Source organism: Cytobacillus sp. FSL M8-0252 (genome assembly GCF_038007345.1).
Lineage (GTDB): Bacteria > Bacillota > Bacilli > Bacillales > Cytobacillaceae > Cytobacillus > Cytobacillus kochii.
Map to the genome: position 1 here is coordinate 2,478,040 of NZ_JBBOWZ010000001.1, position 115,343 is coordinate 2,593,382.

The 115,343-nt window shown below is 35.9% G+C and carries 108 protein-coding genes, 3 pseudogenes and 2 riboswitches (2 of these 113 only partly in view); of the genes and pseudogenes, 25 read left to right on the forward strand and 86 right to left on the reverse strand.

The window, feature by feature from the left end:
• From MKX83_RS12590 to MKX83_RS12615, 6 genes and pseudogenes are all read right to left on the reverse strand, one after another.
• On the reverse strand, positions 1-290 hold the 5' portion of the coding sequence (locus MKX83_RS12590; RefSeq protein ID WP_066194373.1) for a GerAB/ArcD/ProY family transporter. The gene continues 802 nt to the left of window position 1, outside the view; only the first 290 of its 1,092 coding nucleotides appear in the window; the start codon lies at positions 288-290; the stop codon falls past the left edge of the window.
• 1,366 nt (positions 291-1,656) lie between these two features.
• Positions 1,657-4,654 (reverse strand): annotated as a pseudogene (locus MKX83_RS12595) (Tn3 family transposase).
• 394 nt (positions 4,655-5,048) lie between these two features.
• The gene (locus tag MKX83_RS12600; RefSeq protein ID WP_341055671.1) at positions 5,049-6,242 is read right to left on the reverse strand and encodes a GTP-binding protein; all 1,194 of its coding nucleotides are present in this window, start codon (positions 6,240-6,242) and stop codon (positions 5,049-5,051) included.
• Between the two features lie 101 nt (positions 6,243-6,343).
• On the reverse strand, positions 6,344-6,613 hold the full coding sequence (gene rpsN / locus MKX83_RS12605) for a 30S ribosomal protein S14 (protein WP_095373223.1): 270 nt from the start codon (positions 6,611-6,613) through the stop codon (positions 6,344-6,346).
• 32 nt (positions 6,614-6,645) lie between these two features.
• Positions 6,646-6,795, reverse strand: coding sequence for a 50S ribosomal protein L33 (gene rpmG, locus MKX83_RS12610; RefSeq protein WP_224936522.1), 150 nt, complete (start codon positions 6,793-6,795; stop codon positions 6,646-6,648).
• Between the two features lie 163 nt (positions 6,796-6,958).
• A complete protein-coding gene (locus tag MKX83_RS12615; protein ID WP_224936523.1) occupies positions 6,959-7,357 on the reverse strand; it encodes a sporulation protein in 399 nt (132 codons plus the stop codon).
• A gap of 690 nt (positions 7,358-8,047) precedes the next feature.
• On the opposite strand from MKX83_RS12615, the gene MKX83_RS12620 reads away from it, so the two are divergent.
• The gene (locus MKX83_RS12620) at positions 8,048-8,776 is read left to right on the forward strand and encodes a 2-phosphosulfolactate phosphatase (protein ID WP_341058622.1); all 729 of its coding nucleotides are present in this window, start codon (positions 8,048-8,050) and stop codon (positions 8,774-8,776) included.
• 63 nt (positions 8,777-8,839) lie between these two features.
• Here the strand turns inward: MKX83_RS12620 and MKX83_RS12625 are convergent, their stop codons facing one another.
• The 6 genes from MKX83_RS12625 to murB form a co-directional block, all read right to left on the reverse strand.
• Positions 8,840-9,271, reverse strand: a complete 432-nt coding sequence (locus MKX83_RS12625; RefSeq protein WP_224936526.1) for a hypothetical protein — start codon at positions 9,269-9,271, stop codon at positions 8,840-8,842.
• 163 nt (positions 9,272-9,434) lie between these two features.
• Positions 9,435-11,171, reverse strand: coding sequence for an ABC transporter ATP-binding protein (locus MKX83_RS12630; protein ID WP_224936527.1), 1,737 nt, complete (start codon positions 11,169-11,171; stop codon positions 9,435-9,437).
• Positions 11,168-12,910 (reverse strand): ABC transporter ATP-binding protein, encoded by a 1,743-nt coding sequence (locus MKX83_RS12635; RefSeq protein WP_341055679.1) that lies wholly within the window; start codon positions 12,908-12,910, stop codon positions 11,168-11,170. The genes MKX83_RS12630 and MKX83_RS12635 overlap by 4 nt, the downstream gene beginning before the upstream one ends.
• Before the next feature lie 423 nt (positions 12,911-13,333).
• A complete protein-coding gene (locus MKX83_RS12640; protein WP_341055683.1) occupies positions 13,334-14,116 on the reverse strand; it encodes an ABC transporter ATP-binding protein in 783 nt (260 codons plus the stop codon).
• Between the two features lie 90 nt (positions 14,117-14,206).
• Positions 14,207-14,692 carry a flavin reductase family protein gene (locus MKX83_RS12645; protein WP_224936530.1) on the reverse strand — a complete coding sequence of 162 codons (486 nt, stop codon included), beginning with the start codon at positions 14,690-14,692 and terminating at the stop codon, positions 14,207-14,209.
• On the reverse strand, positions 14,685-15,617 hold the full coding sequence (murB, locus tag MKX83_RS12650) for a UDP-N-acetylmuramate dehydrogenase (RefSeq protein ID WP_224936531.1): 933 nt from the start codon (positions 15,615-15,617) through the stop codon (positions 14,685-14,687). Before murB ends, MKX83_RS12645 begins: the two co-directional genes overlap by 8 nt.
• 129 nt (positions 15,618-15,746) lie before the next feature.
• On the opposite strand from murB, the gene MKX83_RS12655 reads away from it, so the two are divergent.
• Positions 15,747-15,989 (forward strand): DUF1450 domain-containing protein, encoded by a 243-nt coding sequence (locus tag MKX83_RS12655; RefSeq protein ID WP_095373211.1) that lies wholly within the window; start codon positions 15,747-15,749, stop codon positions 15,987-15,989.
• A gap of 37 nt (positions 15,990-16,026) precedes the next feature.
• Here the strand turns inward: MKX83_RS12655 and MKX83_RS12660 are convergent.
• Positions 16,027-16,800 (reverse strand): annotated as a pseudogene (locus MKX83_RS12660) (arylamine N-acetyltransferase family protein).
• Between the two features lie 282 nt (positions 16,801-17,082).
• On the opposite strand from MKX83_RS12660, the gene MKX83_RS12665 reads away from it, so the two are divergent.
• The 3 genes from MKX83_RS12665 (at position 17,083) to MKX83_RS12675 (ending at position 19,273) form a co-directional block, all read left to right on the forward strand.
• A complete protein-coding gene (locus MKX83_RS12665) occupies positions 17,083-17,838 on the forward strand; it encodes a TraR/DksA C4-type zinc finger protein (RefSeq protein ID WP_224936533.1) in 756 nt (251 codons plus the stop codon).
• A gap of 301 nt (positions 17,839-18,139) precedes the next feature.
• Positions 18,140-18,322 carry an SE1832 family protein gene (locus MKX83_RS12670; protein WP_224936534.1) on the forward strand — a complete coding sequence of 61 codons (183 nt, stop codon included), beginning with the start codon at positions 18,140-18,142 and terminating at the stop codon, positions 18,320-18,322.
• 549 nt (positions 18,323-18,871) lie between these two features.
• The gene (locus MKX83_RS12675; protein WP_341055690.1) at positions 18,872-19,273 is read left to right on the forward strand and encodes a VOC family protein; all 402 of its coding nucleotides are present in this window, start codon (positions 18,872-18,874) and stop codon (positions 19,271-19,273) included.
• Between the two features lie 189 nt (positions 19,274-19,462).
• On the opposite strand, the gene MKX83_RS12680 is transcribed toward MKX83_RS12675, so the two are convergent.
• Both MKX83_RS12680 and MKX83_RS12685 read right to left on the reverse strand, forming a co-directional pair.
• Positions 19,463-20,287 carry a 2OG-Fe(II) oxygenase gene (locus tag MKX83_RS12680; RefSeq protein WP_307318569.1) on the reverse strand — a complete coding sequence of 275 codons (825 nt, stop codon included), beginning with the start codon at positions 20,285-20,287 and terminating at the stop codon, positions 19,463-19,465.
• A 29-nt stretch (positions 20,288-20,316) separates the two neighbouring features.
• Positions 20,317-20,997, reverse strand: coding sequence for an NAD-dependent epimerase/dehydratase family protein (locus MKX83_RS12685; protein ID WP_095373204.1), 681 nt, complete (start codon positions 20,995-20,997; stop codon positions 20,317-20,319).
• Positions 20,998-21,178: 181 nt separating this feature from the next.
• On the opposite strand from MKX83_RS12685, the gene MKX83_RS12690 reads away from it, so the two are divergent.
• Complete coding sequence (locus MKX83_RS12690) at positions 21,179-22,003, forward strand: aldo/keto reductase (protein WP_341055691.1); 825 nt, start codon at positions 21,179-21,181, stop codon at positions 22,001-22,003.
• 71 nt (positions 22,004-22,074) lie between these two features.
• Here MKX83_RS12690 and MKX83_RS12695 read toward each other — a convergent pair whose 3' ends face one another.
• Together MKX83_RS12695 and pepF are read right to left on the reverse strand one after the other, a co-directional pair.
• Positions 22,075-23,190 (reverse strand): NAD(P)/FAD-dependent oxidoreductase, encoded by a 1,116-nt coding sequence (locus tag MKX83_RS12695; protein ID WP_341055692.1) that lies wholly within the window; start codon positions 23,188-23,190, stop codon positions 22,075-22,077.
• A gap of 61 nt (positions 23,191-23,251) precedes the next feature.
• Entirely contained in the window at positions 23,252-25,042 is a 1,791-nt protein-coding gene (gene pepF, locus MKX83_RS12700; RefSeq protein ID WP_289433825.1) for an oligoendopeptidase F, read from the reverse strand.
• A 131-nt stretch (positions 25,043-25,173) separates the two neighbouring features.
• Between pepF and MKX83_RS12705 the strand changes: the two genes are divergently transcribed.
• The gene (locus MKX83_RS12705; RefSeq protein WP_224936539.1) at positions 25,174-25,956 is read left to right on the forward strand and encodes a hypothetical protein; all 783 of its coding nucleotides are present in this window, start codon (positions 25,174-25,176) and stop codon (positions 25,954-25,956) included.
• A gap of 350 nt (positions 25,957-26,306) precedes the next feature.
• On the opposite strand, the gene MKX83_RS12710 is transcribed toward MKX83_RS12705, so the two are convergent.
• The 5 genes from MKX83_RS12710 to thiW form a co-directional block, all read right to left on the reverse strand.
• Positions 26,307-26,933, reverse strand: a complete 627-nt coding sequence (locus MKX83_RS12710) for an FMN-dependent NADH-azoreductase (protein WP_095373199.1) — start codon at positions 26,931-26,933, stop codon at positions 26,307-26,309.
• Between the two features lie 145 nt (positions 26,934-27,078).
• Positions 27,079-27,687, reverse strand: a complete 609-nt coding sequence (thiE, locus tag MKX83_RS12715; protein WP_233435246.1) for a thiamine phosphate synthase — start codon at positions 27,685-27,687, stop codon at positions 27,079-27,081.
• Positions 27,687-28,496, reverse strand: a complete 810-nt coding sequence (thiM, locus tag MKX83_RS12720; protein WP_322909393.1) for a hydroxyethylthiazole kinase — start codon at positions 28,494-28,496, stop codon at positions 27,687-27,689. The genes thiE and thiM overlap by 1 nt, the downstream gene beginning before the upstream one ends.
• Positions 28,496-29,302, reverse strand: coding sequence for a bifunctional hydroxymethylpyrimidine kinase/phosphomethylpyrimidine kinase (thiD, locus tag MKX83_RS12725; protein WP_322909394.1), 807 nt, complete (start codon positions 29,300-29,302; stop codon positions 28,496-28,498). The genes thiM and thiD overlap by 1 nt, the downstream gene beginning before the upstream one ends.
• On the reverse strand, positions 29,271-29,792 hold the full coding sequence (thiW, locus tag MKX83_RS12730; protein WP_095373195.1) for an energy coupling factor transporter S component ThiW: 522 nt from the start codon (positions 29,790-29,792) through the stop codon (positions 29,271-29,273). Before thiW ends, thiD begins: the two co-directional genes overlap by 32 nt.
• 70 nt (positions 29,793-29,862) lie before the next feature.
• Positions 29,863-29,955: riboswitch (TPP riboswitch) on the reverse strand.
• A gap of 42 nt (positions 29,956-29,997) precedes the next feature.
• Positions 29,998-30,105, reverse strand: a riboswitch (TPP riboswitch).
• Positions 30,106-30,231: 126 nt separating this feature from the next.
• On the opposite strand from thiW, the gene MKX83_RS12735 reads away from it, so the two are divergent.
• Positions 30,232-30,738: a shikimate kinase gene (locus tag MKX83_RS12735; RefSeq protein ID WP_095373194.1), complete on the forward strand. Its 507-nt coding sequence runs from the start codon at positions 30,232-30,234 to the stop codon at positions 30,736-30,738.
• A 49-nt stretch (positions 30,739-30,787) separates the two neighbouring features.
• On the opposite strand, the gene MKX83_RS12740 is transcribed toward MKX83_RS12735, so the two are convergent.
• The 8 genes from MKX83_RS12740 to MKX83_RS12775 all read right to left on the reverse strand — a co-directional run bounded on the left by MKX83_RS12740 (position 30,788) and on the right by MKX83_RS12775 (position 38,166).
• The gene (locus MKX83_RS12740; protein WP_341055699.1) at positions 30,788-31,264 is read right to left on the reverse strand and encodes a hypothetical protein; all 477 of its coding nucleotides are present in this window, start codon (positions 31,262-31,264) and stop codon (positions 30,788-30,790) included.
• 2 nt (positions 31,265-31,266) lie between these two features.
• Positions 31,267-31,671, reverse strand: a complete 405-nt coding sequence (locus MKX83_RS12745) for a hypothetical protein (protein ID WP_341055702.1) — start codon at positions 31,669-31,671, stop codon at positions 31,267-31,269.
• Positions 31,672-31,869: 198 nt separating this feature from the next.
• On the reverse strand, positions 31,870-32,778 hold the full coding sequence (locus MKX83_RS12750) for a nuclease-related domain-containing protein (RefSeq protein ID WP_095373192.1): 909 nt from the start codon (positions 32,776-32,778) through the stop codon (positions 31,870-31,872).
• A gap of 301 nt (positions 32,779-33,079) precedes the next feature.
• Positions 33,080-34,180, reverse strand: coding sequence for a branched-chain amino acid aminotransferase (locus MKX83_RS12755; protein WP_095373191.1), 1,101 nt, complete (start codon positions 34,178-34,180; stop codon positions 33,080-33,082).
• A gap of 421 nt (positions 34,181-34,601) precedes the next feature.
• Positions 34,602-35,201, reverse strand: a complete 600-nt coding sequence (locus tag MKX83_RS12760) for a response regulator transcription factor (protein WP_095373190.1) — start codon at positions 35,199-35,201, stop codon at positions 34,602-34,604.
• On the reverse strand, positions 35,198-36,334 hold the full coding sequence (locus MKX83_RS12765) for a sensor histidine kinase (protein ID WP_307318477.1): 1,137 nt from the start codon (positions 36,332-36,334) through the stop codon (positions 35,198-35,200). Before MKX83_RS12765 ends, MKX83_RS12760 begins: the two co-directional genes overlap by 4 nt.
• An 89-nt stretch (positions 36,335-36,423) precedes the next feature.
• The gene (locus tag MKX83_RS12770) at positions 36,424-37,434 is read right to left on the reverse strand and encodes a fatty acid desaturase (RefSeq protein WP_251161654.1); all 1,011 of its coding nucleotides are present in this window, start codon (positions 37,432-37,434) and stop codon (positions 36,424-36,426) included.
• 123 nt (positions 37,435-37,557) lie between these two features.
• Positions 37,558-38,166 carry a branched-chain amino acid aminotransferase gene (locus tag MKX83_RS12775; RefSeq protein ID WP_233435245.1) on the reverse strand — a complete coding sequence of 203 codons (609 nt, stop codon included), beginning with the start codon at positions 38,164-38,166 and terminating at the stop codon, positions 37,558-37,560.
• Positions 38,167-38,413: 247 nt separating this feature from the next.
• Between MKX83_RS12775 and MKX83_RS12780 the strand changes: the two genes are divergently transcribed.
• Positions 38,414-38,941, forward strand: a complete 528-nt coding sequence (locus MKX83_RS12780; RefSeq protein ID WP_095373188.1) for a ribonuclease H-like YkuK family protein — start codon at positions 38,414-38,416, stop codon at positions 38,939-38,941.
• A gap of 1 nt (position 38,942) precedes the next feature.
• On the opposite strand, the gene MKX83_RS12785 is transcribed toward MKX83_RS12780, so the two are convergent.
• From MKX83_RS12785 to MKX83_RS12795, 3 genes are all read right to left on the reverse strand, one after another.
• Entirely contained in the window at positions 38,943-39,398 is a 456-nt protein-coding gene (locus MKX83_RS12785; protein ID WP_307318471.1) for a CoxG family protein, read from the reverse strand.
• A 369-nt stretch (positions 39,399-39,767) separates the two neighbouring features.
• Positions 39,768-40,760 carry an LLM class flavin-dependent oxidoreductase gene (locus MKX83_RS12790; RefSeq protein ID WP_095373187.1) on the reverse strand — a complete coding sequence of 331 codons (993 nt, stop codon included), beginning with the start codon at positions 40,758-40,760 and terminating at the stop codon, positions 39,768-39,770.
• A gap of 14 nt (positions 40,761-40,774) precedes the next feature.
• Complete coding sequence (locus MKX83_RS12795; protein ID WP_341055708.1) at positions 40,775-43,345, reverse strand: DEAD/DEAH box helicase; 2,571 nt, start codon at positions 43,343-43,345, stop codon at positions 40,775-40,777.
• 211 nt (positions 43,346-43,556) lie between these two features.
• Here MKX83_RS12795 and MKX83_RS12800 point away from each other — a divergent pair, with 211 nt between their 5' ends.
• Complete coding sequence (locus MKX83_RS12800) at positions 43,557-44,090, forward strand: YceI family protein (protein ID WP_095373185.1); 534 nt, start codon at positions 43,557-43,559, stop codon at positions 44,088-44,090.
• A 90-nt stretch (positions 44,091-44,180) separates the two neighbouring features.
• On the opposite strand, the gene dacB is transcribed toward MKX83_RS12800, so the two are convergent.
• From dacB to MKX83_RS12865, 13 genes are all read right to left on the reverse strand, one after another.
• On the reverse strand, positions 44,181-45,665 hold the full coding sequence (gene dacB, locus MKX83_RS12805) for a D-alanyl-D-alanine carboxypeptidase/D-alanyl-D-alanine endopeptidase (protein WP_341055712.1): 1,485 nt from the start codon (positions 45,663-45,665) through the stop codon (positions 44,181-44,183).
• Between the two features lie 248 nt (positions 45,666-45,913).
• On the reverse strand, positions 45,914-46,225 hold the full coding sequence (locus tag MKX83_RS12810) for an MGMT family protein (protein WP_095373183.1): 312 nt from the start codon (positions 46,223-46,225) through the stop codon (positions 45,914-45,916).
• A gap of 200 nt (positions 46,226-46,425) precedes the next feature.
• A complete protein-coding gene (locus MKX83_RS12815; RefSeq protein WP_095373182.1) occupies positions 46,426-47,388 on the reverse strand; it encodes a S8 family peptidase in 963 nt (320 codons plus the stop codon).
• A gap of 161 nt (positions 47,389-47,549) precedes the next feature.
• Entirely contained in the window at positions 47,550-48,056 is a 507-nt protein-coding gene (gene mug / locus MKX83_RS12820; protein WP_095373181.1) for a G/U mismatch-specific DNA glycosylase, read from the reverse strand.
• 281 nt (positions 48,057-48,337) lie between these two features.
• Positions 48,338-49,696, reverse strand: coding sequence for a (R)-1-hydroxy-2-aminoethylphosphonate ammonia-lyase (gene pbfA, locus MKX83_RS12825; protein ID WP_095373180.1), 1,359 nt, complete (start codon positions 49,694-49,696; stop codon positions 48,338-48,340).
• A complete protein-coding gene (phnX, locus tag MKX83_RS12830) occupies positions 49,686-50,504 on the reverse strand; it encodes a phosphonoacetaldehyde hydrolase (RefSeq protein ID WP_307318456.1) in 819 nt (272 codons plus the stop codon). Before phnX ends, pbfA begins: the two co-directional genes overlap by 11 nt.
• Positions 50,504-51,595, reverse strand: coding sequence for a 2-aminoethylphosphonate--pyruvate transaminase (phnW, locus tag MKX83_RS12835; RefSeq protein WP_095373178.1), 1,092 nt, complete (start codon positions 51,593-51,595; stop codon positions 50,504-50,506). The genes phnX and phnW overlap by 1 nt, the downstream gene beginning before the upstream one ends.
• Positions 51,596-51,609: 14 nt before the next feature.
• Entirely contained in the window at positions 51,610-52,599 is a 990-nt protein-coding gene (locus MKX83_RS12840) for an extracellular solute-binding protein (RefSeq protein ID WP_341055726.1), read from the reverse strand.
• 16 nt (positions 52,600-52,615) lie between these two features.
• Positions 52,616-54,238 (reverse strand): ABC transporter permease subunit, encoded by a 1,623-nt coding sequence (locus MKX83_RS12845; protein ID WP_341055729.1) that lies wholly within the window; start codon positions 54,236-54,238, stop codon positions 52,616-52,618.
• Positions 54,231-54,983: an ABC transporter ATP-binding protein gene (locus MKX83_RS12850; protein ID WP_307318444.1), complete on the reverse strand. Its 753-nt coding sequence runs from the start codon at positions 54,981-54,983 to the stop codon at positions 54,231-54,233. The genes MKX83_RS12845 and MKX83_RS12850 overlap by 8 nt, the downstream gene beginning before the upstream one ends.
• 331 nt (positions 54,984-55,314) lie before the next feature.
• Entirely contained in the window at positions 55,315-56,085 is a 771-nt protein-coding gene (locus tag MKX83_RS12855; RefSeq protein ID WP_095373175.1) for a DeoR/GlpR family DNA-binding transcription regulator, read from the reverse strand.
• 255 nt (positions 56,086-56,340) lie between these two features.
• Positions 56,341-57,609 carry a TRAP transporter large permease gene (locus MKX83_RS12860; protein ID WP_095373174.1) on the reverse strand — a complete coding sequence of 423 codons (1,269 nt, stop codon included), beginning with the start codon at positions 57,607-57,609 and terminating at the stop codon, positions 56,341-56,343.
• Positions 57,606-58,154 (reverse strand): TRAP transporter small permease, encoded by a 549-nt coding sequence (locus MKX83_RS12865; RefSeq protein WP_095373173.1) that lies wholly within the window; start codon positions 58,152-58,154, stop codon positions 57,606-57,608. Before MKX83_RS12865 ends, MKX83_RS12860 begins: the two co-directional genes overlap by 4 nt.
• A 192-nt stretch (positions 58,155-58,346) precedes the next feature.
• Between MKX83_RS12865 and MKX83_RS12870 the strand changes: the two genes are divergently transcribed.
• The 3 genes and pseudogenes from MKX83_RS12870 to MKX83_RS12875 form a co-directional block, all read left to right on the forward strand.
• Positions 58,347-59,375 (forward strand): DctP family TRAP transporter solute-binding subunit, encoded by a 1,029-nt coding sequence (locus MKX83_RS12870; RefSeq protein WP_322909409.1) that lies wholly within the window; start codon positions 58,347-58,349, stop codon positions 59,373-59,375.
• Positions 59,376-59,456: 81 nt separating this feature from the next.
• A complete protein-coding gene (locus tag MKX83_RS24650; RefSeq protein ID WP_416337090.1) occupies positions 59,457-59,627 on the forward strand; it encodes a DUF4083 family protein in 171 nt (56 codons plus the stop codon).
• A gap of 373 nt (positions 59,628-60,000) precedes the next feature.
• Positions 60,001-60,558: pseudogene (locus MKX83_RS12875) on the forward strand (DUF2935 domain-containing protein); the annotation flags it as partial.
• Between the two features lie 322 nt (positions 60,559-60,880).
• Here the strand turns inward: MKX83_RS12875 and MKX83_RS12880 are convergent.
• The 7 genes from MKX83_RS12880 to MKX83_RS12910 all read right to left on the reverse strand — a co-directional run bounded on the left by MKX83_RS12880 (position 60,881) and on the right by MKX83_RS12910 (position 69,361).
• Entirely contained in the window at positions 60,881-61,315 is a 435-nt protein-coding gene (locus MKX83_RS12880; protein WP_322909411.1) for a peptidylprolyl isomerase, read from the reverse strand.
• Positions 61,316-61,655: 340 nt separating this feature from the next.
• Positions 61,656-62,198 (reverse strand): HD domain-containing protein, encoded by a 543-nt coding sequence (locus MKX83_RS12885; RefSeq protein ID WP_095373168.1) that lies wholly within the window; start codon positions 62,196-62,198, stop codon positions 61,656-61,658.
• Positions 62,199-62,655: 457 nt separating this feature from the next.
• Positions 62,656-64,731, reverse strand: coding sequence for a transglycosylase domain-containing protein (locus tag MKX83_RS12890; RefSeq protein WP_340975137.1), 2,076 nt, complete (start codon positions 64,729-64,731; stop codon positions 62,656-62,658).
• 106 nt (positions 64,732-64,837) lie between these two features.
• Positions 64,838-67,075: an AAA domain-containing protein gene (locus tag MKX83_RS12895; RefSeq protein ID WP_341055733.1), complete on the reverse strand. Its 2,238-nt coding sequence runs from the start codon at positions 67,073-67,075 to the stop codon at positions 64,838-64,840.
• A gap of 87 nt (positions 67,076-67,162) precedes the next feature.
• Positions 67,163-67,972: an alpha/beta fold hydrolase gene (locus MKX83_RS12900; RefSeq protein WP_341058625.1), complete on the reverse strand. Its 810-nt coding sequence runs from the start codon at positions 67,970-67,972 to the stop codon at positions 67,163-67,165.
• 199 nt (positions 67,973-68,171) lie between these two features.
• On the reverse strand, positions 68,172-68,750 hold the full coding sequence (locus tag MKX83_RS12905) for a TerD family protein (RefSeq protein WP_341055734.1): 579 nt from the start codon (positions 68,748-68,750) through the stop codon (positions 68,172-68,174).
• A gap of 29 nt (positions 68,751-68,779) precedes the next feature.
• On the reverse strand, positions 68,780-69,361 hold the full coding sequence (locus MKX83_RS12910) for a TerD family protein (RefSeq protein WP_095373165.1): 582 nt from the start codon (positions 69,359-69,361) through the stop codon (positions 68,780-68,782).
• A gap of 366 nt (positions 69,362-69,727) precedes the next feature.
• Here MKX83_RS12910 and MKX83_RS12915 point away from each other — a divergent pair, with 366 nt between their 5' ends.
• Entirely contained in the window at positions 69,728-70,423 is a 696-nt protein-coding gene (locus MKX83_RS12915) for a hypothetical protein (RefSeq protein ID WP_341055735.1), read from the forward strand.
• A gap of 625 nt (positions 70,424-71,048) precedes the next feature.
• On the opposite strand, the gene MKX83_RS12920 is transcribed toward MKX83_RS12915, so the two are convergent.
• Positions 71,049-71,885, reverse strand: coding sequence for a LysM peptidoglycan-binding and 3D domain-containing protein (locus MKX83_RS12920; RefSeq protein WP_322909414.1), 837 nt, complete (start codon positions 71,883-71,885; stop codon positions 71,049-71,051).
• A gap of 300 nt (positions 71,886-72,185) precedes the next feature.
• Here MKX83_RS12920 and yhfH point away from each other — a divergent pair, with 300 nt between their 5' ends.
• Positions 72,186-72,317 carry a protein YhfH gene (gene yhfH / locus MKX83_RS12925; protein WP_224936580.1) on the forward strand — a complete coding sequence of 44 codons (132 nt, stop codon included), beginning with the start codon at positions 72,186-72,188 and terminating at the stop codon, positions 72,315-72,317.
• 119 nt (positions 72,318-72,436) lie between these two features.
• On the opposite strand, the gene MKX83_RS12930 is transcribed toward yhfH, so the two are convergent.
• Positions 72,437-72,628, reverse strand: coding sequence for a cold-inducible protein YdjO-related protein (locus MKX83_RS12930; RefSeq protein ID WP_095373161.1), 192 nt, complete (start codon positions 72,626-72,628; stop codon positions 72,437-72,439).
• A 120-nt stretch (positions 72,629-72,748) separates the two neighbouring features.
• Between MKX83_RS12930 and MKX83_RS12935 the strand changes: the two genes are divergently transcribed.
• On the forward strand, positions 72,749-72,895 hold the full coding sequence (locus MKX83_RS12935; protein ID WP_095373160.1) for a hypothetical protein: 147 nt from the start codon (positions 72,749-72,751) through the stop codon (positions 72,893-72,895).
• Between the two features lie 29 nt (positions 72,896-72,924).
• On the opposite strand, the gene MKX83_RS12940 is transcribed toward MKX83_RS12935, so the two are convergent.
• Positions 72,925-73,077 (reverse strand): hypothetical protein, encoded by a 153-nt coding sequence (locus tag MKX83_RS12940; RefSeq protein ID WP_341055737.1) that lies wholly within the window; start codon positions 73,075-73,077, stop codon positions 72,925-72,927.
• Positions 73,078-73,817: 740 nt separating this feature from the next.
• Positions 73,818-75,989, reverse strand: coding sequence for a collagen-like triple helix repeat-containing protein (locus MKX83_RS12945; protein WP_341055738.1), 2,172 nt, complete (start codon positions 75,987-75,989; stop codon positions 73,818-73,820).
• Between the two features lie 552 nt (positions 75,990-76,541).
• Between MKX83_RS12945 and MKX83_RS12950 the strand changes: the two genes are divergently transcribed.
• On the forward strand, positions 76,542-78,026 hold the full coding sequence (locus MKX83_RS12950; protein WP_224936585.1) for an aldehyde dehydrogenase family protein: 1,485 nt from the start codon (positions 76,542-76,544) through the stop codon (positions 78,024-78,026).
• Positions 78,027-78,069: 43 nt separating this feature from the next.
• Here the strand turns inward: MKX83_RS12950 and MKX83_RS12955 are convergent, their stop codons facing one another.
• From MKX83_RS12955 to MKX83_RS12965, 3 genes are all read right to left on the reverse strand, one after another.
• Positions 78,070-78,828: a MerR family transcriptional regulator gene (locus MKX83_RS12955; protein WP_095373157.1), complete on the reverse strand. Its 759-nt coding sequence runs from the start codon at positions 78,826-78,828 to the stop codon at positions 78,070-78,072.
• A gap of 72 nt (positions 78,829-78,900) precedes the next feature.
• Positions 78,901-79,137 (reverse strand): hypothetical protein, encoded by a 237-nt coding sequence (locus MKX83_RS12960; RefSeq protein ID WP_095373156.1) that lies wholly within the window; start codon positions 79,135-79,137, stop codon positions 78,901-78,903.
• Positions 79,138-79,347: 210 nt separating this feature from the next.
• Positions 79,348-79,476, reverse strand: a complete 129-nt coding sequence (locus MKX83_RS12965) for a hypothetical protein (protein ID WP_341055739.1) — start codon at positions 79,474-79,476, stop codon at positions 79,348-79,350.
• Between the two features lie 390 nt (positions 79,477-79,866).
• On the opposite strand from MKX83_RS12965, the gene MKX83_RS12970 reads away from it, so the two are divergent.
• A complete protein-coding gene (locus MKX83_RS12970; protein WP_095373155.1) occupies positions 79,867-81,489 on the forward strand; it encodes an ABC-F family ATP-binding cassette domain-containing protein in 1,623 nt (540 codons plus the stop codon).
• A gap of 129 nt (positions 81,490-81,618) precedes the next feature.
• On the opposite strand, the gene MKX83_RS12975 is transcribed toward MKX83_RS12970, so the two are convergent.
• From MKX83_RS12975 to MKX83_RS13015, 9 genes are all read right to left on the reverse strand, one after another.
• Positions 81,619-82,089 carry a DUF523 domain-containing protein gene (locus tag MKX83_RS12975; RefSeq protein WP_095373682.1) on the reverse strand — a complete coding sequence of 157 codons (471 nt, stop codon included), beginning with the start codon at positions 82,087-82,089 and terminating at the stop codon, positions 81,619-81,621.
• Positions 82,090-82,232: 143 nt separating this feature from the next.
• Entirely contained in the window at positions 82,233-83,420 is a 1,188-nt protein-coding gene (locus MKX83_RS12980; RefSeq protein ID WP_341055740.1) for a D-alanyl-D-alanine carboxypeptidase family protein, read from the reverse strand.
• Positions 83,421-83,647: 227 nt separating this feature from the next.
• Positions 83,648-84,592 (reverse strand): glycine-rich domain-containing protein, encoded by a 945-nt coding sequence (locus MKX83_RS12985; RefSeq protein WP_341055741.1) that lies wholly within the window; start codon positions 84,590-84,592, stop codon positions 83,648-83,650.
• 199 nt (positions 84,593-84,791) lie between these two features.
• Positions 84,792-85,991: a DHH family phosphoesterase gene (locus MKX83_RS12990; protein ID WP_307313672.1), complete on the reverse strand. Its 1,200-nt coding sequence runs from the start codon at positions 85,989-85,991 to the stop codon at positions 84,792-84,794.
• A gap of 74 nt (positions 85,992-86,065) precedes the next feature.
• Positions 86,066-87,397 carry a YjiH family protein gene (locus tag MKX83_RS12995; protein ID WP_341055742.1) on the reverse strand — a complete coding sequence of 444 codons (1,332 nt, stop codon included), beginning with the start codon at positions 87,395-87,397 and terminating at the stop codon, positions 86,066-86,068.
• Positions 87,398-87,475: 78 nt separating this feature from the next.
• Positions 87,476-88,774, reverse strand: coding sequence for an imidazolonepropionase (gene hutI, locus MKX83_RS13000; RefSeq protein WP_095373151.1), 1,299 nt, complete (start codon positions 88,772-88,774; stop codon positions 87,476-87,478).
• 22 nt (positions 88,775-88,796) lie between these two features.
• Positions 88,797-90,473: a urocanate hydratase gene (hutU, locus tag MKX83_RS13005; protein ID WP_322909427.1), complete on the reverse strand. Its 1,677-nt coding sequence runs from the start codon at positions 90,471-90,473 to the stop codon at positions 88,797-88,799.
• Positions 90,474-90,900: 427 nt separating this feature from the next.
• Positions 90,901-91,854, reverse strand: coding sequence for a phosphoglycerate dehydrogenase (locus tag MKX83_RS13010; RefSeq protein ID WP_095373149.1), 954 nt, complete (start codon positions 91,852-91,854; stop codon positions 90,901-90,903).
• A 29-nt stretch (positions 91,855-91,883) separates the two neighbouring features.
• A complete protein-coding gene (locus MKX83_RS13015) occupies positions 91,884-93,338 on the reverse strand; it encodes a helix-turn-helix domain-containing protein (RefSeq protein WP_341055744.1) in 1,455 nt (484 codons plus the stop codon).
• A gap of 137 nt (positions 93,339-93,475) precedes the next feature.
• Here MKX83_RS13015 and MKX83_RS13020 point away from each other — a divergent pair, with 137 nt between their 5' ends.
• Entirely contained in the window at positions 93,476-93,925 is a 450-nt protein-coding gene (locus tag MKX83_RS13020; protein WP_095373146.1) for a cupredoxin domain-containing protein, read from the forward strand.
• A gap of 470 nt (positions 93,926-94,395) precedes the next feature.
• Here the strand turns inward: MKX83_RS13020 and safA are convergent, their stop codons facing one another.
• A complete protein-coding gene (gene safA / locus MKX83_RS13025) occupies positions 94,396-94,962 on the reverse strand; it encodes a SafA/ExsA family spore coat assembly protein (RefSeq protein WP_445293184.1) in 567 nt (188 codons plus the stop codon).
• A 372-nt stretch (positions 94,963-95,334) separates the two neighbouring features.
• Here safA and MKX83_RS13030 point away from each other — a divergent pair, with 372 nt between their 5' ends.
• The gene (locus MKX83_RS13030; RefSeq protein ID WP_095373144.1) at positions 95,335-95,934 is read left to right on the forward strand and encodes an undecaprenyl-diphosphatase; all 600 of its coding nucleotides are present in this window, start codon (positions 95,335-95,337) and stop codon (positions 95,932-95,934) included.
• Between the two features lie 349 nt (positions 95,935-96,283).
• Here the strand turns inward: MKX83_RS13030 and nadE are convergent, their stop codons facing one another.
• From nadE to MKX83_RS13050, 4 genes are read right to left on the reverse strand one after another with little or no spacing between them, the layout of a single operon-like run.
• Complete coding sequence (gene nadE, locus MKX83_RS13035) at positions 96,284-97,105, reverse strand: ammonia-dependent NAD(+) synthetase (protein WP_328198058.1); 822 nt, start codon at positions 97,103-97,105, stop codon at positions 96,284-96,286.
• 17 nt (positions 97,106-97,122) lie between these two features.
• The gene (locus MKX83_RS13040) at positions 97,123-98,598 is read right to left on the reverse strand and encodes a nicotinate phosphoribosyltransferase (RefSeq protein WP_095373142.1); all 1,476 of its coding nucleotides are present in this window, start codon (positions 98,596-98,598) and stop codon (positions 97,123-97,125) included.
• Between the two features lie 22 nt (positions 98,599-98,620).
• Positions 98,621-99,163 carry a cysteine hydrolase family protein gene (locus tag MKX83_RS13045; protein ID WP_307313655.1) on the reverse strand — a complete coding sequence of 181 codons (543 nt, stop codon included), beginning with the start codon at positions 99,161-99,163 and terminating at the stop codon, positions 98,621-98,623.
• Between the two features lie 14 nt (positions 99,164-99,177).
• A complete protein-coding gene (locus MKX83_RS13050) occupies positions 99,178-99,933 on the reverse strand; it encodes an NUDIX hydrolase (protein ID WP_095373140.1) in 756 nt (251 codons plus the stop codon).
• 157 nt (positions 99,934-100,090) lie between these two features.
• Here MKX83_RS13050 and MKX83_RS13055 point away from each other — a divergent pair, with 157 nt between their 5' ends.
• Positions 100,091-100,582 carry a DinB family protein gene (locus tag MKX83_RS13055; protein ID WP_322909432.1) on the forward strand — a complete coding sequence of 164 codons (492 nt, stop codon included), beginning with the start codon at positions 100,091-100,093 and terminating at the stop codon, positions 100,580-100,582.
• A gap of 95 nt (positions 100,583-100,677) precedes the next feature.
• On the forward strand, positions 100,678-101,268 hold the full coding sequence (locus MKX83_RS13060) for a biotin transporter BioY (RefSeq protein WP_328198051.1): 591 nt from the start codon (positions 100,678-100,680) through the stop codon (positions 101,266-101,268).
• 321 nt (positions 101,269-101,589) lie between these two features.
• Here the strand turns inward: MKX83_RS13060 and MKX83_RS13065 are convergent, their stop codons facing one another.
• The 3 genes from MKX83_RS13065 to crcB (MKX83_RS13075) form a co-directional block, all read right to left on the reverse strand.
• Positions 101,590-102,519 (reverse strand): lysylphosphatidylglycerol synthase domain-containing protein, encoded by a 930-nt coding sequence (locus MKX83_RS13065; RefSeq protein WP_307313650.1) that lies wholly within the window; start codon positions 102,517-102,519, stop codon positions 101,590-101,592.
• Positions 102,520-102,622: 103 nt separating this feature from the next.
• Entirely contained in the window at positions 102,623-102,973 is a 351-nt protein-coding gene (gene crcB / locus MKX83_RS13070; RefSeq protein ID WP_341055748.1) for a fluoride efflux transporter CrcB, read from the reverse strand.
• A complete protein-coding gene (crcB, locus tag MKX83_RS13075; RefSeq protein ID WP_341055750.1) occupies positions 102,966-103,349 on the reverse strand; it encodes a fluoride efflux transporter CrcB in 384 nt (127 codons plus the stop codon). The genes crcB (MKX83_RS13070) and crcB (MKX83_RS13075) overlap by 8 nt, the downstream gene beginning before the upstream one ends.
• Positions 103,350-103,444: 95 nt before the next feature.
• Here crcB (MKX83_RS13075) and MKX83_RS13080 point away from each other — a divergent pair, with 95 nt between their 5' ends.
• Positions 103,445-103,987 (forward strand): YhcN/YlaJ family sporulation lipoprotein, encoded by a 543-nt coding sequence (locus MKX83_RS13080; protein WP_095373137.1) that lies wholly within the window; start codon positions 103,445-103,447, stop codon positions 103,985-103,987.
• Positions 103,988-104,243: 256 nt separating this feature from the next.
• Here MKX83_RS13080 and MKX83_RS13085 read toward each other — a convergent pair whose 3' ends face one another.
• From MKX83_RS13085 to MKX83_RS13115, 7 genes are all read right to left on the reverse strand, one after another.
• Positions 104,244-104,447 carry a DUF6501 family protein gene (locus tag MKX83_RS13085; RefSeq protein WP_095373136.1) on the reverse strand — a complete coding sequence of 68 codons (204 nt, stop codon included), beginning with the start codon at positions 104,445-104,447 and terminating at the stop codon, positions 104,244-104,246.
• A 114-nt stretch (positions 104,448-104,561) separates the two neighbouring features.
• On the reverse strand, positions 104,562-104,750 hold the full coding sequence (locus tag MKX83_RS13090; RefSeq protein ID WP_095373135.1) for a hypothetical protein: 189 nt from the start codon (positions 104,748-104,750) through the stop codon (positions 104,562-104,564).
• 72 nt (positions 104,751-104,822) lie between these two features.
• A complete protein-coding gene (locus MKX83_RS13095) occupies positions 104,823-105,692 on the reverse strand; it encodes a gamma-glutamylcyclotransferase (protein ID WP_307313644.1) in 870 nt (289 codons plus the stop codon).
• A gap of 242 nt (positions 105,693-105,934) precedes the next feature.
• Positions 105,935-107,578 (reverse strand): AMP-binding protein, encoded by a 1,644-nt coding sequence (locus tag MKX83_RS13100; RefSeq protein ID WP_341055752.1) that lies wholly within the window; start codon positions 107,576-107,578, stop codon positions 105,935-105,937.
• Positions 107,579-107,820: 242 nt separating this feature from the next.
• Positions 107,821-108,291: a GNAT family N-acetyltransferase gene (locus MKX83_RS13105; RefSeq protein WP_095373133.1), complete on the reverse strand. Its 471-nt coding sequence runs from the start codon at positions 108,289-108,291 to the stop codon at positions 107,821-107,823.
• A 25-nt stretch (positions 108,292-108,316) separates the two neighbouring features.
• Positions 108,317-108,820, reverse strand: a complete 504-nt coding sequence (locus tag MKX83_RS13110; RefSeq protein WP_095373132.1) for a GNAT family N-acetyltransferase — start codon at positions 108,818-108,820, stop codon at positions 108,317-108,319.
• Between the two features lie 15 nt (positions 108,821-108,835).
• Complete coding sequence (locus MKX83_RS13115; protein WP_341055754.1) at positions 108,836-109,579, reverse strand: VOC family protein; 744 nt, start codon at positions 109,577-109,579, stop codon at positions 108,836-108,838.
• 257 nt (positions 109,580-109,836) lie between these two features.
• Here MKX83_RS13115 and sda point away from each other — a divergent pair, with 257 nt between their 5' ends.
• The gene (gene sda, locus MKX83_RS13120) at positions 109,837-109,968 is read left to right on the forward strand and encodes a sporulation histidine kinase inhibitor Sda (RefSeq protein ID WP_095373130.1); all 132 of its coding nucleotides are present in this window, start codon (positions 109,837-109,839) and stop codon (positions 109,966-109,968) included.
• Between the two features lie 685 nt (positions 109,969-110,653).
• Here the strand turns inward: sda and odhB are convergent.
• Positions 110,654-111,901 (reverse strand): 2-oxoglutarate dehydrogenase complex dihydrolipoyllysine-residue succinyltransferase, encoded by a 1,248-nt coding sequence (gene odhB / locus MKX83_RS13125; RefSeq protein WP_095373129.1) that lies wholly within the window; start codon positions 111,899-111,901, stop codon positions 110,654-110,656.
• A 16-nt stretch (positions 111,902-111,917) separates the two neighbouring features.
• Positions 111,918-114,752, reverse strand: coding sequence for a 2-oxoglutarate dehydrogenase E1 component (locus tag MKX83_RS13130; RefSeq protein ID WP_341055755.1), 2,835 nt, complete (start codon positions 114,750-114,752; stop codon positions 111,918-111,920).
• A gap of 436 nt (positions 114,753-115,188) precedes the next feature.
• On the opposite strand from MKX83_RS13130, the gene MKX83_RS13135 reads away from it, so the two are divergent.
• Positions 115,189-115,343, forward strand: partial view of a small, acid-soluble spore protein, H family gene (locus MKX83_RS13135; RefSeq protein WP_341055756.1) — the 5' portion only. 37 nt of this gene lie beyond the right edge of the window; only the first 155 of its 192 coding nucleotides appear in the window; it begins with the start codon at positions 115,189-115,191; the stop codon falls past the right edge of the window.

The following is a 115,343-nucleotide window of genomic DNA, read 5'->3' on the forward strand; positions in this document are numbered from 1 at the left end:
ATTAAAAAATAAGACCCAAATGTAATCGGAAAAATAATAAAAACCCAAGAATGAGAAAATTTTCGTTTAAGTAAAGAGAGAATATCCTCATGAGTATTTAACTTTTTATAAATATAAAAAACAAGCAGAATCCAAAGGATAAATGGTATTGTACTGAAAATAACACTTAACCAGGCATCCCTGTTAGAAGTTGATAATATAGTTGGGATAATTAGTACATGCACCATGAATCCAGTAGACATAATAAGTAGGATAAAAATATGAACAGATTGAATCACCTTTTGATTCATTAAAACCACCTTAAAAATAGCAATTTATTTACATAGTTTATCCTTAAATATGTAAATTATTCGCTATTTTGAAAAAAGTTGGTTAGACTCGTGACTGCATTAAAAATTTCGTTAAATGTTAAAAAGACGGTCTTGTGACTAAATTTGTCAGATACGCAAGCATATGTATTGTTTGTAGTATTGCCTAGTGTATTCGAGCATTGTACTAATGTATATTATTTTAATTGGGGGAATCACCGTGGGGGCGAATTTCCGATATCCCTACATATTAAAAAGGCAGAAAAAGATATCAATTTTTCTTGTTTAAAAACCAGCTAAATTAAGCTTATTGCTTATTCAAGAATAGGGCGCAATTTCAGGTGCGAAACGTTTCTGGCTCAAATGGGGCCACACAATTTCGGTAAAGGTCAGACAGTTTCAGATTTCTAAAACTGAAGGGTTATGTCGAGGGGTCGAATGAGGAGGTAACGCTCTGAAAGGCTCCCCCTGCGTCGAATAGCACGCTATTCGGTAAGGAATAGCCGTGTTATAAGCTCGGCTAATAGGCGTGAGAATTTACCGTAACAGTTTGGCTGACGAAAGCCTACCCGATGGGGTGGTGTAAATCATGGTGCTTGGGTTGAACAAATATGGTGAGGATGCAATGTAAAATACAATAACATACTGTATTGCTGACGAATTTCTGGATGTACGGGTCTAGATGCGCATTATATAGAAATGTATTTACTACTAAATGTAGGGTTAGCTGTGGATGAGTAAGAATCTGGAATATGAAAATCCATCTTGTGTTACAGGCATATGCAATGCTAACAGGCTCATAGGAAACACCTAAGTTTGTTCCATAATAGACATAATTCAACGTTGTAAGCTGATAACGTGGAGAGCTTACTCTCGGTGAGGCGTTGGAAAGGAAAACAGCCGTGAGAATAGCGACTGTATAACTTTTCTTCATATCAGTGAAAGTGGTGGCACAGTACCGTTGAAGCGTGTAATGAACGCGGAGGGATAGCCACTAGACTAATGAAGAATCATTTAATCCTGTAAGGCAAGTCCTTATCGGTTAATAAGGTTCTCGTAAGACTAATAGAGGTTCACCTCCCATGGGAGGCACCGACTTATTGAAACGGAAGAATTGAGGCACATTAAGTGCCGAGGATTAATGGAATTGGATTAGTTGGGGCGCCGTATGCGATGAAAGTCGCACGTACGGTGCTAACAGGGGGAAAAGGGAGCGATAATTTCAAACCCTTACCTACCTGTATAGGAAGGAGTGCGCTCTTTTCACGTATATGTATTCATAGCAAAAACCCAGCTAATGTCCTGTCAAGGGATTAGCTGGGTTTGTTACTAATCGAAATAATGAAAATTACGAGACTTTCAACTTAATAGGTATTCGCTGATCCATATCGAGTTCAAAAGTTCCGTATGGATTCACATGATGATAAAATAAAGGTGTTAATCCTCTAAAATCTTCTGGAGTCATTTTCTTCAACCAATATTGGTTGTTGTCATAAAGAACCTCTTGTACCATTAAGGTATTCATATAGACTAAGCAATTTTGCAGCAATTGAAGTGATAAAGCAGACACCTCTTGATCTTCTATAGAATTGGAACGAATCTCACTGTTTTTCCCATAGAAAATATAAGTATTCACTGAGTTCCATTGTTCCACTGTATTTAATCCTTCATGAATCTCCCTTCGAATCTCTTCATAGTGTAAATAATCACATAAAAAGATCGTTTTAATCGCTTTTCCTAATTCACATAAAGCCTGATAGGTTGGATGTTTCGTATCCCTTGTAAATCGCTTTAATATGGATTCGGCAGAAGCAGTACCTAACCGTAGAGCAGTTGCAAACTTAATGATTTGTTCATACTGTTGCCGAATAAGATCCCAGTTAATCGGTCTACTTAAAACCTGTTGCAGGTGAGGATATTCCTCATTCATGCCGGCTTCTGGACGATATAGCTTTTGAGATCCAATATTTTTAAACCGTGGCATCAGTTTAAAACCAAGTAGATGACAAAAAGCAAATGCAACGACACTTTGTCCGTGTGTATCGACATAATTTCTGTCAACCTCCATGTCCGTACAGTGACGAAGAACCCCTTCCATCATTGCTGCCACTTCCGAAGAAAGGCAGGACTTAAGCTGAGAATAGATACAAGCTGATTTTCGATCTGTATGCCAATAGATCATGACTCCATGCTTCTTATAACGAGGATGCCATTCTGAAAGCAAGTTCTGATCAAAAGAGCCAAAATGTTTTGAATCGGAAGCACATGCAGTGGTAGCTTCTCCCCATACCTCTTTCAGTCGATTGTAGATGATATGGTTGGTAACCTCGGCGTTGGCTTTTCGCAAATGATCCTTATGAATAAATTTTTGGCGTATATATCGAAGTTCTCGATAACTATCTAGATGGTTTCCAGCAGAAACTGTTTTCAAACCTGTATTCGTTCCTAATCCAAATAAACTTAGAAGAAGCCTTCGTTGGACGGTTTCTCGATCTAAAATCTCTCGATTGGCGGTGGTTTTAAAGTGTTTGGTAAACTCCGTATGAAAATCTGTTTCTTTTAGTAAATCCAATAGGTTAATGTCGGTCCAACGGTTCTTAATCTCCTGTTTAAGCATCGTCACATGTGGAGGTTCTGGTTGCTTTTCGAGTGGAGTGACTCTAATCCATCCTTTATTATTTCTGGTAGTAATGGCTACTTTTTCGTTACTATGATCTCCTAGCCCTTGATTCAATAAATGGAGTTTATCTTTCATCAACTGTATAATATCTTCAATAAAAGGCTCTACATCAAGTGGTGCTTTCAGTGCTTGAAAATATTCTTCCTTGTTCTCTTCAAAATCTTGAGGGAGATCTTCATCTGGGTTTCGATATCGATCAGCACCCTCAATCCAAATTTCTTTACACCGAAGTCGAGTGCGAAGCGATTGGATCACTGCAATTTCATAATTGATTCGATTTACTCTTTCTATCCCTTTGCTGTCTGTCTCGACAATAACATCTTTCCATTTCGGCTGAATTACACCTTCAATGGGAACTTCATCTCCAGCAGCAAAATAACGCTGCCCACTTTCTCCATACTCTCGTATGAGTTGGATAGCCTCAATAATTGGCTGATGAAATTGATTATTTGACCGAAAAGTAAGGTTGTTTAAAATCTTCGAAAGAGACTTCCGATAATGCCCTTGGTAAGAAGAATGCATTTTCGTATAGATTTTTTCTTTGTACTCCCGGTTATTTTTCGTCAAGTCCTTAATAATATCTCGAATCATATCAGAGCTAACAATAGGGAATAGAGTAACTTGAATGACCCCATCTGGGTGATCTACGGTTGCTTTTAATAAATTGACAATATGTTTATTTTTCCCTTGGACTTTTTCTAATTCTTCTACTGCTTCTTTTCGAGTTGTGTTCTTGGCTTTATTTCCGAATTTAAGCGTAATTTCATCCAATAAATCAGCTAAATAATCAATGACTTCCTCATGACGATGCGAAAATAAAATGGCAAGAAGGGTATAGCGAATGGGTGCAGGATGTGCGCTCAATTCCGTTACGGTTTCTGTAGCTGCACGAAGTCGATATTTCTTCCCTAATTTCGGAGTCAAATGATGAAATAATCTTGGAGGAATGTGTAGGTGCCGAATAGCTAACAATTTTTTAACTTCCATTTCCATAGTACTTACACTTGGTTTGCTAGGAGAAGATAAAAGTTGCCGAAAAGTTAAAATATCTGATTCCTTTTCCTTATGAAACCCTTCTTCAAAACCTTCTGCTGTTTCTTCATCAGTGAAAGATTCCAGTAACGCATCTAATCTCGAACAAGTCCTAGGAGATAGCTGCTGATAGATCGATTGATATAAATTCTTTTCAAAAGTGTCAATGGTGGAATCGATCATACGCTTTAAACTTCCATCTGAAAGGAGGTTCGACTTGCCACTTGCGAAACAGACTGTTTGCCTGACTTTTTAAATAGTCGATATCATGTGTAAACTGAACTTGTTCGTTTAACCACTCTATCAATAGTTCGTTATCTTTTGCCGTAAGCTCTCTAAAACCGAAGAATTCTCGAATTTGTTTTCGATGATAAGTAAAGTTTCTTTCACCCGCGCCCCAACGATATTCCTCAAAGAGCGCTGAAGATAATCCTAATTGCTGCGCTATAAATTCAACTACCACTTTGGGTATATCTTGTTTCTTAGAAGGAAATCTAGCCTCTTGTTGAAAGTACTTTAATAATATTGCAAATCCTAAACGACTTGCCCCTGTTTTATTACCAATTAGCTTTCTTTCAATGGGTAGTACTACAAAATGTTCTAGAAGCTCATCTTCATTCCAATTTCGTTTCATAAATATCCTTCCCCTAACTTTAGAATAATCACTATTTTGAGTGTAATCTATTGATTAGAGGATGAAAACAATACTTTGCGGTCTAGAGCAGCTACCCTGTCACTAGGCCTGCCACAAAAAAACCGGTCGCAAAGATCAAGAAGGCCAGTAGTAGTAAATTTAATATTGTAATCAGATCCATAAGACACCACCAGTATTGAAATTGTATTTTATTAATGTGTCCATTCTAATATCATGTACTCATGCATTTGTAATGATTAGTTAACCTCTAATACCAAAGGCTAAAATGCATAACAGTATCTATGAAAACTCCTATTAAAAATAAAAACGAGGAAAGAAAATAATTTTTCTTTCCTCGACAACATTAACATGTTTTATAACTGGACCGATTTATCTAACTATTGATTGTCCAGCTAAATGGATCTGGCAGTTCATCCCACTTGGCATCATACTCACTTGGTGATAACAAGCAGTCATCTAATTCTTTTGTTATTAAATCTACATCAATATCCATTCCAATAAACACAAGTTTAGTATGACGATCACCAAATTCCACATCCCAATCATCTAACAAATTAGGGTTTTCCTTTAAGGTCTCATCTTTTTCCTTCTCTGGTAGTGATGCTACCCAATAGGATATGGGCTGCATCATTACAGAAGGACCAGCTTGTGACATTAATATAGCTAAGTTGTTTCTGCTCGCGCACCAAACAATCCCTTTTGATCTAACTATTTGTGATGGCATTTTTTGACACCAAGTATTAAAACGTTCAGTATGGAAAGGGTATTTTCGGTAATAGACAAAAGATGAAATGCCATACTCTTCTGTTTTAGGCGTATGATCAGAAGGACCGATCGAGAGCTCTTGTAACCAACCTGCAGATTGACTGGCTTCGTCAAAATCGAAAAGCCCAGTATTTAAAATTTCTTTCGGATTTACTTCACTATTTACCGTACGAATAATCTTCGCTTGTGGCTGCAGTGTTCTAATCACTTTTTCTAATTTATCAAGGGCTATATCATTTACTAGATCACACTTATTTAATATAAGCACATCGCAAAATTCAATCTGGTCAATGAGTAAATCAGCGATATTTCTATCATCTTCTTCCCCAACTGCCTCCTTTCGTTCTAATAATGTGTCTCCTGATTCAAAATCATGCCAAAATCTATTCGCATCAACCACCGTTACCATCGTATCTAATTTACAAAACCGAGTTAAATCTATATTCATTTCTTCATCGATATAAGAAAAGGTTTGTGCTACAGGGACAGGTTCGCTAATACCTGAAGATTCAATCAGTATGTAATCTACTTCACCCTGTTTAGCTAATCGTTCAACTTCTATAAGTAAGTCTTCTCGAAGAGTGCAGCATATACATCCATTTGACATCTCCACCAATTTTTCCTCTGTTCGAGAAAAGTTTCCTTGTTTTCGAACAAGTTCACTATCGATGTTTACTTCACTCATGTCATTTACAATGACTGCTACTTTTAAACCGTTTCTATTATTTAATATATGATTTAATAATGTTGTCTTACCAGAACCTAGATAACCACTAAGAACGGTCACTGGAATTTTTTTCATTGTTAAACACTCCTATAAATCAAAATGATTACGATTTATGAATTAAAAAAATACTCTTCTTATCTTTCGTTTATATACTCCCATCTAATAAGGATAGTGGATTACCAACTCGATTTTTTAACGCCTGGTATTTGACCTTTATGTGCATATTCGCGAAAAGCTATACGAGACATCTTAAATTTTCTAAGATAACCTCTAGGTCTTCCGGTTATTTCGCATCTGTTTTTTAACCTTGTCGGGGACGAATCTCTCGGTAGTTTTCTAATACCTTGAATGTCACCTTTTTCTTTCAGCTCTTTCCGAATTTCTGCATATTTTTTCACTAATTCTTGCCGTTTCTTTTCTTTTGCTATTTTAGATTTCTTAGCCAACTTTCACCATTCCTTTTCTATTTCTACATTCTCTACTTTGTTTCCCTATGCAAAGTTTTTCTCTTTAACCGTGGACAATATTTCATCAGTTCAATTCTTTCTGGATGATTTCTTTTATTCTTTGAAGTAATGTAATTTCTATCACCCGTCTCTGTGCAGGCTAGTGTGATTTTAACTCTCAATTTTTTATCTCCTTCCCGTTTCCTATTCATAAAAACTAAAAACAATCAGATATTACATCTCATAGTATAAAACGTAATGATTACGATTTGCAAGTGTTTTTTATTCCTTTATAAAAAAAGAGCCATCATATTGTATGATCGCTCTATCCTTTGATTATTTAATTTACATAGTTGCTAATGGGCTAATTTTCACTGCAACTCTTACTGATTGCTCTAATTTATGATCGAGCATAAAGTTCGCTTGAATATAATAATCATTATCTTTAGCATTCATCTCATTTGCTGAGGGAATTTCCAATGTAAATACTGTTTCTTTCTGCTCATTCGGTTGGACAGGAATCGAACAAAATACAGAGTGAGATCTCACAATTTCTTCTTTATCATTTTCTTGATTGCAAGCAATCAGATCAATATCATATCTTCTAATCTTCTGTGGGATGAGACCACCAAAAAATTTTATGCCACCTTCAATAATATGGCCTTCTTTATATTCTTTTTCATTAGTAGATAAATGAATTTTCTTCATTCCTATACCCATTTTTAGAGCATATTTTTTAAGCATTCTAGCTATGTCACCTATACCTTCTTATATATTGTTTAATAACTATGTTTGTAATCGTACTAACCTATAATAGTATATGATAGAAATAATGGTAAAGAATTTTTTTACATAATTATTTATTAAAATTATTTATCCTTCTTTTCACCTTAGAATTATAAGCTTTCAATCAGTAACGCATTTTACTAAACAATTAATCAATTCCATTACTCCCTTTTTGAAAGTGAAACGTTACAATTGTCTAACATTTCTTCAGGTAATTAACCAAAAGATAAAGTGCAACGTTATAGTTCTTTAAATTATATAATGCGTATCTACCTTTGACAAGATAAAAACGTGTGCTTTTATAAAATTTACTGTGTTTTTACATTCGTCAGTAGGTACATTATGACGGATTCATTTTTATCGTTCAAAAATAACTATAGTAAGTATTTTAGTTGCATTAAAAGATGCATGAGATTTAGCACCGAACCATGGAATAACAAAGCAGCAGGAATTGTTTCTTATCTTAAACTGTATTGATATAACACTTAAACTTGCTGTACAAAGCAAAACGAGTATAATTGAACCGAAATTACCTGCGCATCATCAACTAGTAACGATGTTATCTTAAACTATTTAACCGCAAATGCAGCAAAATAAAGGCTTTTAGAAAAGAGGAGAATAATCATTTCATACTTACCTGAATGTCAGATAGAATGGGGAAAACGTGGTGCAAGAGAAGCAGCAAATCGAGGAGATATTGTGATTATTGTTGATGTCCTTAGTTTTTCTTCTACAGTTGTAACGGGTTTAAACTACGGAGCAATCATATATCCCTATCCCCCTCATTTAAATGGCAAAGCATACGCACAATCATTGGGAGCGCAATATATTCTTGGGAGAGCTGAGGCAGCGAGATTAGATGCACCCACTTTATCACCTGTTACATTTAATCACTCACATGATAGGCAAAAATATGTTTTGAGTTCTTTAAATGGTGCCTTTTGTACTTGGATTGCCTCTCATATACCAGCTTTATTCATTGGGTCTTTATTAAACGCTTCTGCAGTGGCATCAGCTGCAAGTCAAATATCCGCTTCATTAAAGGCTAATATTACTGTTGTTCCTTGTGGAGAAGTATGGAATGGCGTGAAAGAATTTGAAGACTCCCTTCGTCCTGCAATGGAAGACTACTTAGGGGCTGGTGCCATCCTTTCTAGGATAGAAGGAAAGCAATCAGCTGAGGTGCAAGTGTGTATTGGCGCTTTTCAGCATTCAAAGTCAACACTTAGTAGATTAATATGGGATTGTACAAGTGGAATAGAATTAAGAGAAAGAGGGTTTGAAAAAGATGTGAAGCATTGTAGCCGTTTAAATATTTATCAAACCGTTCCTATATTAAAAAACCAACATTTTTCTGAGTATACAACAACGACATGAAGAAGCAATCCACAATAATGTTAACAATTGCTTCTTCTTTGGTAGCTTTTAATCTTGTCATCTTCATCTTAAGCTGTTTGATTCGCCAATTATAAGTGTCACTATTTGGTAGAAATCTCGTTGTGCTATGAGGAAGTGGGGATGATTTTCGTCATCTAATAACATAATATAAGGCTCTTCTTCTTCAGGAATAATTAATACCATTTCGTTGATAAAATCATTAAACCATTTGTTTTTTACGGTCAATGATGGTGCCAACGGAATACGAACCATATAGCCGTCTTTAGGCATAGGATTAATTTTCACATATATCCCATTGATTGATTGAAGAATAGATGTTGCTTCTTGTTGTATTTGTTCATTAGGGGGTCGCTTTTTTACAACGTCGTTGACTTCCACATCAAACAATTCCACTTGAGGAAGTCCTTGTGCAGAAGCTGTTGAAACAAATGATAGTAATAGTGCGAAAGAAAGTAAGATCAACATTTTTTTCATCTTAATCACCTCTGTTATTAACTTTTCCCTCAAGATTTTTTTTACTCTTAATTGTGCATTTATTATTTTCTTTCCTATTGAATATTTGGAACATAGTTCATTTAATTTATTAGTTAAATGAAAAAACCAATCTAAGATTTATACTCAGATTGGTTTTTTCTTCTTATGCTTGTAAAGATTTCGCTTGCATCTCGTACATTTGTTCGTATATGCCACCTGCTGCAATGAGCTCTTCGTGACTGCCTTGTTCTTTGATTTCACCTTTATCAAGCACCAAAATGCGATCAGCATTTTTAATTGTAGACAGTCTATGAGCGATGATAAAAGTGGTTCTTCCTTGTTTTAGAACATTCATCGCGTTTTGAATAATCTCTTCCGTTTCTGTATCGATATTTGATGTTGCTTCATCGAGGATTAGGATCGCTGGATCGAAAGCGAGCGCCCGTGCAAACGAGATTAATTGTCTTTGACCGGAAGACAAAGTACTTCCTTTTTCAATTACCGGTTCATCTATCCCTTTTTCTAAATGTGATAGCACTCGATCAGCACCAACTGACTGAATCGCATGCTCCACTCTTTCTCTTGTAATATTAGGTTGATTTAAACTTACATTCGAAGCAATAGTCCCTGTAAAAAGATACGGGTCTTGTAAAACTATCCCCATATGTTCACGAATCGTTTGCCGTGGTATCGTCGTAATATCCACTCCATCAATATAAATTTTACCGATTGTTGGATCATAAAAGCGAAATAATAAGTTCATAATCGAGCTTTTTCCTGAACCTGTATGACCCACGAGCGCAATCGTTTCTCCCTTTTTTGCTTGGAATGAAATATCCTTTAAAACAAAATCAGGTTCTTTATATGCGAAGGATACTTGATCAAACACCACATGCCCTTTATATTTTGGTATCTTTTCATTAGATACCTTCTCACCTTTTAATGCTAAAACTTCAAATACACGATTCCCGGCTACAAGTGAACGCTCCATTTGCGAAAATTGATTCACAATATTTGTAATCGGATTAAAAAGTCTTGTTAAATAGTCAACAAACGCATATAGGGTTCCAGCTGTCACTATTTGTGTACCACTAAATGATTGTGTCCCAAAATAAATGATAAAACATGTAAATAACAGTAGCCTTAACGTATTTACAAGGTTATGAGAAGTCGCAGAATCAAGAATAATTAGCTTTCTCTCATATTGATAATGTTCTTCATTCATTTCATCAAACTCTTTCGTCATTTGTTTTTCTCGACGGAAAGCTTGAATAATAGTCATCCCTTGAATGGATTCATTGATCATTGCATTAATATCAGCAATTTTTGTTCGGATCACGTCATTATACTGTGAAGCATACTTTCTATATAGAATCATCCAAATATAAACGATTGGTATCATAACGAGTGCGATTAAAGCCATTTTCCAGTTCAAAATGAATAAGGCAATATAGACACCAGTTATAGAAATGGCACTCGTAGCAAAACTCGAAAGTACTTGCACAAATAAGTTTCTAATTGCCTCTGTATCATTTGTCACTCTTGCAACAATTTTACCAGATGGTAATTGATCAAAAAAACCAATTGGTAATGTTTGAATATGCTTGAATACATCTTTTCTTAATGCTTGAATAATTCTATTTGAACCCTTTTGTAATTGTAAATACATAAAATAACGGAAAATAGCCGTACAAATTGATAACGAGAAATATAGAATGAGTAAGTATAGAATTGGTGTAAAGTCAAATTGGCCGAGTGTCATATGATTATCAATGATATGTTTAGCAATAAAGGGGCCCGCTAGGTCAGTGAACACTGCAATGGATAGAAATAACAACCCGAGTAAAATGGTGCCTTTAAACCTTAGCGCATACGATAATAATTGTTTGCCTGTGCTCATGTATTGGCCCCCTCTAGCTGTTGACGTACATACTGTTCTTTATACCAACCGTCTTCATTAATTAAATCATCATGTGTACCTACTTGTGTAATCACACCATTATCTAAAACAATAATTTGATTTGCGTGTTGAATACCTGATAAACGATGTGTTGTAATAATTGTCGTTTTTCCCGCTCTTTCGCTTTGGATATTGCCAATAATTGCAGACTCTGTTTTTGCATCTACAGCAGATAAGGAATCATCTAATATTAAAATATCAGGATCTTTAATTAATGCGCGAGCAATCGATACCCGCTGCTTTTGTCCCCCTGATAAGGAAACACCTTTTTCACCTACTAGCGTATTTAACCCGAGCGGAAGATAAGCTAAATCTTTTGTAAAAGCGGCCAAATCAATTGCTTTTTCTATTTCTTCGTCTGTGGCATCTTCTTTACCGAATAATATATTTTCTTTAATTGTTCGAGAAAAAAGCACGTGACTTTGCGGTACATAGCCAATCCAATCTAATACTTGTTCTTTCGTCTGTTGGGAAAGGTCGATATCATCAATAGATATTCCTCCTTCTCCTAAAGGATACTCCCTCAACAATTGGCGAATAAAGGTCGTTTTCCCTGCGCCTGTTTTACCCACAATTCCTAACGTTTCACCACTTCTTAAGCTTAAATTAATATTTGAGAGGTTAACGACTTTACTCGTAGGATATTGAAAGGTTAACTCTTGGAATTGTAAAATATGGGGCTTATCGACTGCTAAAGGTTTTGTTGGCGGCATGATATCCGCTTCATAATTTAATGTCTCTTGCACTCTGTCTAAAGAAGCGTTCCCTTGTTGCATCACATTGATTAACTCACCAATAGCAAAGATTGGCCAAACCGCTAATCCTAAATAAACATTAAAGGTAACTAGTTGCCCAACAGATAAGTCTCCATTAGCCACTAACACTGATCCATAACCGAGTGCGACAATATAACTAATACCGGTTCCAATTGTTGTGATTGGATTGAATAAAGCATTTATCTTGGCGGTATGCATATTTTTCTCAAAAACATCTTCACTCATATCAGCAAACCGTTGTTCATCTGCCTTCTCTTGCACATAGGCGCGAATAACTCTCACACCAGAGACTGATTCTAAAACACTATCATTCATCTCGCCAAAAGCATCTTGTGCTCTCATATACCTTTCATGGACAAGTTTGCCATAATATTGAATTAATATGGCCATAACTGGGACAGGTAACATGGCGAAAAAAGTAAGTTCCCACGAGATCATGAAGCCCATCGCTAAGATAATACCACCGAGAAAGAAAGTAGAGTCAATCAACGTCATAATCCCAAATCCTGCGGTTAACGAGACGGCATTCAAATCATTGGTCGCCCTGGCCATAAGATCTCCGGTGCGATTTTTTTCATAAAAAGTCGGTGTCATACGCAGAAATTGGCTCATTAATTTCCGCCGCATTAATCGTTGCAAGTTGACGGATCCTTCGAATAGACCGTATTGCCAAAAGAAATTTAACATATAGCTAAAAATAATAATACCTAAGAAGACCGCTACATACTGAATAAGTAAATCACGTGTCATTTCACCTTCTGTAATGTAATCAATAATGACCCCAATTAAGTACGGTGGAATAATTTCTAATACAGTAGCTAACATCAATAATAGAACGGCGATACCGTATTGCTTTTTGTATTTTTTAAAAAACCAACCGAGTTTCTTTAACACATCAAACATTTATTACACAACCTTTCCTCTCTTGCTGTCTGTTTCCTCTACCCACAACCTATACGCTGATTTTTTAATAGTAATATTCTTTGTTTTCTGTTCATCTTTAACATCCCCTTATCTTTATTCAACTATCTATTAGAAAAACTCGACTTGCACGGAAATTTACATGGCAAGTCTCTGTTTATCTCCCCTATTTTCTTCTCCAAAAAAAGAAAATGCGGTCCCCATAAAGAGGCCGCATTTCTCTTCTAAGGTATGAACGTGTTGCCATACCTCCATTCATTAAAAGAATAAAGCATTATCGAAAAAAAGGTAGGGACGAATATGAATTTGTTTTCATGAATGCCTTCACTCTTGCTTTCATCGTCCTTACCTCCTCTCATTTGTAAATAGCGTCTTTTGAATATTACCACTATTTTCATATTTGTGTCAATATGTTTTTTTCAAAGACATTCTTTTTGAATGCCTGTCTACTTCAACTGTTATGCCAAAAAAATCAGTTAATGTTTCACTCGTAAGTAACTCAGATGTATTTCCACTTTTAAATACCGTACCGTCTTTGATTAATAGAGATTTATTGAAAATAGGAATGATTTCTTCAATATGATGGGTAACGAAAATAATGGTCGGTGCTTCTTTTTGTTTTGAGATACGAGCAATTGAATCCAGCAGCTGTTCTCGAGAAACAAAATCTAGTCCCGTTGTTGGTTCATCAAGAATGAGCAATTTTGGATGGGCCATTAGGGCACGAGCGATTAATATTTTTTGTTTCTCACCTTGAGAGCAAGTTTGATAAGTTTCATTCTGTAATTGGATTAAATGGAATTGCTCTAACCATTCATTTGCTTCTTCAATGTCATCCATTGAAGGTTCGTCATAAAGTCCGATAGATGCGTATTTCCCACTTACAATAATATCTTGTACTCGCTCGTATGGACGAATCTTCTCTTGAAAAGAAGAGGATACCCATCCAATGGATTGCCTTACTTGCTGTAAGTCTACTTTTCCGTATGTATGACCCAATACTGATATTTGTCCACTAGTTGGCCAAATATAGCCCATAACCATATTTAATAATGTGGTCTTTCCTGAACCATTTAAACCAAGCACTGCCCAATGATCCCCATTATTTACTTGCCAATTCATATTTTTTAGGATGAGCTCTTGATTTCTTGACCAGTAGACATTTTCTATTTGAAGCACTGTATCCATCTTTACCCTCCCTAAAAACTAAACTATATAATAAAAAAACAGAACGGTGCTTTTGGCTTTTGTCCGTCCTGTTTATGTAAATTATTCTTTTCACTCATAAAAACTGTCAGGGATACCTGCGAATTTACGCTTATGATATAATAACGGTTCTTTTTTATTGCTTTCTATATCAATTACTTTTCCCACTAAAATACTGTGGTCGCCAGCTTCAATTGTGTCATGCATCTCGCATTGAAATACACCAGCGCAATCAGCAATAATTGGCAATCCATTGGCTGATTCAGACCAATCAGTATTTTTAAAACGATCAAGACCTTTTGAAGCAAATAATGAACAAACTTCTGCTTGATCATGAGCTAATACATGTACAGCAAATTTTTTCGTTTGCGTGAACTTCTCATAAGAAGATACTCTTTTATCAATTGACCACAATAATAGCATTGGATCTAATGAAACAGAAGCGAATGAATTCACCGTTAAACCGATAGGGGTGCCTTCTTCGTCCATCATTGTGACAACAGTGACACCAGTAGGGTAATTACCCATGACTTCTTTAAATAAATCTGTTTTACTCATGATTCTTTCCCCTTTCATTCTCCTCATAATCCCCTAAAATTTGTACTTCTCTTTCTAGCTTCACACCAAAATTGGCAAAGACCTTTTCTTGTACAAGATGAATGAGCTGAATATAATCACTAGCAGTCGCTTCATTCATATTCACCATAAAGCCTGCATGTTTCGTCGACACTTGCGCGCCCCCAACCGTTAAGCCCTGTAAGCCGCTATCTTGAATCAACTTCCCAGCGAAGTATCCCGGAGGTCGTTTAAAGACACTACCACAAGAAGGATACTCTAGTGGTTGTTTCGATTCTCTCGCAAAGGTAAATTCATCCATCTTTGCTTTTATGTCTGCTTGATTTCCTTTTTGTAGCGTGAATGTCGCTTCTAATACAATTAGCTTTTTCTTAGCAAATGCACTTGTACGGTAAGCAAAATCAAAGTCTTCTGGTGTTAGCGTTAATAACTCACCTTCCGTATTTAAAGCAATGACCTTTGTTAATACATTCGAGATTTCACCACCGTATGCCCCTGCATTCATAAATACCGCACCGCCTACACTTCCTGGGATCCCGCATGCGAACGCTAACCCATCTAGTCCGTGTTCATAAGCAGTACGAGAAACATGAATAATTTCAGCGCCACTACCTGCTGTTATTTGTTTTTCATTAACAGCAATATCGTTAAAATGATTCAGGTTTAACACAATTCCAGGTAAACCATGATCACTAATAATGACATTTGCTCCTTTTCCAAGTAAGGTTAGAGGAATCTTTTTATCGAAGGCAAATTTTACAACCTTTTGTGCGTCTTCAGTATTTCTTGGCTGCACGAAAATTTCCGCCTCGCCACCAACCTGTATATATGTATGTTTTGACATCGGCTCTTGATGATAGATATCACTATTCGTTAATAGCTGACGTAATGTTTCTTTGATGTTCATTTTTTTACTCCAATCTGTTATGCTTTACAAAAAGTCAATGCATTTTTATACTGAAAGGTATAAAAATAAAATAACATGAAATCATGTATTTATCTAGTACTTTGTGAGACGAAAGAAAGTGTGATAACCATGGGTTTAATATTACTAGAAATTTGCGACATGAACCTCTTGTCAGAAGAAGCGTTGCAAGCACTATTAGAAAAATATCCCGAAGTAGCTGTTATGAGCTATGATTGTCAAAACTTATGTGGTCTTTGCAAAATGAGACCATATGCGCTCGTAAACGGACAAAGGATATTTGGAAAAGACTTGCCGGAATGCATTGAAAATATACGCATTAAAATAGAAGAGGAACTGGCATTGTTCGCATAATTCATTCGCACTGGAGCCTAATAAAGGCTCCAGTTTTTTATTTATTTTTTATTGTAATCCCAAATAGATCTTTAGCTAATTGTAAAAATTCAGCTGTTGTTACTTTTCTTTTCGTTATATTCCCCCCTACATTTAGGGTATAGGAACTTTCTGTCAACGTAATCGTTTCATATTCTCTAATAGATGTGAATAGATAACCCTTATTAAAAGGTGAGGATTCACTATGGATAATGGTGTCTTGTATGGTCGTTAATTCATCTTCTGATTGTATAGTGTTTGCCAAAGAGAATTTATACCCTGTTTACCAATCATGTACACCGTTTTTTTTCATATTTAAAATATATTCATCGTTATTGTATGTGATTCTAAAAAAACCGTTCGCTGATTTGACTTCTTCACCGTCTAACGGTACAGCTTTTAAAGGTAAATTATTGCCAAAACCTGTATCTACTAAGAAAGGTTTATTTTCTTTAGTGAGAATGATACATACATGCGTGTCCCCAGTACTTGACCATGTTTGTTTACTGTGATCATAGACATTCCCTTTTACTAATTTTACATCTAATCCTTCATCTTTTAATACATAAAAAAGCAAAGGGTTCAAATGATAACAAACACCACCAAATCCATTGTTTAAACAAGTTTCTTCAATTAATTCTTTTGTAATAGGTGTTGTGCTTCTCGCCATAATACTCGTGTTTTCAAACGGGAAGATATTTGTTGTTTTTCTTAGAACTTCGTCCAAATTATTAAATGTAATCTTTTCTTGAAAATGAATTTTCTCTTTGAACTTCATTGTCAAGTCTGTCATTGTTCATCATCCTTTGGTATAACTTCACTCTACTATAACACGCTTCGCCTATCTCATAAATGAATCTGCATAAAATTGGCGAGCACAAGGTATCTTTCTGATTCTTTCAATTACTGAGGAGTATTTAATAAGAAAATTAATCATCCCACCTATCACAGATTGCCTACTATTTTATTCCTTAAAAAACCAAACACATGAAACACAAATCACTTTGAATAAACCTTACATAATAAAGAGACAAACCGCTGACAATATAAGCAACAAAGATAGGAGGACTTCATTATGTTATCTGCTGAACAACTACATCATTTTAAAAAATTGTTAACACAATCTTTAAACGAAAATGAACAACAAATAGAGCAAAATCATCATTTCGGACTCCATGAGGAACAAAATAATGTTGGTTTTTCAGGCGAATTATCTAATTACGATAATCATCCAGCTGATTCTGCGACTGAATTATACGAAAGAGAAAAGGACCTAGCCATAGACGATCATTATAGAGATGAAGTTGATGAAATTCGCACAGCTCTTACTGCTATAGAAAAAGGAACTTATGGAGTGTGTCAAGTTTGTCAAAAAGAGATTCCCGTAAGCCGACTTGAGGCATTGCCAACAGCAACAACTTGCATTGAACATAGTCAACAACAGAACTTAAATGAGTACAGACCAATAGAAGAAGAAGTCATTAATGCCGATGTCGAGGTACCACATGATGATAATAACGGTTTTGATGAAGAAGATAGCTGGCAATCTGTTGCAAAATGGGGGAATTCAGATGGACCGTCAGATTTATACGATGCCCCAACAGATTATGAAAAAATGTATCTTAATTCCGGTGAAAATGTTGGCTATACAGAAGAGTTCGAGAATAGTGTGGGAACGGATATCGATGGCAAAAACATTCAAATTTTTGACACTAAACAGTTACGTGCTTATGAAGAAGCACTTGATGAAGAAGGCATTATGACTACTTTCGGTGATTTAAAAGCTTATGAAGAAGAACCTTATGTAGAAAACAAAGAAGATGAGCAATAATAAAAAGCGAGACTATAGCGTCTCGCTTTTTATTATTCACTGCTTTACTTCTCTTCTTTGGCGAGATCGATCATCATGACAATTAACACGAGTAATTGAATCAAGACATCGGCTTCGATCGGAATCATCCTCCTCCATAAATGGTGAAGTTCATTCCTCCGGTTTATCTAAGAAGTAAAGACTTACGTTTCCCTTACTCCATCTATATGCAGAAGCGTCTTCATTATGTCTCCATTTACTAGTAACCAGTGAAGATATACGTTAAACTAAAAAGGATTATATACATAGGTGGGGAGAGTAAATGACATTAAAGGAAATTGAAAACCAATTAGCAGAGTTAAAAATGGACTATATGCGCTTACAAGATGATATCGAAAAGTTAGAGTCATTTGGACGTTCAGTTGAGAAACAAGAATTACGAATGAAAGAAATTGAAGAAGAACTACAAAGGCTTAATCATTTAAAAGCTGAGCTTGAGAAATAATACGCTGACTGCAGGTGTGAAACGGCCTGTTGATTTGCCGCCTGGTCTATATAGTGATAATGAAGGCTTCCCCCAATTTATTTGGGGGGATGTTTCCTGAGTTGATGAACACATGACTTGCACTAAAAAATAATTTTATTTTCATATTTTTGCCTTCACATTCTATTTAACAGAGTGTCAACAGAACGCTGATTTGATATCTTGTGACAGCAATCTTATAATGAGAAACTTTGTGGTTGTAAAAGGATAGTAGAAAAAAAACCACTTGTTGCCCTTCCGATTGGATTTCTAACAAAGACAAAAAATAGGGGTGTTAATCGAAACCTGCTCATTAAATTTAGTTACCCCTTATAACGGATATAGAAAGCTCGCCATTAGAAGAAGTTCAAATACATAACGGTCTAATCGATTATTATGCAGTAACACCGTAACTTTTCTACAAGATGATGTTGCTATTGATACCGTATAAGTTAACTAAAAAGGTGGATGAAGATGAGCATTCTCTGTGGAATCAAGTGATTAATGAGGCAAGCTAAGGAGGCATTACCAATGTCTAAAGGAATGATTCATCATATAGAATTGTATGTGTCAGAACTTTCACGTAGTGTAGCTTTTTGGGATGCATTACTAACAGAGCTGGGTTACAGTCGTTTTCAAACATGGAAGTACGGAAAAAGTTGGAAAATAGAGAACAGTTATTTAGTCATTGTACAAGCAGAAGAGAAATATTTAGACATTCCCTATCATCGTTGTCGTGTTGGCCTTAATCATTTAGCTTTTCATGCACAGTCACGAGAGCAGGTTGATGTGATTACAGAAAAATTAAGAGAAAATCATGTTACAATTCTCTATGAAGATAAGCACCCCTTCGCTGGTGGTACAGGGCATTATGCTGTTTATTTTGAAGATCCAGACCGGATGAAGGTTGAAATTGTTGCACCCGCAACATAGTTTCATCGTCATTCTCCACCATTTAAATACTTGTTATCACCCATCATCACATTTTTATCTTCTCTCATATTTACATTAGTAGGAGGCAAATATGGATGATGCCTCCTTTTTCTATCAATCCAAAAAGCTATACTACATAAAAAAACAATGATAAAAAACAGCACCCACATTTATATCATCACCACGCTTTTAATCAATCGCTTTTTGTCTAATCCATTTGGTTGCCACCCACTTTTCTCCTCTTTGTACCGGTAAACTTGAATGTAATGATTTGCGATCGACTTCACCTAGAGAATTACTATAGTGAAAAAAGACAGCAGATCCTTTCTTAGGGGTAAATGAAGCATTAATCTTTGGAAATATCGTTTCACCGCCTGATTCGACATCATTCAAATAGATGAGCATCGTCGCTATTCTTTGGCCGCCTTTACGATTGTCTACACGGTTTTCCGGAAAAAAATCAAAGTGAGACTTATATTCATCACCGACTTCATAATGCAATACTTGCAAACCTTCCCCATTTTCAATTGGATAAGAGGTCAGCAAACTGATTCGTTTTTCAATTCGAGCAATAAAATCATCTTCTTGAAGCTTAAAATACATCCCTTTGCTCGTTCTACCAGCAGCGGCTTTTTCTGCTCCAGAATTCGCATCTATGACTTTAGATGGCTGAAGGCGGCTCTTCGCCCGTTCAATGAGAAAATCACATTCCTCATCTGATAATACATGGTCTAGTTGGATAATCGTTGGTTTTATAAAGTTAGAGCGAACAAACACCATTTGATTATCTACCACAATGGAATGAGGTTGTTCATTTAAATAGACAGGTTCATATTGATAAGTTGAGGCACCTTTAATATCTGAACTGGCAAACGCAATTTCAAACATTGTCTCATAGGCAAACCTAGCATCAAATCCTTTTTTAATCAGACCATTCGTAATAGCTAATGGACTTACTCCTTGTTTTAATGTATCAATAATCCAATCTTGTAGTTCATTTGAAATAGTTTTCATTTTTTCCAAAACAGACGTCAACTCCTCCCCTATTTTGACAATATGTTTTGTTGAGACTGAACAATCTTCATTAGTTGCTCTGAAGAATAAATACAAACACCTTGCTTCTCCATATCAGTGATACATTTCATTGCTTGAGCAACATGCTTGGCTTCAATGGCATATTTCATTTTTTTCTCGTCATTCAATAATGGCGACAAAAGTTGATACAGCTTTTTACCCGCCAGTTCCCCTCTACGCTTTTCTAATCGTTCACCCATTAACAATGAAGGCCTTACAATCGATAACGCAGGTAATGACAATGTTTTTAGTTTATCTTCTAGTAAGCCCTTAATCCTTGGATAGAACAATTTAGAACGGGCATTTGCGTTGATAGAACTTATAATGACAAAATGTTCAACCTCATGACTCTTCGCTAACTTTGCCATCGTATAAGGATAATCTACATCTACTTTAATCATTTTCTCTTTTGTTTTTGCTTTTTTAATGGTCGTTCCTAAACAGCAATAAACGTGATCAACACAAAAATGTTCGGCATATTCTTCTAAATAATCAAAGTCAATGACTAATTCAATCAATTTTTCATGTTTCATATGAAGCGGTGTTCTAACAATAGCAATCACTTTCTCATACGAATCTTGTAGTAATAATTTTAATAATTCTTGCCCAACTAGGCCTGTTGCACCTGCTATCAGCGCAGTCTTTCCCATCTTTAAACCATCCTTCTATATTTTTTCCTTTCATTCTATGATACATGGAAACGGGTACAGATAAAAACAAAAAGTTTGAATTATTGTGCATTTCTTGTTTTTTTCTAGTCACGAAGCTTTTCTTTTTGCAAAAATTACATCATATGCCATAATATGACCATAACATTAAAGGAGGTACTACATGAATACAATTACTTTAAACAATGGAGTAGAAATGCCCCAACTTGGCTTTGGTGTTTGGCAAGTGCAAAATGAGGAAGCAACCGCTGCTGTGCAAACAGCCATTGAAGTTGGGTATCGTTCCATTGATACAGCGATGATTTATCAAAACGAAGAAGGTGTCGGCAAAGCCATTAAAAACGCTGGTATTGCTAGAGAAGATCTATTCATTACGACAAAAGTTTGGAATACGGATCAAGGATATGAACAGACATTAAAAGCGTTTGACGAAAGTCTAGAAAAGTTAGGATTAGAATATGTTGATTTGTACTTGGTTCATTGGCCAACACCACAATTCGATACTTATGTAGATACATATAAAGCACTAGAGAAATTATATAAAGATGGTCGTGTAAAAGCGATCGGCGTCTGCAATTTTCATATTGAACATTTAGAACGTATATTAAATGAGTGTTCAGTCAAACCTGTCTTAAATCAAGTAGAATGTCACCCCTATTTATCACAAAACGAATTAAAGGAATTTTGTAACAAACATGATATTTATGTTGAGGCATGGAGCCCTTTACAACAAGGCGGGGAAGTATTACAACTTGATTCAATTAAAGAAATAGCCAACTCAGTAGGAAAAACACCTGCCCAAGTAGTTCTTCGTTGGCATTTGCAGAACGATACAATTGTTATTCCTAAGTCAGTTACTCCTTCTAGAATTAAAGAAAACTTCGATGTCTTTGATTTTGAGCTTTCGCAAGCACAAATGGAAACCATTAATAAACTTAATCGCAATGAAAGAAAAGGCCCAGATCCATCGGATATGAATGTTCGCTAATATTCTTTCATCAATAGGATAAAGAGGTAAGTGCTATAATATTCTTATATTTGCACCTCCCTCTTTTTTTATTACCTAAAGGCGTCTTTAATATTATATAGGGCTATATCAATATCTAATTCCTCGCCAATTACAAGCTTTGCTAATTGCGCACCTAAATACGGACCAGATGTTAATCCAGATGCTCCTAAACCATTGGCAGCATAGAGTTTCTCGTACCCAGGAACTTGACCTATAACGGGTAAAAAACCAGGTGTAAACGGTCTAAATCCCACTTTTGTCTCAACAAGAGTGGCTGCTTGTAAACCAGGTGCCACAGTCAACGCTTTAGATAATACTTCAAGCACGCCCCCCGCTGTCACATTCGTATTAAACGGCTGTTCATCCTCATGTGTCGCACCAACAACGACTTTACCATCTTCAAAAGAGAGTAAATAATGATTTGTTGGCGGCTGAACCACAGACCATTCAGATGTGTCTGCATCAGGTACGTGAAGATGGGCAATTTGTGCTTTTTGAGCACTAACTTGAAAGTTGAGCCCTATTGGCTCTAATAATTCCCTTGCCCAAACGCCGGCGGTTACGATGATTTTATCTGCATGTAATAGCTCTCCATTCACCTTTACCCCTTCTAGTTGACCATTTTCACCTACTAATAAAGCTTCACCATGAATGATATCTGCGCCATATAGTTCGGCGGCTTTTAGCAGTGCCTTCCTAAGTTTACGCCCATCTACTCTAGCCGCTCCACTCACATATACTGATTGAAAATCGTGCGACAGTGGCGGAAAGGCGTCTCTCGTTTTTTCTTGATTATAATTTTTGATTTCACCGATTTCTGGTGCATCTTCTCGCCTTTTTATCGCCCTATCTATCATCTTTTCAAGTTTTGTTTCGTCGTGATGTAAACTAATCGCACCTACTTTTTTATAACCGGTGTCTTGATCAGTTTCCGCTTCAAGTGCTGGAATTAATTGTTGATAATACTTCGCTCCCCCTTTAGCAAGCTGATACCACGCTTTGTTTCGACGTTGTGACAACCATGGGCAGACGATACCCGCAGCTGCTTCTGTCGCTTGCCCTGCATCTTGCCGATCGATTACTGTCACCTTAAAACCAGCTTTCGCTAAATGGTAAGCAGTAGATGCACCTAGTATGCCTGCTCCAATCACTATCATTTGTTGCATATTTTTTTCCTCCATCATGGATAAAAGACGAAAGGCAATATGCTTTCCGTCTTTTTTCTTTCTAGCTTAAGCTTGCGAACTCTTCCACAAGCTCTTCAAACGTTTGTAACGCTTCGTCAATCGGTTTTGACGTCGTTAAATCCACGCCCGTATTTTTTAATAAGTCTAATGGAAATTCTGAACTTCCGCTTTTTAGAAACTCAAGATAAGTCTTTAATGTTTCCTCATCGCCATTATAAATCTTCGTTGCTAATTGAATGGCTGAAGCATAACCTGTCGCATATTTATATACGTAAAATGGTCGATAAAAATGCGGAATTCTTGACCAACCATATTTTACCTCTTCATCTAATACAAGGCTTTCCCCATGATAATCTTTAAATAGCTGTTCATAAATGCCATTAAACACTTCTGTATTTAACGTTTTACCTTCTTCTGCTAATTGATGCGTTTTCCATTCAAATTCACTGAACATGACTTGTGTAAAGAATGTGCCTTTAAACTGATCAATAAAATGATTAAGTAAATGTCGTTTGACGTCTTCATTGGTTTCGTGATCAAGTAAATATTTTATTAAAAGTACCTCATTTACAGTTGATGCAACTTCAGCGACGAAAATACTGTAGCCTGCCGTAATTTGCGGCTGATGCTGGGCACTCCATTTACTATGAACACCGTGGCCACATTCATGCGCAAGTGTAAACATACTATCAAGATCATCACGATGATTTAAAAGAATATAAGGGTGTACACCATATACGCCCATATTATAAGCACCCGAGCGCTTTCCTTTCGTTTCTCTTACATCAATATAACGATGTTCTTTAAACGATTGCAATGTAGAAATATACTCTTCCCCTAGTGGCGCTAACGCTTTACACATCGTCGCAAATGCCTCTTCATATGGAATCTGCATATCGACATCTTTCACAAGCTGGGCACTTAAATCATATTGTCTTAATTCATCTAACTGCAATAACTCTTTTCTTAATGCTGTATATTTGTGCATCGTTTGCAAATGGTCTCTTGTGGACTGAATTAGATTATGGTAAACCTCTTTCGGAACATTATCACCAAATAATGCTTTTTCTAATGCAGAAGGATACTGCCTTATTCTTGTAGTTGTAACATTATTCTTGATTGCTGCTGATAAAGTCGAGCCGATTGTATTTTTAAGTTGTACATAAGGCTTATAATACGCCTTATACGCTTCTTTCCGCTTTTCTCGATCATCACTTTCAATTAATTTCGCATACATTCCTCGTGTAAGTTCTACTTTTTCACCATTATCTTTTGTTACGAGTCCAAACTCAATATCAGCATTATTAATCATATTATATGTATTTGATGGTGCAGAAAGCGATTCACCGAGTTGTGATAATAAACTTTCTTGCTCAGTTGAGAGCACATGCGCTTTATAACGAAACGATTCGAGTAAGTCTTCTTCAAAATATTGCAGCCCTTCTTCTTCTTTAATATAAGCTTTTAATGTCGCTTCATCTAAGCTAAGTAAAAACGGCATAAAGAAAGAAGTTGCACTACTCACTTTTACACTTAGTTGTTTCGATTGATCTAATAAACTTTGAGCACGACTATCCCTTGTATCAACATCTGATTGTAACATCGCATAAGCATAGACTTTACCAAACAAATAAGATAAATCTTCCTGCTTCTTCAGAAATTGAAATAAACTTTGCCCATCGCTTATTTCCCCCTCGAACCCAGCTAACTCCTGCGCTAATGACTGAATGGAATCATAATCCTTTTGCCACTCAGACTCCTCACTATAAATATCAGTGACATTCCAAGTTTCTTCTACGGGAATCTCTTTTCGACTAGAATAGGCCGTCATAATTTTTAACACTCCTTAAATAGTTCATTTTTTTGCTCATATGCGTTATATTAACTAAATATATTCTATTTCGCCATTCTTAAACCTTTTTATAGTAATTAATAATGGAAAAAAGGAAAGGAGATCCAATCATGGCTATTACATTACCTCATATCGAGGATGCGAATCAAACTAATTATCTCCCACCTCAAGGTGAGATTCAACCGTTTGAATCTGAAGAAGAATACGAAACTAAGTTAAAAGAATGGAAGCTGCCTGCCAAGAAAGCGTTTTGGTTTAAACAAAAAACCCATCAACGCAAAGTAGAAATTGTCGGCTATCAAGCATACGGTGAAGAAGATGATCATTACACCATTGTAATCAAGTTCCAAGATGGAAAACTAAGTTGCATTCATCCCGCTTATTTAAAAGAAATGCAAGCGGGCAACTTTGGTAAAGAAGCTTTTGATGCTGCTGGACAACCGAACACCGCACAAATAGAAGAAAAACAGGCCGACGAAAAAACAAAAGAGCAAGCGCCAACACCGCCGAAAACCACAGCTACAAAAACGAAAACAAAGAAAAAAGAAGCAGCTAAAAAAATCCAACTTCCTGAAGATAAGGTGGCTTTCTCAGCAATTGTGAAGCAATTTGCGCTAAGCTATAATCATTTCACTGAGGACCATGATGAAGTCATTGTGCTCGATGAGGTTGTAATTCATCAAGACGACCCTTTACCAATTGGACTAGCTTGGTGCAGTCACTCTAAAACATTAAAAAAACAAGAATTAGCTATCGGAAACAAACTTTCCTTTAATGGCAAAATCGTCAAAAAGAAATTACCAAAAGCCCAAGACGATGTCGATGAAGAGCATAAAGCAGAAGAAGCAGTTCCTTATAAAATAAACAATCCTTCAAAAATTGAAAAACAATAACAAACAGAGTGAGGCCATTCCTCACTCTGTTTTGTTCTACTTTAAGATAAGTAAGCTCGTAACAGATTGGGTACTGATTCGACAAATAGTTCCTCAGCAATCATTCATGCTTGTAGTTAAAAAACATATTTAACTGCGTATACGTTTTTATCTTACTAGCTTGTTTAAAATGTCTTCCTGTTTTGAACCCTAACCTCTTTACACATCATCGAGTTGTGTGATACTGGTCAAGTTTATTCAAGGTTTACACAAAGAATGAGCGACCGTGATTTCCTAAATACAAGTTTTAGGACGTCCTTTAGACAAAAAAAAGCACCTCTACAAAAATATAGAGATGCTTTCGTATCGGATTAGAATTGAGCAGCAGCTTTAGCTACGTTTTGTAATCCTTCTTCAATAATATCTTGTGTACGATCTGGGTATTGGTTATGTCCTTCAATCACTACTTCTGACGGAGAAGTAATGCCCCAAAGGCTGATAATTGTTTTTACTAAGTTAACTGCCATTTCGCCAGCAGCCATACCTTCTAGTGAATAATCAGAACCTCTAGCATTTAAAAGCATCACTTTCTTGTCGCCAGCAAATCCTACTGGACCTTCAGCAGTATATTTAAACATTTTACCTGCTTGAGCTAAGTAAGAAACATAGCTGATCAATGGAGCTGGTACAGTTGAATTCCAAAGTGGGAATGCGAAAACGATTTTATCAGCATCAAAGAACTGATTTAAATACTTCTCAACTAGCGCCGCACCCTTTTCTTCTGCAGCAGTTAATTCCAACCCTTGGTTCTTTTTAAAAGTACCATTGATTGCATCATTACCATAGTAAGGCATGTTTTCTTCAAAAAGATTCAATTCCGTAATATCATCTGATGGATTTGATTCTTTATATGATTGTAAAAATGCATGATACATTTTTACAGAAATTCCAGCTTCAACTGGACGATCACTTGCGTTTACAAATAGAACTTTTGCCATTATGTGAAGACCTCCGAATGTCGTAATAATTTATTCGAAATACACTAAAATGAAATATCTCGAACCAAAAGTAATTTTAGTATATTAATAGTATCTTGTCAATGGAATAAGTTCTCTTTAACTACACTTATGATATTTTTTAGGTCTAAAGGAATAGTTGAAGTAAATCTCGAGCTGACTTTTCTGGATTTTTAGATTTACTAATTGCTGAGACAACAGAAACACCTGCTAACCCTCGATTTTTAAGCATTTTTATGTTTTCTAGTTGAATACCACCAATAGCGACAGCAGGAATATCAATCGCTGCAATGATTTCCTCGAGCATACCTGGTGCTAATAAATCAGCATCTGATTTAGAAGTTGTCGGAAACACCGAACCTATTCCAACATAATTTGCTCCTTGTTCTTGAGCAAGTTTCGCTTCTTCCACATTGGATACAGAGATACCAACTACCATATCATCAGGAACAATCTTTCTAACGACGGCACATGGCAGATCATCTTGTCCAACATGCACACCTGCTGCACCTACCGCTAAAGCGATGTCTACTCTATCATTAATAATCAGTGGAATATCCAATGGTTTTAATATAGATTGTAATATTTTCGCCTTTTCATAAAAGAGTTGACCATCCGCTGTCTTCTCTCTTAATTGAACGATGGTCACACCACCTTTTACACCACTTCGAACAATATCATATAATTCATTGTTTGCTATTTTATCATCTGTGACTAAATATAAACGGTAATCCATTAGTTTTGCCTCACTCCATCTAGCCATATGGCTGCATTCATTGTACTAATCGTATCCATTAGCTTCACTCGAAATGAACCTAACCCTTCACCGGCATGTAAGCTCTTAGCTGCGATTTCCCCTGCTAGACTCATAGTAGCCATACCAATAACAGCCCCGTCAAACCAATTTTCTGAAACAGCAGCAGCAGTTGCTACTAATGAAGCTGTCATGCAGCCAGTTCCTGTTACCTTCGTCAAAAGATAATCTCCATTATCAATCACAACTAATTGCTTCCCATCTGTAATGACATCTTCTTTTCCACTAATAACAATGAGACAGTTTAGGACTTCAGCTGCCTCCTTTGCAAGTGCTTCAGGTGCTATTTCAATTGCCCCTGCATCAACACCACGCGTTTTTGTATTCTTACCAATAAGAGCAGAAACTTCAGAAGCATTGCCGCGAATAATGGACACTTTTATTGTGCTAATTAGCTCTTTTGCCTTATTTGTGCGATAAGTGGTTGCACCAACACCAACTGGATCAAATATTACTGGGACCCCTTTTTTATTGGCAGTTTGTCCCGCTTTAATCATTGCCGCAAACATCGCATCATTAATAGTACCAAAATTAATTACGAGCCCATCTGCCATCATAGCCATTTCTTCTACTTCTAAGAGTTGGGTGGCCATAACAGGTGAACCGCCCATTGCTAGGGTCACATTTGCACAATCATTAATAGTTACTGTATTTGTTAAATGATGAATGAGTGGGGTTTGTTCTTGTAACTGCTGAAAGACTCTCTCAACTGCTTCACTTGAAATCGCCATTATCTTTCCTCCATCTTTGCTTTGTTGTATAACTCATAAAAATGATTTGTAGGACCATGCCCATGACCGAGTGCTAGGCTATGCTCAATCGCTATGGAAATATAATTTTTCGCAGACTGTATGGCCTCAATAAGTTCTTCCCCTTTTGCTAACCCGGCAGCAATGGCAGATGATAGAGTACAACCTGTACCATGGGTGTTTTTTGTCTCTACTCTTCGACCATTAAACCAGTTGAAACTTTGTCCATCCCATAATAAGTCATTCGGTTCTCCTTCTAAATGTCCACCTTTTAATAAGACGGCTTTTGGCCCTAATTCATATAATTTTTTACAAGCTTGCTCCATATCATCAACCGTGCGAATTGTCATACCCGAAAGTACTTCAGCTTCAGGAATGTTTGGCGTAATTACAGTCGCAAGTGGTAACATTTTCGCTTTTAATGCTTCAATAGCTTGTTCCTTTAAAAGATGATGTCCACCTTTTGAAACCATAACAGGATCTAACACAATCACTTTTGGACTATAATGATTTAAACGGTCTGCGACGATTTTTACAGTCTCACTAGATGACAACATCCCGATTTTGACAGCATCAACTTGGATATCATCAAACACAGCTTCTATTTGGTCTTTTATAATATTGATTTCTATATCCTGTACCGAACGTACCTCTACTGTATTTTGAGCGGTAATCGCCGTAATGACGGACATGCCAAACACACCATTGGCGGAAAAAGTTTTAAGATCTGCTTGAATCCCAGCTCCTCCTCCTGAATCAGAACCTGCGATCGTTAATGCTGTTTTCATTGATGTAACCTCCAATAGCTTTATTCTTAATTAATACTCTTAATAAACCATATCCTAAAATTGCTCCAGTAAACGAGCTCACCATAAATGCTGGTAGGAATCCGAAAAGGGTTGCTTCTTGTCCTAAAAGTAATGTACTAATCGGATAAGTCGCTACTGCCCCTATCATTCCTGTTCCAACGACTTCACCTAGTGCTGAGAAGCCAATTTTTTTCGTTTTTTGATAAAGGAACCCTGCAAGTAATGCGCCAATCATACTCCCGGGATAGGCAAAAACACTTCCAGTCCCCATCATATTTCTCAATGTAGATGAAAGAAACGCTTGACTAACGGCATACCATGGTCCAAGAAGTACAGCAGATAATACATTCGCCAAGTGCTGAATCGGAAAAATTTTCGCTATTCCAATCGGAATAAAAATGAGACTACTCGACACAGTAGTGATGGCTGCAATCGTTGCCGTCATCGTCATTTTTTGGATTTTATTCAAAGACCTTTCCTCCTTTCGATAAAAATAAAAAAGCCGCTATTTTGAATAAGCGGCTTTGGTCATCATGATATGTATGACTCACTCGCTTCCCTACGCTAGTATTAACTAGATCAGGTTCAAAGGGTTCATCTCAGCCAAGTATTTGGCACCCCTAGCATTTATTCATATATAAAAAAATCCTCTACTTCCAAAAGGAAGCGAGGACGACTACATCGACACACTTCCCTCCACTGGTACAAACCAGATCAGGTTCAAAGGGTTTTGAACGGCATTCAATCTCAGCCTCTATGTGAAGGCACCCCCAGTGAAAACTTATAATATATGATGTCAATATAACATGAAATGATAGAAATGAAAATAAAAAACATTGGATAGAAACGATGTTGCGACATAAAACGTTATGATATGATATTTTATATAACATTCGGGAGGACAGTCTATGGAAGATAAGAGTATTGTACTTATTGGGTTTATGGGGGTCGGAAAGACATCCATAGGAACGGAATTAGCTAAGAAATTACATTGGGGTTTAATCGACACGGATGAACGCATTGAACAACAGTTTGGTATGTCAACTTCAAAAATTTTCCTTGATCATGGTGAAGAAGTTTTTCGAAAAGCTGAAAGCGAATTGATTGAACAACTATCTGCCGAAGAAAAACAGATTCTTTCATTAGGCGGCGGCGCCTTTTTAAACAGTAAGAACCGCGAAATTTGTTTACAAAACAGTACCGTTGTCCTTATCGAGCTCTCATGGGAAAATTGGCTCGATCGATACCCATTGATTAAAGATACAAGACCGAAATTGAATGGTCTTTCTACTGACGAAATGTATCATCTCTACAAAGAAAGACAAGCTCATTATCAACCATATCATCTAAAAATCAATGTTGACGGGAAAACAGCTGAAGAAGCTGCTGAATTGATTGTTAGTGGGATAGGATAAAGCTTGTGATGATTATGGTTATAGTTCATTAGAATGTTTCTTTTACTATCTAAGTAATTCGCATTATCCTAAACGAATTTATGAAAGCCGGGCACTCCCTTCCTCGGCTTTCATTTGTGTTTGGTTCTAAATAAATTGCTGAATAACTCCCTTTTTGTGAGGCGGTTATCTCTGGTTTTCTTTCTGAGTGACTTGCTAAACCCTTTTGCGAGGCGTTCATCTCTGGTTTTCTTTCTGAGTGACTTGCTAAACTTTTTTGCAGGGCACTCATCTCTGAATCTCCTTTTGAGGGACTTGCTAATCCCTTTTGCGGGGCGCTCATCTCTGATTCCCCTTCCGAGTGACTAGCTAAACCCTTTTGCGGGGCGCTCATCTCTAGTTTTCTTTCTGAGTGACTTGCTAATCCCTTTTGCGAGGCGCTCATTTCTGGTTTTCTTTCTGAGTGACTTGCTAATCCCTTTTGCGGGGCGCTCATCTCTAATTCCCCTTCCGAGTGACTTGCTAAACCCTTTTGCGAGGCGCTCATCTCTAGTTTCTCTCCGAGGGACTTGCTAATCCCTTTTGCGAGGCGCTCATCTCTGGTTTTCTTTCTGAGGGACTTGCTAACCCCTTTTGCAGGGCGCTCATCTCTGATTCCCCTTCCGAGGGACTTACTAATCCCTTTTGCGAGGCGCTCATCTCTGGTTTTCTTTCTGAGGGACACGCTAATCCCTTTTGCGGGGCGCTCATCTCTGATTCCCCTTCCGAGGGACTTGCTAAACCCTTTTGCGGGGCGCTCATCTCTGATTCCCCTTCCGAGTGACTTGCTAAACCCTTTTGCGGGGCGCTCATCTCTGATTCCCCTTCCGAGTGACTTGCTAACCCCTTTTGCGGGGCGCTCATCTCTGATTCCCCTTCCGAGGGACTTGCTAACCCCTTTTGCGAGGCGCTCATCTCTAATTCTCCTACTGAGTGACTTACTATCCCCTTTTTTGTGATGTCATATAGATTTTTTTGTGCACAAAGTCCTTTGTTCAACATATAACTGCTTACTAATAGATTGAACCCATCAGAATACATTTCAATCTATAAGATACTGTCACTTCTCTTCATTACTAAATAATTCAACTGTTTCTTCGGTTTTAAAACCCATTAATGATAATAAAAATAATTTCCACCACCATTAAGTGTATATTTCTCTTGTAAGAATCGTTGTATTGCGGAACTACTTATTGCTCCTCCACACCAATCATAAATCGCCGTCTTTGTTACTTTTTCTGATGGAAAAAGAATAATAAAGTCATTGATTGCTTCATTTAATGCATCACAAGATGAAATGTTCCTCCTACATTTTGAGCAATGAAATTTGCGCAAACTCGCTCGCTTCATCTGCCCACCGCACTCTCGACAAACCACACCTTTTACCAAATCCTCCGTACAATATTCGATTTTTCTAGCGTAATTCTTTTCTTCTTTATGATGACTCAAAAAAGCATGAACAATTTTTGTATAAAATGGAGAGTGTTGAATGTCTATTTGATTTAGTTCTCTTAATAATCGTGGAATTTGCGGTGGAAGAATAACATTTTGTTTCTTTGTACGATCATATAACATAAACTCGGGATGAACAAAAACAAGTAGATAATCAAATGCAATGTTTAATTCGTGCTTAGTAAGGAATTGGTGTAGGAGGGTTTCATTTCTTTCGATTTGTAGGAGGGGATTTTTAATTTCCTTATTTGTTGGTGAATACCATTTAGTTTCCTGAATCATAAAATCACCACTATAATTTTTCACTTCGAAAGCAATGAGTTTGTGGGGAGTTACACAGAGTGCATCAATTTGAAAGGATGTATGATTTATTTCTAGCAATATATCATAGAGGATGGGGAATTTTGGTGAAAGTTGTTGCAAATCATCTCGCCATTTACTTTCTCCTTCATATCCTTTTTCTAACATTTTGAGATATTGTTCATTCTCAGGGGACAATTTTGATCTAAGATGGAGCACGCGTAATAATCGGAGTTGGTAAGAGGGATTGAGCGGTTTTAGGTCTGGCAAATTACTTCATCCTTTCTTTTTACTCTATTATAACGAATTTTCCGCATGAAAAAAATACCAATTTATTTAACTTCTTTACGGAAAGGACAACCTTGCTTGTTAAAAAGCGTAAAATCCTTTTGTGATTGTAGGGCTGAAGTAGCAAAATCAAACGATAATAATATATACAGTCAGTCCATTTTCTAAATCCATCACTTCGGTTTTATTCTTTTCAGTTTTTGTCCATTTTACAGAACCACATTTCTAGTCTAACCCTTTAAAAAACCACTTACCATCAATGGCAAGTGGTTTTTTTCTTCTATTAAATTGCTGTCGTAACAGCTTTTTCTTCGTCTACTTTCACAATCCAACCAAATTTATCTTCTACTTTTCCTTTTTGGATTCCTGTTAGCGTTTCGTAAAGTTTGCCGGCGATTTCACCTGTTTGTCCGCCACCAATGGTAAGTTTTTCGTTATTCCAGAATAGTTCTCCGACTGGTGAAATGACCGCTGCAGTACCCGTTCCGAATGCTTCTTCTAGCGTGCCATTTTTTTGCGCTTCATAGATCTCATCGATTGAGATACGACGCTCAGATAAAGGAATACCCCAGTCTTTAATGAGTTCAATAACAGAGTTTCTTGTAACGCCTTCTAAAATGCTTCCGTTCAATTCAGGTGTAACGACTTCACCGTTAATTTTAAAGAAAATATTCATGCTTCCTACTTCTTCAACATATTTATTTTCCTTGCCATCTAACCAAAGTACTTGTGAATATCCTTCCTGTTCTGCTACTTCTTGTGCTTTTAGGCTAGCAGCATAGTTTCCTCCTGTTTTGGCATTACCCGTTCCACCTTTGACTGCACGAACATATTCGCTTTGGACAGCGATTTTCACTGGGTTAATTCCTTCTTTATAATAGGCACCGACTGGTGACATGATAATAATAAATTTGTATTGATGTGATGGAGCAACGCCTAAATAAGGTTCTGTAGAAATAATAAATGGACGAATATATAGCGATGTTCCTTCTACATTTGGAACCCAATCACGATCAACTGCAATTAATTGTCTTAATGCTTGAACAGCAAGTTCTTCGTCAATTGGCGGAATACAGAGTCTGTTGTTCGATTTGTTCAGTCTCTCCATATTTTTATATGGTCTGAACATGAGCACTTCCTGATCTTCAGATAAATATGCCTTTAATCCTTCGAAAACACTTTGGCCATAATGAAATACCATTGCAGACGGGTCAATTTGTAATGGCTCATAAGGGACAATACGTCCATCATGCCACCCCTTGTCTGCATGATAGTCCATTACAAACATATGATCTGTAAAATTCCTACCGAAAATCAACTGATCAAATGCCGGTTTTTCTTTTTTGGTTGCACGTCTTTGGATTTCAAACTGATAATCATTCATTTCTACTCTACTCCCTGTCTAAGATCAATTTAAAGTGCCGTTAAACATCTTTACTCTTTTTCTTGTGGTATTATGCACCATTGTAAACGAAATACTTTGATGATTAAACTACTCCTTCGCAATTTATACGATATTAAGAATTTATTACTTTAATACATAAAATCAATATAACATTTCCTTAATAAAGTACATTGATTGTTTAAAATATTATGAACCCTATTTTTGGTATTGTCAACACAGTTTCTGAAACTTTTCTATTATTCTTACAAATTTATAATTTCCCTATAAATACAGGATTTTACTAGCTTTTTATTGAAATGATTTGCATGAAATATTATGCAAAAAAAAGGTTTGGTTTTTTAGATAATTAGTCAAGAAATACAAAAAATACTCGTGACTTCCTGCTCGTCACGAGTATTCATTAATGAAACCAGCCTTTGTTTTTTGACTCTGTGATGGCTTCGATTCTGTTTGTTACTTCTAACTTCTCCAATATAGCTGATATATAATTACGAACTGTACCAACTTTAATCGTTAATATAGAGGCAATTTCTTTAGTGCTTTTTCCCTCTGCCATTAATTCAAGTACCGCTTTCTCACGTTCTGTTAAGGGATTTTCTTCTCGGTAGACATCATCCATCAGTTCCGGGGCAAAAATTCTTTTGCCTGCCATGACATTACGAATCGAATCAGCTAACTCTTCACTCGGGCTATCTTTTAATAAATAGCCCCGTACCCCTGCTTTTATCGCTCGTTGAAAATATCCAGATCTTGCAAAAGTGGTTAAAATAATGACCTTTATGCCCCTGTTTTTAATTGCTTCAGCTGCTTCTAACCCTGTTTTTAAAGGCATTTCAATGTCCATAATACAAATATCGGGACTTAGTTCTTGCACTAATGTAACGGCCTCTTCTCCATTGGAGGCTTGACCAACGACTTGCATATCATCCTCAAGGTTCAGTAACGAACCGAGTGCGCCTAACATCATTCTTTGGTCTTCTGCAATGACAATTCGAATCATGCCAAATCTCCTCCTTCAACTTGTTTAACGACAAGTGGAACAATAATTGAAATTGTCGTACCCTCGTCACAACTGATGTCCAAATGGCCATTTACAAATTCTAATCTTTCTTTCATGCCATTAATCCCATTACCATAGCTTTTTTTCTCACTATTCGTAATGCCTATTCCATTATCCTTTACTGTAACGACTAATTCTTTATTTCGTTCTTCTATTGCTACCGAACATTTTGTCGCTCGACTATGTTTGACTACATTTGTAACCGCTTCTTTTAAGCACATACTAATAATATTTTCTATAAAAATGGAAGTGTAAGCTTCTTTTAATGGTTCATTGATTTCCATATCCATTTGCGCTGCTTGTAAAATTTCCTTTATACGAACGACTTCTTCCTGCAATCGTATTCCTCTCATTTGCGATACCATTTTCCGTACTTCATTCAATGCTGTACGGGCTGTTTGCTGAACATCTTTTAATTCAACTTTTGCTTGTTCTGGATCTTTTTGAATTAACTTTCTCGCCAGGTCACTCTTTAATCCTATTAGTGAGAGTTTTTGACCAAGTGTATCATGTAAGTCACGCGCAATTCTTTGACGTTCTTCTTGTTTAACAAGGTCGGCAATTCTTTGGTTCGCATATTCTAATTGTTTCTCTAGCCTCTCTTGTTTTCTTTTATTATAGATATTAAAAGGCAACAATATCATACTCACTAAAATAATAATCACAAATGGAATTTGACTTAAAAACATGTCACTTTTAACAACGATATTGTAATTAATGGCTACAGTCGTTGAAACAATGTGAATGATATAAACAATAAAAAACGCCACTCTATTTCTTATATATCCATTATAATAAGCGATGAAAAAAGCAAAATACACATACTGATAAATAATTAACATTGTCATTGAAACTGCAATCAATAAAAGAGACCATATATAAACTGGCCATTTATTAGATATGAAGGCAAAACGAAAAGTGATAAAAAAGACGACCGTTAATATGATACCAACAATAATCTCCCAAGTCGTTGAAGATTGAAAGATAAAATAAAAAGGGAGAATCGTCAGGATAATCCATATGTATGGTGTCATCCCAGAGCTTTTTAATTTATATAAAAGTGGATATGACATTATAAACCTCCGCTTCAATGTAGAAATAGAAAACTCCTTTGTTTCTTTCATACAAAGGAGTTTCTTAACAGTATTATAGCAGATTATTATTAAGATACCGGTACTTTTCGGTATTGTTTTACTGCACGGTAGCCGACAAATATTTTCTTCTCTTCATCCCAAAGCTTAAAGCGAAGAGATTCTAGGCTTGTTGCTAGTGAAATGGTCGGTACATTTTGTAATTGCTCACTGTTAGTATGTGCTTTCTCTAATTCGTAATTTGGGACTCTTGGAGCTAGATGGTGTACATGATGGTAACCAATATTTCCTGTCATCCATTGCAGTGGTTTTGGCAATTTGTAAAATGAACTGCCTTCAATTGCTGCACTCACATATTCCCACTCTTTATCTGGCTCAAAATAAGAATCTTCAAATGTATGCTGGACATAGAATAACCAAATACCAGCTGCACCAGAAATCAGGAAAATCGGGGTTTGCACAAGTAGGAATGCTTCCCAGCCGATGAGATAACACATGAAAGCATATAAAGCAACAATTCCTACATTGGTTAAATACGTATTTAATCTCTCCGGTAAACGAGCACCCTTTCGATTAAAACGATTTTTAAATAAAAATGTGTAAATCGGACCTAATCCAAACATAATGATTGGATTACGGTAAAGTCGATAACCAACCTTCGTTAAAAAAGAGGCATCCATATATTCTTTAACAGTCAATAACCATATATCTCCTGTCCCACGCTTGTCCAAGTTACTGCTTGTTGCATGATGAACGGAATGATCATGTGCCCAAGCGCTATATGGAAAAATCGTAATAATCCCAGCAATCGTTCCCACAATTTTATTCGCTTTGCGGCTTTTAAAGAATGAATTGTGACAGCAATCATGAAAGATGATAAATATACGTATTAAAAAGCCCGCCGCTAAAACAGATAAAGCTAATGTCAATAAATAATGAATGGAAAGTGAAAAATAAGCAAGTGTCCATAAACCAAAAAATGGTACAAGCGTATTGATTAATTGATATATACTTTTGTTACGATTCGCCTTTTCAAATGGCAGCATTTGTTTTCTCAATGTTTTCAAACGTTCTTTTGTCATATTGTAAGTTCCTTTCCTTCAATATAATTTAATAATAAAGACGTCTGAAAATACTGTGAAGACATAGGTGTCATCACGCAACCATGATAAATGTCATGTATCCATTAAGACCAACTACTAATATCAGCCTTCAAGCTCAATTATTAGGTCAAATAAAACTTTATATATAAGTGAAAAAGCTTCGCCTATCTTCATATCTTCAGAAAATCCTTCAATATAATCTAACGTAAAGTTAATTTCCCATAAGCCATCTTTTTGATTAAACATAGGGCTCAGTCGTGCTTCATCACTTGTGAAGATTGACATAAAATAGGCTTTAATTTCTTTTTCCTTTTTCTTAGGCAGCTTTAAACCAATCAAGCAATCATAAGTACGGAATAAATCATCTACTTCAAAAGAAAGTGATTCAACATTTAGTTGATCGAACCATACGGATTCAACATAGACGAATTCATTGATATGTTGCTTAAAATAAGTGATCGGCTGCTCAAAAAATTCACTGGCCGATTCTGTCCCAAGAAAGTTTTCTGTTTCTTTATCGCCTCTTTCAATATAACTATCAAAAAAGCGCTTTTTAGGGTCGAGGACATTTACCTCTTTTTCATCTATTATCTCCTGCTTTTTAGCGTAGTTTAATTCTTCAATAAATAGTAATTCCCCATTATCTTTTGCTTGTTTGATTCTTTCGACTAACTGTTCTTTAAACATTATTCGCACCTCTTTGTCTTTCATTGCAAGTTTTTCTCCTTTACATTCTACACAACTCTCTATCATGCTTTCAACAATGGAAAATCAATATAGACGAACATCCACTATCAATGGGCCCAATAAAGGCCATCTTAGCCTTTCAATCCGTTTAGCTTGCAGGATGGTCATAAAATTTATCTTAAAATCTTTACTTCTTTCATATGTATAAAATAGGCTGCAATTGATTCATGAAGGTTCGTGAATGCATAAACTATAAATTAAAAATGTGGTGATGACTTTGCAAATACTTCCTTTTCAAAATTTAAAAGAGAAAAACTTAACATTTGAAGATGTCTTTGAGCGCATTCTTCACTTCATGTACATCCAACCGAGAGGAAATTATAAACTGATTGTTGGAACAGACTCTCAAGTACATCCTGCCCATACTTTATTTATCACTGGTATAGTGATTCAAAATGCAGGAAAAGGAGCGTGGGCTTGTATTAGAAAATGTTCCGTCCCACGAAAGATGCTTCATCTACATGAAAGAATTTCTTTTGAAACTTCTTTAACTGAAGAGATTGTTGCATTATTTGATGAAGAGAAGAAAAACCAGATGATTGATATTGTCTTACCATTTATTTACCAAGGTGCAAGTTTTACGATGGAAGGCCATTTAGATATTGGTGCCGGCTCTCGTAATAAAACGAAGGAATATGTAGCTGAAATGGTCGCAAGAATGGAATCCATTGGTGTGGAAGCCAAAATAAAACCAGAGGCATATGTCGCCTCTAGTTATGCAAATAAATTCACAAAATAAATTACTGATGCAGTGAATACTGCTGTTCTGCTTTCTCTGCGACTGCATTCGTTAACTCAGTTGTAATTTCGGGAAGAGAGGTTTCTAAAATAGCATTCGCCATTTTTGCCATCATTCCCTCAGCTACAATCTCTAAAAAGCCCGTCATCACTACTTCTTTTTTAGAAGAATTTACACTCGAGAAAAAACCATTGCCCTTAAATTTCTCATTAATACCTGTTAAGTTAAATGTCACTTTATTAGGCGCCTGCCATCTAGTGATATCGACCTGTAGCTCTATCTTTTTTTTCATTAAGCCGACATCTACTTTAAACACCCAGATGGAGCTTTTTTCATTTAATATTTCATGCCTTATATATCCAGGAACAAGTGGTGCCCAATGATTCATATCACTAACAAACTGCCATAGGTGGTCAATTGATACATTTACCTTTTTCTCATGATGAAAGCTTGCCATTATACCTCTCTCCTTCATTCTCGTCTTAGATGCTACTGCCTTATTTCTATTCAAGCAGTAAGGGAAACATGCTATCGAATTTATGATTAACGCATCGTAAACGAAAACAAATTAGAAACTTTAGAGGTAAAAGCTGCTTGCTTAAAATTGACATTGCTTCAATTTAATACAACCCATATACCTCTCATGTTTGCCCTTTTAAAGAGCGGAAAAAAAGAGAATAAACTCTTTTAGACATGAGCAATAAATATTTATTTATAGAGGAATAGCAACCAGCTTTCGTTTGACCATGACAAAAAAAGATACGAGCTTCCCCCTACAAATATTGAAGAAATAATGTGTAGGTTGCTTCACATTCCCTTTATATCTCTAAAAAACTGGTTTGTTAATCATATCAGCCAATAATTTATATGACTTTAGACGATCGTCATAATCATGTGTTATTGTCACGATCATGACTTCATCTATGCCGTATTGGTTTGTAAGACTTAACAAGTCTCTCTTGACCTTTTCCGGATTACCAATAATCATTCTTTCTTTCATCTTAGCGACTTTTTCTTGTTTTGCAATGAAATAGGGATGCTTAATTGCTTCCTCTACTGAAGGTACTTCTTGCTTCTCTCCATCATCTGATTGGAGATGCCATAATAATACTGAGGTAGCTATTTCTTCAGCCTTTTCATCTGTTTCAGCACAAATAACAGAGACGGTTAACATCATATTTTGTTGTTCGCTCTTGCGCTTCTCTTTAAAAAGATCAATCGCTTCTTTTCCATTAGCATCACTCATAAATTGTCCAAAACAGTAATGTAACCCCTTTTCAGCTGCTAAACTAGCACTTTTATGGCTTGTTCCTAACATCCACACTTCAGGCTTTATTGGGGGGATGGGACTTGCCTTTACTTTACGAAAAAGATGGTCTTCTGGATGATGGTCATTTAAAAAAGCAAGTAGTGTATCAATAGACTGGGGCCACTCTTTGACAGCTTGCAAATAATTCCCTGCTAGTGCAATACTTGCTTCAGCAGATGCACCTGGTGCTCTTCCTATGCCGAGGTCTATACGTCCTGGAAAAAGTGTGCTTAACAAATGAAAGTTCTCTGCCACTTTAAAAGGTTTATAATTCGGTAGTAACAACGCACCCGAGCCAATCCTTATAGTTGACGTTTGTGATGCAATATATGTCATCATAATTTCAGGAGAGGAACTAGCGAGCCCAGGCAAGTCATGATGCTCTGCAATCCAATAGCGGTAATAGCCTAATTCATCCGCTGTTTTTGCTAACTGCAGTGATGCCTCAAGTGCTTCTTTTGCTGTCTTGCCTTTTGCAATTGGTGATTGATCTAAAATACTCAGCTTCACATTACCCCTCCTATTTACCTCTTATAGTAACGTCTTCTTCTACTCGGTTGATTCTTATGGCAATCATCGCAAATGTTAAAGGCATGATCCCAAGCTAAAGATTTTCCACAACGCTTACATGTTTTTTTCATATTTGCAATATCATCATCTAATCGTTCAAACACATGATTAGATATATCGTCCCTCACTCTTTCCCAATAGATGGCTTCAGTATGTTGACCTAATTTATAGAGAAATAGTAAATGAAGACCTATTGCTTTATATGAATACTCAAGGTCTTCAAGATTACGGTTTCTTAACCTTGGTTCAGGCAGCTCTTCATGATCAATGATACTGTACATCGCCTGCTCCCATTGCCGAATCAAGTCCGCTTCTTTTTTTGAAAAAGGTAGATGTAAGAAACTGTACAAATCTTTTAAAGGCATTCTCGCCTCAATCTCTGTCCCTCTAACCAGTTCATAAAGCTCCCTTTCTTCACTTAATGTTGCTTTCTTAGTTCCCTTTGGACTCTCAAATAAATCCCAGAGTTCAAAAAACTTCCCTAAATCACGATAATACGAAAGAAAGCGATCAAAAATGGCTGAAGTAGGTGCAATAGCAAAACTTTCAATCGGAGCATCTACTTGTGATAATAAACTGCTCATTAACTTAATCCGGTCAAAAAAGGCCACTCTACCTACAGGGTAAATACCTTTTCTCCCCGCTCTCCCAGCAATCTGTTTCACTTCTTGAGATGTCAGTGTGCGACGTTTCGTACCATCAAATTTCTCCGTTTCCAAAAAAACAATCCGTCGTATCGGTAAATTTAATCCCATTCCGATTGCGTCTGTTGAGACAATGACATCAGATTGACCAGCTGTAAAGCGATTAACCTGTTTCTTCCTCGTTTCAGGTGGCATACTGCCATATATCATACTCACTTGATGACCTTTTCTTTGTAACATAGACGCTGTTTCGAGTACCCTTTTACGTGAGAAACAAATCAGCGCGTCACCCTCTTTTACGTTTTTAAGAGTGAACTCTTCACTGTCTACTTCCAAAGGGGCTTCTCGTTTATATCTATGTATTTCAACATTGCTATCTCCAATTAATTGCAACAGCATAGCTTCGGCATTTTTACTCGCAATAATATGCACTTCTCTCGCATTTGCCTTTGTGATTGCCTTAAACCAAGCATAGCCACGGTCCTTATCACTAATCATTTGTGATTCATCTATAACAATGACATCATAATCATCTTTCTCATAAAACATTTCAACCGTACAAGCTAAATGTGTCGCACCTGAGGTTTCTCGTTCTTCTTCTCCAGTTTTTAAAGAACAGGGTGTTCCTTCATTGTTTAGCTTTTCATAGACTTCAAGCGCCAACAAACGTAATGGGGCTAAATATAACCCGGATGGGGCTGCTTTCATTTTCTCTAGTGCTTGGAACGTTTTCCCTGTATTTGTTTCACCAATATGAAGAACAAATTTCTGATAAATATTCTTTCGGCTCTCATAAGCAGAGCCAAAAATATCATTCAACATTTTTTGTTGTTGTTCTTCTTTTTGTCTCCGTTCCCGTTCTTCTTGTTTGCGCTTCATTTTTCTTTCTTTCACTTGTATTTCATATAAGCTTCGCTGCTCTTCTAAATCAAAATTCTCATTTGCTATCTTCAATAAATCTTTCACATAATCTTCCATGATTCGGCCTAGTGCATTTGGAATTAAATCTTCCCAATCAATTAGATCTAACAACTTCTCTCCAGTCAAACTATGCTGGAACAAAGATTGATACTTATCAATATGACCTTGACCAAGATGTAATAGAAGCGCTTGTTGTATAAGCGTATGTAAAGTTTCTCCTACCATTTGTTCGTATTCAAAATAGTATGTTTCATACTCAAAATACCATTTATTTTTTATCATCACTTTGTGGAGATTACCTGTAAACTCTTCAAAGAAATCTTCTACACGGGGGTAATCATCAACGTTAAATGGCCCCACTTCCACTAAAGGTTCTTCTAAGTAACGTGATTCCGTCTCATGATACTTCACTCTATTTGCTAAATCCGTTTCAAGCTTTAAAGCCAATTTATGTCTTAAAGCTAAAAAGAGATTTTCACTGTTTTTTGACAACCATTGTTCTGCTTCTTCACATAGAAATTCTTGATAGGCGTATCTTTCTTGTTTGATCTGGCGTTCTTTTTCTTCTTGAAGATATCTTTCTCTTGCATAAACATAACGCTTGGCCCACTTTTCAGGTTGATCTGCAAAAATCGAATGTAGCAAACTATTTACATTTAATGGACGGAACTCAATGACTTCTTTCCTAAATGCTTGATTTAACGTTTTCTTATTCATATCTTCAATAACATAGTTTTTTTTCTTTAAATATTCCTTCTTATGGAAACGAGAGAGTTTGTTCGTCGCTTTATTACTCCACACATTTTGCCAAACTTGTGCTAAAAACGGAGCTCGATCTTTGATATATTGTGAAAAACTTAACATTTGTTCATTTGCACCTAAATAATAATCTATATCTTCATAAATTTTCATTTTTGTATATTCAATCGCTTGACGATGGATATCCTCTAATTGCTTCATTCCTTTAACTCCTCTAACAAATACATATTATTCCTATTGTATACGAACTCTTGTCACTTCACTACCATAACATATCGCACTTCCGCGAAAAAATTATTAGAAAATTTAAAAATAAAATTGACAAACATGGATGGCGAGATTATAATTATTTCGAAATCAATTATTTTTAATTTGAGATTTATTAATCAAAGATATATAGGAGGAAAATAAAATGGCTAAAACAAAGTGGACGTTAGACCCAGCACATAGTAGTGTTGATTTTTCTGTTAAACATATGATGATTGCTAATGTAAAGGGATCATTTACAGCGTTTGATGCTGTTATTGAAGCTGATCCTAAAGATTTAACAACAGCGGATATTTCATTAACAATCGACTCAGCTAGTATTGATACCAAAAACGAAGATCGTGATAATCATTTAAAATCACAAGATTTCTTCGATGTTGAAACCTATCCAAAAATTAATTTTAAAGCAACGAATATTGTAAAAAATGGGGAAAATGAATATAGCGTGACAGGTGATCTGACGATTAAAGATACAACAAAACAAGAAACGCTTGCAGTCGAATTTGAAGGAACGGGAATTGATCCATGGGGAAATACAAAAGCTGGATTTAACGTAACTGGATCAATCAGCAGAAATGATTATGGATTAACATGGAACTCTACATTAGAAACGGGTGGCGTTCTTGTCGGAGACAAAATCAAAATTAGTTTAGATGTTCAGGCTAGCAAGGGTGAGTAATTTTTATCTGAATCTTATTTAGAAATAAAGACGATTACAAAAACGCTTGGTGTCCAGCATCCAAGCGTTTTTGTAATGATAGAGCGTAGTTTATTGTTCAGCTAAAATGGTAGCAATTTTATCTTCAATGATTTTCCCCTTTGACCCATCTACCATATTATTCAATATAATAGAAAATACATATCTTTCTCCTGACTTGTTATCCACATAGCCTGAAAGCGAGCTAACAGTTGAAATCGATCCTGTTTTTGCATAAACATGACCCTCAGCTGGAGAGTTTTTCAGCCGATTTCTTAATGTACCCCCTACCATTCTGTCCGCATGACCAGCTACTGGTAATGAATGAAAATACACATCAAACCAAGATTCCTTCTGTACTTCGTATAAGAGTTTGGAAAGCTCATTAGCTGGTAATAAAGTGACATGAGAGATGCCTGATCCGTCTCTTAAAAGCATGGTATCTTGATTGATTCCCCAAGCATTCAATTCATCTGCTAAAACTTCTAATCCTGCATCCCAACTGCCTTCATTTTTAACTACTTTCCCCATTTCTTTGATTAAAATTTCGGCATGTGTATTATTACTCAACTTCATAAAGGGAATGAGCAATTCCTCTAACGGCATGGATTGTTGTTCATACAACACTTCTGTTTGATTAGGTGCGACTCCTACCTTAACGCCACCATGGATTTTAATACCCTCATCTGCTAAAGAATCCTTTAATAACTCTAAAGCATACTGTGTTGGCTCCCATACGGCAATCCACTCTCTACTAGATGTAGCTTCTATAGGAATCGTCCCAGTGATGGTTATCTCATTTGTACCATGTTCTCTTACAATATCAATTTCTTTCTTATCTGATGCACCAACGGTTTTAGCGTTATTGTTGATTTTGACATATCTATTGTTCGGCTGCAGAGTTATTTCTGGCTTTTTCCCCTCTTGTTTACCTGGTTTTACCTCGACAATTACACTTCCAGCATCATAATCTTCATTCGGACTTACAGTCAATGCTGATATTTGCGCACCATAATAATAACTCTCATCTTTCCAGATGATATCTTCTGACAAACGTTCATCATCATACCAACTATCATCTGCAATAAGTTGACCTTTAATCATTTTAATACCTTGTTTTTTTAATGCTTTAGCCATGTTAGTAAAATCTTCTTTCAATAAAGTTGGGTCGCCATACCCCTTTAAATAAATATCCCCATGGTGGACAGAGCCCCGTTGCTGGCCTATCGATAATAATTCTGTTTTAAAGCGATAATCTTCACCTAATACTGACAGTGCTGCTGCTGCTGTTAATAGTTTCATATTAGAAGCTGGTCGTAATCTAGTATCAGCTATATGTTCATAAACAATCTTCCCTTCTTCTGCGCTCCTCACGCTAACACCAGCAAGAGCTCCCGCTAACAGTGGATCATTGTTAATAAGTTGATTAAGCTTCTGAACTAACTCATCACCTTCTTCATTAGCCGAAACTTTAGGTTCCACTGCTGATTGAAACGGTGTATAGGCAATTGAAAATAGTAGTATAACCGTCAACAAACTCACTAAAGCTTTTTTCATTTTCCCTCATCCCCTCCTATATTCTTCCTGTCTACATTTCTCCTACATAGATTGACAAAAAACTACATCTATATGTATTGAACTTCGCTTTTTCTTCATTTTTCTCCTTTAAGTGAATGGATATGTTTTTCCTTCTGTCCTAAATAGGTAGCAATGACTAGTCAATCATTTCTTTCAGCAAAACTAGGCATACTTAGGGGAAAAAAAGAGGAAAGATAGAGAACAAACCTTGACTGTGTGTTAGTGCTTCACTTGGCGCGGTCATACTGTGAGCGACTCATATCCACTTGATGAGCCTGTATAAAGAAAACACCTTCTTGTTCAAGTAACTCTTTTTGCATATCGGCTTGGTGGCTATCATTTAGTCTAATTTCACCTACTTTATTGACCACTCTATGCCAGGGCAAACCATATTTATGACTCATTGAATGGAGAATGCGAACAACTTGCCTTGCACCACGGGGGCTACCAGCATATGTTGCGATTTGTCCATAGCTCATTACTCTTCCTTTAGGGATTTCTTTAATTATTTTAATCACTGTTGCTGTAAATGGCTGCATATCCTTTCCTCCAAACGCGCTCGTTTTGTTACTAGTATAATAAACTAAAGGATCATAACATAGTCTCAATTCATTCATCATAAAATACATGTAATCAATAAAATAAAAAAACCATGCCTAGAGAAACTTATTAGACAAAAAATAACAAGAACAAATTCAATGAAACAGAATTTGTTCTTGTTTTTAATACAATCAATATATTAACTTTTTACTAATCTATTTTTTACTACTTCAGTTAATACACGGTTTAAATGCTCTGGTACAGTTAAATAAAGTAGACCGTTTCCTTCTAACTTTGGCGAATAGCCCAGCGGAACAGTTCTTCTAATCAATTGCGCATATGACTCAGGCTCTGAGAAATCTCTTTCAAATGTAACTTGAGAAAAATCTTTTATTAACGCCAAAGCCCCTGCGACGTGTGGTGCGGCCATTGATGTACCGCTTAGTTTTGCATATTTACCATTTAAAAAAGTAGATAATATCTCTTCACCAGGAGCGACCAAATCAATTTCGGTATGAGAATTGCTGAAAGGTGATGATTCGCGGTTTAAATTAACAGCACCAACACTAATGACTTCATTATATGAACCTGGATAAGCAAGCTCATCGGTATTATCATCCCCGTCACCTTCATTTCCAGCTGCACAAACAACGAGAATATTTTCTCCGACGGCTTTTTGTATCGCTTCATGTAGTTCTGGAACATCTTCAGGGCCACCTAGTGACATCGATATAATATCTACTTTCTGTTCAACCGCATACAATATTCCATTTATAATCCAATCATATTGACCAGATCCATCTTTGTTCAATACTTTTACAATTAACAAATCTGCTTCCGGGGCTACACCAATTACTCCTGATTCATTAGCAGTAGCAGCAATTGTACCAGCAACATGTGTGCCGTGACCATTATGGTCATCTAAGATATCTGGTGAACTCCCATCATCGTCTGTAAAGTTTCTACCACCTATAATTCTCGCTTTTAAATCTGGATGGTCCATGTCACAACCTGTATCTAATATTGCCACCTTCATGCCTTTTCCTTTCGTCTCTTTCCAAATCTCAGGTGCCTGAATCAATTGTATTCCTTGCGGCGTTTCATTGACATCTGTCACTTGATCATTGACTGTGTAAGGCATTACTCTAACTAATTGCTTCATCCTTTATCCCTCCCTAACATAAACGTGAAAACCATTTGGTCCCTTCAACGCATAGACAAGAGAATTTTGAAGCGATACAAGTTGTATCATTATTATAACAAAAGATTAAATATTCTGAAAGAAATTAGACCTTTTTTTCTCTCGGTCTTTTTTCCTGTTTTTTACTTCCGTAACATTTCCCTCAATTGTTTATAGATATCTACAATTTCATCTATTTTCATTCTTACAAGCCCGCTTGATGAAGGTGCAACAAAATCAATTACACCTGGTACAACCGATTCGCTCTGAAATCCCCAAGATACCTTCTTTTTCTTACTAAATTCTTGATATACACCTTTCCCTACATAACAGGCCACTTCAGGTTGATATTTTTTTAGTTTTTCTAATAGTTCTAATCTACCTGCTTGATATTCTTCCTTCGTAATATCGCTAGCCGCTTTAGTTGGTCTTGAGACAATATTTGTTAAACCATATCCTAATTGAAGTAATTGATGATTTTCTTCTGGTAAGTAAACCCGTTCAGTCAGCCCAGATTGATAGAGGATTTTCCAAAACCGGTTATGACGGTTGGCATAATGAAATCCAGTTTCTGCAGACTTTACGCTCGGGTTAAACCCAATAAATATGACTTTTAAATCCTTTTTAAGATGATCATCTATCGGTTTCATTTATCTTTACTCCTTTATTTTTTCATACAATAACCATAGCATGTAAATGATCATTTTTGCATTGATACAATCTACAATTTTTTTATAGTAGAAGAAAAAAATGATCAATTGCTTGTATGAATGTTCTAGAAAAAAATACGTTTACAATCTTAAAAATGGACAGTGATTATCCCGACAATCATTTTCATCATTTTAAGTGCTGTTTAGACGATTCCTAATTTTTATGATGTTGCACTATGCATGCAGAAAACAAAAAAACCTCTCTAAAAAATGAGAGGTTTTTATGCATGATATGCTCTCAAGCCATTCTCCAATAACTCAATAGCTAAGCTTGCTTCTTTCTCTTTGATAATAAGGGGTGGATGCCATGTGATGCAATTGCCAGCTGCTACTTTAAACGATAGACCATGCTGCAAACAGTAGTAGAGAAGAAACTCGGTCAACTGCTCATCTTTTTCTTTTGTGTCTCGGCTTTTAACAAGCTCGATCGTTATTAACAATCCGCAGATTCGTAAATCCCCAATGCAAGTATACTGCTCCGCTAGTTTTTTTAACTTAGCCGCCATGAATTGAGATTGGCTCAAACTATTTTCTTTTAACCTGTAATCGTCAATATAGTTAAGCATGGCAACGATAGCGGCACTGCCTATTGCTGGCTTTTCATGTGTATAATGACCGAGTGAAACTTCTGCCGCCGTATCAAGCACTTTTTTCACTAAAACGGCAGCTTGTGGCACGATGCCTCCGCCTAATCCTTTTCCCAATACAAGGATATCTGGTTCGATATCATATAATTGATGCACATAACATTCACCGCTTCGGTAAAAGGCGGTTGGAATCTCATCAAAAATGAGTAGGATTCCATGTTCGTCACATATTTTTCTTAACCTTTTAAAATAAGATCGTGGAGGAATATGCGTGTCTGTTGCTCTAATTGGCTCTAGTAAGATGCAACTAATATTCCCTTCATTTATAATCACATACTCCAGATAATTTAACGACTTTTCAGCGATATCTTCTGGTGAGCTTGCACCAAAGACATTCCGGTAGGACTGGTAGGGCATTACTTTAATCATCCCAGGCAACATCGGACCAATACCGTTTTTAAATACAGACTCTCCTCCCGCAGAGATTGCATCTAAGCCTGCCCCATGAAATGACTCCCACATGGAAATCACTTTATGATTGCCAGTCACTTTTCTAGCAATTTTCATAGCAAGCCCTACTGCTGCACTGCCTGAGGGAACGAATAATACTTTGAAATCTTTTGAGATCGTCTTCTCTATTAACCTTTCTCCTGCCTCCATCGCAATGTCAGCAGTAAATCTCCGCGGAATAAAAGGCAAAGTATTCATTTGTTTCGTGATAGCTTCAATCACGTACGGATTTTTATAGCCGACTTGATGCAAGCTATTGCCATGGAAGTCTAAATAACGTTTTCCCTCTCGATCGATTAAGTAGCAACCGTCTGCGTCAACAATGGTTTGTAGACAAGGAGTCGACATCGATTGCCTTATAAAGACCGCTTCGTCGCGCCAAAGTGTTTCTCGACTTACCTGATCAAGTGAATGATTCCACCTCATCCGTGAAGGGCTATTATTCACGTCTCCTTCACGGTGAAGTGCTTCTTTATTTTTCAATAGCTTCCCTTTCCTTCCCGGATCCTTGAAGATTAATTGTTTCTATCAGTGAAGGTAATTCTGTCATTGTCTCAATTGTAAAATCAGCCCCTGCGCTTATAAAGGCTTCTTTTGTTCGTGCCATTTCTCTCTGTTGTTCCTCTCCAGATAATTTGTTAAATTCATTGGCTGATAAGCCCATTTCAGAACTACCAACTATCACCCCAACCGTCCATACGCCGGCTTGCGCACCTTCTTTCATATCTGAAATCGTGTCTCCAACCTTCACGACGTTTTTCACACTCGATACTTTTAATGCCTGCAAGTTTTTAAAGATCATAAACGGATACGGTCGACCGTACGAATCGGTATCATCAGCCGTAAAGTAACAATCAGGTGTATAGCCTTTTTCCTTTGCTAAGGGTACAACAATATCCATCATTGTGCTCGTATAGCCTGTCGTTGACCCTATTTTCAAACCATTTGCTCTTAACTCTGTAACCGTTTCGACCACACCAGCTATCGGATCAGTAAAATGAGCTAATGACTGCAATAAAGCCGGTTCGAATTTGCTATACAACCTTTCTACATCTGTTTCAGTGAATGGCTTGCCATTTTCTTCTTCCCAAAGACATGCAATCCGGGGCATCGACAGCATGGCGCGAATATGATCGATCTTTAGCATGCCCATTGGTTCTCTCGCCTCTGCCATCGTCACCTCAATACCCGCATCTTTAAAAATATCAATAAAGACATTTACAGGTGCAAAACAACCAAAATCTACTGTCGTACCCGCCCAATCAAATATTACTGCTTCTATTTTTTTCATTATGCTTTCACTCCCAAATAGTTTTCGATAATATCACATAAACGGTTAATATCTTCTTCGTAAATTTCGCCAATATTGCCCATTCTAAAAGTATCTTCATCAGTTAGTTTTCCTGGATAAATAACAAACCCATGTTCTTTCATATAATCATAGAAAGCTTGAAAACTAAATTGATCGTTCGGATAAATAAAGGAAGTAATAATTGGTGATTGTTTGTCCTCACTAATATATGTATCAAATCCAATGGCTTTCATTCTCTTCCTTAATAACTGATTATTATTTCGGTATCGTTGTTCACGAGCAGGAATCCCTCCTTCTGTATCCAGTTCATCCAAGCTCTTCCCGAAAGCAGCAACGACATGAGTTGGTGAAGTATAGCGCCATTTGCCATCTTTGTCCATCACTACCCATTGATCATATAAATCGAGTGAAAGGCTTCGTGCATTACCTTTACAAGAGATGATTTTCTCTCTTTTAGCAATCACAAATCCGAACCCTGGCACTCCTTGAATACATTTGTTCGCACTGCTTATTAAGAAGTCAATCCCAAGTGCAGGTATATCAATTTCCATTCCGCCAAAGCTTGACATTGCATCAATAATTAATGTTTTATTTGTTTCTTTAGCAACGTTGGCGATCATCTCAATTGGATTAAGAATACCTGTCGTTGTTTCACAATGGACCATGACGATATGTGTAATTTCGTTATCTAAAGACAATAAATTTCTAATCTCTGCTTCTTTCGGATATTCATTATAGGCAACAGCGTAATGCGTATGCTTGATACCAATATAGTTAGCGATTTTGACCATCCTCTCACCATAGGCACCGTTCGTAATAATCAATGCTTTATCCTCTTTACTAAAAGCAGAAGTCATAACTGATTCCACTGTAAAAGTGCCGCTTCCTTGCATCAAGACAACGGTATAGTCATCATTTTCTGCATGAGCAAGTTTTAATAAATCTGTGCGGATTTTTTGCGTAATTTGCTTATAATCATCATCCCAAGTACAACGATCAAACAACATTTCTCTTTTAACCGCCTCTGTCGTTGTTAATGGACCTGGTGTTAATAATTTATATTGTTTCATTCGTAAACTCTCCTTTATTTAGCTGAATTAAAGAATGCTTGATGTTTCTCTAATAACTCTACTGTCATTGGTTCTGAGAATATTTTTTGATTGCTAGCAATGTTTTCATCTGCAACCGTCTCGCCATCGTACAAAGCAACTGGATAATAGTCGATTAAACCTTCTCTCGCTTCTTTTACCAGAACTTCAGCCATTTCTTCCGCTAATTCTTTTTGCCCTTCACCTTTATCAATGACGGCAATCGATTCTGTAGTTGAGAAGTTCCCTTCTGTTGGATCGATAAAATCAATTGGTGCGCCTCCCGTTTTTGCAGCAACCGCTTGATGACGCAATCCAAATCCAACCGCGACTTCCCCTGCTTGCACCTTTTTAATAGAACCAGAACCTGAACTTTCTAAATGGGGCCCTGCATTTTTTATAATCCCACCCATAACCTTCTTACCAGTTTCTTCTCCATACTCACTAATAATTGCCTGAATAAGCATCCATCCTGTGGAAGAATCCATAATATTAGGAATTGACACTAAGCCTTCGTATTGTGGTTCTGCCAACTCTTTTATTGAGGTCGGGACTTCTAGCCCTTTTTGCTCTAAAAGAGAAGTGTTATAAAATAACGAACCAGTATTAGCTAATAAAGGAGTATAAAAGTTTGGATATTCTACTAAACTATTTGTATCGAAACTTAAATCTTTAAACATGTCATGTTGCTTTTCAGCACTTTCTAAAAAGTAAGAGCTCATTGTGACGATATCTGCTTCAATACTTTTCCCTTCTGCTAATAATTTTCCTCCTAATTCTGATGTTCCTAATGATTGAATTAAATAGTCTCCTTCAAAGCCAGCATCGTTTAATGTTTCTTCCATCACGTTTACTGCTTCTTCATCACCATTTGATAAGATCACGACTTGATTACTGTCACCACTTGCTGCCTCCCCTCCACATCCAGCTAGAATCATGACGATAGCAACTGACAAGAGTGTGAACCATTTTTTATTTTTTCTCATGTTACATCCCTCACTTTTATATATTTTTTAATGATCTTCTTTTTTGTAAATAATCACAGAGTAGTTTGATAATGAGATTAGTGAAGAAGATCAGTAAAGATAGTACAAAAATGTCATTAAATTTAGCAAAGTGCTGTAGTTCTTTGATCTTACTTGAAACAAGCGATGTTTGAGCAGATACGAGAAAAATAATTCCGCTAATCGTGACCATCGCATTGATAAAATAATAACTAAACATTTCTATCACTGTGCCCCAAGAGTTTGGCAGAATCACTCGGTAAATCGTTTTAAACCAACTATCTCCGAGTAATCCTCCCGTTGTTTCCCATGTCGGGTTCATCTTAGATAGAGAATTTTTCGCCATTAAGTAAGGCGTTGTGTAGTAGTGGACAATATTGCATACAATAATAATGATAAACGTGCCTTTTAGACTACTATTATTGAAAAGTAATAGATACGATAGACCAAGTACCATACCAGGCAAGGTATTTGTAATCATTGAAACAATATCAAACGCGCCTTTTCCTTTTATCTTTGTTCTCGCATTAATAATCGCTGAACTGTAGGCTATCAATATCCCAAAGAATGTCGTAAAAAGAGCAACGATTAGAGAATTCTTATACACACCAATGAGGTCATTTGATTGAAATACATTGATGAGATGATTCCATGTAAAAGTTGAATCGTAAGGAAAACTTGTTAAAAACGGTGCAATGAACATCACCAGAAAGACAGATAACATACCAATGATGACAATGGAAGATAATAACGCAAAACTCATATCTCTGCCTTTATGTTCAACCATTTCAATCTCAGTGAATTTGTCATAATGGAAATTGAATCGTTCTAAATATTGCAGTAAAAAAACACCGAATAAGGCTGGTAAGAGCATTAATATAGCGATGACTGCCCCATGGCTGAAATTCGGGATTGAACCAAGCATCACTTGATAAAGCTGAGTAGAAACAACCGAGTATGTTCCGCCAATTGAAGCTGGTATCCCATAATCAGTAAAACTTAGAATAAATGAGAGTACAAAGGCTCCACCTATAGCTCCAGTTAATGGACGTAAGATCGTATGAAAAAAACTTCTCCAAGTACCGTCTAACATCAACTTTGAAACAACCATGAATCTCTTATCTATATACATAAATGAGTTATTTATAATAAGAAAGGCAGCCGGTAAAGTGTAAATTGTATAGCCTAACAACAAGCCATTAAATCCATAGATATTAAATAAGGGTTGTCCCATGAGCTGCGTGATTAATCCTTGATTACCAAAAGAATACATAATCGCAAAACCGTATGTAATCGTAGGTAACAATATAGGAATAAGTATCCCAACTTTAATGATACTTTTATAACGTTTTTCAATATTCGTACAATGTAATGCGTAAGCAATCATAAACGCTAACACAGTTGAAATTACGGCTGTTAATCCTGAAACTTTTATACTGTTCATGAACGCTGTTATTAGTTCGCCATTCGCTAGTACATTTATATAATTAGTTAATTCAAGGCCATTGGTTGTTTGGAAGGAGCGGTAGAATAATGCCAGCATTGGCGATACTAGAAATACCGAGAATAATAGGATGATAGCCATATAGATGACTTTCATTTCCAACTTGATATTAGGCATATTGCTCACCAAACAAATGAAAAATATTTTGCCTTTTAATGTGGAGTTGTTTGAGTATAAAATCTTTCACAAATTCATTATTCGGTTCATGAATGATTTCATGTGGGGTACCAAATTGTGACACATGACCTTGATTAATAATTAAAATTTTATCTGACAAAGTTAACGCCTCTTCCGGATCATGCGTAACAATAATGGTTGTCAATTGAAATTGCTTAGCAATCGACTTGATTCTTTCTTTAATGGACTCTTTTATCACCCCATCTAATGCACTTAACGGTTCATCTAATAGAAGAATTCTTGGTTTCATCACTAACGTTCTCGCAAGCGCGACTCTTTGTTTTTGCCCGCCAGATAGTTGACTGATTTTCTTGTCCAAATGTGGACCGAGCTCAAGGAAATCAATATATTCGTGTAATTCATTCTTTGAGTCCATAGATTTCTTATTCTTCAAGCCATATACAATATTTTCATAGGCGTTTAGATGGGGAAATAATGCATAATCTTGAAAAACAATATTAAAGCCCCTATCCTTCATCTTTACATTCGTTAAATCTTCATTCTCATAATAAATTTTTCCACTATCCATTTTTGTCAATCCTAAAATGATGTTTAATAACGTTGTTTTTCCACTTCCACTTTGACCAAGAAGTGACACGATTTCTCCTGGTTGTATTTCTAAATCAATATTTTCTAATACTGATTTGTTATGATATTTTTTAGATACATTCTCAAGTTTGAGCATATTTAAATCCTCCAATAGTTAGAAAATTCAGTATTTAAAACTGAGCATTCCCCTCTTTTAATCTCCAAATATTTACCAAGAGGAATGATAAAAAGTGTCACAATGATAAAAATTAACCATGTTATAGACCCTTTTACCGCCTACAAAAAATATTATCGCTGCTGAAGTAAGTCTCTTTACTTTAAAAACCGTTTTTCATAATTAAATCAGCATCTAGAAATCCTAACCACGATACAATAGTGCGGCAACCGGCATTGGAATAATCATTTTTCCATTCCCCTCTGAACTAAGGAGGGCAGCAATCAGCTACCTAAACTGCATCCCTCTCCTTTTAGCTCTGTATCCATTGTTCTTTAGTAAGGTCAACTGTGTCCGAATAATCGATATTCGTAATAAAGTAATTCACTTCTTCTAATGAGGCGATTTTATAATTGGCTACCTTATCCACCTTAGAATCATCACTTAGCACATAAGATTTTTTTGATTGCGAGATAAAAACTTGTGACAGAAGACATTTATCTAAGTCATAACTTGTAAATCCAGCTTGATTAGCCACACCGTCGATGGCAATAAATGCTTTATCGACATAAAATTCTTTTGCCATTTTTTCTGCCAAAGATCCGGTTGTACGGAAGTGATCATTACGAACATGTCCACCTAAGAAGATAAGTTCACCTGTGAAACTTCTTAACTCCTCTCTTTCCATTAATTTAATCGCGATGGGAAAGGAATTCGTTATCACTGTAATGCCTTCTTTCATTAATAAACCATCAGCCATCTGCATCGTTGTACTTCCTTCATCAATGAAAAGTACATCACCATCTTCAACAAGTGAAGCTGCTTTCTTACCAATCAATTTCTTTTCGTCGATATGAAGAATTTCTCTTTCAAACATCGACAATTCATTATTTACAGGCTCAACTTTGACTGCACCACCATGAACTTTTTTTATTTTATATTCATTTGATAATTCTTCTAAGTATCTACGAATGGTTTCCGTTGATACATGAAATTCTTTCGCCAATTGATTAACCTTCACTTGTCCAAACTCTTGGATTAAACTCATAATCTTCTTCTTTCTTTCTTCGGCTAGTAGAGACATCCATGTTTGCTCCCTTAATCAAAATTCTTTTGTTGTTTTACTTTGTTTTATTTTGTTTTATGTTGTTTTTTATTATATAAGCAAGAATATCACATGTATATCATCCTGTCAGAGAATCTCACAAACATTTACAAAACCTTAAATATCATTTACAACCGCTTAAAGGGTTTTACATATTTCTTATATTTGTTGATTTATAACAACACAAAAAGACCGCCAAAGACATTGCTTTGGACGGCTCTATTACTCAATGATTTACTCTGCTAACAGCAAAGAGATTTCAGGGAATATGATAACAAGAATCAGTGCAACCACCATAAGCAAATAAAAGGGAACCACACCTCTAATCACTTCACCAATTTTTTCTTTTGTAATTCCACTAACTACGAATAGATTTAGCCCTACCGGAGGAGTAATCATCGCTAACTCCATATTAATCGTCATAATAATGGCAAAATGTATGATATTGATATCAAACAATACTAATACAGGTAGTAAGATTGGCAAAGTGATTAAAATAATCGCTGTTGCCTCCAGAAACATCCCCAATAAGAAAAACATCAAGTTGACACCAATTATAAATATCCACTTATTTGCTGCACTAGCTTCAATCCATTGAGCAAAAATCTGTGGTACTTGTTCCGTTGTTAAGAACATCCCAAAAACCATGGCTGAAGCAATTACTAAGAAAATCATCGCAGTTATATTAATAGACTCTTTTAATACTTCTCGAAATTTATTAAAAGTCATCTCTTTGTAAATAAATATCGACACAATTAAACCGTATAAACAAGAAACAAAAGCTGCTTCAGTTGGCGTGACAGCCCCACTATAAATGCCACCTAAAATAAAAACGGGTAGTAAAAAGCCCCAGATTGCCTTATATGTCTTTTTCCATCTCAATTGAAAGGGAACTTTTTCTAATCTACCATAATTATGTCTCCTTGCATGAAATATAGCTGAACACAAAAGTAAACTTGTTAGTAGCAAACCAGGGATTATTCCTGCAGCAAATAATTTACCTACTGAGGCTTCTGCAACTGTTGCATAAATAATTAACGGAATGGACGGTGGGATTAATATACCTAGCGTTCCAGCAGCTGCCACTAAACCCATCGAATATCTTTTACTGTAACCTGCCTTTACCATCGCAGGAATCATAATCCCACCAATTGCTGCAGCTGTGGCTGGGCTTGAGCCTGAGATGGCAGCAAAAATCATGCAGGCAAGGATAGTGACAACAGCTAATCCACCGCGAAAATGACCGACCCATGATTTTAGTGCTTCAATTAAGTGAAAGGATATGCCACCTTTGGACATAATCACCCCTGCAAAAACGAATCCGGGAATCGCCATTAAAGTTGCTGAGTTTAAAGCATTAAACATCTTCAAACCAACCGTATAAAGCGTAAAATCTACCATAAATAAAGCAACGATACTAGATAGGCCAAGGCTGACTGCGATTGGAACTCTTAATAAACAAAGAATCGTAAATACAACAAAGAGGACAATAATCGCACTCATAAACTAACCCCCTTGTTATGATTTTCTCTATTTTGTTGTTCAATTTCTTCATATAATTCTTCTACTTCACCTGTTAACTCTTTCTTGTCTCCTTTAGCAGATCTATAAGCTTTTCTAATGAAGTAAAGCCCTAGTAGTCCCATACTGATAGGTAATACAAGTAAAGTAATCCAAATCGGAATACCTACGTCAACAGTTTCAGTACCTTGCACTCTTGTAAGCGTTACCAATTTAATGCTTGTAAACATTAAAAAAAAGGCAAAACCCGCACCGATACAATTGCTAATACAGTTAATAATCATTTTTGCTTTGTAAGATAAACGATCAAATAGGATTTCTACACTGATATGACGATTTTCTTTTAAAGCGATACCAAAACCCAAAAAGATGGACCAAACAATCAAAAATTCAAAAATCTCTGTCACCCAAGCTTGCGGCATATTGAGGATATACCGTGTAAATACCCCATACAGACTTACAAACACACCAGCAATAAATAACAAACCAGCCATTCCCTCTTCTAAGCTTGATAGTTTCTTAAGCATGACGATTATCAACTCCCTTTTGTAGATTGTATCCAATATTTATACTTTACTATAGAACAAATGAATAATAAACAGAATATTTATTTATTTTTATTTATTCACAATTTTCATTTATTTTGTTATAATTCTAGATATTGTATCCAATATACTATTTTGTAAGCGATTTCTTTTGTAACTTAGGGGGGTTTTTCCATGTTAAGAGTAAAATCGATTTTTGTCCTTTGCCTTTTGATTATCGTTGGAACACTTCTGTCTGGTTGTCAAAGTCACCCTACACATGCAGATGCTACCCAAGTAAACGGCGTTCAAGCAATGACTATTAAGATATCCCACGTAGTTGCAGAAAATACCCCCAAGCATAAAGGGGCATTAAAAATGAAAGAAGTGATTGAAGAACAATCCAATGGGAAGATCCGAGTTGAGATTTTTCCTAATAGCTCCTTGTTCGGTGATAAAGATGAGTATCAAAACTTAATTGCCAATAATGTTCAATTCATCATGCCGGAAATGACAAAATTAGTTGGTTCTGAAGTCGGTTTTAATATTCCAGGTATGCCTTTTCTATTTGAAAATGATGAAGCTGCTGAAAATTTTTGGGATGGACCAAAGGGGAAAGAAGTATTAGCGCGTTTACAGAAAGATAAAGTATTAGGGTTAACCATGTGGCCAAACGGAGCCAAGCATGTGACAAATAATAACCGTACTATATCCTCTCCAAGTGATTTTGCTGGATTGAAAGTGCGGACAACTGGAGGGCAACTATTAGAAGAACTATATAAATCATTAGGGGCCGGCTCAAGTTCGATCCCTTTCGGAGAGCTATATACTGCCTTGCAACAAGGAACGGTCGATGGTCAAGATAACCCGTATAGCAACATCGAATCGAAAAAGTTTGCTGAAGTACAAGAGTACTTAACCATTATCGGTATGAACCGTGTTGACTATGCATTACTAACAAACACAACTTTTTGGGATGGATTAAATGATGAGAGCAAGCGTATTGTGCAAGCTGGAATCGACGCAGGTACAGAGATTGCTAGAGATTCTGCTGAAAAGCTCAATGATGAAGCTTATGTAAAAATACAAAATGAGAGCGATATAGAAATAAATGAACTGACTGATGAAGAGATAGAAGCTTTTAAAGAGCATTTACAGCCAGTGTATGATAAATGGAAGGAAATTATTGGCGAAGATATTATTGAGGATGCTGAAAAAAGATAATCCACATTTCCAATAATTACTATAACATGTATAATGGTTAGAAAGCGATTAAATGAGGTGATATAGGTAATGACTGGGGATATGGTCTTTCAACTAATATTGTTCCTCCTCCTTTTAGCTATTCTATTCATATTCACTGCCGCTGTAAAATTTCTTTTTCGGAAAAATAGTATGAAACCAAACCTTGAGGTAGAGCAAAAATTGGACCAAATTATAGAATTATTGCAAAGTGAAGCAAATAAGAAAAGATAGAAGGCGTTCTTTAATGGGCGCTTTTCTTTATTATCATGTTCTTATTCGTTTCTAAGAGATTTCCGCATTATAAAAGCTTTATCACCTTCTTCTATCATAAAAAATATTCATGTTTTTAAAAGTATCATTGTCATAATATAAGTGGTTACGATAAAAAACAATAAAAGAGTAATAGAAGGATAAAACATTGCGCTATATTCCTGCCTTCTGGTTATATAAGTTTGTCTAAACTGCTCTAAGCTTTCCAAGGACTTATTCTTAACTACCCCTTTTATAAGAGTATTTTCTACTTTTTCAGTTCCTTGTTACCGTACTTCTGGCAATTCTACTTCGCTCTTTTCGATAAATTCCAAATCCCAAAATATTAGTAACAATTTTCGCATTTAAAAGGAAGGTGCTAGGACTAATTCTTACATGCAAATTGCCGGGGGCAAATAATTTCCCACTATTAGTGGACCATACAAGTAGGGAAGCTAATTATTTTAGAAAACGATTAATTGAATTAAATGAAGGGAAATTACAAGCGCTTCCAGATGCTATTATTAAAGAGAATGTCTTCTTCTTAAGGATTATGGCAGACCATGCAAAATTTATTGGTCATCTCCTTGATCCGTCAGAAAGGAAACTGGTTGATGTAGCACGGGATTTCAGCAATGATTTTGATCAATTGCTGTATCAAGCAAAGGACTTAGAATCTATGAGGCCACAATCTCAAACCGGTCCACTTTTAGATCAATTCCTGGATCAAAATCGGGTGTCAGTTTCATCTCTAAGGGACTTCAAGAAAACAGCCCGTGATTTAATTGAACAATGTAAAATTAAGAGTATTATTCATCCTCTGTTAGCCGACCATGTTTTCCGGGAAGCTGATAGGTTCCTAGAAATCATTGATATGTTTGACGCACATCTTACAGGTGGTTCCAAATCCTGATCAAAGACAGAAAATTTTGGCTAACCTTATATAACGAACGGGTGGCTTTCGTAAAAAGTAGAAAGGGTTCTACATATTAGTCATATCTAATATGTAGAACCTTTTCATTTTTCTATCTTTTTTAAATTTAGGTCTTGAAAAAAAAATCCCTTACTCTCTTTTTTAAACTTCATATTTTTATCACAGTGCGAACATTTTATTTTTCTACTGAATGCGTTCATACTTGAAGCATATTCTTTCTTTTTTTTTAAAAAAATAACCTAAACCATTCCTTTTTTAAAATAAAAAGCCCCTCATAAAAGAGGAGCCTTACTTAGCTTTATTAGTCTTCTACAACTACTTTTTCCATTACGTCACCATTTTTCATTGCTTTAACAGCTTCCATACCAGAAGTTACTTTACCAAACACAGTATGAACACCATTAAGATGCGGCTGAGGTTCATGGACGATGAAGAATTGGCTTCCACCAGTATCTTTACCAGCATGAGCCATAGAAAGTGATCCTTCTTCATGTTTATGTGGATTTCCTTCTGTTTCACATTTGATTGTGTAACCTGGACCACCTGTACCATTACCAGTTGGACAGCCACCTTGAGAAACGAATCCAGGAATCACACGGTGGAAAGTTAACCCGTTATAAAAGCCCTCGTTAATCAACTTTTTGAAGTTTTCTACTGTACCTGGTGCTTCATTTGGGTATAATTCAAATTCAAGTTTTTCTCCATTTTGTAGCTGTATGTATCCTTTTTCAGACATGTATAACACTCCTTTATATTTCAAAATCTTTTCTATCATAACATTTTTTTATGTAAGAATAAAATCTGAAGGTTAATTAATTTAAATGAAGCATTTATTATGTACCAAATAAGCTTAAGAATAGTAATAAAAGAAATATGATCGATGCATAAAATGAGACATGGAGAAAAAAAGTAGTGAGGTTGAATTTTATTTCTTCAGTGTTAAAAGTTTGTCTTTTCGTCCGTTTTTGCATATCATCACCATCCTTATGTAGATGTTAATAATATTCGTTATTCATATGACAAAATCCTCCAACTTTAAGCAAAATAAATAGCCCTTCGTTTGTATGAAGTGCCATTTATTCAGCTTGTCTTTGCTGAAGTTGTTGAGTTAAATGACGATCAATGATACTGTCTAACTTTTGTAGACTTTGCCTTGCTTTGTCAGCAGTAATGGTCCGATAATGATGGGCTCCTCCTGGTTCTTCATCCTTTTCATCTGCTCTTTTAACAATGGATTGTAAGGCCGTACGATCCACTTCTCCACCTGGTAAGAAAGAATCAGTATGAAATAATATTGCAAGTGAGACTTGTTTGGCTCTAATCGGATTTTCACCTAAGCGAATCAGTAATTTATGGGCTCTTTCCGCTCCTTTGATCGCATGAATATCGTTTTTACGATATAACTCATAGTCCCATTTACCATTTTGATTATACCAAGTGTAATGACCGATATCATGTAAAAACCCTGCTTTTGCAGCTAAGTCGACATCCACATTTTCTATCTTTGCTAATTTCACTGCGTGATAAGCAACCGCTACAGCATGGGCAAGACCTGATCTTGTCACATATTTTTTGGCAATATGATGATCAAAAATATTAGTTAATGTAACATCTCTCATAAAAAATAACCTCCTCTTTTTATCCTTTACCATATTTATACCCCGCTAAACAAACGTTGGCTTATAAAGTTATCATATACATTATTATTGTCGAAAGTGTTAGGGCATATTATGTGGAAATTGATATTTTAACTATACATTTTACTTATTTTCTCTTAAAATTGCTAGTGTTTTGTTTGATTATCTAACAAAAATGTTTGTGAGCAATGTCTCTACCACCTCATAAAAAAACATCATTGACTCATCGTAAGAAAAAGACTGGGACAAAACTAAAATGATCTAACCTTAAAAACGACAATGATGTTCTATAAAAATCAGTTGTAAGAAAGCCCATTCCATTGCACTATTTTTTTATATAAGAATAAAAACACAAAAAAACCGAATGATTAGATATGTATACTACTAATCATTCGGATAAATCCTCAACTAGAATACTTAAGTCCCATCTACTTCCTTCTTAATTTACATATTCATTCCATTTATCGCGCAAGTATCTCGCGAAATCTTTTCCGTCTTCAATGCTTTCTTTCATAAATTCTTTCCAAACGGGTAGTTCTTCTTTTATTTTTTCCCCTAGTTTGTCAGATTGTTCTTTAATGGTTGTTTCCATTTTCTCTTTTGCTTTGTTAAAAGTTTCGCCCGTGCTGTTGTTGACTTCTTTAGGTTCAATAGCGCCTTCCATTACCGCTTTGAAAACCGGTACAACATTTGTCGAGGTGCTTCCTGATAAGTAATGTTCTCGGTCCGTTTTATCATACCCCAACCACACTGCGCCAACGATTTCATCTGTATAACCAACAAACCATTGATCTTTTGTTCCATTTAAATCAGCATATGGCAATTGAGTCGAACCTGTTTTCCCAGCAAGTGACACACCCTCTATTTTGGCACCTGCGCCGGTTCCATTTTCAATGACATCTTCAAGCATTGTATCCATTTTTTTTGCGACTGATTTTGATGTGACCTTTGTAGCTTTATCATCATGGGCAACAATCTCATTACCAGTTGGACCAACGATTTTCGTAATAAAATGAGCATCATACCGCTTCCCTTCATTTGGGAAAGCAGAATAAGCTTGTGCTAGTGTTAAAGGAGAAATCCCTTTATGCATACCACCTAAAGCAATACCTAAATACTCATCTTCCTTTTCATAAGGTATGCCAAATCGCTGCAAGGAATCTAACCCTTTCGTTAATCCGATTTGATCAAGTAACCAGACAGCAGGTGCATTAATAGATTCAGCAACAGCTTTTGTCATCTCTACTTCACCAAGGTATTGATCGTTCACATTTGTTGGTGTGTAGTCCCCATAAGTGACTTTTTCATCTTGTAACATTGAATCTGGCTCATAACCTTCTTCAAGCGCAGGGGTATAGGCAGCAAGCGGCTTTAAGGTTGACCCTGGTTGTGCCTTTATATGTGTGGCACGGTTAAATCCTCTAAAAACATGTTCACCTCGCCCACCAACCACTGCACGTACGCCACCAGTTTGTGGATCGAGTAGAACAGCTCCACTCTGAACAAGAGTACTTCCATTACCATTCGGGAATAGAGAGTCATTATGATAAGTCACTTCTAAATTTGCTTGGATATTTTGGTCCATTTGTGTATATATTTTATATCCTCTTGTGAAAATTTCCTCTTGAGTTAAACCATAACGGTTGATCGCTTCATCTAATACCGCATCTATATAGTAAGGGTATTGTCTCTCGAATGTATTTTTTTCCCCTTCTTTTAAGACAATCTCTTCGGCAACTGCTGTTTCGTACTCAGCAGTAGTAATCATGTTCAGTTCCTGCATTTTAGCTAATACGATATTTCTTCTTTTCATTGCGCCTTCATAGTTTTTATAAGGGTCCAGATAAGAAGGTGATTGCAATAAACCTGCAAGCATGGCTGATTCACTTATTGTTAACTCACCGACATTTTTACTGAAGTATTGGTTGGCGGCACTGTCAATTCCCCAGGCACCACTACCAAAGTAAACTTGATTTAAGTACATCTGTAGTATATCTTCTTTTTCATATTCTTTTTCAATTTCAACTGCAAGGAATAGTTCTTCTATTTTTCGGCGGTATGTCTGTTCGGATGTTAGTAGTGCATTCTTAGCTAATTGCTGTGTGACTGTACTACCTCCACCTGTGATTCTACCAGCAAATAGATTGCTTACAAATGCCCTTGTCATTCCTTTTAAATCAAAGCCATTATGTTGATAAAAGCGTTCATCCTCTATGGCAACAACCGCATTTGGTAAATGTTCTGGTAAATCTTCAAATGTTACTCCTTCACTACGATTTGTGGCAAAGCTTGACGCTTCATCCCCATCCTTATCATATATGATCGTAGACTGCTTTAATCCTTCTTGTAATGTAGAAACATTGGCATTTACGGCAAGAAAGGCAAAAAATAGAATCGCAAGTAAAATAAAAGTCAAACCTAATAATAATCCGATTTGCGTTAAATGATATCTTTTCCAAAACTTCTTTATCCATTGCCATAATGTTTTTAATCTCTCTTTTAGTTGAGCTTTCATTGTTTTACTCCTTCATATAAATGCAATAGTGAAAAGTTTTTATTTCCTCTCCTCTATTAAATAGAACGTAATAAATAAAAATAAGTTTCACTTTTATATTATTCTTCTACCAACCATTAGATTTAACCCAGTTGACTAATGTATTTGATATGATTCTTGCACTGACATAAGGGGGTAATAGATTAGTCATTGCTTCAAAAGGAGCTCCAAGCCATAAAATATCATCATCAATCAAGATAAAAGCAAAGCAAGGATGACCTTTTATATGATTAGCCGAAGGAAGCTCAGATAAATGAGACTCGCTACAAATCGTAAGTAAATTCCTTTTCATTAATGATCGAAATACCTCTATATAAGAGGACTCAACACTAAATATTTTCGGCAATCCAATGATTACTTGCTTCTTAGCATGATGTAAATCATATAGTAGGCGTTCACGCTTTTTAGCATAATGCCAAGACAATTTCGGATGAGAATGATTCATCCATTGCCCTATTTCAGCGGGGCCAATCACATGTCCTTCGCTCGTTTGATGTTGCCATAATTTTTTCCATATTTTCTTACTTGATACATGCTGCCTTATAAACGTACCATTTGCTATATGGATAAACTTTCCTTTTGTACGTGTGAGAGCAACATTCAATAATCGTTCACTATTTTGACCGGTTAATAACACACCTGGTCTCGTTTCAGGATCCCCATCGACTGTATCAAATATCATCATATCCTGTTCACTCCCTTGAAAGCGATGGACAGTCGCTGACACAATTTGCGCAGTCATTTTCTCTTTCTCATAGACTTCATCTAAGAACTGTGTCATTAATATCGCTTGTGCCCTATAAGGTGTAACATAGCCTATTGAGCGATTACCCGCCTTATAAGCTTCATGAATGAGTTGAAAAGAGAGCAATAGTTGCCATAGGTTCACGCGTGAATGCGTTGATTTTTCCTTTATGCAATAGGCACCTGTACTTGATGTATCTAACAATATAGAGGCACGTTGAGGAAATGGATGACTTTCTACAATGTTCTCTCTCGTTTGATAGACAGATGGATGATCGACAACAAGGGATTGATAAATATATTCATTCGTGAATTTCGATATATCTGGGTGCATTCTTCTTTGTTCATTTAATAAGAACAACTGCGGATGCAGTTTCCCTTTATTCTCTTGACTTACAACACCGGCATGATGGAAAATATCTTCTTGCAACCATTTTTTTACTAAAGGATGCTTTGCTGAAGCTATTGGCGGTAGTTGTTTAAAATCTCCACAGATAATTGTCCGTTTTCCTAGTGAAGTCGCAAGGGCAATTTGAGGGATATATGCCATACTTGCTTCATCTAAAATGATATAGTCGAATTCATCTTCATAGATTAAGGTATCAGTTGCCATTTTCGCCAAGGTTGTGCCAATGATTCTTGATTGCTTTACTAGCGTATTTTCTTTTTTCTTTAGTTTTTCATGTAATGTATGAAGCTTTTTTTCTATTTCAACTAATTGCCTACTATCACGTTGGCTAAAGGAAGAGGATAGATCTAATTTTAATCCTGCTCTTTCCTCCATTAATTGATTTTTCTCTTCTATTAAATCACCATCGCTCATGTTCAATAAGCCAGTCGCTGTAATTGAAACAAACTGCTTCATGAATTCATCTGATTGTCTGCCATACCTTAATAGATCACCAAGATTGTATTTATCCTTTTTCAAGAGAAACTGATAAACTTCTGCCATGAGTACATCCACTGCTTGATTACTATGTGCGACAATTAATATCCGCTTCTTTTTTAAATATTGATTTGCAGCTACTCTTGCTAACGTATAGGTTTTACCGGTTCCAGGAGGTCCCCAAATATAAGTAATTGGATTATACTTCGATCGTAGTACTAACTCATGTAATGATGATTTAATTTTATCTTGCGGATGCTTTACCTCAGTTGAGGGATTCATTAGATGCTTTATTCTTACTCTTTTTTTCTTTTGATCCTTTATTTCCGCTATCCTCTGATAGAGTTGATCTAATAACTCCCAAGGGTCATGCTGCAAATGGGCTTCATGAATCTCTTCACCGAAATAATCTTCTATCGTTACAATAATATTTTTTCCTTCTACAGATACCATTCGGCCCTTTGACTTTCTTTCTCCCCAAAGAACGGTAATGGTTGAACCAATTGGAATTGATAATGGAAAATGGACTTCAAAGTAATAGCTATAGCCCTCTTTTGCATCTAATTTTCTTCCAGCAAAAATATGAAAACTCTTACTACCATATTGTTTTAAGTGACTGATTTCTGCTGCAATCGCTTTTTGCCACTCTTTTATATAAACTTTTGTTGATACCATTTGCTCATACTTCCTTTGTTTTCATTCATAAATATTTACTATACCATATTTACAAACAAGTAGACTCTGCTTGCAATAAAAAGGTAATTAGTCTTCAGCACCATACTCAGTACAAAATAATCTAATCTCGCTACATTCCTTTGGTAAATCACCTTTTAGTAACCACGTTTCAACGATATAAATAAATAAGTCAGGTTTTGCCAAAGGAAATCCATGGCCAATTTTCAGTAAAGTCACGCCTTGGCAATTTAAATGTGAAGCTACAATGTCTGTTGCAGATTTTTTCATGACTGCTTTTTCTTTCTCACCGACAGTAACCAATATTTTAGTTTTTGCCATTTTAAATTCTTTAGGTATTCGAAACGACATGTTCTCTTGTAATACTCTCATGAGAGTTTCAATCTTCATTCGAACACTTTCTTCATAATATTTGTCAAAGTAGGCTTCGTTCACATACAATATTTTAGCTTGGATCTTGGAGAAGTATTTATGTTTGATTAAAGGAAATGACCATTTAACTGTGGTTTTTATCAATTTTTCTGTGTATGGATATGGCCTGACCAACGCACTATTGATGATGGCGAAATCTATTAAATATGGTTTCATGCTTAATATTTGTATAATCACTTGAGCACCTAATGAAAAGCCGATTAATATTATTTTCTTACCGTTTGCTTTTTGTTCGAGTAAGTTTATAACTAATTCTGCACTACCTTTTATAGTAAATTTAATATCATCACTGTGCAAACCATGCTCAGGTAAATCTGGAACAATACAATAATAGTTCGAAAAAGGTTGAATTTGTTTATCCCACATCCAACCACTTACGCCACCACCATGTAAAAATACGATTAAAGAAGCACTTTTATCACCGTGTTCTGTATACTTCAAAGCCACTAATTTCACCTATCTTCCTTTAAAATATGACTGATTCATGTATACTTTTCTAATATGCTTTCAATATTAGGATTTTGCATATTTAGTTACTTATTATAGAACGTCCTTGTCGTAAAGAATGACTCTCTTCAATCAAAAATGAACCAGAGATATATGAAAGAGGCTCAATCATTTTTAAAAATGATTGAGCCTCTCTTCCTTATACTTCTAAGCCATAGTTTTTACATAATGCTGCTAGTCCACCTGAGAAGCCACTACCAATGGCATTGAATTTCCATTCGTTATTGTGGCGATAAAGCTCACATACAACAACAGCTGTTTCAATGGAAAAATCTTCTCCTAAATCATAACGTAGAAGTTCTTCATTTGTTTCTTCATTTACTAAACGGACAAACGCATTGGAAACTTGTCCGAAATTTTGCTTTCTTAACTCTGCATCATGAATGGTAACAGCAATTCCGATACGATCAACAGTTGAAGGGATTTTTGAAAATTCGACAATTAATTGTTCATCATCTCCATCTCCTTCACCAGTACGATTGTCTCCTGTATGAATGACCGAACCTGATGGATGTTCCAACTGATTGTAGAAAATAAAATCTTGATCTTGCTGGCAACGGTTTTGATGATCTGCTAAAAAAGCAGAAGCGTCTAGGTCAAAGGCTTCTCCGCCATTATACTTATTTGTATCCCAACCGAGACCAATCACTGCCCTCGTTAACCCCGGGTTTGTTTTCGTTAAATCGATTCTTTGTCCTTTTGATAATTGAATAGCCAAAGAGACTCCCCCCTCTTATCGCGTTAAGATTATCCTACTTGTAAGCCGTAATCAGTTGCAATTCTTGCCAAACCACCTTGATAGCCTGATCCAATTGCAGAGAATTTCCATTCGCCATTATGACGGTATAATTCCCCAACAATTACAGCTGTTTCAATAGAGAAGTCTTCTCCCAAATCATAACGAATCAATTCTTCATTGTTTTCTTCATTTAAGATACGAACATAAGAATTAGATACTTGTCCGAAATTTTGCCCTCTTCCCTCTGCATCATGAATCGTAATTACAAACGAGATTTTTGCAATAGAAGCAGGTACATTGGATAAGTCAACTTTTACACTTTCGTCATCGCCATCACCCACACCCGTGCGATTATCTCCTGCATGTACAACTGATCCATTTCCACCTTCTAATTGATTGTAGAAAATAAAGTCTTTATCCGAAGAACATTTTCCAGATTCATCTAATAAAAACACACTAGTATCTAAGTCAAAATCTTGGCCGCCATCATACTTATTTGTATCCCAACCAAGACCGATAACGACTTGAGATAGCCCTGGATTTGTTTTGGTTAAATCAATTTTTTGTCCTTTTGATAATGAAATTGCCACTTTTCATCTCTCCCTTTTCATTGAAAATTGTAAATATGTATACATTCAGTTTAAACGTTTATTAGAAAAACGTAAACTGATATACCCTCGCTTTTCTTCTTAAAAAAGCAAGTGAAAAAAACCTATTCAATTAGCATGGTTTCTTATGCTTATGGAAAATGGAGTTCTTTCATTTCTGACTCTCATTTTCTTTCGCATCCTGTCTATAGTACATACGTAAACGCCTGATAAATGGTTTCAAAAATTTTTCATTTAATAGGTGAGTGCCTATTATTGCCACAGTTTAACAACGACACTCATATGCTATAAAAACAGATCTGAAGGGAGGTTTATATTCTGTCTAAACATGAGCAAGTAACACCATCATTGTTTCTTAAGGAAAAAAACACTAGTAATCAAGATGTATATAGAAAAAATTATCTATCTGACCTTTTAGAAGAACAATCACAGCTTAATCATAAAGTATCAAAACAGCATCGCGATTTACAACATCAGTTAGAGGAGACGTATGAAGATTTAATGAGCTTTGCTAAAGATGAGAGTATACGCCACGAAAAAAATATACAGCAATACAATGAGGACTGGACTGCTCTTCAATCAGCCTACCAAGCTCAAGAGCAAAACCAACTCGAAATGAATGGTTATCTTCAACAAATTGAAAATAAAAACGAAGAATTACTAATTCAACTAAGAACTAGTCAGTCTTCATATGAAACTCTATTAGCACAATCATCTATTCAGGAAACAGCTATCTTAGAACTTTCACGAAAATTAGATAACCTTGAGAAACCGACTGAAAAAATCCTAGAGGAATTAACAGTCATTACCGATGATCAAGCTACTATTAAAGACAAAATAGAAACACAAGATATCTATCATCAATCTGTTATGGAAAAACTCGAATCTCAAGATGCACTTAATGAGAAATTATCAAGACAAATCGATCATTTAAAATCGATTATTTTTGAAAGAACAGCTTACCTTACAGAAAACTTTAAGTCACTCATTTCTCCAGTAAAAAGTTTTTTTGTTCATCATGAGGAGAAAAGCAAAAATAAATAAGTCCGGTTTATATTATTCCTTGCGCGATGATTTTGGTTTATTTTAATTGCCTCATCGCGCATTTATTTCCCCGTTGCACTCATCATCCGTAATTTCAGAAATTACATAATATAGATTTCTTCGTTTTATTAGTAATTTAACGAATCTATTGAAATGAGTGTTGTTTTTTCCTCCACTGATATGTTAAATCACTATAATGATTATTACCTTTCTTTTTCTCATTTTCCTTTTTAATAATGACAAGTGCATTCAACTTGCATATTGTTTATGTTGGACCTTAAGGCAGGTTTGGCACAGTCCAATAAACAGAACCTGAGTCTATAATAATTTTTTAGTAAAGAATAAGGATATATACTCCTAAAATCATAGCAAAAAATAACAAGGCAAAATAAGTTTAGTTCGTACATTGCGCAAGATGGTTGAGTAAAAAGGGGTTGTGCAACGTTCAAAGAAAAAAATATAATGAAACTTGAATACGAAATAGCAGTGATCACAACTCTTTCTTTCAGTCTAAGAAATACCCATAGAGCAAAAAAATCCGAACACATAAACCTTTATAGGTTTAAAATGTGTTCGGACTTGTCAGCTAACTATCATACTAGTTTAACCATTTTCTATTTAACAATTAATCTAAGATTGTTACTTTTACTGATTGTCTACCATAATTAATGGCATCCTCTTTATTTGGAATAAAGATATCAATTTTATTTCCTTTAATTGCACCGCCAGTATCTCCTGCGATTGCTTCACCATAACCTTCTACATATACTTTTGTGCCAAGTGGAATAACATTTGGATCAACTGAAATGACCTTCGCATCTGGATTCTCTTTTAAGTTAATCCCAGTTGCTGTTACACCAGAACACCCCTCACAAGATGCTGTATATGCAGTTGCTTCCATTGTAATTTCTTTTGCTCCTTCTTCTGAAGGGGTATTGTTTGTATTTTTCTCTTCCTTAGGTGCATCTACTGTCTCTGCAGGTTCTTCTTTTGCCTGTTCTTTGTTCGTATCTTCATTCACCACTGGTTTTTCTTCTTTAGTTGGTGTAGATTCGGTATTTTCTACCGGAGTATGTACCGGGCTTTCTTTTACGATACTACTCGGTGCACCGGGATATACAACAAGCTCTTGGCCAGGGTGTATCACTTCTGAACTTAAATTGTTCCAGTTTTTTATTGAATCAACCTTCACATCAAGCTCTTTTGCAATGCCCCAAAGCGTGTCGCCTTTATTTACTTTATATTTTTCTTCCTCATATACGTTTAACACATCTTCAATATAAATTGTATTTGAAGATAAGTTATTCCACTCTTTAACCTGTTCAACTGTCGTATTGTATTTTTGTGAGATGCTCCATATTGTATCTCCTTTTTTGACAGTTACTTCCTCGGCTTGCACGCTTGCTGCAGCTCCTCCTGCAATAGTTGCTACAGCTAAAAATGATAATACTGATTTTTTCATTTCGCATAACCTCCTGTATAGCTTGTATTAGCTAACGGTGATAATCATAACAAAAGTTCGTTACAGGAAAAGAACAGGACAATAATAATCTAATGACTTATATAACAGAAGTTTAACAAAATGAGGGTTGTTGCTTAATAAATGTATTAATAGTAATTCTTCTTCCTTAAAATGAAAATTTTTCTTCCTTTTTATTAAAAAATTCAAAAAATAGGTACACATTTTTATTTTAATCGTGTATACTGTATCATAACAGAAGGAATAATAAAATAATTGTTATATAAAAGGAGATGGAAGAAAATGATGAGTCCAGTAGAATTTTTTCAAACTTTACCTAAGAAGGTATGCCCAGAGTGCGGTCAAATAATGGAGGAACAAGCGGAATCCTACTTAATGGAATGTGATCGTTGTCTTTCAAAAAAAGGTGAATAGAACGACAAAAACCGTGTAGTCGCTGTAGACTACACGGTTTTTTGTATTAATCTTGCTAAAAATAAAGCGATTATCACAAAAATACTATGCTAATTGCTTTATTTTTAACTGGAGTCAAATTACATTAAGATTTCTGGGAGATCTCTTACTTCTAAAGTTGTGTCACTACCACATAAAGGGCATTTCAAATCTACAGATACAAAATCCTTTCTCATCCAGCCATTACATGTATTATCTAGACAAGCATATACATCCGTACTTAAAATCACTACTTCAGGTTTTTCTTCTTGTGCTTTTTTATTAAAAAACATCGTGATCCCCCTCTAAATTTTATCTTCTACTATTAGTATGGACAACTTTGCTTGGATTAATGAATTTAATTCTGTGTATTTTTTCGTAAGTAACGTAAACTATAAAAGAGGTGAATATAAATGTCATCAAAAGAAAAACGATATACAGTAGCAGGAACTGATATTAATGAAGTGAAACGACTGAATCAACAGTCTGGTTTATCTTATAATGAAGTGAAAGCATTATTAGCTGCAAAATATTTAAATTCAAAAAATGAGCGTAACTAAAGAAGCTGCCAGTAAGCAGCTTCTTTAACTTAATTCTGTGATTTTTTTCTTGGAATCGCGATGTCAACACCTTCAACAACATCCCAATTTTCATCTAAATTTTCTAAATCACCATTTAGCAAGGATAGATTCTCATAAAGATTTTTGGATTCACTTAAAGGCATATCCTCATACTCTTTCAAATCTGTTATCCTCCCTTCATGTAATACTATTGTGTTCAAATTTCACTGTTTCATACACTTCTCAAGCATTTATGTACTATTGTCCAACATGATTGCATAGATAGAAGCCATCACACTTGGAATCAATGGTCATCGATTTAAATAGCAGTGGAATAACTGTTCACATGATTAATATGAATACCTTCTTAGCTAAAAAAAGATAAGCCTATGACAAAAAACTTCTATTTCATTTTCCTTAGACTTTTGCAGAATTTGACTGGTTGATGAATATTAACATGAACACAGGTAGGTTGAAGGCTGGAAGAAATAAAAAGATAAACTCGGAGGAAAATTCCAAAAATATAATACAGAAGATTATTCTTTATTGAATACTTTTTTGCAAGTTGAAAGTAAATGGTTCCAACCTGAAGTTGCGGAAATTTGACAATGTAGCATAACAAAATTCAAAAAAATTAAAAACAGAAGTATTAAAAAATAATAAAGCAGCCATTACGGCTGCTTCGCGTTTTATTTATCGATCAATTTTAAGACAGTTTCGTATCCTGAACCCATATAATTAAACACAGTATCGTAAAAAATATGGATAACCTTATTTCTTCCTATTCTTTTTACCATAGGATTTATATTAAGAAGTTGTAACGTCATTATAACAAACCTCTATTATCTTATATTTATCCGTAAGTCCCATGTTGACATCCTCATTTGAAGGATAGCTTTTAACTTTTATTGATCTACTTTTGTTACGGAAAGCGTATTGCGTTAATGTCGATATTTAAAGCACTTGAAGAGGTTACATTTGTTGCTACTGTATAAGCTATTCTAAGTTCATATGTTGCAGTTCCAGTGGTAGTAGCAGTATTTACATTGGTTGATGCAACAGGAAATCTTGATGTACCTGCCGAACTAACACTTCTTTGAACGGAACGCGTATCAAGTAAAGTCCCATTAAGATATAGCCTTATTTGGAAGGTAAAATTAGCATTGGCCGTTGAAATAACATCAACTGATACCGCATAGTCAATTTTAATGTTTTGAGCAACTGTAGTTGGTACATTTAATGTAGCCACTGTCGTTTCAGTTCCAGTAGTTATTAGCGCAATTGGCCCTGCTACTTCTGTAAAAAATAATTGAGATCCAGTTCCTGTGGCTCCCGTTACTCCGGTCGCTCCTGTTGGACCGGTTGCACTTGTGACTCCTGTCACTCCTGTGGCTCCTGTTATTCCTGTTGGACCGGTTAATCCAGCCGTTCCTGTGGCTCCTGTTGTTCCTGTTATGCCAGTTATTCCGGTGGACCCTGTTATTCCCGTTGCTCCTGTTGGACCGGTTACTCCGGTCGTCCCGGTTGCGCCCGTTATTCCTGTTGCTCCTGTTATTCCGGTGGCTCCTGTGATTCCTGTTGTTCCTGTTGCTCCCGTTGTTCCAGTTAATCCGGTCGATCCTGTTACTCCGGTTGCTCCTGTGATTCCTGTTGTTCCTGTTATTCCTGTTGTTCCTGTTATTCCTGTTGTTCCTGTGACTCCGGTTGCTCCTGTTATTCCGGTGGCTCCTGCGATTCCTGTTGCTCCTGTTATTCCGGTTGTTCCTGTTAATCCAGTCGATCCTGTTACTCCTGTTACTCCGGTTGCTCCTGTGATTCCTGTTGCTCCGGTTATTCCTGTTATTCCGGTGGCTCCTGTTACTCCAGCCGTTCCTGTGGCTCCCGTTGTTCCAGTTAATCCGGTCGTTCCTGTTACTCCGGTTGCTCCGGTTGTTCCTGTTGTTCCTGTGATTCCTGTTGTTCCTGTGATTCCTGTTGTTCCTGTTAATCCAGTCGTTCCTGTTACTCCTGTTACTCCTGTTATTCCGGTGGCTCCCGTTACTCCGGTGGCTCCTGTGATTCCTGTTGTTCCTGGTGCTCCGGTTATTCCTGTTATTCCGGTGGCTCCTGTTACTCCAGCCGTTCCTGTGACCCCGGTTATTCCAGTCGTTCCCGTTGCTCCTGTTGGACCGATTACTCCGGTCGTCCCGGTAGCTCCTGTTATTCCGGTTTCTCCTGTGATTCCTGTTGCTCCTGTTATTCCCGTAGCTCCTGCGATTCCTGTAGCTCCAGTTACTCCTGCTGTTCCAGTTAATCCTGTTGGACCTGTATTACCTGTGACCCCGGTCAATCCGGTGGCTCCAGTTATTCCTGTTGTTCCTGTTAACCCTGTGGCACCTGTTATTCCGGTGACTCCCGTAGCACCGGTTAATCCTGTCACTCCAGTCGATCCTGTTGGACCAGTTAATCCGGTTATTCCTGTGTTACCTGCGATTCCTGTGGATCCCGTGGAACCGGTTACTCCCGTCGTTCCTGTTGTTCCGGTCGCTCCGGTTAATCCTATTGCTCCGGTCGCCCCTGTATTACCTGCAACTCCTGTGGATCCCGTGGCACCGGTTACTCCGGTCGCCCCCGTGGCTCCTGTAACTCCACTCAAACCTGTAATTCCACTAGCTGTCGCATTAAAACTCTCTGGGCCAACACGTGTTACATCTGAATTAACTGCACCAGTAATATTACGAACATAGGCAGTATATATTAAAAACCCAGAACCTTTGGGGACATTGTAATCTGAAGCGGAAAATGCGTACTCTTGAGGACCGTCCTCAGAACCATTAAGAACAATAGTCTTGATACCTGTAAAAATAGTATTAGCATTAGGATTAGTCCCTCGAACAATTTTTAATTCTACAAAATTTGTATAAGTACTGGCTGTGGGACTTAATTTTAAAGTAATAATACCGTCAAATTGAACACGAATGTTTGAAGTGGGGATTGCTTCACTAACATTAAGGCCAACTTGTCCCCAAATTTGGTAAGCAGATGAAGTTGGAATGTTTATAGAATTGGCATAGGAAGCATTTTGAGATATTATTCCATCAAAGAATTCTGGCATAGGTTGTCACCTTCCTTTTTATAGAGAATACAAGTGAATTTAATTTAAATTAACTTTCTAATTAATTTATGAAATTTGGAACAAAAGTGGAACGGCACATTTATTGATCTTTGAAAAAACTGAGATTAAATAAATGATAAAATTTTGTCGCATTTTAATTAAAAGTACAAGAAATAAATAAAAAAATTCGACATAAAATCTAAAAATAGAATTAAAGACCTTTTCCTATATGCTCATGAGTATGTTGAAAAAGTCACTTCTTGTTGGAATACAAATGTATTTTCACACGGCTCTAGGATGAATATAATACCTGTTAATCCACGCATACATATAGATATCAATTCCGATGTTAAACCTTTACATTAGTGCTGTCCGATAAATAGCTTCTTTCTTATATTCATTAAATGTTATGTCGAATATAGACAGAAAATTATAAATCTTCTTAGTTGATTTATAATTTTAAAAAATGGTACTATATTCATGTAAACGGTTTCTATGCTTAACAATTCCAGCCATGAGAGTACATAGACACTATTTTTAAGGAGGAATTCGATGAGTCAGTTAACTGTAAGTGTGAAAGAAAAGGTGGAGAAATTTTTAAGTGGAAAGAAAAAGCTGTATATTAATGGGGAGTTTGTCGAAAGCAAATCAGGCAAAACATTCGAATCATATAACCCAGCGACAGGTGAAGTACTCGCCCATGTTTATGAAGCTGACAAGGAAGACATTGATTTAGCGGTCAAAGCAGCTCGCGAGGCATTTGATAATGGTAAATGGTCAAAGATCTCTGCTGCACAACGCAGTCGACTTCTCTATAAACTTGCCGACTTAATGGAAGAGAATAGTGAAGAATTAGCACAATTAGAAACCTTAGATAACGGAAAGCCTATTAGAGAAACAACAAATGCCGATATCCCACTAGCTGTAGAGCATATGCGTTATTATGCTGGCTGGTCAACAAAAATCGTAGGACAGACGATACCGGTAAGTGGTCCATTCTTTAATTATACAAGACATGAACCTGTGGGAGTAGTAGGACAAATCATCCCATGGAACTTCCCATTGTTAATGGCTATGTGGAAAATTGGTGCAGCACTAGCTAGCGGTTGTACGGTTGTATTAAAGCCAGCTGAACAAACTCCTCTATCTGCTCTCTATTTAGCAGAACTAGTCGAGGAAGCTGGATTCCCTAAAGGTGTCATTAATATTGTTCCTGGATTTGGTGAAACGGCAGGTAGTCCATTAGTGGATCATCCATTGGTCGACAAAATTGCTTTTACTGGCTCTACTGAAGTCGGTAAATCGATTATGTCAAGTGCTTCTAAAACATTAAAAAGAGTAACGCTAGAGCTTGGCGGTAAATCACCTAATATTATCTTACCTGATGCTGACCTTTCAAAAGCGATTCCAGGGGCACTAAATGGTGTCATGTTTAACCAAGGTCAAGTGTGCTGTGCCGGTTCTCGTGTGTTCATTCAGAAGAAACAATTTGATAATGTAGTGGCTGATATGGCAAGCCATGCTAAGAATATCAAACAAGGAGCAGGTATACATGCTGACACAGAAATTGGACCACTGGTGTCAACTGAACAACAAAAACGAGTCCTTGGTTATATTGAAAAAGGTGTAAGTGAAGGTGCAGAGCTTGTCGTAGGAGGAACGAAACCACAGGATGATGGCTATTTTGTTTCACCAACAATCTTTGCAAATGTGCAAGATGACATGACGATTGCTAAGGAAGAGATATTCGGTCCAGTTATTTCCGCAATGCCATATGAAGATTTGGATGAACTTATTGATCGGGCTAATCGCTCAGAATATGGTTTGGCTGCGGGAGTATGGACACGTGATGTAGCAAATGCTCATTATATTGCAAATAAACTTCGAGCAGGCACTGTTTGGGTTAACTGTTATAATGCTTTTGATGCTGCTTCACCATTTGGTGGCTACAAACAGTCTGGAATCGGTCGTGAAATGGGTTCCTATGCTCTTGATAATTATACTGAAGTGAAAAGTGTCTGGATTTCAATGAAATAATATAGAATAAAAAAAGAGTAGCCAAAAAATGGCTACTCTTTTTTTAAGCATATGCTAAAATACTGTCTCTTAAAAGTCGAGCAGCCCCAACACCTGCTTTTTCATCGTAATATTGTGTAAATCTCTCATCAGCGATATACATGTCTGCCAAACCTTTATGTGCCTCAGAAGAATAAGTCGACCATGTATATTGTAACCATTTTTTGTGTAACATCACGATTTGCTTCGCATCTTCTTTTTGTTGATTTTTTTGTTGATTGAATTGTTTTAGTCTTTCAATCAATTCACTCTCAATCTCTTGCATCTCTTTATAGCTTTCCTCTGACATTCCCATCCATGATTGATTTGCCTCTTCTACTGCTTCCTCTCCATATTTTTCTCGAATTTCCTCTCCGAACTTGTTTTCGTTTTCCTCTATTCTCTTCTTTTTGAATGCGGCAAATTTTTCTTCGTTACTCATTTCTATCTCTCCTTTATGATAAGCAATTGTATCTTCAACTGCTTTTATTAGGCTGTCAATATGATGTCTTTTTTCTACTAATGCCTCATAATGCGTGTGTAATATACTTTGAATAGAAGAATCCTCAGATGATGACAAAATCTTTTGAATATCTGATAGCTTAAAATTTAATTCTCGATAGAATAAAATTTGTTGCAGCCTATCGATTTCTCTTGTTGAATAGAAGCGATAACCTGCCTCGTTGACATTTGCTGGTTTTAATAAATTTATTTCATCGTAATATCTTAATGTTCGCGTACTTACACCCGACATTTGAGCCATCTGTTTGATTGAATATAACATCACTTCACCTCCTAATCACTACACTAAATGTTGACGTTGCGTTAAGGTCAATAGAAAAATAAAATAACTTTTTTATTTTTTAGCTAGCCACATGGTCCAACGATCACTCTCCACAATCTTCTTATCACCTAACTGTTTATCTATATACTCAACTAATCTTTCTAATTGTACATCATCTAATTCATGAAGAATACTTCTGCCGCTCCTTGCTTTGATATCCTCAAGCAATGTTTCTTTTAGGGTATATGTGTTTCTTGTTTCCCAAAGCTTGAAAGTCTGTATATCAGTAAATCCTGTTTTCTGTAGCATGTTCTATACAATCGCATAATCATGTCTTCTTTGAACTTCTCTTGTTAATAAGTCAGGATACAAATCAAAAATAAAACCCCTTATATGTGTAGATGTTCCTTTCAAACAACAATCCTCTATTAAAAGATATTGAATATACTTATTGAATGTTAAAAAAATAGAGAGGTGAAAAATTCACCTCTCTAAAATAATCCTATGTAGTTACCATGCTTAGTTAGAAGCAGATGGCATTGCTTTACATGGCTGAATGGTTAATAATGATCTTGGTTTTGTAAGGCTCACTTTAATACCAGCTTTTTTTAAACGGTTCACTAAATCTACGAACTGTGTTTTCTCCATTTATAAAACTCCTTTTTTCCTGCCTTTATACTTTATATATTAAAGGATAATTATGAAAAAACTATGAACAATCCTTTATTTTTTTCCTTCTTTTATAACTTTTTTGTGAAAAAAGTATAAAAGGATTATGATTTTGTTGGATAAAGTGAAAACTTGCTTGTATGTATTGTCCAACGCATCGCATTGTCTATTTTATCATTACTTACCCTTTTAGAATTATGACAAAACCTCAACAATTTCATTTCAAACCATATGTATTTATATTCGCTTTAAAGGGGTAAAATCCCTCTATTTTTTCATGTTTTTCAAATAAATATGATCTAGATTAACACTGTGACTTGAGTTAATGTTATAATTTTATCGATTATGATGCATGGAGGAATATAATTAATGCTAACTGTTACAAACGTAGGTCTCCGCTATGGCGATCGCAAATTATTCGAAGATGTTAATATTAAGTTTACACCTGGCAATTGCTATGGTTTAATCGGCGCAAATGGTGCGGGTAAATCCACCTTTTTAAAAATTTTATCTGGCGAAATTGAATCACAGTCCGGGAATGTTAGCTTAGGACCAGGGGAACGGCTTGCAGTCTTAAAGCAAGACCATTTTGAATATGAAGAATATGAAGTATTAAAAGTGGTTATTATGGGTCATGCACGCCTTTATGAAGTAATGCAAGAGAAGGATGCTATTTACATGAAAGCAGATTTCTCAGATGAAGATGGTATGAGAGCTGCTGAATTAGAAGGTGAGTTTGCTGAGTTAAATGGTTGGGAAGCAGAATCCGAAGCGGCTATTTTACTTAAAGGTCTCGGCATTCCAGAAGAATTGCATATGAAGAAAATGGCTGATTTATCAGGTGGAGACAAAGTAAAAGTATTGCTTGCTCAAGCATTGTTTGGAAAGCCTGATGTTTTATTACTAGATGAACCGACGAACCACTTGGATATTAAAGCAATTGCATGGCTAGAGGAGTTTTTAATTAACTTCGAAAACACAGTCATCGTTGTATCTCATGACCGTCATTTCCTAAATAAAGTCTGTACTCATATTGCTGACTTAGATTTCGGTAAAATTCAAATTTATGTCGGTAACTATGATTTCTGGTATGAATCAAGTCAATTAGCACAAAGAATGGCACAGGATGCAAATAAGAAAAAAGAAGAAAAAATTAAAGAACTACAAAACTTTATTGCTCGTTTTAGTGCGAACGCGTCAAAATCTAAGCAAGCAACATCTAGAAAAAAATTACTTGATAAAATTTCTTTAGATGACATTAGACCGTCCTCAAGACGTTATCCGTATGTAGGGTTTTCACCTGACCGTGAAATTGGTAACGACTTATTAAGAGTAGATGGACTATCAAAAACAATTGACGGTGTGAAAGTGCTTGATAATATAAGCTTTATTATGAATAAAGACGATAAAATTGCCCTTGTGGGTACAAATGAACTTGCTAAAACAACTTTATTCAAAATTCTGATGGGTGAAATGGATCCAGATGAAGGTTCATTTAAATGGGGGGTAACAACTTCTCAAGCTTACTTTCCAAAGGATAACTCAAATTTCTTTGAAAATAGTGAGCTGAATTTAGTCGAATGGCTCCGTCAATATTCTCCTGAAGATGAAAGTGAAAGCTTCCTTCGTGGCTTTTTAGGTCGTATGCTCTTCTCAGGTGAAGAAGTATTGAAGAAAGCAAGCGTGCTTTCAGGTGGAGAAAAAGTTCGCTGTATGCTATCAAAAATGATGCTAAGTGGTTCAAACGTACTTTTACTTGACGAACCTACTAACCATTTAGACTTAGAATCCATTACCGCTTTAAATAATGGTTTAATTGCCTTTAAAGGTTCGATGATTTTTGCATCACATGACCATCAATTTATCCAAACGATTGCTAACCGAATTATTGAAATCACACCAAACGGTATCGTAGACAAACAAGTAACTTATGATGAATACCTTGAAAACGATGAGCTACAAAAGCAAATCGCCAAAATGTATCAGGCATAATTGTAAGAAAGCTGGTAGCCATATACGGCTACCAGCTTCTTTAAATGGATATGTAAAGTCGCGAATACCTGAGGACACTCAAAGTTGTATCTATAACAAACACCTACGTAAAAATACATAAATATATCCTTAGTTAATTTCAAGTATTGAATATTCATTAAAGTTATTTTCCGAAATGACTTTAAAACCATTTTTTCTTAATAAGGCTGTTGTGACACCATTACCAACTATTTGTTCCCCTTTGAATTCTCCATTGTAAATAACTGAACTACCACATGATGGACTATTTTCCTTAAGGATAATTGTATCTGCTCCCAACTCTTGAGCTTTTTTTAATGTAGCATATGCACCGTTGATATATTGTTTTGTAACATCCTTACCTGACTTTTCGATCACTTTTGCTTTTCCGTCTAATACATCTTCACCATCTCCGCCCACGATTTCAGCTGGCTCTCTTGGCGTCGTAAAACCTCCGAGTAATTCCGGACAAACAGTCATCGCTTGATTCTCTAATAAAAGTTTCTGGATTCTTTCGTCTAAACTATTAGATCCATTATATCTTACATTCATTCCTGCCAGACATGCACTTACTACTATCATGTTTTCACCGCCATTTGTTAGTCCCAAACAATCTTTTCTATTGATAATAGTAACATAATTCTTTCTTTTTAAAGTTATATTCTCACATTTACTCACTTCTATATAAAAGCAAAAAAGCACAGTAAAGTTACTGCGCTTCCTTCCTACCATCTTCTATTATGGATATCATATCGGTTACGTTTCCTCATTTTTCGTATAAATAAGAAAACCACTATCAAAATGATGGCAACCGAGCCTATAGCAATATAAATAATAAGAGTCGGATTTTCCTTCTCAGTATCATCACTAGCTTCATTCATCGTATGATGGTTCGCTACCTCTTGTTTAGGCTGTTCTCTTTCCAAAGTTATTTCTTGTATCACTTTGTCATTATTATCCACGATTTCTAATACACCTTGATTATTTAAGTGTTCTGTAAATCCTTCAATCGGTAAAGATACCTTGTAGCTATTTTCTGTCGGTTGAAACACTTTTTCACCAACAAAATATTCTTGTTCAGGGACAAGTTCTTTATTTTCATAATGAGAGAAACTGTAATCAAAGATGGTTTTGGTGTCTTTATAAATATCACGTTTAAAATCTGCTTTCATAACAATCGCTGTTAATGCCAATTTCCCATTATCTGCAGTAGATGCGAGTGTTTGTTTAGATTCACTGACAAATCCAGTCTTCCCACCAGTAATCCATTCGTACGGTCTTTGTCCAGTTAGGAGTTGATGATGGCTAATGAGTGTCGTATCCCAAGATTCACCATCCCATTTTAATTCTACAGTACCGAAAACTTCAGCGAAGGTCTCGTTTTTCATAGCATAATTTGTGATGATTGCCATATCCTTTGCCGTTGTATAATGGTTTTCGGAAAATAATCCGTGGGGGTTCGTAAAATGAGTCTCGGTCACTTTTATTTTATTTCGCATGTAAGCATTCAATTTTTTCGAAAAATTCTCTTCATTACCTTCCAAATGAATGGCAATTGCCTTTGCCGCATCATTACCTGAGTTAATGAGCATTCCTTGAACGAGCTTTTTTAAAGTTACCTGCTCGCCCTCTTCTAAGTATACTTTTGTCCCATCAACATCTACTGCTTCTTTAGAAATGGTAACCACATCATTTAAGTTTCCGTTTTCAATTGCGAAAATAGCGGTTGCAATTTTAGTTAAACTTGCTGGATACATTTTTGTGTTTGCATTTTTTTCATACAATATAGCGCCCGTTTCTGTTTCCATAACGATTGCCGTTTCACTGACAATTTCTGGTTCATCATCCTTTGCATATGCTTGTGTACCTAATAACATGAGGAATAGGAAGATGATCATCCATTTTTTCTTCATTCATCCACTTCCATTTCTAGTGCTTTTTACCCTATTGAATTGTACCAAAAAAATTAGACTTAATTAAAGATGATAACAAATTGTTACATAATTGAAAGAACATTGTCGTATTTTGTAATAACTTAACTAATACTAGTGATCAGAACTAAACTTATTACGCACCTAATTTTTTGTCATAAAAAAGAGCATCCTTTATTTAGATGCCCTAATTTACTAATTATATGATTTTAACTACTGCCGCAGCCTCCACCGCAACTCCCACCTGAATCACCACTAGAACAAGAACTATCATTGGAAGGTGACGATGCATCACTAGCACAGGCAAAACCACTACATGAAGAAGAAGTAAAGCTATTCTTAGCTATCTCTTCAGGTAAATAACTACTTACCGCTTCCTCAAAATTGTCATAATCATACATTGAAAAATAAATGCTTATAAAAAGAATACTTTGGTGGGGAAATACGGACTTTGATTGCAAACTCTTATCTTGATTTTCATGAAAATCAGTTGCTAATTTAATATTTTCTTTTATCGATTGAATTAATTCCAATTGGATATTCTTCCATTTAGAATGAGTCCGAAAATAAGTCATTAACAATTCTTTTTCACTTAAAGCTTTAAAATCAGCTATAATTTGCGGGTGCAAAGGTTTTCTCATAAAAGATCCCCATATTTTCACACTATTCTCAGATGGTTGGAAATAACTTAAATACAAAAAGTCAAAAAATGCTCTTTCATTATGTGCAGATTGATTGCCACCAATGTTAGGGGTATGGTGTAAATATTGACCAAATAATTGCTGGCAAAACTCAGCATATTTTTGTGTAAACAAAATCATTTCATGCCATAATGCATCTACTTTGCTACTATACATGGGTACTGTTTTAAACAAGCTACATAAAAAGAAATATCTTTTCAATTCCATGAAAAGCCAATCAAATTCATGATCTTTCCATTTTGGATGTTCTTTTAGCACACGATTTCTTAACTGCCTTTTATCACTTTCAGTAAATGAATTCTCTACTTGATGAACTAAAGAATGTGCTATCGGCTGAACTAAACCAAGATTATTCGGGATTGGCAATTCCTTTAAAGGTTTTACAGTCGGTTTTAAGAATTTGGCAAATACGAGAATCATGATGATAAATAAAATTATAAATAAGTACAACATTCTCTCTTCCCCCCTCTCGCTCATTATACACAAGATATTGGCACCCCACCATAAATTTGGAAGATTATAACCAAGCATTCAAAAGCGATGCTTTACCCCAAATTTTTCAAAAAAATTTTATCGTTAGGTTTTTTCATTCAATGATTAATCATAATAAAAAACTCCTCGAAAGGTTTGCTATCTTTCGAGGAGCTATGACTTACTTATTCTTTTTCATATAATTATCGTATACATCATCTTTCGCTAACCAAGCAAAATCAGCTATCTTAATTGCATTCACTGCCGATTGGAAATCTTTAAATACTGTCGCATTTTCTTGATGATTCTTTTCTATTTTCCACTGCTCTTGTTTTTGGTAGATACGATAAATGTCACCAGAGCGTCCTTCATAAATCGTACCATGGCTATTTTCTTTTTGGTTGAATTTATTTTTAGGTGCATCAATTTTTAATGATTCTTCTGTGAATAATTCTACAACAAATTTTCTAAACGCCTCTTCATTCATCGTACAGCCTGATGCTTTCGCATGACCACCCCCACCGTACGTGCCTGCAACAGCCGAAACATCAATGTGATTGTGAATCGTTCTGAAGCTGACTTTGCGACCACCCGTATTAAGAATTGCAATATAATCTAAATGAGGGTATTCTTTTCCCAGCTCATTGCCGAGTTCGGAATGATAAGATTCCGCATGAACAACACCAACAATATGCTTATCAATCGACGCTTGGATAAGTTCTCTTTTTTTACGCTTAATATAGCGTTCAATTTTAGCTTCTTCCATTGATAATAATTTCGCTTCAAGCTCATCAAATTCAAAATCATCTGCGGTTTTTAATCTTTGCAGTATCATTTCTTCAAATTCTTCTATAGAAAACATATAAAATAAATCATTCAACTGCTTCGCTTTTACATTATTATTTTCGTCCCATTCCCAAGTATCATATTGTCGAACCAATTCAATGAATTGTTCAATGGACCTTTTTGGAGATAGTTTTTTTTGCTCAACAAAATACTCATATAATAATGACGTAGCACAAGTTTGTCTACCATCATCATATTGTACTGTTACTGTAGCCCATTCATATTCATTAAAGTGTAGGGCCGTTTTATGATGATCAATTAGTTGTGCATGACCACCCTGATTGACAAAATCATCTACTCTTTTCGTGTTATCTTCATTGATCGATAAGTCTGTTATGTAAAGCTTGGTATCTTTATGGTCCTTTTCAGAAAAAAACTTCTCGACTTTATAGTCTAAGCCTCCGACAGAATTATAATAAACTTGCCCTTCTTCTCCTAATGCTAGCTTGATTATAATACCACAACCAACACCATCTAAGTCGTTATGAGAATATAATTTATACATTACTTCACCCGCTGTTCTAGAATATTTCAATATGTATGCTCTCCCAAAAGAGTTAGTACTATTATATATGAAAAGAACCCTGCATGAAACCGCAGGGCATTAAATTAAAACAGAAGGTATGCAATAGGTGTGACAAGAATAAGAGCAAGCACTGTTCGTTCAAACCAAATAATCACCATTTGCCTAATGGTAATAGGAATATCAGTTGATAAAATGCAAGGAACTAAAGCCGAAAAGAAAATAATGCCGCTAACAGATACAACACCAATAATAAATTTTGTCATCAAAGCGGCTTCTGTCACTACCATAGAAGGTAAGAACATTTCAACAATCCCAACCGATGTCGCTTTTGCTGTTAGCATTGCTTCTGGTAATCCTAATATAGCTGTAAATGGATAAAATAAATATGCAAGCCAATCAAAAACTGGCGTGTATTCGACTAATACCAAGCCAATAAGCCCAATAGACATAATTGAAGGCAGAATGGACATCGTCATTAATACACCATCTTTTAAATTTTGTTTCACATTTTCAAATATTGATGGTGCTGAAGCAGCAGCTTTCATGGCTTCTTTCCACGCAGTTTTTAGCAGAGGTTTATCATATGCATCTTTCTCTCTCCTCACACCTTGATAATACTCATTTGACAAGTTTCTAATTGGCCAAATTCTTACCGTAATTGCTGTTACTACAAATGTAATTATGAAGGATGTCCAAAAATAAATCGCCCACATAGACATTAAGTCTAACGCTTTAGCCACGACAATCATAAAAGTAACAGAAACAGTGGAAAACCCAGTCACTATAATTGCTGCTTCTTTCATTGAGTACTTACCTTCTTTAAAGATACGATTAGTAATTAAAATACCGACAGAATAACTACCGACAAAAGAGGCAACGGCATCAATCGCAGACCGTCCAGGTGTTTGGAAAATCGGTCTCATAACCGGTTTCATTATCACTCCGATAAATTCAAGCAGACCATAGCCTACTAATAAAGCTAAGAAGACAGAACCAATTGGAACTAATAAACCGACAGGCGTAACAAGACTATTAAATAAAAAAGGACCCATATTTGGGTCAAATATGAATGCGGGACCCAAGTTAAAATAAACCATAAATGCAATAACTACACCCAAAAGTTTTAAGAAGGAAAATACTGTTGTCACAATCGTTTCTTTCCAATTACCTTTTATAAAAGGATATAGGCCTCCTATCATGATAATCAATAGCAAATAATAAGGAACAACATTACCTAGAAGGTGGCGCAACCCACTCACAATATGATCGATCATGATGGAAGATTGCCCGTTCAATGTTATCGGAATAAAAAACATAAATATACCAATCATACTGTATATGAAAAACTTCCATACATGACTATTGGCGTTTTTCATTTGAGATTTGGTTTTTGGATTACTCAGTTCAGTTTCCATATTTCCTCACATCCTATCTTCCTTTAAATGTTATTTTTTATAAAAAGAGACTGGCACATACCAATCTCTCCCTTACTATTAGTGACTTTTAAGCTTGTTTGTTACTAGGGCACCATTGTCAATAACTATTCTTCCAGCTTTAATTACCGAATGCGTATGGTTCATTCCATATAAATATTGCGTTTGCATATAATTAGGTACATCAAGTATAAGAACATCTGCCTTTTTCCCTTCTTCCAGACTGCCAATCTCATGGCCCTTCCCAATCGCATGGGCAGCATTGATTGTTGCCGCGTAAATCGCTTCAGCAGGCGTTAAGCCCATATGCATACAAGCGAGATTCATCATAAAAGGTAATGAAGCTGTTGGTGAGGAACCAGGATTACAATCTGTAGACAAAGCAACTGCTACTCCTTCATCAATCATTTTACGACCATTTGCTGCTGCTTCCATTAAGAAAAAGGCTGTACCAGGAAGAAGAACAGCAATGACACCTGCTTCCGCCATTTTTTTAATCCCTTCATCTGATGCTTTCAATAAATGGTCAGCTGATATGGCACCTACTGCTGCTGCTAATTCTGCTCCACCATACGGTTCAATTTCATCTGCATGAATTTTTGGTATTAATCCAAGATTTTTACCAGCTAACAGTAACCTCTTCGATTGTTCAGGCGTAAACACTCCTCGTTCACAAAATACATCATTAAAAACAGCTAACTCTTCCTCTACCACAAGCGGGAGCATCTCATCGATGATTAGATCAATAAAAACATCTGGACGCTCCTTGTATTCTACAGGTATGGCATGTGCGCCCATAAAGGTGCTGACAATATCGATTGCATGAAGATGATTGAGTTCTTTAGCTACAAACAATTGCTTATACTCAGTTTCCCAATCAAGGCCGTAGCCACTTTTTGCTTCAATCGTTGTTACACCGTGTATTAAAAAGCGATCTAACCGTTTTATACTCTCCTCCTTTAATTCATCTATTGTCGCTGCTCTCGTTTTAGTTGTGGTGGCATGAATGCCACCTCCGTTGTTCATGATTTCCATATAGGTGGCACCATTTAACCTCATATTAAATTCTTCTTCACGGCTCCCTGCATAAACTAAATGTGTATGTGGGTCCACTAATCCAGGCATGACCACTTTACCACTCGCATCAATTATCTCTGCTAAATTTATTTCCTGATGAAATTGGCTGAGCAATTCATCTGTTTCACCGATGGCGACTATTTGTTCATCTTTCATTAGTATCGCCCCATCATTAATGACGTGTAATTGATTCATTGCTGCTTTAACTGCTGGTTGTTGTGAATGTCCCTTTAATGTAAGTAGTTCATTCGCATGCTTTATAAACAAATAAGTTGAGCTCATTACCTCACCTCTCCTCTATCGATTATTTTTCGGTACCCCTCTTCAACATTGGTATATGAATGCCTTTATCTATGGCCGTTTGTTTCGCAAGATCATAACCAGCATCAGCATGCCGAACTACACCCATACCAGGATCTGTTGTTAGCACTCGCTGTAATCTCTTCTCTGCTTGTTCCGTTCCATCAGCAACTATCACCATGCCAGCGTGTAAGGAATAGCCCATACCTACTCCACCGCCATGATGTACTGACACCCAACTAGCACCACCAACACTATTAATTAAAGCATTCAAAATTGGCCAATCTGCTACTGCATCACTGCCGTCCTTCATGGCCTCTGTTTCCCTATTAGGTGAGGCAACAGAGCCTGAGTCAAGATGATCTCGCCCAATTACGATTGGTGCTTTTAATTCACCAGATGCAACCATATCATTAATTATTTTTCCAAACCTTGCTCTTTCGCCATAACCTAACCAACAAATTCTTGAAGGTAACCCTTGAAATTGAATTTTTTCTCTAGCCATTTTAATCCAGTTACATAAATGCTTATTATCTGCAAACTCTCTTAAGATGACTTCATCTGTTTTATAAATATCCTCTGGATCTCCCGAAAGTGCTACCCATCTAAAAGGGCCTTTCCCCTCACAAAATTGTGGACGAATATAAGCAGGGACGAATCCTGGAAAGGCAAAAGCATCTTCCACACCTTCATCATGCGCGACTTGACGAATATTGTTACCGTAATCAAATGTAATCGCACCTTTATTCTGCATTTCAAGCATAGCAGCCACATGAATGGCAATTGACTTCTTAGCTTTTTGAACATAATCTTGTGGATTTTCAATTCTTAACTTGGCTGCTTCTTCCATTGAATAAGCAATTGGAATATAACCATTTAACGGATCATGCGCGGATGTTTGATCTGTTAATATATCAGGGATGAAACCGTCGTCCAACATTTGAGGGAGGATTTCAGCTGCATTTCCAAGCAAGCCAATTGACAGTGACTTTCCCTCTGCTTTTGCTTCCTGTGCAAGCACAATCGCTTCTTTCATATCGTAAACTTTTTTATCCAAATATTTTGTTTCTAATCTTCGGTCTATTCTCGTCTCATCTTTATCTATTGCAATACAAACACCCCCAGCCATTGTCACTGCTAATGGCTGCGCCCCTCCCATACCCCCAAGGCCCGATGTAAGTGTAATCGTTTGCTTTAAAGAACCATTAAAATGTTGCTTTGCCAGTTCTGAAAATGTTTCATACGTTCCTTGCACAATTCCTTGGCTGCCAATATATATCCAACTACCTGCAGTCATTTGGCCGTACATTATTAAACCTTTTTTGTCTAGTTCATGAAAGTGATCCCAATTTGCCCATGCAGGAACAATGTTAGAATTGGCAATTAATACTTTGGGTGCATCTTCATGTGTTTTAAAAACCGCAACAGGTTTCCCTGATTGCACAAGCAATGTTTCGTCATTTTCAAGCTGGTGAAGAGTTTCCATCAAACTATCGTAGCTCTCCCAATTTCGAGCCGCTTTACCAATCCCGCCATATACAATTAATTCATCAGGCTTTTCTGCGACTTCTTTATTTAAATTATTTCTTAACATACGAATAGCAGCCTCTTGAATCCAACCTTTTGCATGAAGTTCACTACCTGTATAATTAATAATTTCTCTCTTCACTTTTTCCATCATTATCCCTCCAACTCATTCATAAGTTTATTTTAACTTAGAATTTTCAGAATAAATCGTCTATTAATATTGGATTGTTTATATTTTTTTTTGATTTGTTACTTTGATTTATATAGTTATTTATTCATTTATTTGATTTATATAAAAATATAAAGATTATATAACTAAACCATTTTAATTCTGCCGTTCTATTTTTATTATTCTTCTATTTATAAACCATATAATTCTTTTTTGATCTGAACCAATTCCGTTTCTTTCACGGTAGAATTGCCTCTTTTAATTAATGTTGATTCTGCTCTCTTCATGCCAGACTCGACAATATGTATAACGAGACTTTCCATGGATTGATTAATCGGCCAAAACAAAAAAATCCAAACAATCATTCTAGGTTTTAAGAGCAAATTGAATGATTGTTCAGATTGAGTTTTGTTTATGATTTCGAGACGAGATGTTCTAGCTGTTCGTCATTAATAAATCGCTGTATATTTTTTAGCGTCAGCTGGTTAATTCTTTGGACTGCTTCAAAAGTAGCCCCACCTATATGAGGAGTTGCTATCACATTTGCTTGTTTTGACAACTCCGTAATAGAAGGCTCTTTTTCAAAAACATCTAATGCAGCACCTTTAATCACATGATTTTTTAATGCTGCAAGCAGGTCCACTTCATTGACTAATCCGCCGCGTGAGATATTAATAAGAAACGCACTCGGCTTCATTTTTGCTAACGTTTTTTCATTTATTAGATGGCGATTTTTCTCAGATAACGACGTAGAGAGAATAATGTAGTCGGCAGTTGATAGTAAATCGTCAAGTTCAGTAAAGGTAACATTCAGCTCTTTCGCTTTTTCCTCGTTTCGGTAATGGCCGAAAGCAATGACTGACATATCAAAACCACTTGCTCTTTTAGCAATTGCTTGTCCGATTGCACCGAAACCAATAATCCCCAACTTTTTCCCGTAAACTTCGTTCCCCATAGAGAGCTGCCATTTACCATTTTTCATCTCATGATCTTTTTGCGCAATTTGTCTTGAAATTGACAATAATAACGAAAAGCCAAGATCTGCTGCGGAATGTGCATTTTCCCCTGGTGCATTTGTAACAACAATCCCTTTTTTCTCAGCATAGTTCACATCGATGTTATCGTACCCTGCTCCGAATTTAATAATGTACTTTAAATTGGGGGCATGGTCAATGACTTCTTGATCAATTTTCACAATAGCAACGACGATGATATCAACATCTTCGACTTCTTTTAATAACTGTGATTTTGTAAGTCCACTATCACTATGAACGAACTTCACTTCTGCATTTAACTGCTTCGCTTCTTCTATGATTGTCGGATATTCCTCGATAAAGGGATCTCTAATTAAATATAAAACTTTCATTTTCATCTTCACCTTTATGTTCATTTTTGTTAGTACGTACGACTGGTGTTTGCACGAAAAGTACTTGGAGAGCACTTCATGATTTGATTAAATACTTTATTAAAATATTGTTGATTACGATAACCACATTCTTTCGCAATTATTTTAATAGGAAGATTTGTTTCCGTCAATTGCTGGGTCGCCTTTTTTATACGACGCATCGTAACAATCTCTCTAAAGGATTGCTTATAATACTTCGTTAATAAGGAGCTAATATAGCTTGTATTACGATTAAATTTGGCAGCAATCATATCTAAGCTTATCTCTTTCTCATGATAATGTTCTTCTAGATAATGATATATTTGCTTGGCTAACTTCTCGGACTTCGAGTCTATTTGCATGTCTGTATCTATTAAACTAGCTATCAGCTTGATCATTTCTTCTATTACTCGATAAATAAGTGGTGAGTATAGAATCGTTTGGAATAACGCTTGATATTTTTCTTCCTTTTCTTTATCAATTAAATGCCTTGAAATCATATATCGTCTAATTTGTGCCAAAATACTCGATAACCTAATTCTAATAATAGCTGGATCAGGGTAAGGCGAAGTTAGACTTAAAAATTGCTCATATAGCCATGTTTTGATTGATTTTATATCCCCTCGCCGTAAATAATCAATCCAAAACTCCTGCTCTTTTGGTGTTAAAAAAGGGTCAATACTCACCCATTCGTTTGCTGACCATGGAATAAGCTTATTTAGACCAGTGTAAAAAGAAAGCTCCATTCGTTGCTTAATCTTAACGTACTGTGATTGCAGTAGACCTGTATCATTTGTATTTCCTTCGGCTAAAATAATCGCTTCATTTGATTCTTTTTCCCATCCACGAATAAAGGTATGGCATTTTCTTAAAAGATCTTGGTCATTCTCCTCTACAAGGCACAAAATCATCTCAGGTAAAAGAAATACTTTTTTGACATTTGCCCATGAATGACCCATTACATATGTATATAACTTAAATATTTCATTTGGATGAATAGTTCTCATTCCTATGACCTTTACATGATGGGCTTGATTTTTTTGCAGTAAGGTTCTATCTTCAGTATTGTCTTCTGCTATTTGCGCATGGTTCAGGCTTTTGCTATGCATACGATAAAGAATCTGAAGTGATCGAAGCACATCCTCTGGTGACACAGGTTTTACTAATAAATCACTCACTCCTATTTCAATGGCTTTCTTTGCTTGATCAAAAGTAGGTTCAATCGTCATTGCTAAAATTTTTATGTTTAAGATAGGCACAAGCTGTTTTAATTTCTTATATCCCACTGAATCGAACATTTCCATTTCCAACAATAAGAGATCCGGACTTTGTTTTTCCAAGGTTGTAAATACTGCATTTGTAGATGATCTTATTTCAATTTGCCAAGTAGGATATACGGTTTTAATTAACCATTTTAATCCCTCTGCATCGACGTTATCTCGATCAGCAATCAAAATTTTATACATTAAAATCATCTCCTTTTTATTATGTTAGCTTAAAATGCAAAAGTAAACAATTTTGAAAAAAAAGATAAAAATGAGACAAGTTCTGCTGTTCAACCTGCATACATATGAAGTACAACCTAATAATGAGGAGAGATAGAATGAAGTTTCTAATTATTACAAAGCAAACGATAATCACTGTTTTATTATTAATTGCCCTTATTGCATCTGCTTCGGTATGGCTTATATCAAAAAATGGGAGTTTAGCGGTGTTTGGGAATACGACAGAAACGACAAGGGAGATTGAAATGGTAACAACGGAATATAAAACAACAATGGAAAATGGGGAAGAAATGGAAGTCTATCGCTGGGATCCAGGAACTGTATTTTTAGAGGTCGGAGAAAAGGTCAATTTAAACATACTAGGTGTGATGGGTAAGGAACATTCCTTTTATATAGAGGGAACTGATATTAAAGGTGTGGTTCAAAAAGGAGAAGAAACTAAAGTCCCCCTCCAATTTGACGAAAAAGGTACCTATCAACTCATCTGCCATAACCATTCCCAAGAGGAAGATCACGGAAAAATGATTGCTTACATTGTTGTACAATAATTATCATTTTCTCTAAGAATATTCAACATAGACAATAGCCAATGAATAATGAAGCGAACAAATTGAATATACTTTTGATTTGTTCGTTTTCCTATTATAATCTCCTTTATGTATCCAGAGAATATCGCTTGGAAAAATCAAAAATCATAAACAACGATTCTATTTTCTTATAATTTAATTTTCAGGAGGGACAAAGGTGTCTAAAGATATGGTTTTTCTTTTTGGTGCTATCGTATCTATGATTGGGTTTCTTCTCCAACGAACTTATCAAACCTGCAAAAGAGATACATAGCCTTTATTATTTTTACCAGTATTCTGTTTTCAAGAATTTATTCGATAATAAATTCAATACAGTAAACTAGTTAAAGAGCGCTAAAACATAACCTTAAAAAACACAATTCGGTAATCGCAATATGCTTCATAAAAAAACTGCCGTAACTCGTACGACAGTAGAATTTCCTTCTATATTATTATTTTGAAATAAACATTTGTGTCCAATAATGACCGTGAGAACCACCTTTAACATAGCCAACACCAATCTCAGTGAACTGACTAGATAAGATATTTTTACGGTGTCCATCGCTATTCATCCATGCTGTTACAACAGCTTGTGCACTTGTTTGGCCAGCTGCAATGTTTTCCCCTGCTGCATTGTATGTTAGACCAAAATCTTTTATCATTTGAAAAGGAGTGCCATATGTAGGAGATTGATGACTAAAGTAACGATGATCGATCATGTCTTGAGATTTAAAGCGTGCCACTCGCGCGAGCTCCCAATTTTCTTTTAATGGTGTTAAACCCACTTTAACGCGCTCTTCGTTTACAAGCTGAACGACTTGAGATTCCATTGATATTGTTGCTTGAGCAGTGGATGGAATTTGAACTGTTTGACCAGGGCAAATTAGGTTGGGATTCCCAATTTGTTTATTAGCTTGAATAATCTCTTGCACCCCTACTTGATACTTCACCGCTATTTTCCACATTGTATCTCCGGATTGCACTGTATGTATGGTTTGAGCACTTGCTATATTTTTCATTCCAAAGACAAGAGTAACAGTTAACAAAAATAATGATAAGTATTTAGTTATTTTTTTCATATTCATATTAAACCAAAATCTATTAAACTATTATAGCGGTAATTGTTGCCTACATTGGGTAAAAGAAGCTTAGATAGTAAATGAAAGGTAATGCAGGAAAAATCATTACCTATAAATTTGAAATCTGCTCTGAATTTACTTTATTACGTCATTAAAAATTTTATTGAACAATGGTGTAGGGAATTTGCCTTTATTCTCGTCTATTCTTATGATAATGTTAGTTACTTGTTAGAATCAGATGACAGCAATAGGAAAAATGATTATAATGGAGTAATGACACTAGAAACTGATAGAATAGAAAGGTATTGAGAGATGAACGAAATCAATATTAGTTTATTTAGAGGAATAAATGACCTAGGCTTTGAATATCCAGATTTGAACCCAATAATTGTTTTTATTGCCGAATATACCGTAATATTATTAGCCTTAATAACTTTGATGTATTGGTTTACACGTAAAACAAAACATCGCTATATGGTGATGACGGCAGGATTCACATTTATTTTAGCTGAAATTATTGGTAAGTTCGTTGTTAGCAAACTTCACTTTAACTACCAACCTTTTGTCGAATTGGATAATGTCAATCAGCTTATAGATAAAACGGCAAATAATTCTTTTCCAAGTGATCATACGATATTATTCTTTTCATTCTGTATCGTCTTTTGGTTATTTAATAAGAAAAATGTATTGTGGCCCATTCTTTCTGTATTAGTAGGTATCTCACGAATATGGGTTGGTGTTCATTATCCATTTGATGTGATAACAGGGGCACTCATTGCCATCATTTGTGCGATTATCATGTATAACCTTATAGGTAGAATGCAATTGTTCACGACACTTTTAGAAGTATACGAAAAAATAGAAGAAAAAGTATGGCCAAGAAAAAATAAAGGTAGACATGTAAATCGATAGAAGCGGGATGGATCTTTTTTAGATCCATTCTTTTTTTTCCTTTCTGTTATTGAACAAAAATAAGGGGAGATTATGTAGCATTTGCTCAATAATTTAGCGAAAATGCACAATGATTCGGTGAAAACGACTTATACTCGGTATTCATTCAGGTTTTCTATTTGAAGTAACGCAAACCGTTTTGGCCCGACTTTTACCTTCGTTTTATCTTCGTGATATGTTAACACTGTCTACTTATTTAGTTGTTTATTAGCTTTTAAATTCAGTAGATTGGTTATCCCCCTAATCATGTTGGTTAATTACACTTACCTGTTAAAAAAACAGACTGCCAACTAGCAGTCTGCCTACAAGATTATTTCCACCAATCGTCATGCATAGATGCTGGCATTTGTCTTTTATGTTCCGTTATGATATACCTTTGCTCAATTTTCTTTGCAGCTTCCGCACTGACTTCTTTTCCTTCTAAATAGTCATCAAGCTCATCATAAGTAATTCCTAGTTCTGTCTCATCAGCTTGTCCTGGTGTTTGATCAAGTAAATCTGCTGTCGGTACTTTCATATAGATGCTCTCTTCTGCACCTAGTTCTTTTAATAGAGCTTTACCTTGTCGCTTAGATAAGCCTGCTAGTGGCAATAAGTCTGCTCCTCCATCACCGTACTTTGTATAAAATCCTGTAACTGCTTCTGCAGCGTGGTCCGTACCAATTACTAAAAGACCCATTTCTCCACCGAAAATATATTGGGCAATCATACGTGTTCTTGCTTTCACATTCCCTTTATGGAAATCTTTTAGCTCAGCAATATCGGCCACTTCATTATATACTTTTTGAATCTCATCGACTGGTGATTTCACATTATAAACATATGTTTCATCCGGTTGAATAAATCGCAATGCTTTTTGTGCGTCATCTTCATCATGCTGTTCTCCGTATGGTAATCGAATCGCCACGAACTTGGCTTCATATCCTTCCGCCCGTAATTCTTCTACTGCTATCTGTGCTAATCGTCCGGCTAGTGAAGAATCTTGACCACCACTTATACCCAATACAAATCCTTTTGCACGAGCCTGCTTGACATAATTTTTTAAAAAATTGATTCGTTCAATGATCTCTTCTTTCGGATCAATCAATGATTTGACATTTAAATCAGCGCGAATCTTTTCTTGTATGGACATCATTCCTCATCCTTTCATCAAGCTTTAGCATTTAGGCTATCTTTAATTTTTTTCTTTATTGAATCAATCAGTTCTATTTTGTTATTCCAGCAATTTGGACTTAAATCTACAGGATATTCTTCCGGATTTAATGACCTTCTATACTCATGCCATAATAGAGATAGGTTTTCTTTCACATATCCTTGTATCTCTTGAAGACTAGGCTTTTCATAAACTAATTTTCCATCACTAAAAATGTCCTGATGTAAGTCTTTCGCTTCGAAATTGGTGACAAACTTACTAATATAGGTGTGGACAGGGTGGAACATTTTTAAACGTTCTTCTTCTTTAGGATTTTCACTCTCAAGCGCGATATAATCACCCTCTGATTTGTGATTTTCCCTATTTATAATTCGATAAACACGTTTCAAACCTGGGGTTGTTACTTTTTCTGGATTCCCACTAATTTTAATTGTATCTTCCATTTCCCCAGCTTCATTTTCTATAGACACCATTTTATACACAGCACCCAGTGCAGGTTGGTCATAACCTGTAATCAACTTTGTCCCAATACCCCAAGAATCAATTTTGGCACCTTGTGCTTTAAGATTCATAATTGTATATTCATCTAAATCGTTAGAAGCAACAATTTTTGTGTTAGTAAATCCAGCTTCATCTAACATTTTTCTAGCTTCTTTAGATAAATAAGCTAAGTCCCCGCTATCAATTCGAATACCGACAAAATTAATACGATCACCTAACTCTTTTGCTACCTTAATAGCCGTTGGTACACCAGAACGAAGCGTATCGTATGTATCAACAAGGAAGGTACAATCTTTATGTGTTTGTGCATATTTATGAAAAGCGATATATTCATTTTTATATGCTTGTACAAGTGAGTGAGCATGTGTCCCAGCTACTGGGATATTAAACATTTTACCAGCACGCGTATTTGACGTAGCCCCAAACCCGCCAATTACAGCTGCTCTTGCTCCCCAAACACCGGCATCCATTTCTTGGGCTCTTCGGGAACCGAACTCCATTGCCACACCATCATCTAACACTTCCATAATCCGTGCAGCTTTCGTAGCAATTAATGTTTGGAAGTTGATGATATTTAATAATGCTGTTTCTATTAATTGCGCTTGAGCAAGCGGTGCTTCAATTCGTACAATTGGTTCGTTGGCAAAAACAAGCTCTCCTTCAATCATTGAACGAATATTACCTGTAAAACGCAAATCCGCTAAATAATCAAGAAACGCTTCTGGATAGTGTAATTCATCTCGCAAATAAGCAATATCACTTTTAGAAAATTCGAACCCTTGCAGGTAATCAATGATGCGCTCAAGACCAGCGAACACGCCATAGCCATTCCCAAAAGGTAGTTTCCTAAAATAAATATCAAAAACCGCTTTTCTATCATGGATACCATCTTGCCAATAGGTTTGTGCCATATTAATTTGATATAAGTCTGTGTGTAATGCCATGCTGTCATCTGGATATGGCTTGTTCATACTATTTTATACCCCTTTTTCGTTATTTAACTATTGCATTCAGAGAACCACTAAAATGTTCGAGTGCCCATTTATGACCTATTTCGTTAAAACTTGCTGTAGCTCTTTCATAGACAACAATTGAAAACCCTTTGTTATAGGCATCTACAGCAGTGTGTAACACACATATATCTGTACAAACGCCAACTAAATGCAATTCGTTAATGTTTCGTTCTCTTAGTAAAAGTTCTAAATTCGTCCCGCAGAATGCACTGTACCTTGTTTTATCTAACCACTTTACATGCTCTAAACCCTTATTTTCCTCATAAACTTGTTTTAAATTACCATATAGCTCTCTACCTACTGTGCCGTTTATATTATGAGGCGGGTATAGCCTTGTTTCAGGATGAAAATGATCATTTTTTTCGTGTCTATCGATAGCCAAGATCGTTAAATCACCATTTTTGATAAAATCAGCTGTTATTCGTACAATTTCATCTTCAATAGCAATTGCCGGTTCCCCACAAGGTAATGCTCCGTTAACAAAATCATTGGTATAATCGATATTAATCAAAGCCCTTGCCACTAGTATCTCCCCCGTTATCTTTCTTGGTATCGACCTGTATATATAGGTTTCACTACTTCGACTTCATTAAACCTATATAATTGCGTTGCTTTTTTTGACGTTCTTTGCGTGGTTTTACCCTCAACCTTTTCTATAAAAGGAAGGGATTTAATTTTTCTAGCAAATGCTTGCTCATTTAGTATAGCGGGATCTTTTGTAACTGTTGATAATACGGCTTGTAATTCTGAATATGTAAATTCATCTTGTAATAAATTTTTTGCAGCTGTTGTTTGTAACAGCTCTCTTTTTATTACGCTCAATGCATCACAAATAATCTGTCGGTGATCAAATGCAAGTTCTAATTGCAGGACATCATGAATATTCACTAATTTAACGGCAGATGCGTCATCATTTGCATTCATTTCCCTTAAGTCTTCCTCAGAGATAATTGCATAATGCGCATTGGATATGATCCAACCTCTATTATCACGACCGGGTTCATCGTATATACCAAAATGCTTCATATGCACACAATCAATCCCAGTTTCCTCTTTTAATTCCCTAACAGCTGCTTGTAAGGCGTTTTCATGAACGCCAACAAAGCCGCCTGGCAGCGCCCATTTCCCTCCCTCTGTGTTTAACTCCCCTTCTGTATTCCACTTAGCTCTTTCAATTAACAAAAGGTTTAAGCTCATATCGGGTGGAGTAAATGGTTTAGATTCTTCTGTTACGATGGTAAAAACAGCAATATCTGCTGTATAGCCATCTGGTGTTCGATATTTTTTAGTCATAAGGTAATTGCCCCACCACCATGAATTAATTAACAACTTGATAATTGTTAATTATATTTTACCCTACTTTAAAGAAACTTCAACTCTAATGATTTATTTGATTGCAGGAGTTTTCTTTTTTCCTAAAGAATATATGAGAGGAGGAATAATACTTTTTTTGGAAAGGAAAGAAACCATGATTGAAAATGTCTCAAATCATATACAAACAGTACGTTTATTAACAATCCAATCACTTGATAAAATAAATCCAGCATTCATTTCGACTGTACCAAAAGGATTTAATAATAATATTCACTGGAATTTCGGTCATATCGCTTATATACAGGAGAGACTTGTATTTGAACTAACAGGAGAGCGAATGGGGATTGGAAGTGAGTATGAAACATTTTTTGCTGCAGGTACTGCACCACATCTTTGGCAAGGCAATACGCCATCTATTTTAGAAATCAAAGGTGTATTACAAGAACAGACAGAGAGAGTCATTTCCGTTACCAAAAACAAATTTACTAAAACCTTGCCAACCCCATTCACCAATAAAATGGGGATTACTTTTCAAACAGTTGGCGAATGTATCCTTTTTTCTACCTTTCATGAAGGGATGCATTTAGAAACAATTAAAAGAATATATAAAAGCACGATAAATAAGTAAACCAAAAACAAAACATAGTTGACATAAAAACCCCTCCAAATTATAATGTAAACTATATTATACATAAGGTTAACATTATAAATGAGGTGAAAGAATTGACGAAAGAACAATTACGATTAAGATCGCTCCTTACGACAGCATTATTCGCAGCTATTATTGGGATTATGGCACAATTAATTATCCCTTTGCCACTTGTCCCAATTACTGGACAAACATTAGCCATTGGATTAGCAGCCGTCATTTTAGGGTCGAAATATGGCACTTTTTCCGTACTCTTATATTTAGCCCTAGGATGTGCTGGCGTGCCCGTTTTTGCAGAGTTTTCTGCAGGTTTCTCAGTTATTGTCGGACCGACTGGTGGCTATTTAATTAGCTATATACCAGTAGTATGGATTATGGCTAAATACCTTGAGAAAACAAAATTCACATTTGCACATGCGCTTACAGCAAATATCATAGGTATGTTTATTACGTTAATTATTGGAACGGCGTGGTTAAAGTGGATGGCTGACTTAAGTTGGACCGCAGCATTTCTGTCAGGGTTCGCTCCATTTATTATCGGTGGTTTTATTAAAGCGTTGATGGCAGCATGGATTGGATTGCTAGTTAGAAAACGACTCATTAGTGCTCGATTACTTTTTACGAATCAATTATCAACTAAGGCAGTCGATAAAAGAGCCTCTTAATGATATTATCTTTTTAAAAAGTGAACGAATGCGCATACATCTAAATTGTGTGCGCATTTTACTTTTCAATATTATAATCTTACATTCCCTCTATATATACATTGGATTTAAATCGACACTGGTCTTAGTCCATTTCTCACTCCTAAGCTTACTATTTTCTCTTTGATTTTTTTCTATCTCCATAATCACATTTAATATGATTGATTAACACCGCCCTTTTTAAGCCCTCTTATCTCTAGTCTAACCAACTTTATATATTTGCCCACATTCCAGTATGCATGCAGTTTAAATCTAAATAGTCGATTTTTTATTATTTCATCCTTAGCTGAAAAAATTTTTTGTTTTTAAATGTCCACAAATAGTAGTCAAAACAACCGGTGTACCAACTACCGCAGGAATAAAGTAATAGCTAAGGCGATAAAACATTAAAACCATAAATGTTAATTCTGCAGGTATTCCGTGAGATTCAAAACCGATTAGAATAACTAAATCAAACGAACCAATTCCCCCAGGTAACATACTTATTATGCCAGCACAAGCAGCTACAATGACAATTGGGAAAACAGAAAATAAAGAAAAATTGACACCGACTATATTTAAAATACCCCAAATACAAATAACGACAAATATCCATTCAAACACAGAGATCATTAATAGTTCCGTTATAAACTCCCTCTTGATAGGCAAACTTTGCAGTTTTCTTTTAATAAAATAGACAAAAAGCAGTAGAGGGGTATAAAGCGCAACAATCCAAATAGCAAGATGAGCTAATCTTAACTCTGAGAAAAGTTCAGATCCATTGAATAATACAATCCAAGACAAGATGGATAAACCACAAAGATAAAATAATGACAGTTTAGCGATTACCTTAATATATGGGATATTATTGTCTAAGTAGGGGCGGTAATAAACCGTTCTTAATGTTGCGCCGGCTACCCCGCCAAACCCAATTAAGTTTGAGTAAGCATTTGCAGATAACGAATACCCTAACAGTTTTTGCATCGGAATTTTAACCTGCAGTAATCGATTTAAAATAACATCATAAAAAAACATTGGAGACAAACAAATTAATCCTAGAATAATAATGAAAAAAATTCGCCAAAATGAAAGCTCATCCAAATAATGCTCAAGTAAAGCCCAGTTGAAATCTTTAAAAAATTTATTTGCTTCCATTATTACAATGAGCAAAATAATACATGGCATAACATATTTTACTATTTGAATTAATTTTTGATTAGAAAAAATTGACACGATAATTCACCTTATTCACTACTTTTACAACCATTTTCATTCCCCTTTTGTTTCGATCCTATTAAATATGTATTCAATACTTGTCCATAAATGAACAACCGATTTATGGAAACATTATTAAGCCTAACATGAAAAGGGCTATCCCGCCTATATAAGTAACAAAAAAATATAAAAATGCCATCTTTTGTTTCTTCACAATTAATTCCACCATCTCCAACTGAACAGATGAAAAAGTTGTAAATGCCCCCAAAAAACCAACTACAAGTAAAGCTGATACATTTTCCCAATGTAGAAAGTGAACAACCACACCCATTAAGAAACAACCAAGTAAATTAACGATAACCGTTCCATAGGGAAAGAGTGAGTTGGTTTTGCTATTTATCAACGTTGATAAGGAGAAACGGGCTATTGCACCAAAAAATCCACCTATCATCACATAAAGTATTTCACTCATTTGTTCCCCTCACCTCTTTACGTTTACCAAAAACAATACCAAGATAGGCCATCACTAAACCTAGTGCGATATTAAATACGATATATACAAAAGCTTGAATGATAAATCCATTTTCAACTAATAAAACCGTATCCGCACTAACAGTCGATAATGTGGTAAATGATCCAATTACCCCTACAGTGATTGCTTGTTTAAGATTAGGATCAATCGGTAATGTGATGGACGATAAATAACCGAGAATAAAGGCACCAAACACATTAATTATCAAAATATCTAAAGGAAATGCACTCTGCCAAAACTGTCCGATGACAATTGTGATAGCAAACCTCATGCTTGCACCTATCATCCCGCCAATTCCAATATATAGATACTTCATCCTTTACCTCCTTGCTTCAAAAAAATTGTTTATGCATACTATCGATTAAATGAGCCAAGCTAACAGTGAAAGAAAAAAAGAAAGGATGTTAAAAGATGAAAGGTACAATCATTGCTGTTGCTCTTTCAAGTTCTCTACTATTAACAGCTTGTGGCATGAATAATGGACAAGATACGAACGACACTGCTTATAGAGCACCAGATATGCATGACCCCGCAAAAGTTGGATATGAAAGAAATGGTAACAATGATAGACCAAGTATTGACAACAATATTCATACTCGTAATGTCGATTATGATGGAACACAACATTCAATGAGGTTTGCCGATAAAACAGCAGATAATATTACACAAATGGACGAAGTTAAAAGAGCACGGGTTTTACTTACTGGCGACAATGCCTATGTGGCAGCAACCTTAGCGAATGGTAATGAATTAACACAAGATCTAGAAAAGAAAATCGCTGATCAAGTAAAATCAACTGACCAGAACATTGATGATGTCTATGTATCAGTAAACCCTGATTTCTACAACCGTGTGGACACATATGCAAAAGATGTTCGCAATGGAAAACCAATTGAAGGCTTCTTCGATGAATTTAGTGAAACAGTGAAACGAATGTTTCCTAATCATGAATAATGGTCAATTTATGGTCTGGTAGGGAATCTCCCTATCAGTCCTAATTATACATAACAGATTTTGTAAGTATTAATCATAAAAAAACCTATTCCCATCCATTCAAGTAATGATAAAAATTCGGTTCAATGCTTTCCTCTATGGTCCCAGCTCTTTCACCACCTGCAAGAATTCTCAAAGGTACATTTTACATATATTATGAACTTAGCTATTTTTTTGCACACGAAAAAGCTGTCAGTCAATCTGACAGCTTTTTGCCTTAAACTTCTTTAAAATAGTCTTTATAAAAACCACTAACTTTACCAGAGTTGTCAACAATGAAGAAAAACTCTTCTGTTTCATTTTTCACATCATAGATTTTTCCTTCAGTTAAAGCACGATTAACAATATATTTTGCTGCATTCGTATGTACACATTTTACCTTTTTTAACGTGTCACTTTCATGCCATGTTTGATGAATCATTTTTGCCACTCCTTATGTGTTCTCTTATACAGTGTAAAAAAATTAAATGTGTTCTGCAAGCTGTATAGTGATTTTTTCTATTTAGGATGGTAAATACTTATTTGAAATGTGTTTTTATAGAAATACTTTTTGTAAAAAAGAAATTTTTTCCTTTTCAAAAGTATACATTTCACTTGTGAAAAAATCTTTAAATGTTATATATAGTATATCACAAATATAATCGACTCTAATCATTTCCAAGTATTGATAATGTTGCTTATCATAAACAATCTCAAAGAAGCATGTTTTCGTCAATTGTTTCATTTAGACGACCTTCTTTCATCTTTGGTGACATTGTTATATACCACCAAAGTAGCTTATAGTAAACTTCTTTGTTTAATTCACGACTCCAAGCTTATTTATCTCTTCTTTTAAATGCTGAACATATTTATAACTGAGTCTCCCTTCAGCTGCACGCAAAATCTCCCTCGCATAAAAGGATGGTGGTGAAGACTGGGGATTTTTATCATAAACATGGAAGGTTAACACATCTTTATATATTTCCCCTTCAATTGTCAAATTAACAAAAGTCGGTCGATAGTGACCAACAGTGACTCCTTCTCTTTGGAATAAATAATCTATTGCTTCTATCGGTAATTGATAAACAATACCTTCTGTTTCACCAGAACCTTCAATGATGTCCGCTCGATTCCCATCAGGTGCATAGAAATAATAGCCCATTTGATAGCCTTTTAATACACCTATACCGACGACATTTTTAAAAAAATGGCCAACTCCAGCTTTCATAAATCTTTCAGTATCCATACAAGACCCATATGCAAAATAGTAAAATGTCTTTGGGGAATTCATTTGCAGATTGTATACCTTCCAGTCTGAAACTTTAATTGCATCTTGCTGTAGACCTTCAGCGGGGGAAACATAAATAAAACCTTGTCGCACTCCCTGATCCGTATATACGTGTACTTTTTTTCTTACAGATAATGAATGCTTGTCATCTTTTACATACCCTTCTAAAACATCAATTGCCTCTAAATGTTCGGCACTTAAAACGTATAATTCTCCATATACTTTTTCAGCTAGTTTATCTGATAATTCGACTCTCGGATAACCATCACCCGTATCAAACATGACTCCATTTATCCAAGCTTGTTCGGCCACTAAACGAGCTTCAGTTAAATAATCATGATGGATCTCATTTTTTCGTAATGTGCCATACACAAAGAGGTGAATCGTTGCCATACCCATAAATGCGCTCCTTTATTGTCACTATAGTAATATACTTATTCTTCCTCCTCCTACAATATTCAACAATTCGAAAGTGATTCCCTCCATATTAACAATTTTTTACCATATTTTTACCTTAACTAAATATCACCAATATCCAATAAAGCTAAGCATTTGGGTGAATAAGAGACAAGGCAAACGATTTGCCTTGTCTCTTGTTCTTTACTCTCCACTTTTTATATTTGATTTCTTCTTTTCACTCATCATTTCTGTGCAGTAATGGATTGAATCGCTTGTTCCTTTAATTTGAATTTTTGTATTTTACCAGAAGCAGTCATTGGATATTCTTTCGTAAAAGTAATATGTTTAGGTATTTTATGCTTGGATATTCTGCCTTTACAATATTCTTTAACTTCTTCAGCCGTAATGTTGGCATAGTCTCTTAAAATAATCCATGCCATTACCTCTTCACCGTATATCTCATCAGGAACACCTACAACTTGAACATCTAAAATATCTGGATGACTATAGAGAAATTCTTCAATTTCTCTAGGGTATACGTTTTCTCCCCCTCTTATAATCATATCTTTCAGGCGACCTGTTATTTTACAATAACCATTCTCATCCATAATAGCTAAATCCCCAGTGTGCAACCATCCCTCTTTGTCGATAGCTTGTTCTGTCGCTTCGGGATTGTTATAATAACCTTTCATAACATGATATCCTTTTGTGCATAGTTCCCCTTGAGTACCAATTGGCACTTCATGTGCTGTCCCAGGTTCAACAATTTTCACTTCAACTTCTGGCAATGCTCGACCAACTGATTCCACGCGTAAATTAATAGGATCATCAGTGCGTGTTTGTGTAATAACTGGTGAAGATTCCGTTTGGCCATAACAAATTGTAATCTCTTCAATACCCATTTTTTCAATAACAGCCTTCATTACTTCAATCGGACAATTGGAACCAGCCATCACACCTGTTCGCAATGATTGTAAATTATATTTTGTGAAATTTTTGCTATTGATTTCAGCTATAAACATTGTTGGCACTCCATGAAGGGCCGTACATTTCTCTTGTTCAACCGTTTGTAAAACGGTATCAGGTTGAAATTCCTGTACAGGTACCATCGTTGCTCCAACTGACACACAAGCCAAGGTGCCTATGACACAACCAAAGCAATGGAAGAATGGTACAGGAATACATAGTCGATCATCTTTTGTGAGCTTCATACAAGCGGCAATATTTAATGCGTTATTCACGACATTACTATGTGTGAGCATAACGCCTTTCGGAAATCCAGTTGTTCCTGAGGTATACTGCATGTTAATCACATCATCCGGCTGAAGTGAAAGCAAACGCTCATTTAAACTCTCATCACTACATCCTTCACCAAGAGCTACAACATCTTCCCAACTGTAGGTGCCAGCAAAGCGCTTCTCTCCTAACACGATGACGTTTTTTAAAAAGGGAAGCTTGCTACATTTTAACTGGCCCGGCTGCGATGTTTTTAATTCTGGTGCGATTTTATAGAGAATATCAATATATGATTGGTCGCGGTATTTTTCCATTAAAATAATAGTGGTAGCATCAGATTGTTGTAATAAGTATTCAAGTTCAGCGGCTTGATAATTCGTATTGACAGTTACTAACACAGATCCGATTTTACCTGTTGCAAACTGAGCACTTACCCATTCAGGTGTATTAGAAGCCCAAATCGCTACATGTTCTCCTTTTTCTAAGCCGAGCTTCATGAAACCTTTAGCAACTGTACGACAATACTCATTAAAGCTATGATATGTGTACCTCAAACCTCTATCTGCATAGACTAATGCTTCATGATTAGTATTTTCTTCTGCTCTTTTTTCTAATAAATCGCCAATCGTTATATTTAATAATTCAGACAATTTTTTTCCTCCTCAGAAAATTAAAATTGAAACGCTTTCATTTTTTTTATGCGAATTTTGAATGTATTATTTTAGTCCTTATCATTTTAAAGTCAATTTCAAAATGAACCAACCCAAGTTTCTAAATTTTCATATTCCGATGGTGCTTTATGTCCAACAGTTAAAAACAAATGTAGATTTATTCTAATAAAAATAAAAAAGCTCGAATATTTATATATTCGAACCTTCTCGTATAATTTCCTTTATTTTTTTCTTACCATTATATAAAAGTTTGTACTTTTTCTTTGAAAATGGTGTTGAATTCTAAAACCGAGTTTTTCATAGAGATGGATGGCTCGTTGATTAAAGGAAGCCACTGTTAACCTTATTGGGGTGCTTGGGAAGAGCACTTCTATTTCCATAAGGATCGTGGTTAAAAAACTGCTTCCCAATCCCTTTCCTGTTAAATCCGGTCTCATCCCTATGCCAATATCAATGCAATCATCTATATATAGATGACTGCTATTCACCGGTACTCTTGCTGATTCACCGTAACAAAAAAAACCAATCATTTCTTCCTGTTTATATATACAAAAGTAGTTTCCCGTTAGCCACTCTTGTTTACTGTCTTCTGTTTGAGCGTGATTATAAAAATCGTAAGGAGATGGATATGTCCAAGAACTGAGGATGACTGCCTCGTATTCTTTTACTTTATTAAACGTAGTAGTTTCCATATCATTTTCCTCCAGTTTATCGTTATTAAAATAATTTCAACTCATATACAAGTTCTTCTTGGCGAGTGTCTTCAAACCACTCTTTTCCTAATAACGTAAACCCTAATTTTTCCATAATTCTTATGGATGCTTCGTTTTTTGGATCACATGAGGCTTGAATATATTTTACTTTTTTATGCCTTTTAGCTAATTTGATACAACCTGTGATAGCTTCTGTCGCATAGCCTTTATGCCAATACGATTTTCTGAAATGGGCAATTAATTCAATTCGTTTTACTGATGCATCAATATTAAATCCAGCCGCTCCAATAACTTCATTGTTTTTCTTATCTTTTAAACTATATACCGATAGGCCGTACTCTTTATGACAGTCTTCATACCATTTGACGATTTTAGGAATCTTAACGGAAGCAACTGCTCCTCCACTTCTGGCCATCACTTCCTGATTGCCCCAAATTTCATTCATTTGCTTAATATACTCTTTTTTAAATACAAAGAATGACATTCGTTTCGTTTCATATATGTGCATATGACACCCCTCTTTCTATAACGAATGATAAGAAGAGCCAAAGAGTTGTATTGTTTCCTCGTTCTTCAAAAAAGGTTGTAATGTGATATGAACGGGACGGTTCTTATTGGCGTATTTTTTGTTATATGCTGCAAACTCAAAGGATACGTCTGCAATCATAACGTTTGTACCGTGTTGTTTTCCTTGAAACAACTCACGCCATTCTGCAGCTGTTTCTTCAGGTGACTCTACATTATACTTAATGCCCTTTATTTTTGTATGGATAAGTTGTTGATCTATCATACCTAATGATTTGAATTCTTCATATCTCGTATGGTCATCTTGTTCCCATTGAATAAAAAAAGGAAAAGGCACTTCTCGTTTTGCTTGCAAAAATAGCATCTTCCATCTAATCATTTGCCCATCTGCCCTCATCCGTTCTCCAGGAAAGATCGGATAGGTTTTATATCCCTTTTCATTCAATTCTTGCTTTAACGCTTCAATATTTTCTGTGCGAAAACATACTTGACCTAACCCTTCAAATGTAGATAAATCCTGCACAGCTTGTTGTACTAAAGGGTTATCTGATTGCGTAGCCTTCGCTTTATTTTCTATTGCTAAAAATTCTATATAAGATGAGTTTAAGTACAATAAACTATTATATGTTCCCCATTTTTCATGTCTACCACCCTGAACCGCTTTTATATTCATAACAGATAAATAATCGATAATCTCTTGCGGGTTTCGTTTAATAAAATGAACGATATGATCAAGTTGCATTGAAGGATACCCCTTTCATTAAAAGAAAATTCATCCAACTTTACCTTAGCTAAGATTAGTTTACCATAACTTTTCTACTTATCTATGAATGTTTTTCACACAACTTTTACTTCTTAATTTAATTGTGTGTCCTTTATAAACATTTTACATTTCCTTAACAATTAAAATTTTTATACATTTCTCCTTTTCAAAACAGGGGATAACGTTTACAATAAATAAAAGAATATTCAATCCTTTACCTAGGAGGTATGTATCAAATGAAGATAATGAGTAATGAACAGTTGGTCGTCTCGTATCGTGATGCATTAAAGTCAGGTTCTGAAAAGGAATGGATTCGGATACTTAAAGATGAAATTCAAAAACGGGGATTAAAACCATTTAAAGAGTAAAGCATAAGGCGAGCAAATATTTGCTCGCCTTTTTATTTTTTATCCTTTCGGTGACGCGGAAGATATCCATCTCATTTTAATTATCTTTGCTTTATTTCCTTAGTGGTTTGGATTTCATTATTTTGTAGTATCTGTTTATAGTCCATATCAGAAATAACACCTAGCTTTTTGAACAGTACGGAATATTTCAATATCCTATTTTTCCTTCCTCTCATAGTAATCACTCCTGCTTTTCTATCATAATATGCATTTTATCAATAAAGTTTCCTTCACGCAACATTTTTACATATCTAAAAATCTTTTTATCAAGTGCATATCCCTTACTATTTCCTATAGTGCTTGAATTTATGATTAATAGTGAAGAATACATGATTTTTTTTTAATGCAACAATAAAAGGTGTGAGTAGCATGTTGAAGAATGATATAGGAAAATGTGAATATTATTTGTTACCATCACCAATCTTGTTTTACTGCTAAAGGGCTGTGATTCTTCCTTTTGTGACAGGATCAAAGCTTTGATTTCTTCTCTTATAGAGGGATATTCCCCTTTTACAATACCCCTCGAGATTCAGATGAAGGCTTCAACCAAGGGTGACTTACAACAAAAAGCGAGGAAGTGAACAATAAATCGCTTCACTTCCTCGCTTTAAACCCTTTTGAGTATTAGTTTATTTTTTATTTTAAATTAAGCTTCAAATAATAAAGACTCAGGGTCTTCAATTAATTCTTTCACACGTTTAAGGAATGTTACTGCTTCTTTACCATCAACAATACGGTGGTCATAAGAAAGTGCAACATACATCATTGGGCGGTTTTCCATTCTTTCAGCATCAATAGCTACTGGACGAGTTTGGATAGAATGCATCCCTAGGATACCTACTTGTGGTCCATTAAGGATTGGTGTTGATAATAATGAACCAAACACACCACCATTAGTAATAGTAAATGTTCCACCTTGTAAGTCAGAAATAGCTAGTTTATTATCTCTTGCTTTTTTACCAAGGCCCATAATATCCTTTTCAATTTCTGCAAAGTTTTTACGGTCAGCATCTCTAACAACTGGAACTACTAAACCTTCATCTGTTGAAACAGCGATACCAATGTCATAGAATTTTTTAAGAACTAGTTGGTCGCCGTCAATTTCAGCGTTTAATAACGGGCTACGTTTAAGTGCTGCGACAACCGCTTTTGTGAAGAAAGACATAAACCCAAGTTTAACATCATTTTCTTCTTGGAATTTATCTTTACGTTTTTTACGTAAGTTCATTACATTTGTCATATCAATTTCATTGAATGTTGTTAACATAGCAGATGTTTGTTGAACTTCTACAAGTCTTTTCGCAATTGTTTGACGACGACGGCTCATACGGATGCGTTCTACTGGTTTTTCACTATTGGCATCAGTTGCTGCTGGCTTAGGAGCTGGCTTAGATGCAGCTTGTGGCTGCGCTGCTTGTGTCGCTTGATTTGGATCGTAGTTCGCAACATCTTGTGAACGTACTCTTCCCATAGGATCTGTTGTTGGAACTTCACTTAAATCGATTCCTTTTTCACGCGCCATTTTTCTAGCTGCCGGTGAAGCAATTGTGCGTTGTTTATTATCTTCCGCTGGTTTGGAATCAGCTGGTTTCGCTTCTTCTTTAACCTCTTGAGGTGCTTCCTCTTTTTTCTCTTCTGCTTTAGGAGCAGGAGCTTCTCCACCTTCACTTACAACTGCGATGGTATCCCCTACATTCACAGTGTCTCCTTCTTCTGCTTTTAATTCTGCAAGTACACCACTATATTCAGAAATGATTTCTACATTTACTTTGTCTGTTTCAAGCTCAACAACATAATCACCTTTATTGACTGTATCACCAGGTTGTTTTAGCCACTGAGCGACCGTACCTTCTGTAATTGATTCTGCTAATTCAGGAACTTTAATATCTGCCACAATAATTTCCTCCTTATTACTTACGTGTTAAAGATTCTTCAATAATTCTCTGCTGCTCTTTTTTATGCACGACTGGATCGCCTTCTGCTGTGCTTGAGCGGCGGCGTCTACCGATATAATTTACCTCTACTCCGTCAGGGGCAATATGTTTTAACCTTGGTTCAACAAAATTCCATGCGCCCATATTCTTCGGTTCCTCTTGCACCCAGATCATTTCTTCAAGATTTGGATAACGTTTTACTACTTCAGTAATGTCAGCAAATGGGAACGGATAAATCTCTTCTACACGTACAATATGGAACCACTCTTTATCTTCAATATCTTTTAATTTATCTTCTAAATCAATAGCCATTTTTCCTGATGTGAAAACAATTCTTTTCACTTGCTCTTTTTTCTCACCAAGGCCAGATTGCTCGAGAATCGAGTTAAACTGTCCTTCTGATAAATCTTTAGCAGTTGCAGCAACTGTAGGGTTACGTAAAAGACTCTTAGGTGACATTATGACCAATGGTCTTACTTCTTCCTGATTCAAAATCGCTGCTTGTCTTCTTAAAATATGGAAGTACTGTGCTGCTGAAGAAAGGTTAGCTACTGTCCAATTGTTTTCAGCTGCCAGCTGCAGGAATCTTTCTAATCTTGCACTTGAATGCTCTGGACCTTGTCCTTCATATCCATGTGGAAGAAGCATTACTAGACCAGATTTTTGTCCCCATTTAGCGCGACCAGCAGAAATGAATTGATCAAACATAACTTGTGCAGAGTTCGCAAAGTCACCAAACTGTGCTTCCCAAAGAACTAAAGTTTCTGGAGCTGACACATTATAACCATATTCAAAGCCTAGAACAGCCATTTCTGACAACGGGCTATTATGAACAGCAAATGAAGCTTTAGCTGTTGAGATTTGATGTAAAGGTGAGAACGATTTACCTGTCACTTCATCATGTAACATGATATTTCTATGGGCAAATGTTCCACGCTCTGAATCTTGACCTGTAAGTCTTACCGGCGTACCATCTGAAATAATTGAAGCGAATGCTAATGTTTCAGCGTGACCCCAATCAATTTTCCCAACCTCTTCTAGTCCATTTTTACGACGTTGTAATATTTTACTTAGCTTTCTAAAGACTTTATATTCTTCCGGCCATTTTAGAAGTTCTTCATTCAATTGCTGTAAAGACTCTAATGGCACAGCAGTCTGAATGCTTGGTATACCATTTTCCACTGTCTCAGGTGGATTTAATTCAGTTGCATCTTCTTGTTTATCCGGCACTTTATCGTAAGCTTGCTGAAGTTTTTCAGCTACTTCCGAATGAATAGCAGTAACCTCTTCTTCTGATAAGTATTGATCTTTTTTTAATTTCTCACCATAAAGCTCTTTAATCGTTGGTCTTTTATGGATAATATTATACATCGCTGGGTTTGTGGTCATCGGCTCGTCCATTTCATTGTGACCAAAGCGGCGATACCCAATTAAGTCAATTAAGAAATCTTTATGGAATTTATCTCTATATTCAATAGCTAATTTAGCGGCATTGATGACTGCTTCGGGATCATCTGCATTTACATGCACGATTGGAACCTCATAGCCTTTGGCTAAATCACTTGCATATCTAGTCGATCTAGAATCATAAGATTCTGTTGTAAAGCCAATCGTGTTATTAGCAATAATATGGATGGAACCACCAGTATTATAGCCATTTAATTGACCTAGATTTAATGTTTCAGCGACAACACCTTGCCCTGGAAAAGCAGCGTCTCCGTGAATAATGATGGAAAGTGCTTCGTCGTAATTAACTTCTGGGAAACCACCAGTAGTACGTTTATCTTGAGCCGCTCTTGTATATCCTTCAACTACAGGACCAACGAACTCTAAATGGCTTGGGTTGTTCGCAAGTGTTAAGTTTGCAACTGTTGTATTTTCAGCCTTGATTTGTTTGTCTAATCCCAGATGGTATTTTACATCGCCTGTCCATCCATAGCTGATACCAATAGAACCTTCAGATGGGACAAGATCTTTGTTTGGCGCATGCTGAAATTCCGCGAATATCATCTCATAAGGCTTACCAAGTACATGAGCAAGCACATTTAAACGTCCGCGGTGTGCCATTCCAATATTTATTGTTTTTGTGCCATTCGCCACTGAACCTGATACAATTTCATCTAACATTGGTACCATCGTATCTAAACCTTCAATAGAGAAGCGTTTTTGACCGACGAAAGTACGGTGTAAGAATTTTTCAAACTCTTCTACTTCCGTTAATCTTTTGTACACTTTCGCTTTTTCAGGTTTTTGCAAGTTAAGTTTAAGGCTATTTGTTTCAACCTTGCGACGAAGCCAATCCTTTTCTTCTAAATTGTCAACATGAGTGAACTCAAATGCTAACGTATCCATATAAGCATTTTTTAAGTATTCAAATGCTTCTAATCCATCTCTTAACGGAATATTCGCATCTGTACATATAAGATGAGCTGGTATTGCACGTAAATCTGCTTCTGTTAATCCATAATTACTTAAATCAAAAATAGCAACATTCTTTTCTTCCCTATTAACTAGGGGATAAATATCAGCAGCTTTATGTCCGTTTGAACGAATAAAATCGGCAAGACGAATAGCTGATAAAATTTTTTCAATTTGTGCTGGACTTACGCCAGTGCTTTCTGCTCCTAAACTTACAGGAGCTACCCCTGTTTGTTGCAATGGTGAACCATTAACCTCAAAATACTCTCTCATTTCTTGGTCAACTGATTCTGGATTTTCTAAATACATCTCATAAAGCTCGATTACATAGCCAAGGTTAGGACCATAAAAACTTTGTTCTAAAGGTCCGCTACCCTCTGAAGGCTTCTTCATGGAAAATTACCTCCACAACTCTTTTTTAAATATATTTGGATAATTTATTTCCGCCCCATATCCATTCTAGGATAGTAACAATATTATTTCGTATATTAAAATTCCGAATAATGTTAATTTCCAGAGGACGAAATGTTTCCTAAGCCATTTTACCACGTTAAAGGCGCATATACAAAGGGAAAAAAGAGAAAATCACGAAAATACAGCTAATATTTTTAGAAAAAATACTTATATTAAAAAAGTGAATTAATTTAATTCCTATATCACGCCTATTAGTGTAATAAATTGGAAAGATGAACTAACGTCTACAAGTTGATAATCATTCAACTTCTAAACCGTTTGCCTATTTAAGTATATATCAAAAGCCTTATTATTGGTAGAATTGTGCACTAAATATTCAAACTGAATAAAATACTACGAGAGAGGATGTGAACTTATGGATTTAGCTAGAGCGAGGGAACTACTAAAAAGTCAAAACGAATATGAAGTAACTTTCGATGGCGTAAATATCGTCATTGTCGATCTCTATGAATTAACTAAAATGGCAAGGGTGTGCGAAAGAAACAACATAGATAAGAATCAAGTTGTTCC

Bases quoted from the DNA above. Each gene is read 5' to 3' on its own strand.
- MKX83_RS13115 (WP_341055754.1), bottom strand. From the start codon at position 109,579: ATGCAACTTGATCATATCGTTCATTTTATTAAACGAAACCCGCAAGAG.
- MKX83_RS12895 (WP_341055733.1), bottom strand. From the start codon at position 67,075: ATGGTATCAACAAAAGTTTATATAAAAGAGTGGCAAAAAGCGATTGCA.
- MKX83_RS12735 (WP_095373194.1), top strand. From the start codon at position 30,232: ATGGAAGATAAGAGTATTGTACTTATTGGGTTTATGGGGGTCGGAAAG.
- MKX83_RS12740 (WP_341055699.1), bottom strand. From the start codon at position 31,264: ATGAGCGCCTCGCAAAAGGGTTTAGCAAGTCACTCGGAAGGGGAATTA.
- MKX83_RS12855 (WP_095373175.1), bottom strand. From the start codon at position 56,085: ATGTCTCTACTAGCCGAAGAAAGAAAGAAGAAGATTATGAGTTTAATC.
- MKX83_RS12885 (WP_095373168.1), bottom strand. From the start codon at position 62,198: ATGAGAGATGTTACATTAACTAATATTTTTGATCATCATATTGCCAAA.
- MKX83_RS12890 (WP_340975137.1), bottom strand. From the start codon at position 64,731: ATGAAAGCTCAACTAAAAGAGAGATTAAAAACATTATGGCAATGGATA.
- MKX83_RS12795 (WP_341055708.1), bottom strand. From the start codon at position 43,345: ATGAAGCAATTAGAGGATATCCATCGTCAAGCGATTGAATATACAAAA.
- MKX83_RS12870 (WP_322909409.1), top strand. From the start codon at position 58,347: ATGTTAAGAGTAAAATCGATTTTTGTCCTTTGCCTTTTGATTATCGTT.
- thiD (WP_322909394.1), bottom strand. From the start codon at position 29,302: ATGAAAACAGCATTAACGATCGCAGGTTCTGATTCAGGAGGAGGAGCT.
- MKX83_RS13010 (WP_095373149.1), bottom strand. From the start codon at position 91,854: ATGAAAGTTTTATATTTAATTAGAGATCCCTTTATCGAGGAATATCCG.
- MKX83_RS12815 (WP_095373182.1), bottom strand. From the start codon at position 47,388: ATGAAGCAATTAGTTAGAGTAATGCCTTACACAGTCAATGATCAAGTG.
- MKX83_RS12960 (WP_095373156.1), bottom strand. From the start codon at position 79,137: ATGCTACAGAAAACAGGATTTACTGATATACAGACTTTCAAGCTTTGG.
- MKX83_RS12615 (WP_224936523.1), bottom strand. From the start codon at position 7,357: ATGCTTAAAAAATATGCTCTAAAAATGGGTATAGGAATGAAGAAAATT.
- MKX83_RS12970 (WP_095373155.1), top strand. From the start codon at position 79,867: ATGCTAACTGTTACAAACGTAGGTCTCCGCTATGGCGATCGCAAATTA.
- MKX83_RS12950 (WP_224936585.1), top strand. From the start codon at position 76,542: ATGAGTCAGTTAACTGTAAGTGTGAAAGAAAAGGTGGAGAAATTTTTA.
- MKX83_RS12755 (WP_095373191.1), bottom strand. From the start codon at position 34,180: ATGAATGATTATCAGTTTGAAATCCAAAGACGTGCAACCAAAAAAGAA.
- MKX83_RS12845 (WP_341055729.1), bottom strand. From the start codon at position 54,238: ATGCCTAATATCAAGTTGGAAATGAAAGTCATCTATATGGCTATCATC.
- safA (WP_445293184.1), bottom strand. From the start codon at position 94,962: ATGAAAAATATAGCAAGTGCTCAAACCATACATACAGTGCAATCCGGA.
- MKX83_RS12955 (WP_095373157.1), bottom strand. From the start codon at position 78,828: ATGTTATATTCAATCAAACAGATGGCTCAAATGTCGGGTGTAAGTACG.
- MKX83_RS13110 (WP_095373132.1), bottom strand. From the start codon at position 108,820: ATGCACATATATGAAACGAAACGAATGTCATTCTTTGTATTTAAAAAA.
- MKX83_RS13040 (WP_095373142.1), bottom strand. From the start codon at position 98,598: ATGAACAAGCCATATCCAGATGACAGCATGGCATTACACACAGACTTA.
- MKX83_RS12745 (WP_341055702.1), bottom strand. From the start codon at position 31,671: ATGAGCGCCTCGCAAAAGGGGTTAGCAAGTCCCTCGGAAGGGGAATCA.
- crcB (WP_341055750.1), bottom strand. From the start codon at position 103,349: ATGAAGTATCTATATATTGGAATTGGCGGGATGATAGGTGCAAGCATG.
- MKX83_RS13105 (WP_095373133.1), bottom strand. From the start codon at position 108,291: ATGGAAACTACTACGTTTAATAAAGTAAAAGAATACGAGGCAGTCATC.
- MKX83_RS12705 (WP_224936539.1), top strand. From the start codon at position 25,174: ATGGCTATTACATTACCTCATATCGAGGATGCGAATCAAACTAATTAT.
- MKX83_RS12945 (WP_341055738.1), bottom strand. From the start codon at position 75,989: ATGCCAGAATTCTTTGATGGAATAATATCTCAAAATGCTTCCTATGCC.
- MKX83_RS12675 (WP_341055690.1), top strand. From the start codon at position 18,872: ATGTCTAAAGGAATGATTCATCATATAGAATTGTATGTGTCAGAACTT.
- MKX83_RS12680 (WP_307318569.1), bottom strand. From the start codon at position 20,287: ATGAAAACTATTTCAAATGAACTACAAGATTGGATTATTGATACATTA.
- MKX83_RS12785 (WP_307318471.1), bottom strand. From the start codon at position 39,398: ATGGCAAGCTTTCATCATGAGAAAAAGGTAAATGTATCAATTGACCAC.
- hutU (WP_322909427.1), bottom strand. From the start codon at position 90,473: ATGATGGAAAAAGTGAAGAGAGAAATTATTAATTATACAGGTAGTGAA.
- MKX83_RS12920 (WP_322909414.1), bottom strand. From the start codon at position 71,885: ATGAAAAAATCAGTATTATCATTTTTAGCTGTAGCAACTATTGCAGGA.
- MKX83_RS12765 (WP_307318477.1), bottom strand. From the start codon at position 36,334: ATGTCATATCCACTTTTATATAAATTAAAAAGCTCTGGGATGACACCA.
- MKX83_RS12930 (WP_095373161.1), bottom strand. From the start codon at position 72,628: ATGTTTTTTAATAAAAAAGCACAAGAAGAAAAACCTGAAGTAGTGATT.
- MKX83_RS12865 (WP_095373173.1), bottom strand. From the start codon at position 58,154: ATGCTTAAGAAACTATCAAGCTTAGAAGAGGGAATGGCTGGTTTGTTA.
- MKX83_RS13085 (WP_095373136.1), bottom strand. From the start codon at position 104,447: ATGATTCATCAAACATGGCATGAAAGTGACACGTTAAAAAAGGTAAAA.
- MKX83_RS12600 (WP_341055671.1), bottom strand. From the start codon at position 6,242: ATGAAAAAAATTCCAGTGACCGTTCTTAGTGGTTATCTAGGTTCTGGT.
- crcB (WP_341055748.1), bottom strand. From the start codon at position 102,973: ATGAGTGAAATACTTTATGTGATGATAGGTGGATTTTTTGGTGCAATA.
- MKX83_RS12695 (WP_341055692.1), bottom strand. From the start codon at position 23,190: ATGCAACAAATGATAGTGATTGGAGCAGGCATACTAGGTGCATCTACT.
- MKX83_RS12980 (WP_341055740.1), bottom strand. From the start codon at position 83,420: ATGAAGAAAAAATGGATGATCATCTTCCTATTCCTCATGTTATTAGGT.
- MKX83_RS13015 (WP_341055744.1), bottom strand. From the start codon at position 93,338: ATGTATAAAATTTTGATTGCTGATCGAGATAACGTCGATGCAGAGGGA.
- MKX83_RS12635 (WP_341055679.1), bottom strand. From the start codon at position 12,910: ATGTTTGATGTGTTAAAGAAACTCGGTTGGTTTTTTAAAAAATACAAA.
- murB (WP_224936531.1), bottom strand. From the start codon at position 15,617: ATGAACATCAAAGAAACATTACGTCAGCTATTAACGAATAGTGATATC.
- MKX83_RS12880 (WP_322909411.1), bottom strand. From the start codon at position 61,315: ATGTCTGAAAAAGGATACATACAGCTACAAAATGGAGAAAAACTTGAA.
- MKX83_RS12850 (WP_307318444.1), bottom strand. From the start codon at position 54,983: ATGCTCAAACTTGAGAATGTATCTAAAAAATATCATAACAAATCAGTA.
- MKX83_RS12625 (WP_224936526.1), bottom strand. From the start codon at position 9,271: ATGAAAAAAATGTTGATCTTACTTTCTTTCGCACTATTACTATCATTT.
- MKX83_RS12975 (WP_095373682.1), bottom strand. From the start codon at position 82,089: ATGATAGTAGTAAGTGCATGTCTGGCAGGAATGAATGTAAGATATAAT.
- MKX83_RS12685 (WP_095373204.1), bottom strand. From the start codon at position 20,997: ATGGGAAAGACTGCGCTGATAGCAGGTGCAACAGGCCTAGTTGGGCAA.
- mug (WP_095373181.1), bottom strand. From the start codon at position 48,056: ATGAAACCGATAGATGATCATCTTAAAAAGGATTTAAAAGTCATATTT.
- MKX83_RS24650 (WP_416337090.1), top strand. From the start codon at position 59,457: ATGGTCTTTCAACTAATATTGTTCCTCCTCCTTTTAGCTATTCTATTC.
- MKX83_RS12965 (WP_341055739.1), bottom strand. From the start codon at position 79,476: ATGGAGAAAACACAGTTCGTAGATTTAGTGAACCGTTTAAAAAAAGCT.
- thiE (WP_233435246.1), bottom strand. From the start codon at position 27,687: ATGGATTACCGTTTATATTTAGTCACAGATGATAAAATAGCAAACAAT.
- yhfH (WP_224936580.1), top strand. From the start codon at position 72,186: ATGATGAGTCCAGTAGAATTTTTTCAAACTTTACCTAAGAAGGTATGC.
- MKX83_RS12775 (WP_233435245.1), bottom strand. From the start codon at position 38,166: ATGAAAGACAAAGAGGTGCGAATAATGTTTAAAGAACAGTTAGTCGAA.
- MKX83_RS12935 (WP_095373160.1), top strand. From the start codon at position 72,749: ATGTCATCAAAAGAAAAACGATATACAGTAGCAGGAACTGATATTAAT.
- MKX83_RS12760 (WP_095373190.1), bottom strand. From the start codon at position 35,201: ATGATTCGAATTGTCATTGCAGAAGACCAAAGAATGATGTTAGGCGCA.
- MKX83_RS13020 (WP_095373146.1), top strand. From the start codon at position 93,476: ATGAAGTTTCTAATTATTACAAAGCAAACGATAATCACTGTTTTATTA.
- MKX83_RS12985 (WP_341055741.1), bottom strand. From the start codon at position 84,592: ATGTTGTACTTATTTATAATTTTATTTATCATCATGATTCTCGTATTT.
- nadE (WP_328198058.1), bottom strand. From the start codon at position 97,105: ATGTCCATACAAGAAAAGATTCGCGCTGATTTAAATGTCAAATCATTG.
- MKX83_RS12665 (WP_224936533.1), top strand. From the start codon at position 17,083: ATGTTATCTGCTGAACAACTACATCATTTTAAAAAATTGTTAACACAA.
- MKX83_RS13080 (WP_095373137.1), top strand. From the start codon at position 103,445: ATGAAAGGTACAATCATTGCTGTTGCTCTTTCAAGTTCTCTACTATTA.
- MKX83_RS13130 (WP_341055755.1), bottom strand. From the start codon at position 114,752: ATGAAGAAGCCTTCAGAGGGTAGCGGACCTTTAGAACAAAGTTTTTAT.
- MKX83_RS12670 (WP_224936534.1), top strand. From the start codon at position 18,140: ATGACATTAAAGGAAATTGAAAACCAATTAGCAGAGTTAAAAATGGAC.
- MKX83_RS12770 (WP_251161654.1), bottom strand. From the start codon at position 37,434: ATGACAAAAGAACGTTTGAAAACATTGAGAAAACAAATGCTGCCATTT.
- MKX83_RS12780 (WP_095373188.1), top strand. From the start codon at position 38,414: ATGACTTTGCAAATACTTCCTTTTCAAAATTTAAAAGAGAAAAACTTA.
- MKX83_RS13050 (WP_095373140.1), bottom strand. From the start codon at position 99,933: ATGACTAAAAAATATCGAACACCAGATGGCTATACAGCAGATATTGCT.
- MKX83_RS12640 (WP_341055683.1), bottom strand. From the start codon at position 14,116: ATGGATACAGTGCTTCAAATAGAAAATGTCTACTGGTCAAGAAATCAA.
- MKX83_RS12810 (WP_095373183.1), bottom strand. From the start codon at position 46,225: ATGCAGCCATTTACAGCAACAGTGATTAAAATAATTAAAGAAATCCCT.
- MKX83_RS12860 (WP_095373174.1), bottom strand. From the start codon at position 57,609: ATGAGTGCGATTATTGTCCTCTTTGTTGTATTTACGATTCTTTGTTTA.
- MKX83_RS12690 (WP_341055691.1), top strand. From the start codon at position 21,179: ATGAATACAATTACTTTAAACAATGGAGTAGAAATGCCCCAACTTGGC.
- pepF (WP_289433825.1), bottom strand. From the start codon at position 25,042: ATGACGGCCTATTCTAGTCGAAAAGAGATTCCCGTAGAAGAAACTTGG.
- MKX83_RS12840 (WP_341055726.1), bottom strand. From the start codon at position 52,599: ATGAGAAAAAATAAAAAATGGTTCACACTCTTGTCAGTTGCTATCGTC.
- MKX83_RS13095 (WP_307313644.1), bottom strand. From the start codon at position 105,692: ATGGGTATGGCAACGATTCACCTCTTTGTGTATGGCACATTACGAAAA.
- dacB (WP_341055712.1), bottom strand. From the start codon at position 45,665: ATGAAAAAAGCTTTAGTGAGTTTGTTGACGGTTATACTACTATTTTCA.
- hutI (WP_095373151.1), bottom strand. From the start codon at position 88,774: ATGAGCTCAACTTATTTGTTTATAAAGCATGCGAATGAACTACTTACA.
- phnW (WP_095373178.1), bottom strand. From the start codon at position 51,595: ATGAAACAATATAAATTATTAACACCAGGTCCATTAACAACGACAGAG.
- MKX83_RS12630 (WP_224936527.1), bottom strand. From the start codon at position 11,171: ATGAGCACAGGCAAACAATTATTATCGTATGCGCTAAGGTTTAAAGGC.
- MKX83_RS13030 (WP_095373144.1), top strand. From the start codon at position 95,335: ATGAACGAAATCAATATTAGTTTATTTAGAGGAATAAATGACCTAGGC.
- MKX83_RS12995 (WP_341055742.1), bottom strand. From the start codon at position 87,397: ATGGAAACTGAACTGAGTAATCCAAAAACCAAATCTCAAATGAAAAAC.
- MKX83_RS12800 (WP_095373185.1), top strand. From the start codon at position 43,557: ATGGCTAAAACAAAGTGGACGTTAGACCCAGCACATAGTAGTGTTGAT.
- MKX83_RS13090 (WP_095373135.1), bottom strand. From the start codon at position 104,750: ATGAAACAATTGACGAAAACATGCTTCTTTGAGATTGTTTATGATAAG.
- sda (WP_095373130.1), top strand. From the start codon at position 109,837: ATGAAGATAATGAGTAATGAACAGTTGGTCGTCTCGTATCGTGATGCA.
- phnX (WP_307318456.1), bottom strand. From the start codon at position 50,504: ATGAAAAAAATAGAAGCAGTAATATTTGATTGGGCGGGTACGACAGTA.
- MKX83_RS12645 (WP_224936530.1), bottom strand. From the start codon at position 14,692: ATGAGTAAAACAGATTTATTTAAAGAAGTCATGGGTAATTACCCTACT.
- thiM (WP_322909393.1), bottom strand. From the start codon at position 28,496: ATGGCGATTTCAAGTGAAGCAGTTGAGAGAGTCTTTCAGCAGTTACAA.
- MKX83_RS12655 (WP_095373211.1), top strand. From the start codon at position 15,747: ATGGGTTTAATATTACTAGAAATTTGCGACATGAACCTCTTGTCAGAA.
- MKX83_RS12710 (WP_095373199.1), bottom strand. From the start codon at position 26,933: ATGGCAAAAGTTCTATTTGTAAACGCAAGTGATCGTCCAGTTGAAGCT.